We start from the raw sequence: 89753 nt of genomic DNA on the forward strand, positions 1-89753 counted from the left end.
GGCACCCAATAGGCGATGTGGTGCAGGCGCGGGCCACGGCCGTTGGTGATGGCGAAGTCGTGGACATTGCCCTTGCGGTGCATCCAGGCGGCGGCGATGCGGCCGTTGTCGCCGTCCTCCTCGGCATATTCGGTGAGCCGGAAACCGAGCCGGGCGTAGAAGTCGACGGTGTCCTGCACCTCGGCGGCGAACACATTGAAATGGTCGAGCCGCTGCGGATGGCAGCCCTTGTAGAGATCGTAGCGCCGCAAGAGATGCGGGCGCTTCTCCATCGTGGCGTAGAGCTCGATCTGGAAGCCGAACGGATCGGTGAATTGCAGCGTGCGGCCCTGGAACGGCTGGTCGACGAATGCGTAGGCGATGCCGTTCTCGGAGAAGAAGGCGGCCGCCTTGTCGAGGTCGCCGTCATTGCCGACCTTGAAGCCGAGGCGGTTGCAGGCGGCCTTCGCTGCCTTGCGCAGCACCACCGAGTGATGCTGGTGCTCCTCGCTGGCGCGCAGATACACCGATTTGTCGTCGCGGTCCTCGATATGGAGGCCGACGGTCTTCTCGTAGAAGGCGGCGCTCTTCTCCAGGTCCGTGACGTCGAGCACGGCATGGCTGCAGCGGATGATGTTGAACGGCGGATCGAAGACGTGTGTCGGCACTGGCATGGCGTGTTCCCTCAATTTTATCCGTCATTCCGGGGCGATGCGTAGCATCGAACCCGGAACCTCGAGGTTCCGGGTTCGCTTCGCGCCCCGGAACGACGGGTTCAAATTCCCAGTTTCTGAATCTTGTGCGTCCCGCGCGCGAGCGAGACGTGCTTGGTTTCCATGTAGAAGTCGAACGAGTAGTCGCCGCCGTCGCGGCCGATGCCGGACGCTTTCATGCCGCCGAACGGGGTCGGCAGATGGCGGACGTTTTCCGAGTTGAGCCAGATCATGCCGGCTTCGAGCGCGTCCGCGACACGCAGCGCACGGCCCACGTCGCCGGTCCAGACATAGCCGGCAAGGCCGTACTGCACGCCGTTGGCGATCTCGATGGCGTCAGCCTCGTCGCGGAACGGGATCACGGTCAGGAACGGACCGAACACCTCCTGCTGGGCGACGCGCATCTTGGCATTGGCGCCGGTGACGAGGGTTGGCTGCACATAGTGCCCGCCGCCCGGACCGTCATGCGGCTTGCCGCCGACCGCGATCGTCGCGCCGTCCTGCTTGGCGACGTCGAAATAGCTGCACACTTTGGCGAAGTGCCGTTCGTGGATCAGCGGCCCGATCTCCGTCGCCGGATCGAGGGGGTGACCGACCTTGAGTGCCTTCACGCGCGCGGTCAGCTTCTCGATGAATTTTTCGGCGATGCTCTCCTGGACCAGGAGGCGGCTCGACGAGGTGCAGCGCTCGCCGTTGAGCGAGTAGATCATGAACACGACGGCATCGAGCGCACGGTCGAGATCGGCATCGTCGAACACGATCACCGGGTTCTTGCCGCCGAGCTCGAAATGCACCCGCTTCAGGGTCGGTGCACCCTGCGCCATGATTGCCGAGCCCGTCGTGCTCTCGCCGACGAAGCCGATCGCCTTGATCGCGGGGTGTTCGGTCAGGGCCTTGCCGGCGTCCTCGCCGAAGCCGTGCACGGTGTTGAACACGCCGTCGGGCAGACCGGCCTGCTTGGCCAGCTTGACCAGCAGGTCGGCGGTCACCGGCGACCACTCGGCCGGCTTGTGCACGACCGTGCAGCCCGCGGCCAGCGCCGGCGCGATCTTCCAGGTCGACAGCATGAACGGCGTGTTCCACGGCGTGATCACGCCGACCGGGCCGATCGGCACGCGGGTCGAGATGTTCCAGTGCTCGTCCGAGGGCGTGTTGAGGCCGTCGCGGGCCTCGCCGCATTTGTCGGCGAAGAAGCGGAAATTCTCGGCGGCGCGGATCGCGGCCTTGGCCATGAAGCGGTGCGCCTGGCCGGTATCGATGCATTCGAGCACGGCGATGTCGTCGGCGCGCTCCTCGATCGCGTCCGCCACGCGGTGCAGCAGCTTGCGCCGCTGCGCCGCCGGCATGTCGCGCCAGGCCTTGAAGGCCTTGGACGCGGCGGTTGCGGCCCGGTCGATATCCTCGGCGTTGCCGCGCGCGACAGTCGCCAGCACGGTGCCGTCGATCGGCGATTTCGTCTCGAAGGTCTGGCCGGAGGCCGCCGGCACGACCTTGCCGTCGATCACGTGGCCGATGCCTTCGGCTTTCAACTTCGCGAGCAGTGGACCGGCGCGATCGCGGTTGGCCTGGAACACGTCGGCTGTGGATTTCGGGGTGGCTTTATCCATTGACCGTCTCCACCTTCAGTGCGTCGTGGATGTTGTTGCGTTTCCAGCTCGTTTCCTTGTCGTTGATCTGCATGTCGAACGACAGAGCGAACTTGCTGTTGGCGAATACCGGATCGAGATGGGCCGACAGCGCCTTGAAGATGTGCTCGCCGGCCTTCTTGCGGGTGGCGAGGTCGCGGCCTTCGCCGAGACGGAGCACCATGTCGAGGAAGCCGTAATTCTTGCGGCCGTCGGCGATCGCGTAGTGCTCGCATCTGATGGCGCGGACCCGGATGCCGCCGAGCGGGAAGATGCCGGTCTCGACCGCGGCCTTGCGGACCAGTTCGACGGTCGCACCCATGTCGACGAGGCCGTCGAGATTGGCGGAGTATTCAAGCGTGAAATGCGGCATGCAGCTCTCCTGCTGAGTGCGTCAGGCGAAGTAGCAGCTCACGGAACCGTAAGGTCCGTAGTCGGCCTGGATGGTGTCGCCCTTGCGGGTCTCGATCGGGCGGATGAAGGAGCCTGCCAGCACGATCTGTCCGGCCTCCAGCGCCAGCCCGTTCGGGGCGATCTTGTTGGCGAGCCACGCCACCGCGGTCGCCGGATGATTCAACACGCCGGCGGCGAGACCGGTTTCCTCCAGCTGGCCGTTGCGGAAGCACAGCGCGCCGATCCAGCGCAGGTCGGCTTCGAGCGGGCGGATCGGCCGGCCGCCGAGCACGATGCCGGCATTGGCGGCGTTGTCGGCGATGGTGTCGAAGATCTTGCGCGTCGCCTTGGTCTCGGGGTCGACGCGCTCGACCCTGGTATCCAGAATCTCCAGCGCCGGCACCACGAAGTCGGTGGCGTTGAGCACGTCGAACAGCGTGCAGTTCGGCCCTGCGAGGCGATGCTTCATCACGAAGGCGAGCTCGGCCTCGACGCGGGTTGCGATGAAGCGGTCGGTCGGCACCAGCCCGCCATCGGCAAAGAACATGTCGTCGAGCAGGATGCCGGAATCCGGCTCGTCGATATTGAGCGCGCTCTGCATCGCCTTCGAGGTCAGGCCGATCTTGTGGCCCTTGACGACGCGGCCCTGCGCCACCTTCATCTCGACCCAGGCCTTCTGAATCGCGTAAGCGTCTTCGAGGGTAATGCGGGGGTATTCCAGCGAGAGCTGGCGGATTTGCTTGCGGGTCTTTTCCGCATTGTCGAGCCGCTCGGCGGCAGCGCGGATATCGTCCTTGGAGAGGGCCATGCGTGCTACACAAAAGTGGATGTCGGGAGATGATTAACATGTTAAGTGAATTCCCGCAAACTGAATCAGAGCATGTTGCAATGCAAAAGTTTGCCGTGGTGAATTGAGCGATGGCGCGCAAAAATTCGAACGACATGCGGTCAGGGCAGGGCGACGATCCGTCTTCGCGACGGACCCCGATGCGCGAGTTCTCACGCTCGCTGCCGATGTCGCTGCTCCGTGCGCGCGAGGCGGTGATGCGGCAATTCCGTCCGTCGTTGCGCAATCACGGGCTGACCGAGCAGCAGTGGCGGATCCTGCGTGCGCTCACCGCGGTCGATGAGATCGAGGTCACCGAGCTCGCCCGCGTGGCGTTTCTGCTCGGCCCGAGCCTGTCGCGCATCCTGCGCGATCTCGACGCCCGCGCGTTGATCGAGCGCAAGGCGGCGGAGAATGACGGGCGGCGCGCGGTGGTCTCGATCTCCGCCAAGGGGTTGAAGCTGATCGAGGCGGTGGCGCCGACGTCGGAGGCGATCTACGCCGAGATCACACGACGATATGGCGCGCGCAAGCTTGCCGAGTTGCACGAAATGCTGGGCGCGCTGGAGGCAAGTCTCGCCGGCATGGGCTCGGCCGATGATGCCGAAGTCGAGGCCGACGAGTAGTCGCGACGATGCGCGACCTTGCCGCTCAGGCCATGTAGGGGACGCGCGAGATCACGTTGATGGCGCGGAATTCGGCAATCCAGCCGGCGACCTTGGAGTGCGACCATTCGATATGGCGGCGCAAGGTCGCGGCGGCCGCCTCGCCGTCGCGCGCGCGCAAGGCTTCGAAGATCACCAGATGCTCGTCCATGAAGGAATCGATCTGCGGCGCGGTCAGCGCGACCTGGATGTGCTTGCCGATCACGAAGGCGCAGTGGGTGCGCTTGAGGGCTTCGATCATCTCGCGATTGGTGCCGTAACCCAGGCAGCGGATGTGGAGGTCGCCCTCGATCTCATCGAGCTCGCCGACGCCGACGCGGCTGCGGAATTGGATGCCCTCGCGCAGCCGCTCCGCCATCCGGTCAAGCAGGGCGGCGGGAATCCTCGCCGCAGCGGATTTGAGCAGCAGCGGCTCGAGGGTTGCGCGCACCTCGAAGATGTCGCGGAGGCGATCCTCATCCAGCGGCACGACGTACCAGTGCGCCTTGGCGCCTTTCTCCAGGATTCCGATCGCCTGCGCACGTAGCAGCAGATTGCGCGCAACCGTGCGCCCCACACGGAAGTGCCGTGCCAGCGCGAGCTCGCTGACGCGGAAGCGCCCGAACAGCGACCGGTAGATGATCTCGCGTTCGAGCTTGTAATAGAGTGCATCCCAGGCGTCGCTGCGCACCGCCTCGACGGGGCCGTCGGTCAGCCCGAACATCTGCGGCGTGATCGGGACGCGCCGCGGGTCGACCTGGCGCTTGCCGGCGATCACGCCGCGGCCGTCGAACCGGCGCACCAGGCCGATGCGCTCGAGCTGTTCGAAGGCCTGCCGTACCGGCGAGCGGCTGGAGCCGAACAAGGTCGCGATCGCCGATTCGGAGAGAACCGTGCCGGCTGGCACGTCACCGGCCCGGATGTGCCTTGCCAATGCGCTCTTGATCAGCGCGTAGGCCGGCTGTTTCCGTCTGGTCTGCGATTTCGCTCTTGGAATCGACATCGATGACTGCCCGCCGGTCACACTATCACGTGATCCCGTCATGGTCGCTGGTAGCAGGCATTTACGCACCGTTGCCAGCGAACTTTTGACTATTGCGTGCAATGTGCAATCATGTTTAGCTATGTCACACGCCAGATTGATGGTCGCCGTTGCGCGTCTTGTGCGCTGCAGCGGCGCTCACGTTTGTTCGCCGCGCCGATTGATGGCTGCGGATAGGACAGCAGATCGACGCGTCAGCTCGTTTCAACGCAGCCGACATGCAAGTTCGGCGCACCAAAGGGAGGATTGAATGAAACTGACGAGGCGTGAGTTTTCCGCCGGCTTGGCGGCAGGTCTCGCTGCTCCCGCGCTGATGCGCAGCGCTTGGGCGCAAGGGGCGACGATCAAGATCGGCATGTGCGTGCCGGTGACCGGACCGGCTGCGGAGCAGGGCCTGTGGGCCCAGAACGGCGCCAAGCTGGCGCTGGCCGCGGTCAATAAGGCCGGTGGCGTGCTCGGCAAGCAGGTCGAGCTCGTCATCGAGGACGATCAGACCACCAATCCGGGCATCGTGCTGGCGTTCTCCAAGCTCGCCGCGCAATCCGACATCGTTGCCTTCCTCGGCTCGATCCGCTCGACCCAGGTGCAGGCGATGGCGCCCGACGTGATCAAGGTCGGCAAGCCCGTGATGATCGGCGGCACCAATCCCGATCTCACCCATTCCGGCAATCCCTGGTTGTTCCGCTTCCGCCCGAATGACAATTATTCCGGCCGCGTGATCGCCGATTTCGGCGTCAACACGCTCGGTAAGAAGAAATGGGCGATCGTGCATTCCACCGACGCCTTCGGCACCGCGGGCGGCAAGGCGCTGTCAGAGGCGCTGACCAAGCTCGGCGCGCCGCCGGTGCTTGACCAGGGCTACGCCAACCAGAGCCAGGACTTCACCCCGGTCGTGCTGGCCGTGAAGCAGTCCGGCGCTGACGTGCTCGGCACCTATTTCACCTTCGAGAACGATCTCGGCATCTTTGCCCGGCAGTTACGCCAACTCGGCGTCAACATCCCCTGGGTCGGCTCGCCCTCGGTGGTGGCGGTCTCCTCGACCAAGCTCGCCGGCCCGGCGCTGTTCGGCACCTACGGGGTCGCCGACTTCGCCGAAGATTCGAGCGATACCGCGAAGGCGTTCGGCAAGTCCTATCGTGATGCCTACAAGACCGCGCCCGACAACCAGGCCGCCTGGCCGTATGATGCGATCACCATCCTGTCGGCGGCGATCAACAAGGCCGGTTCGACCGATCCGACCAAGATCCGCGACGCCATCCTGGCGACGCAAAAATTCGCCGGCGCCGAAGGCGAGTACAATTTCGACAAGAACGGCGACGGTCTGCACGGCTACAACGTCGTGAAGAACGACAAGGGCAAGATCGTCTACGACAAGCACATCGACTTCAACGATTGATCGCGGCTCGGCCTCGCCGGCGAAACCGGCGAGGCCGATCTTCTGCGCACACTGTTCGGATCGAGCGCCGTCATGGATCTGGTCTTACAACTGCTGTTCACCGGCATCGGCATCGGCGCGGTCTACGCGCTGGTGGCGCTCGGCTTCGTGCTGATCTTCCGCGCCACCAACGTGGTGAACTTCGCGCAGGGCGAATTCTCGATGGTCGCCGCCTATCTGATGGTGGTGTTCTCGGTCGATCTCGGCTGGCCTTACTGGCTGTCGTTCCTGATCGCGCTCGCCGGCATGGCGCTGTTCGGCGTCATCTTCAATCTCGGCGTCTACTATCCGCTGCGCCACCGCACCTATCTGCCTGTCATCATCGCCACCATCGGCGCCTCGATCTTGCTGTCGAACTCGGTGCTGGCGATCTACGGTCCGCAGCCGCAGGTGCTGCAGGGCTGGTTCGAGACGCCCGGCATCCAGCTCGGCCCGGTCTATCTCGACAGCCAATATCTGCTGATCATTGGCGTCACGATCCTCCTGGTGCTGTTCAACTTCTGGTTCTTCGAGAAGACGCTGCTCGGCAAGAAGCTGCAGGCGACCTCGCAGGACAAGGAGATGGCCTCGCTGCTCGGCATTTCCGTCTCCACCATGATCATGATCACCTTCATCTACTCGGCCGTGCTCGGCGGTCTCGCCGGCATCCTGGTGGCGCCCGTGCTGTTCGTCTCGATCCAGATGGGCTCGACCATCGCGCTGAAGGCGTTTGCCGCGACCATCATCGGCGGCTTCGGCGACGTCGCCGGCGCCATCGTCGGTGGTCTGGCGCTCGGCGTGATCGAGACGTTCGGCGCCGCCTATATCTCGGTGCCGTACAAGGACGGCTTTGCCTTCCTGGTGCTGATCGCTTTCCTGGTGTTCCGGCCGCAGGGCATCTTCGGCGAACGCGTCGCGGAGAAAGCATGAGCGCCAGCGACAACATGATCCCGGCGCCAGCCGTGCGCTCGAAACCGCTGATCATCCGTCATCTGCCGTATTTCGTCGGCGCGGCCGCGCTGGTGGCGCTCGCCGCCGGCATGCAGTTCGACGGCTACATCCTCAATATCCTGCTGCAGGCGACGACCTTCTCGATCGCGGTGTTCGGGCTTTCGGTCGTGCTCGGCTTGTGCGGCCAGATCAACCTGGCGCAGGCCGCGTTCTTCGGCTTCGGTGCCTATGCCGTCGGCCTCGGGACTGCCGACCTGCATCTGAACTTCTGGCTCTGCCTGGTTGGCGCCTGCGCGATCACGCTGGTCGCCGGCGCGTTTCTGGGCATGTCGACGTTGAGGCTGGGCGGGCATTATCTCGCGATGGTGACGATCTCCTTCCAGCAGATCGTGACGCTGGTGATGATCAACGCCATCGGCGTGACCCACGGGCCGGACGGCGTCGCCAACATTCGCCGGCCCGAGCTGTTCCAGTCCTCGCAGAGCTATCTCGCCTTCTGCGTCGCGATGCTCGCGATCGTCGGCTATCTGGTCTGGCATCTGCCTGACACCAAGCTTGGCCGCGCCATGCGCGCGGTGCGCGATAACGAGCTCGCGGCCGGCGTCAACGGCATCGACGTGTTCCGCACCAAGGTCTACGCCTTTGCGGTATGCGCGGTGCTCGGCGGCCTCGCGGGCGGCTTGTTCGCCGGCGGCTTTGCCTATGTCAGTCCGGACCAGTTCTCGTTCGCGGAATCCATTCAGTTCCTGACCATGTCGCTGCTCGGCGGCGTGGCCTCGCCGATCGGCTCGGCGATCGGCACCGGGCTGTTGATCCTGATCCCGGAATGGCTGCGCTTCCTGAAGAGCGTGCCGGGCCTCTACCTCGCGATCTACGGCCTGTCGGTGATCCTGATCATCCGCTTCATGCCGGACGGCATCTGGGGCTTCGTGTCCGATGCGTTCACGCGCTGGCGCGCCCACACCAAGGCGCCGCCGGTTGCCGGAGCGCTCCTGCTCAAGCCCGCGACGACTGGCGGCGACATCGTGCTCGAAGTCACCGGGCTCTCGAAGCATTTCGGCGGCCTCAAGGCGGTCGACGGCGTCGACATCGCGGTGAAGCGTGGCAGCGTGCATGCGCTGATCGGACCGAATGGCTCGGGCAAGACCACGACGCTGAACGTGCTGTCCGGTCTCTACAAGGCGACCGCGGGCAAGATCGTGCTCGACGGCACCGACATCACCAGCATGGCGCCGCATCAGCGCACTGCGGCGGGTCTCGGACGCACCTTCCAGAACATCCGCCTGTTTCGCTCGATGACGGCGCTCGAGAACGTCGAGATCGGCGCCGAGCGGCCCGGCAACACCATGATCGGGAAGGGCGACGATGCGCTGACCGAGCGCGCGATGGAGGCGCTGACCTTCGTCGGTCTCGGCAACCGCGCCAACGAGCTGATCTCGAGCTTCTCCTATGGCCACCAGCGCCTGATCGAGATCGCCCGCGCGCTGGCGTCGAACCCGACCCTGCTGCTGCTCGACGAGCCGGCCGCCGGCCTCAACTCGACCGAGAAGCTCGAGCTGCACGAGCTGCTCAAGCGCATCGCAGCGCAGGGTCTCACCATCCTGATCATCGATCACGACATGACGTTGGTCTCGGAAGCCGCCCAGCACATCACCGTGCTGAACTTCGGACGCCGCATCGCGGACGGCGAGTCCATGGCGGTGCTGCGTCATCCCGACGTCGTCTCCGCCTATCTCGGGAGCGAATGATGCCGCTGCTCGAAATCCGCAATCTCGTGGTCCGCTACGGCGAGATCGAGGCCCTGCGCGGCGTCACCATCGCCGTGGAGCAGGGCCAGGTGGTCACGCTGCTCGGTGCCAATGGCGCCGGCAAGTCGACCACGCTGCGCGCGATCTCAGGCCTCGCCAAGCCCGCCTCCGGCGACATCCTGTTCGACGGTCATTCGATCGCGGGCCTCGGGCCGGAAGCGATCGTGCGGCTCGGAATCTCCCATGTGCCGGAAGGCCGCCGCGTGTTCCCGGGCCTCACCGTGAAAGAGAACATCATGCTCGGCGCGTCGAACCGGAAGGTCGGGGCGTCGCAGATCTCGCGCGAGGCCGACGCGATGTTCGACCTGTTCCCGGACATCCGCGCCTTCTCCAACGCGCTCGGCTGGACGCTGTCCGGCGGCCAGTTGCAGATGGTCGCGGTCGCGCGCGGGCTGATGGCCAAGCCGCGGCTGCTGCTGCTCGACGAGCCGTCGCTTGGGCTCGCGCCCGTGATCGTACAGGCGGTGTTCCGCATCATTTCGCAGATCAGGAAGGACACCACGGTCTTGCTCGTCGAGCAAAATGCGCGCATGGGACTTTCGGTCGCCGATCACGGCTTCGTCCTGGAAACCGGGCGGATCGTGCTGGGCGGCAAGCCCGACGAATTGTGGGGCAACGAAGCCATCGCCGCGGCCTATCTCGGCGGTCATGCCAAAACCCACGCCTGACAATTCACTGTGCTGTATCGAGCGAGCTAGTTTTTCATGGTCACCATCAAGGTCGATAACCTCATCAACTTCGTCTCCGAAGTGTTTTCGCATTCGGAGTCCTCTCCGGAAGAGGCAAAGCGCATCGCGACCTACCTGACGACCGCGAACCTCACCGGCCATGACAGCCACGGCGTGATCCGCGTGCCCGTCTATGTCCGTTGGAAGAAGATGGGCTCGATCGTGCCGAACCAGACCCCGGAGGTCGTCGTCGACACGCCGTCGCTCGCGGTGGTCGACGGCAAGTTCGGCTATGGCCAGACCGTCACGCCGGTTGCAGTGAGACTCGGCATCGAGAAGTGCAAGAAGGCGGGGCTCGCCGCCGTCGCGCTGCGCAACTCGGGCCATCTCGGCCGCGTCGGCGACTGGGCCGAAATGGCCGCCGCCGAAGGCCTCGTCTCGGTTCATTTCGTGACCGCTGCGGGCTCGCTGCTGGTCGCGCCTTACGGCGGTGTCGAGAAGCGGCTGTCGACCGCGCCGTATTGTGTCGGCATTCCGCGCCAGGGCCAGGATCCGATCGTGCTGGATTTCGCGACATCCGTTGTCGCCGAGGGCAAGTGTCTTGTGGCGAGCCGTGGTGGCAAGAAGCTGCCGATCGGCGCGCTGGTCGATGCCGACGGCACGCTCAGCGAGGATCCGCACGTGCTGTATGGTCCGTACACATCAGACGGGCCGCGCGACCACACCAAGGGAACCGGCGCGATCCGCGCCTTCGGCGATCACAAGGGCTCTGGCCTTGCCTTCATCTGCGAATTGCTTGGCGGCGCGCTGACCGGCACCGGCGCGACGTCGTCGGACCGGCGTTTCGCCAACGGCATGATGGCGTTCTACATCGATCCCAAGGTGATCGACACCAGCAATTTCTTCGACGGCGAAATCACCCGCTACACCGATTTCATCCGCGCCACGAAGCCGATCGCGGGCACGGAGTCCGTGCTGGTTCCGGGCGATCCCGAGCGGAAAACCCGTGCCGATCGCACCAGGAATGGCATCCCCTTGCCTGACGACACCTGGGCGGCGATAGTGAATACCGCGCGCGAAGTCGGCGTCAGCGAAGTTTCGATCCAGCGGGCGACCAGCTGAGGCTCGTCCCCCAATAAACCGCAAAGGGAAACGCGATCAATGGCAAACAAGGTCAAGCAAGTCTGGGCATCAGGCAAGGCGGTGGTGAACGCGTGGCTCGCGATCCCCTCCGGGTTCTCGGCCGAAGTGATCGCGCAATGCGGCTTCGACAGCGTCACCGTCGACATGCAGCATGGCGTGCAGGATTATCAGTCGATGGTGCAGTGCTTCCAGTCGATGCATGCCCATCCGGTCACGCCGATGGTCCGTGTGCCGTGGAATGAGCCGGGCATCATCGGCAAGGTGCTGGACGGCGGCGCCTACGGCGTGATCTGCCCGATGGTCAACACGCCGCAGGAAGCCAAGAACCTGGTTTCCTATGCCAAGTATCCGCCGAAGGGCGTGCGCTCCAACGGCCCGATCCGCGCCGGCATGTACGGCTCGGCCGGCACCTATCAGCAGACCGCCAACGACGAGATCGTGCTGCTGCCGATGATGGAGACCAAGACCGCGGTCGAGAACATGGAAGCGATCCTCGATGTCGAAGGCATCGACGGCGTCTATATCGGTCCGTCCGATCTCGGCTTCTCCTACGGTCTGGTGCCGAAGCTCGATCGCGATGAGCCCGAGATCCTCAAGATCTACGAGAAGATCATCAAGGAATGCGGCAAGCGCGGCCTCAACCCGGGTATCCACTGCTCCGGCGCCGAGGGCGCGGAGCGCGCGATCAACATGGGCTTCAAGCTCGTGACGCTGTCGAACGAAGTCGGCCTGATGCAGGTCTACGCAAGGATGCAGGTCAATCAGACCCGAGAGAAGTCCGGCGGCAAGGCGTAAGATCTGTCCGCAATGTTAGCTCTGCTCCCTCGCCCCGCTCTTGCGGGGAGAGGGTTGGGGTGAGGGGCTTCTATCCGGCGAGCACCATCTTTGTAACTGACATTGTGCCTCGCCCCTCACCCGGATTGCTGACGCAATCCGACCTCTCCCTGCAAAGAGCGGGGAGAGGTGAAGAAAACACCAAGGAGAACTCCCATGGCCTCGGCTCAAGTGATCCGTCTGCACGCCGACGACAGCGTCCTGATCGCGCGCGCGAGCCTGCCGCCGGGGCTGGAGGTCGCCGACGGCATCACCACGGTCGATCGCATCCCCGCGGGGCACAAGGTCGCGATCAAGCCGATCGCGGCAGGCGAGCCGGTCCGGCGCTACGGCCAGATCATCGGCTTTGCGACCCAGCCGATCGCGCCCGGCCAGCACGTGCATACGCAGAACTGCGGGATGGGCGATTTTGCCAAGGACTATGCCTATGGCGTCGACGTCAAGCCGGTGCCGAACTTCGATCTGCCGGCGACCTTCGAGGGTATTCGCCGCGCCGACGGCCGCGTCGCGACGCGCAACTATATCGGCATCCTCACCTCGGTGAATTGCAGCGCTCATGTCGCCGGCATCGTCGCCGACATGTTCAAGAAAAATCCGTTCACCGGCGACAACCCGCTGGCCGATTTCCCGAATGTCGACGGCGTCGTCGCGCTGACCCACAAGACCGGCTGCGGCATGACCCAGGACGAGCCGTTGGCGCTGCTTCGCCGCACGCTCGGCGGCTATGCCCGGCACGTCAATTTCTCTAACGTCATTGTCCTCGGCCTCGGCTGCGAGGTGAACCAGATCGGCGGCCTGATGCAGGAACAGAAGCTCGCCGGCCGTCTGCGTGCGATGGACATCCAGGAGGTCGGCGGCACGCGCAAGACCGTGGAGGCCGGCGTGGCCTTCGTGAAGGAAGCGCTCACCGACGCCAACAAGGTCAAGCGCGAGGCGGTGCCGGCGAGCGAGTTGACCGTAGCGCTGCAATGCGGCGGCTCGGATGGTTATTCCGGCGTGTCGGCCAATCCGGCGCTCGGCGCGGCGAGCGATCTGCTGGTCCGCCACGGCGGCACCGTGATCCTCTCGGAGACGCCGGAGACCTACGGCGCCGAGCATCTGCTAACCCGTCGCGCCGTCAGCCGCGAGGTCGGCGAGAAGCTGGTCGGCCTGATGCGCTGGTGGGAGGAATACACCCAGCGCGAAGGCGCCGAGATGAACGCCAATCCGAGCCCCGGCAACAAGGCCGGCGGCCTCACCACGATCCTTGAGAAGTCGCTCGGCGCGATGGCCAAGGCCGGCAGCACCAACCTCGTCGATGTCCTGCACTACGCCGAGCCCGTCACCAAGAAGGGTTTTGTGTTCATGGACACGCCCGGCTACGACCCGGTCGCCGCCACCGGGCAGGTCGCCGGCGGTGCCAACCTCGTCTGCTTCACCACCGGCCGTGGCAGCGTGTTCGGCTGCAAGCCCGCGCCGTCGATCAAGCTCGCCACCAACACGCCGATGTACAAGCGGATGCAAGACGACATGGACGTCAATTGCGGCACCATCCTCGACGGCGAGGAGAGCGTGCAGGAATGCGGCCAGCGCATCTTCGACCTGATCCTCAAGACCGCCTCGGGCCAGCCGACCAAGAGCGAGAGCTTTGATTTCGGCGGCGCCGAGTTCGCGCCGTGGGTCCTGGGCGCGACGATGTAGTTTAGGGCTGCGATCTAGCCTTATACTCCGCTGTCGTCCCTGCGAAAGCAGGGACCCATACCGCGCGATCTATCGATTGAAGGCGGTCGCAGACACCTTCCGCATGACCACGGCCGGTGGTTATGGGTCCCTGCTTTCGCAGGGACGACAAGGAAGTACGTTGGCGAATGAAGCTTCCCGGATTACGCTTCGCTCCATCCGGGCTACGGACTGAATGGGGGGCAAGATGCGCGCGCGCCGATTGGGAATCATCGGATGCCTCGCATTCCTCGCCGCCTTCAGTCTCGGCGTCGGTTCGGCTGACGCCGCAACCATCGTGGCACTCGGCGCGAGCAACACCTACGGCAAGGGCGTGGCGCGTAACCAGGCCTATCCCGCGCAGCTCGAAGCGATCTTGCGGGCGAAGGGGTTGAGCGTCCGCGTCGTGAACGCCGGCATCAATGGCGACACCACGGAAGGGATGCTGCAACGTCTGGACCGCGCCGTGCCGAACGGGACCCGTGCGGTGATTCTACAGCCGGGCGGCAATGATCGGCGCAAGGGCAGCCCCGACCGGACCGCGGATATTCAAAGCCGCCTCAGCGCCCGTGGCATCGCGGTGGTCATGCTCTCCAACGGGATGCTGCACGGGCTGCCCCATCAGCCCGATGGTGTGCATCTGACCCCCGAGGGCTATCACATGCTCGCCGAGCAGCTTGCGTCGCAGGTATCCGGCGCGATCGGGCGCTAGCGATCACGTAGCCCCGTTGGCTCCATCCGGGCTACGGCTTCGCCCTTGCCTTGGGCAACCGCTGCCCGTTGTTAGTGCTTGATCCATACCGGAACCAGTGTTCTGCTCAAAAAAGCTGCTGGAGTCCTCGGTCCGTGTCGATCTTCGTCGCACTGCATCACGTCACGCACTACAAATACGATCGGCCGATCGATCTCGGGCCCCAGACCATTCGGCTCCGGCCCGCGCCGCATACTCGCACGCCGATCCTGAGCTATTCGCTCAAGGTCACGCCATCAAATCACTTCGTGAATTGGCAGCAAGACCCGCAGGGCAACTGGCTGGCGCGCTACGTGTTTCCGGAGAAGGCGACCGAGCTCAAGGTCGAGGTCGACTTCACCGCGCAGATGACGGTGGTCAACCCGTTCGACTTCTTCGTCGAGCCTTACGCCAACGGCTTTCCGTTCGAATATCCCGCCGATCTCAAGACCGAGCTCGCGCCCTATCTTGAGACCGACGAGCCGGGCCCATTGCTCGCGGCCTACCTGAAGGAGATTCCGCGCCAGGCCGACTCGACCGTCAATTTCCTGGTCGCGCTGAACGCGCAGCTGCAGAAGAAGATCGGCTACGTGATCCGCATGGAGGCCGGCATCCAGACGCCGGAGGAGACGCTGGCCGCGGGCTCCGGCTCCTGCCGCGACTCGGCGTGGCTCTTGATCCAGGCGCTGCGCCATCTCGGGCTCGCCGCGCGTTTCGTCTCCGGATACCTGATTCAGCTGCGGCCCGACATCGATCCGCTCGAGGGGCCGCGCGAGGTCGAGAGCGATTTCACCGACCTGCACGCCTGGGCCGAAGTCTATCTGCCGGGTGCGGGCTGGATCGGGTTCGATGTAACCTCCGGCATGCTGACGGGCGAAGGGCACATCCCGGTCTGCGCCACGCCGCACTACCGCTCGGCAGCCCCGGTGACGGGTACTGCGGGCTTCGCCAATGTCGAGTTCGGCTTCGAGATGAGCGTCAAGCGGATCCGCGAGGCGCCGCGGATCACCAGGCCGTTCTCCGACCAATCCTGGGCGCGGCTCGACCGGCTCGGCGAGCAGGTCGATGCAGACCTGGCGAAGGACGACGTGCGGCTGACCATGGGCGGCGAGCCGACCTTCGTCTCGGTCGACGATCTGGAATCGCCGGAGTGGAACGTCGCCGCGGTCGGTCCGACCAAGCGCGCGCTGGCCGACGAACTGATCCGCAAGCTGCGCACGCGGTTCGCGCCCGGCGGCCTGCTGCATTACGGCCAGGGCAAATGGTATCCCGGCGAGAGCCTGCCGCGCTGGGCGTTCGGCCTCTATTGGCGCAAGGACGGCAAGCCGATCTGGAAGAACGCCGGCCTGATTGCTTCAGTCGAAAATCCGGGCAAGGCTGAGATCGCCGATGCGGAGCGCCTCGCAATCGGCATCGCCGCGCGGCTTGGCCTGAAGGCCGACTACGTCAGGCCGGCCTTTGAGGACACTGCGTTCTGGCTTGAGCGCGAGGCCGGCTTGCCGGCCAATGTCAGCCCTGCGAATTCCAAGCTGACCGATCCGGAAGAGCGCGCACGGCTGGCGCGGGTGTTCGACGAGGGGCTGACCACGCCGAAGGGCTACGTGCTGCCGATCCAGCGCTGGAGCCCGCTCGGCGATCGCGTGCCGGCGCGCTGGCGCAGCGAGCGCTGGAAGATCCGGCGCAGCCATCTGTTCCTCTTTCCGGGCGATTCCCCGCTGGGCTTGCGGCTTCCGATCTCTTCGCTCGAACACGTCGCGCCGGACGACTTTCCTTACATCATCGAGCAGGATCCGATAGCGCCGCGCGATGCATTGGGGGAGATCGATCCGGATCTGAAGCAGGCGCTCAAGGACATTGAAGAGCCGCTGCCGGTGCGCACCGCGATGTCGATCGAGGTGCGCGACGGCGTGCTGTGCGCCTTCATGCCGCCGGTCGAGAAGGTCGAGGACTATCTCGAGCTGATCGCCGCGATCGAGGCCGCCGCCGAAGAGCTGCAACTGCAAGTCCACGTCGAAGGCTACGCGCCGCCGTTCGATCCGCGGATCGAGGTGATCAAGGTGACGCCGGACCCCGGCGTGATCGAGATCAACGTGCAGCCGGCACAAAGCTGGCGCGAGGCCGTCGACATCACGCTTGGCCTCTATGAGGACTCCGCGAAGACGCGGTTAGGGGCCAACCGTTTCCTGATCGACGGCCGCCACACCGGCACCGGCGGCGGCAACCACATCGTGGTCGGCGGCAGCAAGCCGGAGGATTCGCCGTTCCTGCGCAGGCCCGACCTGCTGAAGAGCCTCGTGCTGTACTGGCAGCGCCATCCGTCGCTGTCCTATCTGTTCTCCGGCATGTTCATCGGCCCGACCAGCCAGGCGCCGCGCATCGACGAGGCGCGGCATGACGGGCTCTATGAGCTCGAGATCGCGCTGTCGCACGTGCCGCCGCCAGGCATGGATGCGCCGCTGTGGCTGGTCGATCGCCTGTTCCGGCACATCCTGGTCGACATCACCGGCAACACCCATCGCGCCGAGATCTGCATCGACAAGCTCTATTCGCCCGATGGCCCGACCGGCCGACTCGGCCTGGTCGAATTTCGCGCGCTCGAAATGCCGCCCGATCCGCGGATGTCGCTGGCGCAGCAGCTCTTGATCCGCGCGCTGATCGCCAAGCTGTGGCGCGAGCCGCAGCAGGGCAAGTTCGTGCGCTGGGGCACCGCGCTGCATGACCGCTTCATGCTGCCGCATTTCCTTTGGGAGGATTTTCTGGGCGTGCTCGCCGAGCTCAAGCAATCCAGCTACGACGTCGAGCCGGAATGGTATCAGGCCCAGCTCGAATTCCGCTTCCCCGCCTTCGGCCGCATCCATCACGGCGGCGTCGGCCTCGAGCTGCGGCAGGCGCTCGAGCCCTGGCACGTGCTGGGCGAGGAGGGCACCGCCGGCGGCACCGTGCGTTACGTCGATTCCTCGGTCGAGCGGTTGCAGGTGAAGGCGACCGGTTTCGTCGAGGGCCGCCACGTCATCACCTGCAACGGCAGGCGGATGCCGATGACCGAGACCGGCCGCGCGGGCGAGGCGGTCGCCGGCGTGCGCTTCAAGGCCTGGCAGCCGGCTTCCGGCCTGCATCCGACCATTCCCGTACACGCGCCGCTGACGTTTGACCTGATCGATAGCTGGAACGGCCGCTCGCTCGGCGGCTGCGTCTATCACGTTGCCCATCCCGGCGGCCGCAACTACGAGACCAAGCCGGTCAATTCCTACGAGGCCGAGGCGCGGCGGCTGGCGCGCTTCCAGGAACATGGCCACACCCCCGGCAGGGTCGAGCCGCCGCCGGAGGAACGCACAATTGAGTTTCCCTTGACCCTCGACTTGCGGACGTCGCTCCTGCAGTAATTGGGTGCAGGGGAAGTGCAATGACCGCATCGGGTGGCCAAGGAAGCAGTCAAGGCGGCAGTCAGGAGAGCAGGGCCCGGCCCGGCCAGCGCCGGATGGCGCAATGGACCCGCGACTATGTCCGGCTGCCCGGTATTCCCGATGAATACATCGCTGAGGATGGCGCGCCGCGCCCGGTCTGGGCCCGCTTCTTCGACGCCTTTGCCGGGCTGTCACCGGCCGATATCGAGCGGCGCTTCGCCTCCGCGGACCGCCATCTGCGCGAGGCCGGCGTCACCTATCGCGCGCCCGGCGACACCTCCGACCGGATCTGGCCGCTCAGTCATCTACCGCTGATCATCGACGCCGCCGATTGGCGGCAGCTCGCCGCGGGTGTCGCGCAGCGCGCGCAGCTTTTGGAAATGGTGCTGGCCGATCTCTACGGCGATGGCCGTCTCGTCGCGGAGGGCGCGATTCCCGCCGCGGCGATCGCCGGCAGCAGCGAGTATCTGCGCGCGGTCAGCGGCATCAAGCCGCCCGGCGGCCGCTATCTGCATCTCTATGCCGCCGACATCGGCCGTGGGCCTGACGGCCGCTGGTGGGTGCTTGGCGATCGCACGCAGGCACCGTCGGGCGCGGGCTATGCGCTGGAAAACCGCCTGGTGCTGTCGCGTGCCTTCTCCAACCTCTACAAGTCGATGAATGTCGAGCGTGTCGCGCCGTTCTTCGAGGCATTCCGCGATTCGCTGCGTGCCAGCGCCGACCGCGACGAGCCGCGGATCGGCCTGCTGACGCCCGGCGCGTTCAGCGAGACCTACTTCGAGCACGCCACGCTCGCGCGCTATCTCGGCTTCCTGCTGGTCGAGGGCGACGATCTCGCGGTCTCCGGTGACCGCATCCACATCCGCACCGTCGCCGGATTGAAGCGGCTCGACGTGCTGCTGCGCCGTGTCGATTCCAACATGCTCGACCCGCTCGAGCTCGACGCCTCCTCCTATCTCGGCGTGCCCGGGCTCGTCGAGGTGCTGCGTAAGAGCGGCGTCGTGGTCGCCAACATGCCGGGCTCGGGCGTGATGGAGGCGAGGGCGCTGCTCGGCTTCCTGCCTAATCTCTGCCGGCGTCTGCTCTCCGAAGACCTGATGATGCCGCACATCGCGACCTGGTGGTGCGGCCAGAAGTCCGCCCGCGAGCAGGTGCTGTCGCGGCTCGACGAATTCGCAATCGAAGGCGCTTATGGGCGCGGCGTTGCGGATTTTCCGGGCTACGGGCCGGTGCTTCCAGGCGAACTGTCGGCTGCGGATCGCGACCGCCTGAAGGACGCCATCAGCCATCGCGGCATCGACTATGTCGGCCAGGAGCTGGTGCGGCTGTCGACCACGCCGGTGTGGGAGAACGGCCGTATTGCGCCGCGTCCCTTTGTGCTGCGGGTGTTCGCGGCGGCGACGCCGAACGGCTGGACCGTGTTGCCCGGCGGCTTCTGCCGGATTGCCGATCGGGCAGATGCGCGCGCGGTGTCGATGGGCGACGGCGCAGTGTCCGCCGACGTCTGGGTGGTCTCCGACAAGGCGGTTGCGACCTCGACCTTGCTGCCGGCGGTCGACACCGTCCGCATCCGCCGAATCGCCGGCGTGCTGCCGAGCCGTGCGGCCGATAATCTGTTCTGGCTCGGCCGCTATCTCGAGCGCGCCGAGGCCACCATTCGCCTGATCCGTGCGCTGTGCACGCCGCTGCGCGATCCGGCGCGGGTGAATGCGACCGGCCCGACACCGGCGATGCATTCGGCCGAGCGCATCCAGCGCATGCTGGTTACCTGGGGCGCGGCCTCGCAGACTGCGCGCGCCAATCCCGCCAAGGTCGCGCTCGAAGCGTTGCAGAGCGAGGAGAAATTCGGCTCGGCACTGTCGCTGGTGCGGTCAGCGCAACGCACGGCCACCTCGCTGCGCGAACGGCTGTCGCCGGATGCCTGGCAGGTCATCACCGAGATGGCTGATCGGCTCGCGATCGAGGTTCACGACGATGACGGCGTCGTCAGCGCCGCCGAGCTGACCTTGCAGGAACTCGCGAGTTTCGCCGGCCTCGCGCAGGAAAACATGAACCGCGCAGCCGGCTGGCGCTTCCTCGAGATGGGCCGCCGCGCCGAGCGTGCCATCAACACCACGCGCTTTGCCCGCCAGTTCGCCTATGACGAAGCCGGTGACGAGGATCTCGACGTTCTGCTGACGCTGGTCGATTGCCAGATCACCTATCGCTCGCGCTATCTGGTGCAGCCGCTGCTGACCCCGGTGCGCGATCTCGCCGTGCTCGATCCGTACAATCCGCGTTCGGTCGCGTTCCAGGTCGCGGCGCTGAACGAGCATATCGCCGCGCTGCCGAGCCTGAAGGAGCACGGCCTGATCGAGCGGCCGCAGCGGCTCGCGGTCGCGCTCGAGGCGATGTTGACGACGGCCGAAGCCGGCAGCCTCGACGTCAAGACGCTGTTTGCGCTGGAGCAGGACCTGCTCAACCTCGCCGACTCGGTCGGGCTGCACTATTTCCCGCACGGACCGAACGCCAGCCGGCCGGAGAAGCTCACGGGGCTGGCGTGATCTACGACATCCGTCACGTCACGACCTACAGCTACGAGACCCAGGTCAGCTTCGCGCGCTGCTCGCTGCGGCTGGAGCCGATCACCGGCGACGGGCAGCAGCTGGTTTCCCATTCGGTCGAGATTCGTCCCAAACCGGCGGAGCGCACCGCGCGGCGCGACTTCTTCGGCACGCTGACCGAAAGCGTCCTGATCGAGACCGCGCATCGCAGCCTTCGCATCGATTCGCGCTCGCGGGTCTCGGTGGCGCGGCAGCCGCCGCTCCGCGACGCGGCGAGCCCGCTCTGGGAGGGCGTGCGCGACAACGCATTCGAGGCATTGAGCCTCGATGCAACCTCGCCGGTCGGCTACGTCTTCGCCAGCGCGCTGGTGCCGGTGCTACGGCCGGTGACGGCCTACGCGTCCGCGAGCTTTTCGCCTGGAGGCGGCATCCTCGCCGGTGCAGCCGATCTGATGCGCCGTATCCGCAGCGACTTCAAATACGATCCGAAGGCGACCGTGATCTCGACGCCGCTTCGCGACGTATTCGAGAAGCGCCACGGCGTCTGCCAGGATTTTGCCCATGTGATGATCGCGGGGCTTCGCGGCCTCGGTCTGCCGGCCGCCTATGTCAGCGGTTATCTGCGCACCATTCCGCCGCCGGGCCAGCCGCGGCTGCAGGGCGCGGACGCAACCCACGCCTGGGTGTCGGTCTGGTGCGGCAGCGAGCTCGGCTGGGTCGGGTTCGATCCGACCAACGATCTCATGGTCGCCAACGATCACATCATTCTCGCCATCGGCCGAGACTTCGCCGACGTCTCGCCGGTCGACGGCGTCATCGTCGGCGCGCGCAAGCAGAAGCTCAGCGTCGCCGTCGACGTGTTGCCGGTGGAGTGAGCCGTCGGGACGGCCGCGCGTTCGACCGTGCCGCCGCGATCTCGATCAGGCGACGTGCCGCTTGCCCGATTTGTCCCACCCGATCGGGCTGATGATGACGCGGTCGCGGCCTTCATGCTTGGCTTGATAGAGCGCGAGGTCGGCGGCCTTGAGCAGATCGCGCGATGTGCGCTCGTGATCCGGGACGAGGCAAGACAATCCGATGCTGACGGTCGGCAACTCATGTTCGGATTCGCGCGCAGCCGTCAGCATCGCGCGAATCTGCTCGGCAACCTCCAAGGCGCCCGCCTTGCCGATGCCAGGCAGCAGCACCGAGAACTCCTCGCCGCCATAGCGCGCGCCGAGATCGGTTGCGCGCTTGGTGCTGGTGGCGATGCACCGTCCCACAGTGGCGAGCACGGCGTCGCCGGCCTGATGGCCGTACGTGTCATTGAAGGTCTTGAAATGATCGACGTCGATCATCAGAAGCGATACTGGCGACTTTGCGCGCATGCCACGCCGCCATTCGACGTCAAGCGTATCGTCGAGCCGGCGGCGGTTGGCGAGGCCTGTCAGCGCATCGGTGCTGGCGAGGTGCGCGAGCCGGCCTTCCGCGGCGGCCCGCCGTTTGAGAGCGGCCAGCAGATAGAACATCAGGACGATCGAGACGCCGCAGAGCGCCGCCACCACGCTGCCGATCAGCCAGAGCTGTTGCCACCAGTCGGCATAGATGCCGTCGAGCGCGAGGCCTTCGGCGATCAGCAGGGGATGGTGTCCGACGGCCTGAAAAACATAGAGCCGGCTGACCTGGTCGACGAGCGATTTCGTCATGTAGGAGCCGGATTGCCGTGCCGGGAACTGCTTGAAGACCTGTGACTCCCTGATGCTTTGCCCGATCTTGCCGATGTCGAACGGTGCGCGCATCAGCATGATGCCATCGGTGTTGAACAACGCCATGCTGTCGCCGATGCCGAAGCTCAGCTTGCGAAACAGATTGTGGAAATAGCTGAGCCGCATGCTGCCCGCGACGACGCCGGCAAAGGAGCCGTCGTCATTGCTGATGCGGCGGCTCAGACTGATCAGATATTCGCCGTCCGAAGTCACCCAGGGAGCGCTAATGAACAGTCCGCGGTCGGCTCGCGCCTGATGCACCCGGAAGAAGTCCCGATCGGCGAAATTTGCGGTCCGCGGCGTCAATGTCCGGGAATCGAGCGTGACGTCTCCCGCCGTATTCAGCACGAGGATCGAACCGAGATCCTTAGCGGTGGCCGCACGGTCGAACAGCACGACCTGGCGAAGCTCCGGGCTGATCTTGCCGAGCTCCGGCAGCTTGACGCCGTCGGCGACGGCCTGCAGCGACAGGTCATAGAGCTCGATGTTGCGGTCGATCTCGCTGGCGATGGAGGCGACGAGGTTGGTCGCGCCTTCCTTCGCATGCTGATAGTCCCTGCCGGCCATTTCCCAGAGAATGGACGCGCAGATCGCCGAAAAGCTCAAGACGAGACCGATCCCGAGCGCGAGGAGCCGTTTGGTCGGCACCGCCTTCGGCTTTGGCAACAGCCCGTTCATTGCTCGCTTCCACTTCCCCCGCGCCCCCGCGCTCTGTGACTTTCTATAGGGGCATCAAATTGAGAAAGGCGACCTCAAGCACAGGCAATTTGCGCCCGTGCGTTGCGATAGTCTTAACCATTCCAGGTTGGTCGGAACCTGTCGCGGGACCCGGACAGATCGCCTGATCCGTTCAGGTTCCGGTCCGTCGCAGGTCCTCGGCGGCGTCGCTGCGCAGGTTGCGGAAGAACTGCTCGACCTCGCGCGACAGCGTCTCGGCGGTTGCGGTCAGATCGTTCGATGCCGCGAGCACCGATTCCGCCGCCTTGCTGGTCTGGTCCATGTCGTCGCGGAGCGAGCCGACATTCGTAACCAGGGTTTCGTTGCCCTGGGCGGCCATCTGCGCGTTGGCGGAGATTTCGCGCGTGGCTGCATCCTGCTGGCCGATCGCGCTTGCGATGTTGGCGGTGACGTTGCTGATCTCGCGCACCGCCTGGCCGATCTCGCGCACCGCGGCCACCGAGTTGCGGGTCGAGGCCTGGATCAGGCCGACATTCTCGCTGATCTCAGCGGTTGCCTTGGCGGTCTGCCCGGCCAGCGCCTTGACCTCGTGCGCAACGACCGCGAAGCCGCGGCCGGCATCGCCGGCGCGGGCGGCTTCGATGGTGGCGTTGAGCGCGAGCAGGTTGGTCTGCTCGGCGATCGCCTGGATCAGGTTCAGCACACCGTCGATGCGCTGCGTGGTGGCGGCAAGGCTCTCGATCTCGGTGATCGACCGGTCGGTGCGTGCACCTGCCTGATCGACCGCGCCGGAGGACTGCTTGACCTGGCGGCCGATCTCCTCGACCGAGGCGGAGAGCTCTTCGGCTGCACTCGCCACCGCAGACACGTTGCTCGAGGCCTGTTCGGTCGCACCTGCCGCCGCGACCGTCCGGCCGCTGGCGTCCGCCGCGACGGTCGCGATGGTCTGCGCGGTTTGCCGCATCGTTGCAGCGTTGTCGTGCACCGCGCGGAGTACCTCACCGATGGTGCCGCGGAAGGTCTCGACGAAGCTCTCGATATGCCGGCCGCGGGCGTCGCGAGCCTCGGAGTCCTGCAGGACTTGCACGTTCAGGCTGCGATTGCGGTTCATCGCCTCCTGGAAGACCTTGATGGCGCGTGCCAGTGCGCCGATTTCATCGCTGCGCCCGACATGCGGCACGTCGACATGGTCGGCGCCCTCGGCGACGTGCTTGATGGTCGTGGTGATCTGCGACAGCGGCCGGGCCACCGAGCGGGCGATGATCAGCACGCCGAGCACCACCACGATCAGGGCCGCCGCACCGAGCCCGGTCAGCAGCAGCGCCAGCTCGCGGTTGGTGTCGGTCTGCTGTGCCAGCTTCTTGCTGCGCTCGGCGTAGACCTTGGACAGCGCCTCGAGATCCTTGTTCAGTGCGGTGCGCACGTCGCGGTTGGCGTCATTGTCGCCCCACTCACGCCCGGCGGCGGCGCCGATTTCGATGCCGCGGCGGACCAGCTCTTTGCGGAACTCGATGAATTGCTCGATGCGTTTCTTGAACACCGCGAACTGCGCGGCGTCATCGGCCTGCACCAGGGTTTCCCAGTTCCTCACCACGCCGAGGATGCGCTCGTTGAACGCCAGCAGCCCGTCGCCGTATTTCTTCACCGCCGCAGGTTCGGTCGACATGTAGATGCCGCGGGATTCCATCACCACGGCGTAAACCAGCGAGTTGACCCGCTCGACATTGAGTGCGGCTCGACTGGCGAGATCGACGGCCGCGGTCAGCTCGGCGTTGCGCCGCGCGTTGTAGTCGGACAGGACGGTGATGGCCGCGGTCAACGCCGCAATCAGCGCAAACGTCGAGTACAGCCTGGCAGCAAGCGAGAATCGGGATGCCATTGGAGGCCGGGATGTGGAGATGGGGGATGTGACGGGGGTCGGCATTGAGGGCACTCCAAGAGGCCGGGGAGTACCTTCGGCCAATTAAAGCTTATGCAAAATCTTCATGGACAATTTCTTAACGCGTGCGTTCTGTGCCGCCGCAACCGTTAAGATCTCTAAATAATACCAATGTCTTATGAGGCGACTCCGAGCCGATCGGGTTCCGGCGGCGCGCCGCCGTGTTGAATGACGGGCCGCCATCATCGTCATTCATCAACATCCTCCGGCGCACAGGGCGAAGCTGATGGCACGACTTTCGCAAAGAGGTGCTAGGCTACGCCGTCCCCAGCCTCGACGCGAATTCCCATGCTCTATCGTCACACCATCGACGCCACCAATTATGCATTCGACGATCTGCGCATCCTGCTTGCCAAGGCCTCGCCGCCGCGGTCCGGCGACCGCCTGGCCGGCATCGCAGCCGACAGCGCCGCGGAGATGATCGCCGCGCGGCTCGCGCTCGCCAACGTTCCACTCAAGCAATTCCTCGATGAGCCTGTGATCCCCTATGAGGACGACGAAGTCACCCGCCTGATCCTCGACAGCCACGACGTTGCCGGCTTCCTGCCGGTGTCGTCGCTCACCGTCGGCGGCTTCCGCGACTGGCTGCTGTCGGATGCCGCCACCGGTGAGGCGATCAACAAGATCTCGCGCGGCATCACACCGGAGATGGTGGCGGCGGTGTCGAAGCTGATGCGCAACCAGGATCTGATCCTGGTCGCGAAGAAATGCGCGGTGACGACCCGCTTCCGCAACACCATCGGCTTGCGCGGGCGAATGAGCACGCGGTTGCAGCCGAACCATCCCTTCGACGATGCCAAGGGCATCACCGCCTCGATCCTCGACGGGCTGCTGCTCGGATCCGGCGATGCCTGCATCGGCATCAATCCGGCGAGCGACGATCCGAACGTCATCGGCACCCTGCTGCGGCTACTGGACGACGTCATCACGCGGCTCGGGATTCCAACGCAGGGCTGTGTGCTGACCCATGTCACGACCACGCTCGGCCTGATCGGGCAGGGGCTGCCGGTCGATCTCGTGTTCCAGTCGATCGCAGGCACCGAGGCGGCCAACCGCAGTTTCGGCGTCGACCTCTCGCTGCTCCGGGAGGCACGGGAAGCCGGGCTGTCGCTCCGCCGCGGCACGGTCGGCGACAATGTGATGTATTTCGAGACCGGGCAAGGCTCGGCACTGTCGGCCAACGCCCATCACCAGGTCGACCAGCAGACCTGCGAGGCGCGGGCCTATGCTGTGGCGCGGGCGTTCGATCCGCTGCTCGTCAACAGCGTGGTCGGCTTCATCGGTCCGGAATACCTCTATGACGGCAAGGAAATCATCCGCGCCGGGCTTGAGGATCATTTTTGCGGCAAGCTGCTCGGCCTGCCGCTCGGGATCGACGTTTGCTACACCAACCACGCCGAGGCCGATCAGGACGACATGGACAATCTCCTGACGCTGCTCGCGGCCGCCGGCGTGAACTTCATCATGGGCGTGCCGGGCGCCGACGACGTGATGCTGAACTATCAGTCGACATCGTTTCACGATGCGCTCTACATCCGCGACCTGTTCGGCCTGAAGCGGGCGCCCGAATTCGACGACTGGCTCGCCCGCGTCGGCCTTGCCGGGCAGGATTTCCGCCTCGTTGCCAATGCGGGCCAGCTGCCCGACCTCGCCGCCAGGCTGTTGACCTGACGGGATAGCGAAATTCTGCAGAGCAACTATCTCTCCATTGTGACGTTATGTAGTGCCACAATGTTGAAGAATTTCTGGCCCAGCGTTCCACGCCATGGTTAGATTTGCGGGTGCTTCGGGGTCGATTGATGAGAGCTGAGGGCATAAAGACAGCACGGCGTATCCTCTGCGTCTTTCCGCGCTATACGTCGTCCTTTGGGACCTTCGAGCACTCCTATCCTCTGACCGACGGCGTCAAGGCGTTCATGCCGCCGCAGGGCCTGCTGCTGATCGCCGCATACCTCCCCGAGAACTGGCCGGTCCGTTTCGTCGACGAGAATCTGCGTCCGGCGACGACGGAGGATTTCGAGTGGGCGGACGCGGTGTTCGTCAGCGGTATGCACATCCAGCGCCAGCAGATGAACGACATCTGCCACCGCGCGCATGACCATGACCTGGTGGTCGCGATCGGCGGCCCGTCGGTCAGTGCCTGTCCGGACTACTATCCCTCATTCGACTACCTTCATGTCGGCGAGCTCGGCGACGCGACCAATGAGCTGATCAGGCGTCTGGAGCAGGACACCAGGCGTCCCGACGAGCAGGTGGTGCTGAAGACCCTCGACCGCCTGCCGATGACGGATTTCCCGCTGCCGGCCTACGAGCTCGCCGAAACCAAGAAGTACTTCCTCGGCAGCATCCAGTTCTCGTCGGGCTGTCCCTATCAGTGCGAGTTCTGCGACATCCCCGGGCTCTATGGCCGCAATCCGCGGCTGAAGTCGCCGCAGCAGATCATCGCCGAGCTCGACAAGCTGCGCGCCTGCGGCGCGACCGACACCGTCTATTTCGTCGACGACAACTTCATCGGCAACCGCAAGGCGGCAAGCGAGCTGCTGCCGCATCTGATCGAGTGGCAGAAGCGGACCGGCTATGTCACGCGGCTCGCCTGCGAGGCGACGCTCAACATCGCCAAACGGCCCGAGATCCTGGAGAAGATGCGCGAGGCCTTCTTCGTGACGATCTTCGTCGGCATCGAGACGCCCGATCCCGATGCGCTGAAGGCGATGCACAAGGATCAGAACATGATGGTTCCGATCCTGGAGGGCGTGCGCACCATCAATTCGTTCGGCATGGAGGTCGTCTCCGGCATCATTATGGGGCTCGATACCGACAAGCCCCAGACCGCTGACGCGCTGCTCTCCTTCGTCGAGGAGTCCCGGATTCCGCTCCTCACCATTAACCTGCTGCAAGCGTTGCCGAAGACGCCGCTGTGGGATCGCCTCGAAAAGGCGGGCCGGCTGGTGCATGACGACGGCCGCGACTCCAATGTCGAGTTCCTGCTGCCCTATGAGGACGTGGTCAGCTCGTGGCGCAAATGCATGGAGATCGCCTACCAGCCCGAGAAGCTGTTCGCGCGCTATCTGCATCAATGCACTTATACCTATGCCAACCGCATCAAGGTGCCGGTCAGCCCGGAGATGAAGAGCTGGGCCAACATCCGGCGCGGCCTGATCATGCTGCGCAACATCTTCTGGAAGGTCGGCGTGCTCGGCGACTACAGGCGTGTGTTCTGGAAGTTTGCGCTCGGCCGGCTCAAGCGCGGCGACATCGAGGGGTTGATCTCGGCGACGCTGGTTGCGCATCATTTGATCACGTTTGCGCGTGCAGCCTCCAGCGGCCGGCAGAACGCCTCGAACTACTCGATCCGGCTGCGCGAGGCTTCCGTTCCCGCCGAATGACAGCATGACGACATCGCCGGCGCCATCGTCTCCGTCGCTTCCCGATTTGCGCGACCTCACGCCGGCGCGTGTCGGTCTCGGCCGGTCCGGGGCCAGCCTGCCGACCGATGCATTGCTCTCGTTCACGCTCGACCACGCCCGCGCCCGCGACGCCGTTCACGCGGCCTTCGATGTCAGCGGTATTACGGCCGGCCTTGCCGGCCTCGGCATCGCGTCGCATCAGGTGTCGAGCCAGGCGCCCGGCCGGCGCGACTATCTGCGGCGGCCCGATCTCGGACGCATGCTGGACTCCGCATCGCGACGTTCGTTGGAAGGGGGCGGCATCACCGCATGCTCCTGCGCCATCGTGATCGGGGACGGCCTGTCGCCGACAGCGGTCAATGTGCATGCCGTCGAGTTGATCCGGCACCTGCTGCCGCGGCTTGCGGCCGACAGGATCGACACCGGTGCGGTGGTCGTCGCGTCAGGCGCGCGCGTCGCTCTGGGAGACGAGATCGGCGCCATCATCGGCGCGCGCATGCTGGTGATGCTGATCGGCGAGCGGCCCGGCCTGTCCGCGCCCGACAGCCTTGGCGCCTATCTCACCTTCGCGCCGCGGATCGGCCTCACCGATGCCGACCGCAACTGCATCTCCAACATCCACCGTGCCGGGCTGAGCTATCCGGAAGCCGCATTCAGGATCGCGTGGCTTGTGCGCGAGGGGCTGGCACGCCAGATCACCGGGGTCGCGTTGAAAGACGAAAGCGGCGGTGGATCGTCACAGAATGCGCTACCGGGGTGTGACAAATCAGATACTTAATAGTGGGGATCAGCGGTTCCCCGCTCATTTGGTTCTACCCTCGCGCTTGCGAGCAAAGGGGCGGACAGGTAAAACCGGCGCCGGTCAATATTCGCGTGTTTTCAAGGACTAGCGCCGATAAGCCGCGCTCACCCGCCTCGTTCGCGCCCCTAGACCCAAGCTAGACAGATTGAGCCGTTTTCAGAACTGGACAGGGCATGCTCGAAAAGAACTCCGAAAGTCAGGTCCACGTCGAGAAAGTCGAAGAACCGCGGTCGGGCCCCAGCATCGCGTTCGGGATCGAGCGTCTCGGCCTGATCCCGATGCGGGCGCCGATCCTGTCCTGCATCGTGCTCGTCCTGTTGTTGATCGGCGCGGTGTTCGGCGTGCATCGGATCAAGATCGACGACTCGCTGTCGCAGCTGTTCCGTTCCGAATCCAAGGACTACAAGCAATATGAGGCGGTGACCAAGCGCTTCCCGGCGACCGAGTTCGACGTCCTCGTCGTGGTCGAAGGCAAGACGCTGCTCGAGCGCGACAATCTCGGCAAGCTCCGTGACATGGTCACAGACCTGCAGCTCGTCGAGGGCGTGCGCGGCCTGGTGTCGCTGTTCTCCGCGCGCCAGGCGCCGGAGCCCGGCAAGCTGCCGGCGGCGCTGTTCCCGAATGAACTTCCCGAGGGCGCCGCCTACGACAAGTTCGTCGAGACCGTCAAAAGCAACGAGATCATCCGCGGCAAGCTATTGTCGGAGGACGGCACGCTCGCGCTGGTCGTGCTGTCGCTCGAGCCCGAGGTGGTCGGCAGCAACAAGCTCAGCAAGGTTGTCGGCGACATCAGGAAGATCATGGCCGACGATCTCAGCGGCAGCGGGCTCAATGCCCAGCTGTCCGGCGTGCCGGTCATGCAACTTGAGATCCGCAATGCGGTCGAGCGCGACGGCCTGACCTACAACATTCTCGGCATCCTCGCCGGCTGCGTCATCGCCATTATCTTCTTCCGCAAGATATCCTTCATGGTGGCGGCGGCGTTCCCGCCGATGATCGCGATCCTGCTCGCGCTCGGCGGCCTCGGCTGGGCCAATTTCAATCTCAACATGTTCCTCAACGTGATGACGCCGCTCATCATGGTGATCAGCTTCTCCGACTCGATGCAGCTGACATTCGCGGCGCGCGACCGGCTGATCGCGGGCCAGGACAAGTTCACCGCGTTCAAGAACGCGGTGCTGGTGGTCGGCCCGGCCTGCGTGCTGACGCACGGCACGGCGGGCATTTCGTTCATCGCGCTGCAGTTCTCGGATTCCGACCTGATCCGCAAGTTCGGCGAGGCCGGGCTTGCGGCGACCATCATCGCGCTGGTCGCGGTGCTGTCGCTAGTGCCGGTGTTCGGCATCCTGCTGGTGCGCAACGAGAAGGTCTTTGCGGTCAAGTTCCAGAGCGCCGATGCCGGCGTGCAGGCGTTGCGCAATTTCTGCTACTGGATCGCGGTGCGCATGGTCGGCCGTCCCGGGCTGTTCAGCCTGCTCGCGTTGTTGGTGGTCGGCGGGTTTGGAATCATCTACGCCAATCTCTTGCGGCGTTACGGGAGCGCCGACCTGGGGCCGGACATGCGGCAGGCTGTGGAGGCGTCGAGCCGGCTCGACGCCAAGCTGACAGGCGCCAATCCGGTCGACGTGCTGATCGAATTCCCCAAGGGCCAATCGCTCTACTCGCCGGAGACGCTCAAGACGATCGCTGACGTTCATGCGATGGTCGAAGACAGCGCAGGTGTCGGCAACGTCTGGTCGCTGGAGACCCTGCGACGCTGGCTCGCCGAGAAGGCCGGCAGCAACGATGTCGCGACGCTGAAGGAATATGTCAGCGTGATCCCCGAGCATCTCGTGCGCCGCTTCATCTCGAAGGATCAGGATGCGGTCGTGGTGTCGGGCCGCGTCCCGGATCTCGACTCGAGCGAGCTGCTTCCGGTGGTGAACAAGCTCGATCACTCGTTGGACAAGGTGCGCGCCGAGCATCCCGGCTACGAGATCGCGGTCACCGGCCTGTCGGTGATTGCCGCGCGCAACAGCGCCAACATGATCGAGAAGCTGAACCGCGGGCTCACCGTCGAGTTCGCGCTGGTCGCGATCTTCATCGGGCTCGCATTCCGCTCGGTCGTGGTGATGTTCTCCTGCATCCTGCCCGGCATCTTCCCGGTGGTGCTGTCAGGCACGGTGCTGTGGCTGCTCGGGGAGGGGCTGCAATTCGCCAGCGTCGTGGCATTGACCGTGTCGTTCGGCCTCGGCCTCAGCGCCACCATCCACTTCCTCAATCGCTTGCGGCTCGAGACCAAACCGGGTGTCACACCGGAGCTTGCGGTGGAGCGCGCCACGGTCCTGGTCGGCCCGGCGCTGATCCTGACCACGGTGGTGCTGGCCTGCGGCCTCGTCGTCACCGTGTTCTCCGACCTGCCTTCGCTGCGGCTGTTCGGCTGGCTCAGCGCGTTCTCGATGGTTGCGGCCCTGGTCGCGGACCTCTTCATCCTGCGGCCGACCTCGATGTTCCTGATCAACCTGTCGCAAAAGCTGCGCGGCAAGGGCGGGCAACCGGCGCCGATCGAGAAGGCCTGATTGACGGGCAACAAAGACCCGCAACAAAAAGCCCGGTTCCGAAGCGCTCGGAACCGGGCTTTTTTGTTTGCCAGGCCAAATCGGCCGGTGGCCTCAGGTCTTCGTCATCGTGATCGTGACGCCGCGGATCTCGCCCTTGGAGTCGATCTGCACCACTTGCTTGGAGCCGTTGGTCTGCAGGTTCAGGTTTGCGGCAAAGCCGGACGCCTCGACAAACACGTCGATCCGACCGCCACCCGCGGTGCCCTGCAAATTGCCGAAGATGTTGCGGCTGGCCTCGCTCCAGTTGCCGGAGATCCGGTCGCCCTGGCTGGTGACGTCGCTGGAGAGGTCGAACTTGTAGCTGTCGCTCGCGCAATGCAGCGACTGCTTCAGGTTCATGCCAGATGGCGCAACCTTGTAATCGGCCTTGCAACGAATCCGTTCGGTCGTGCCGTTGGACAACGCCACCGTGCCCGTTCCGGTCCACGAGCCGGCAAAACCGGCAAACGGACCGCTGGCCTGGGCATGGACTGCGGCGGCAGACAGCATCAGTGCGGCGCCGACGCCCACAGCTCTGAGGGTCTGACCATAAAGGCTGGAACCGAACAGTTTCATTGTGAATTTTCCCATCAAAATCAACGCCTCTTTCGCAAGAAAACGTCTCGCCGCATCGAAGGTTTAGTGTCACCCAACAATGTTAGGTTCAAACGACAGAAGCGGCGCGCGCGCGCCCTGTTGTCAACGAACAGAATCAGAAACCGTTGCCGACTTGATGGCATCTAGCTTTGCACGAGTGCGATCCGCAATACCCGAACGCGACAAAGTGATGGCATGAATCGACGTTGTAAATCAATAGCTTAGGCGGGGGTTTACAGCGCCGCAAATTTAGCCGCATTTAGCAGTGCTTGTCGTCAATCCGTTGCCGCGTTACGTGGCGTCTGCAATCCCCAAAATCCGTCCCGGCCATGCCGAAACGCGTTTCGGGAACAGATTTTCTGCTGTCGGAAATGAAGGAATACGATGCGTAAATTTCTCCTGGCTGTTGCCGTGTTGTCGATCCCGCTCTCGTCCAGCGCCTTCGCCCAGCAGCAAGGGCGCGGTACGCCCGATGAGCAGAAGGCCTGCACGCGTGACGTGCAGCGTCACTGCCGCTCCGTCATCGATCAGGGCGATTTCACCATTCTCGCCTGCCTGCAGCAGAACCGCAGCAAGATCAGCGCCGCCTGCGACCAGGTGCTGAAGACCCACGGCCAATAAGACCGGATTCAGGTCTCAAGGGACCGCTATCGACACCGCGGCTGGCAGCCATGCCGGCCGCGGTCATATATGCTGGCGGTCACAGATAGCATTGGTTTTGGTGGCGTATTCCCCTATATGGGGCTCGCAAATCCCCCGCATGCGCCTGACCGTCCGCGCCTGCGTCGTGCCATGACCAGTGTAGCCCAAATTTCCTATGACCACCGCGAGCGACCTGCGATCCGGAAAGACCCACCGCGACGAGAATTTTCCGGTCGCGTCGTGGATCATTCATCCGCGGCATCGTGGCCTGATCCTGGCCTTCTATAATTTCGTCCGCACCGCCGACGATATCGCCGATCACGCCACGCTGCCGGCCGAGGAGAAGCTGCGCTATCTCGACCTCATGGAGGCCGAGCTGCTCGGCAATGGCGATAGCCAGAAGGAAGCGGTCAGCCTGCGCCGCGCCTTCGCCGAGCGCGGCATGCCGCCGCGGCATGCGCTCGACGTGCTGGTGGCGTTCCGCCTCGACGTCACCAAGCTGCGCTACGAAAACTGGGACGACGTGATCGACTATTGCCGTTATTCGGCGATGCCGGTCGGACGCTTCATGCTCGACGTGCATGGCGAGGATATTTCGACCTGGGCTGCGTCGGACGCGCTCTGCGCCGGATTGCAGATCAACAATCATCTGCAGGACTGCGGCAAGGACTACCGGAATCTGAACCGCGTCTATCTGCCGCGCGATGCGCTGGCCGCCGCGGGTGCGACCGTCGAGATGCTCGGCGAGGCGAAATCGCAGCCGGCTCTGCTCAAATGCCTGCAGGCGCTCGCGGTGCGCACCGAAGCGCTGCTCGACCAGAGCAAGTCGCTCGCCGCCGAAGTGAAGGATTTCCGGCTCGGGCTCGAGATCTCGGTGATCCAGGCGTTCGCCGACAAGATCGTCAACATGCTGAAGGTGCGCGATCCGCTCAGCGAGCGCGTGCATCTGGGCCCGGTCGAATTGCTACTGCGGAGCCTTGGCGGTGTCGCCGGCGAGACTGCGCGGCGCGCGATCGGACGGCGTGCGGTCTCCAAGACGGCGGCAGGGGCATGAGTGCTGAGGCGGCGGCCAACGCAAATTACGGAAGCACCGCGTCGGGCAGCTCGTTCTATGCCGCGATGCGCATCCTGCCGCACGCGCAGCGCGAGGCGATGTTCCAGATCTACAGCTTCTGCCGGCAGGTCGACGACATCGCCGATTCCGATGGTCCGCGGCCGGAGCGCCTGGCCGCCCTGCAGCAGTGGCGCGACGATATCGATGCGCTGTATGCGGGACGTCCGCCGGAGCGGCTGAAGGACTATGTCGCGTCGGTGAAGGCCTTCGGCCTGAAGCGCGAGGATTTCGTCGCGATCGTCGACGGCATGGAGATGGACGTGCCGCAGGACATCCGCGCGCCCGATCTTGCAACGCTCGATCTGTATTGCGATCGCGTCGCGAGCGCGGTCGGCCGGCTGTCGGTGCGCGTGTTCGGCCTGCCCGAGGAGGACGGCATCCAGCTCGCCTACCATCTCGGCCGCGCGCTGCAGCTCACCAACATCCTGCGCGACATCGACGAGGATGCCGGTCTCGGCCGGCTCTATCTGCCGCGCGAATGGCTCTGGCATGCCGGCATCACCAACAACGACCCGGCCCGCGTCACCGCCGACCGCGCGCTGCCGAAAGTCTGCGCGCCGCTTGCCGAGCGCGCCAAGATGCACTTCCAGAAGTCCGACGAGATCATGAAGCGCAATTCGCGCCGCGCCGTGCGCGCGCCGCGGATCATGTCGAAATACTACCGCGCAATCCTCGATCTCCTGATCGCGCGCGGCTTCGCCGCCCCGCGTGCGCCTGTGCGGGTGTCCAAGGCCGCCAAGATCGGCATTCTTCTTCGTTACGCGATCATCTGATGCAAAAGACCGTTCATATCATCGGTGCCGGTATTTCCGGCCTCTCCGCGGCCGTGCGGCTCGCCAATGGCGGCTACAAGATTGCCGTCCACGAGGCGACGCAGCAGGCCGGTGGCCGCTGCCGTTCTTATTTCGACGCCGCCACCAATCTCACCATCGACAACGGCAACCATCTGCTACTGTCGGGTAACCGCCACGCGGTGAGCTACGCGCGTTCGATCGGCACCGAGGCCGGCCTTGTAGGACCTGCGCGCGCGCAGTTTCCGTTTGTCGATCTTGCCTCCGGCCAGCGCTGGCAGCTCGACCTCGGCGATTCCCGCCTGCCGCTGTGGGTGTTCGACGAGGCGCGCCGCGTCCCGGACACCACCCTGCGCGATTATCTCGCATTGGCGCCGCTGGCCTGGGCCGGAACTGAAGCGCTCGTCGGCAACACGATTCCCTGCAAGGGCGCGCTGTATGACCGCCTGGTGCAGCCGCTGCTGCTCGCCGCACTGAACGTCGATCCGCCGGAGGGCTCGGCCGGACTTGCCGGCGCCATCGTGCGCGAGACGCTGCTCGCCGGCGGGCAGGCCTGCCGTCCGCTGATCGCGCGCGACGGCCTGAGCTCGGTGCTGATCGAGCCGGCCGTGAAGCTGCTGCAAGAGCGGGGCCACAGCGTCCAGTTCAGTCACGAATTGCGTACGCTTGGCATGTCCGGTGATCGTATCAGCGAGCTCGACTTCGGCGGTGGCGACAAGATCACGCTGGCGGCCGACGATGCCGTCGTGCTCGCGGTGCCACCGCGTGCCGCCGCAACTCTGCTGCCCGGCCTGAAAACCCCGACCAAATTCCGCGCCATCGTGAATGCGCATTTCCGCGTCGATCCGCCGCGCGACGCCGCGCCCATTCTCGGCGTGGTTGGCGGCCTCGTGGAGTGGCTGTTCGCGTTCCCGCAGCGGCTGTCGGTGACGATCAGCAACGGCGACCGCCTGGTCGACATGCCGCGCGAGGAGCTCGCGCAGGCGATCTGGCGGGACATCTGCAAGGCCTCCGGCGTTTCCGGCGACTTGCCGCCGTGGCAGATCGTGCGCGAGCGCCGCGCCACATTCGAGGCGACGCCGGAGCAGAACGCCCTGCGTCCCGGGCCCGCGACGGCGCAAAAAAACCTGTTCCTTGCCGGCGACTGGACTGCTACCGGGTTGCCGGCAACCATCGAGGGGTCGGTGCGGTCGGGTGATCGCGCCGCAGATCTGGTTCTGGCCAGGCGTTAGATTCGACCTGTTAAGCGGGCGCGGCTTTCGATCAGTCGGTCCGCAATGAAGAGGACATCGAGCGAAATGCTTTCGAGAGATCACGGCGTCGCAGTCGATCCGGTCGCGCTGGAGAAGAGCATCTCCAAGGCAACCGAAGCGCTGCTCGGCTTCCGTCAGTCCGACGGGCACTGGGTGTTCGAGCTCGAGGCCGACAGCACCATTCCGGCCGAGTACATCCTGCTGCGTCACTATCTGGCCGAGCCCGTCGACGCCGCGCTCGAGGCCAAGCTCGGCAACTATCTGCGCCGCGTCCAGGGCGCGCATGGCGGCTGGCCGCTGGTGCATGACGGCCCGTTCGACATGAGCGCCAGCGTGAAGTCGTACTTCGCGCTGAAGATGATCGGCGACTCCGTCGACGCGCCGCACATGGTACGAGCACGCGAGGCGATCCGTTCGCGCGGCGGGGCTTCCGGCAGCAACGTGTTCACGCGCTTCCTGCTCGCGCTCTATGGCGTCGTGACCTGGCGCGCAACGCCGGTGCTGCCGATCGAGATCATGCTGCTGCCGATGTGGTCGCCATTCCACATCAACAAGATCTCCTACTGGGCGCGCACCACCATGGTGCCGCTGATGGTGCTCGCCGCGCTGAAGCCGCGCGCCAAGAATCCGAAGGGCGTCGGCATCGACGAATTGTTCCTGGAGGACCCGAAATCGGTCCGCATGGCGCCGAAGGCGCCGCATCAGAGCGCGAGCTGGTTCTATCTATTCCGCTCGCTCGACGCCGTGCTGCGCGTGATCGAGCCGATGTTTCCGAAGCGCCTGCGCCAGCGCGCGATCGATGCCGCGCTCGCCTTCACCGAGGAGCGGTTGAACGGTGAAGACGGCATGGGCGCGATCTATCCGCCGATGGCCAATATCGTCATGATGTACGAGGCGCTCGGCAAGGACGAGAGTTTCCCGCCGCGCGCCGTCACCCGCCGCGGCATCGACAAGCTGCTGGTGGTCGGCGAGCACGAGGCCTATTGCCAACCCTGCGTCTCGCCGGTGTGGGACACCGCGCTGACCTGCCATGCGCTGCAGGAAGCGGGCGGCGACGATACGCTCGCCAAGGCCAAGCAGGGTCTCGATTGGCTGAAGCCGCGCCAGGTGCTGGAGCTGAAGGGCGACTGGGCGGTCAAGGCGCCGGACGTGCGTCCCGGTGGTTGGGCGTTCCAGTACAACAACGATCACTATCCCGATCTCGACGACACCGCCGTGGTCGTGATGGCGATGGACCGCGTGCGGCGCCACAGCGGAACCAGGGAATATGACGAGGCGATCGCGCGCGGCCGCGAGTGGATCGAGGGGCTGCAGAGCCGCGACGGTGGCTGGGCCGCGTTCGACGTCAACAACCTCGAATATTACCTCAACAACATCCCGTTCTCCGATCACGGCGCATTGCTCGATCCACCGACCGAGGATGTCACCGCGCGCTGCATCTCGATGCTGGGCCAGCTCGGCGAGACCGCCGAGAGCAACAAGGCGATGGCCGACGGTATTGCCTATCTGCGCCGTACCCAGCTCGACGAGGGCTCCTGGTACGGCCGCTGGGGCCTGAATTACGTCTACGGCACTTGGTCGGTGCTCTGTGCGCTAAATGTCGCAGGGGTCGATCGCAACGACCCGATGATTCGGAAAGCGGTCGATTGGCTGGCGTCGGTCCAGAATCAGGACGGCGGCTGGGGCGAAGACGCCGTCAGTTACCGGCTGGATTACAAGGGTTATGAAGTTGCGCCGTCGACCTCCTCGCAAACGGCATGGGCTTTGCTTGGATTGATGGCGGCCGGAGAGGTCGAAAATCCTGCCGTTGCGCGGGGGGTGGAGTACCTAAAGGCAACACAGACGGAAAAAGGGTTGTGGGACGAGCAGCGATACACAGCTACGGGGTTTCCGCGGGTATTTTACTTGCGATATCATGGCTACTCGAAGTTCTTTCCGCTCTGGGCGCTGGCGCGGTATCGGAATTTGAGAAGCACCAATAGCAGGGTGGTAGGGGTCGGGATGTGATTGTTGAGGCGGGGGCCGCCGAGACCGTGGGCAGTAGAATTGATCCTCGGCCGGTATTGATCGTGACTGGATTGGTGCAGGAGGCCCGTATCGCAGCGGGTCCCGGCATGATCGTGATTTGCAGCTCGAGCGATCCGCAGCAACTGCGTGAATTGCTGGCGACGCTGGATCCGACGACCTTCCGTGGCGTGATTTCGTTTGGCGTGGCCGGCGGGCTCGATCCGTCGCTGAAGTCGGGCGACGTCGTGGTCGCGACCGAAGTGATGTCCGGCGATACCCGTTTCCTGGCCGCGTCCGCCTTGAACGAAGAGATGATCGCCAGCGCCGCGCTGAAGCGCCGCAGGATCGTCCGCGGCGGGCTTGCCGGCGTCGAACAGGTGATCGCGGCGAAGGCCTGCAAGGCCGCGCTGCGCTCGATGACGGGCGCAGCCGCAGTCGACATGGAAAGCCATATCGCGGCAGCCTATGCCGCCAAGGCGGGCGTTCCGTTCGCTGCGCTGCGCGTGATCAGCGATCCCGCGCACCGCGCGCTGCCCGAGCTCGCGAAGTCTGCGGTGAAGCCGAACGGCGACATCGATCTACGCAAGGTGCTGCGCGGCATCGTGCGCAATCCGCGGACGCTGCGGGCGCTGGTGTCGACCGGTATAGATTTCAACCGCGCGCTGCGCTCGCTACGCAGCTGCCGCGGCTTCCTGCTCGGCAACGACGTGCTGATGCCGGTGGAAGATGTTTTGATCACGGCCAAGGCGGCCTGATCCAACTGTCCCGGGCCAGGACAGCGTTGCTCGCCGCACCAAGCTCAAAACAATCAAGCTCAAAAATAAAGGCCCGATCGCATCGCGATCGGGCCTTTTGCTTTGGTGCCCGGATGATTTGGCTCGATGCCACGCAGGTCCGGGTTCGCTGCATTCAACGGGCGATTTACCGGACGTGCATTTGCCGGCTTGCGGGCTGGTGACCCTCAAGGCCTGCTCCTGCCTGCGCGGATCACTGCAAGCCTCCGACGATCACTGGTCCCTGCGAGCCCAGCCGCCGCAGCGTCCGCGGCGGTATTCGCCGTCCTGTGACCTCGGACCGCCCCGTGGATGCTTGACAGATACCGCCATTCAACAGAGTGTGAACCATGATCCTGTATTCATGAATAAAGGTTCATAATGGCAATCGCGGCGGTTCGCCTCAATCAGCTCGTCGAGACCAAGGCCCGCATTCTGGATGCCGCCAGGGAGGCGGTGGCGCTGAGTGGGTGGAAGGACGCCCAGATCGCCCTGATCGCCTCACGGGCCGGCGTGGCCACGGGCAGCGTGTATCGCTACTTCGACTCGAAGGCGGACCTGTACGCGCAGGTGCTCGCCCTGGTTTCCGAGCGCGAGGTGGCCGTTGTCGCCGCGATCGTCGAGGCGGAGGGATCCGCGTCCCAGTGTCTGGTGGACGCGATCTACACCTTCGCCGTCAGGGCGATGCGTGGCCGTCGTCTGGCCTATGCGCTGATCGCCGAACCCTGTGAACCCGAGATCGATGCGGCGCGGCTGAAATACCGGGCCGCCCTGGCCGATCAGATCGCAAGGCTGGTTCGGCGCGGCATCGCCGACGGCGAGTTCGTCGAGATCGATGCGAATGTCGCGGCATCCTGCGTGGCCGGCGCGTTCATGGAGGCGCTGGTTGGTCCCCTCGCGCCCGAAGCAGCCCCGGACTCCGACGCGGCAAAGGCGATCGCTCAGGCGATCGCGGGACTTTCCGCGCGCATGCTGTTTCGCCATCCCGCGCCTGAATTGACCCCTGTATCGAGAGTCTCCGCATGAATGCGCGTGTCCAGCCGGCTACCGCCGCGGAACCGAAAGCCAGTGCGTTCGCGACCCATGAAGTCCGCAATCAGGCGCGGCCGGCCACAGGCTTCAACGCGTTCGATGACGACCGCGTGTTGAGCGGCCAGATCGCAAGGATGGTGCCATGGGCGAAAGACAAGCTCTCTGCGCTCGGAGCCCATGCCGGCAGCGAAGCTGTGCAGGAGGCCGCGCGGCTTGCCAATGAGCACGAACCGAAGCTCTTGACCCATGACCGGTATGGCAACCGCAATGATTGGGTCGAGTTTCATCCGGCATGGCATCAATTGATGGCGCTGGCGTTCCAGAGCGAGGTCCATAGCCTCACCTGGTCGACGCGCGAGCCGCATGGCCATTTGGCGCGCGCGGCGCTGAGCTATCTCTGGAGTCAGATCGAGAGATCACGGCGTCGAGCCTCGTCAAGATCGACATCGAGGGGCGGACCTTGCTGCAGCCCGACCACGGCTACAACGTCAACGTGGCCGGCTTCTATCTGCATGCCCCGATCCATCGCGCGCGGCCCGACGTGAAGTGCGTCCTGCATACCCACACCAGGGCAGGGACCGCGGTCAGCACGCTTGCCGAAGGGCTGCTGCCGCTGTCGCAGACGGCGATGCGGTTTCACGGGCGGATCGGCTATCACGACTTCGAGGGGCCGGCGATCGACCGCGACGAATGCGACCGCGTCGTCGCCGATCTTGGCCGCAACAACGTGCTGATCTTGCGCAATCATGGCCTCCTGGTCTGCGGCAACACGATTCCGCAGGCGTTCAATGCGATCTACTGCCTGGAGCAGGCCTGCCGGATCCAGGTCGATGCGCTCGGCTGCGGCCGGCCGCTGCACGCGCCGAGCGAACTGGCGATCGACAACACGGTGACCTGCTTTGCCGGCACCGAGATCACGCTCGACAATGAGTGCGACACCAATCCGGTGCTGAATGAAGCGGTGCAAAATCTGCAAGCCGGCTACGGCTTGCTGGAATGGCCGGCGCTGCGGCGCAGGCTCGACCGCATCGACCGGAGCTACGCACAATGAGCCCGTCGCCGTCGGCGTTGCGGATCGGCTTCATCGGTGCCGGCCGCGTGGCGCAGACGCTCGCACCGGCGTTCGCCCGCGCGGATCTGAACGTCGCGGCCTTCTACAACCGCGGTCTCGATCCCGCGCAGCGTCTCGGATCCCGGGTGCCATCGGCACGGCCGATGACCGACGCGCAACAGGTCGTGGACAGCTGCGACATGGTTTTCCTCACCGTGAGCGACGACGCAATCCTGCCGGTCTGCCGCGATCTGCGCTGGGAGCCGCGTCACCGCGTGGTCCATTGCAGCGGCGCGACCGAACTGGCGGCGCTCGATCATGCGCGCTCCGCGGGCGCCGCCACCGGCGGATTTCATCCAATGCAGATGTTTGCAAATCCCGACGTCGCGCTTGAGGGGCTGCGCGGATGCACCGTCGGCATCGAGGCAGAGGGCGACTTCCGGCACGACCTTGAACGGCTCGCCACCAGCATCGGCTGCGAGCCATTGGCGCTGCCGGCCGGCGTGCGGGCGATCTATCATGCCTCGGCCTACTATGTCGGTCCGTTCCTGATCTCGCTGCTCAAGGAAGGCGTCGAGCTCTGGAAGAGTTTCGGTGCCAGCGAGGCCGACGCGCTGCGCGCCATGATGCCGCTGCTGCGCGGGACGGTCGCGGCCGTTCTCGACGGTGGCCTCGCCAACGGCATGGGTGGCTGCGTGGCACGCGGCGACGTTGGAACGGTCCTCAAGCACCTGCGGGCCCTAGACGAGCGCTTTCCCGCCTCGGGCGCGCTGTACCGCGAACTTGCGCTGCGCAATGTCCCGCTCGGGATCGAGCGTGGCACACTCAGCGCTGCGCGCGCCGCAGAGATCGAGCAGTTGCTGTTGCGAACCCGGCAAGAGCAGGCGGCATCCTGATCCAAGAAAAAGGGCCCCGGTTCGCTGAACCGGGGCCCTTCAATCTTCTGCTCTCCGCTCACATGGAGCATCAGGCGGCGGTGGAAGCCTTCGCTTGCTGCTTGGCAGTGGCGGCGGCCGCCTCGTCGCGGCGGATCTCCGAGAGCTTCTTCTGGACCTGCTCGGCGAAGATGTACTGCGCCGGACGCTGCTTCGACATGTCGATCTCCGGCGCCATCGGACCAGTGGTCTTGATGCCGCGCAGCGCGACCCACATCGCCTTCAGCGGATTGTTGATCGCAGCGGTCGCCGCGGTCGGCTCGTAACCGCAATGGGCCATACAGTCGGCGCACTTCTCATACTTGCCGGTGCCGTAGGTCTCCCAATCGGTGGTGTCCATCAGCTCCTTGAAGGTCTTGGCGTAGCCTTCACCGAGCAGATAGCAGGGCTTCTGCCAGCCGAAGATGTTGCGCGCGGGCATGCCCCAGGGCGTGCACTCGTATTCCTGGTTGCCGGCGAGGAAGTCGAGGAACAGGCCGGAATGCATGAAATTCCACTTCTTGCCCTTGCCAAGCGCAAAGACGTCGCGGAACAGCTTCTTGGTCTTGGTGCGGTTGAGGAAGTGCTCCTGGTCGGGCGCACGCTCATAGGCGTAACCCGGCGACATCGAGACGCCGACGCCGAGCTCGGTGGTGAAGTCGAGGAATTTTGCGATCTCCTCGGCCGGATGGCCGTCGAAGATCGTGGCGTTGACGTTGACCGTGAAGCCGCGCGCCTTGGCCGCCTTGATCGCGGAGACGGCGCGATCGAACACGCCCTTCTGCGACACCGCCTTGTCGTGATGGTCCTTCAGGCCGTCGAGATGCACCGAGAAGAACAAATAGGGCGACGGCTCGAACAGATCGAGCTTCTTCTCCAGCAGCAGCGCATTGGTGCACAGCGAGACGAACTTCTTGCGCGCCACGAGGCCGCGCACGATCTCGCCGATCTCCTTGTGGATCAGCGGCTCGCCGCCCGGGATCGCCACCATCGGCGCGCCGCATTCATCGGCCGCGTCCCAGCATTCCTGCGCAGTCATGCGGCGATTGAGGATCGCATCGGGATAGTCGATCTTGCCGCAGCCGACGCAGGCGAGGTTGCAACGGAACAGGGGTTCCAGCATCAGCACGAGCGGATAGCGTTTGCGGCCAAGCAGCTTCTGCTTGATCAGATAACCGCCGATACGCATTTCCTTGAAGAACGGTATAGCCATTAGACGATTTTCTTTCTGCACTTATTCAAAGGGAAGTGGGTTCAGATCAGCCCGCAGTCAGTTCGGCCGGCAGCCGGAATTCGATATTCTCTTCTCGGCCCGGAACGACCGAGACCGACACCGGTCCGATGCGCCGCAGGGCCTCGATGACATCGTCGACCAAAACTTCAGGTGCCGATGCACCCGCCGTAATGCCGACGGCCTTCGCATCCTTCAGCCAATCCGGGTTGAGCTCGCTCCCATCGGCAATGAGATAACTCGCGACACCAACCTCGGTGCCGATCTCACGAAGCCTGTTCGAGTTGGAACTATTGGCGGCCCCCACCACCAAAATGACGTCCACCAGCTTACTCAGGTCCCTTACCGCAGATTGGCGGTTCTGTGTCGCATAGCAGATATCCCTGATGTCCGGGCCTTGAATATCTGTAAATTTTGCCTGAAGGGCCGCGATAATGTCCCTGGTGTCGTCCACGGACAGCGTGGTCTGGGTGATATAGGCGACCGGAGCGTCGGCCGGCAGCCGCAATTCCGCCACATCCTGAACGCTCTGGACCAGCAGGACCGGCCCCGGAACCTGGCCCATGGTCCCCTCGACCTCGGGATGGCCGGCATGCCCGATCAGGATCAGGGCGCGGCCCCTCGATATGTACCGCTTGCCCTGGTTGTGGACCTTGGTGACGAGCGGGCAGGTGGCATTGAGCACGGGCAGGTCGCGGGCCTCCGCCTCCTCCTCGACGCTCCTGGCGACGCCATGGGCACTGAAGACGGTCACCGCCTTGGCCGGCACTTCCGACAGGTCCTCGACGAAGATCGCGCCCTTCTTCTTCAGGCTTTCGACCACGTATTTGTTGTGAACGATCTCGTGGCGGACATAGACCGGCGGGCCATACTTCTGCAGCGCGCGTTCGACGATTTCGATCGCGCGCACAACGCCCGCGCAAAAGCCGCGCGGCTGAGCAAGAAACACTTCCATAGGTGGTCCGTTACGCAAATTGCACCAATCTCATTCCATGCCCTGCGACCTTTTCGGCAACGCACTCCGCTCGGTCGGACGCCGCAACTTCAGTTGCAATGTCCGCACCATCTCAGGTCCTGCACGTGATCCGCGCCCTCAAGGGCATGGAAATACAGGGATTTGTGGCAAAAAGGTAGCGCTTCGAGCGGGTGAGCGGTCAGCGAGGTGGGAGGTTTGAGGTAATATGGTGTGGGTTTGGGGTCCTGCGACCGTCGGTCTCCCTCACTTGTTCGTCACTTTATCGCCCACTCCTGCGGTCTATACCGGCGACTCGTGGCCGTTCCTGTGTTTTGGAACCTCCTCGCCATCCCGTCGAGGAAGGTAACCAAAACAACATTAGATCGGTCCCGGGAACTCCGCTACAGAGCGGGCGTTTTCGGCCATGCTTCCCCGAGATTAGAAAGAAACGAAGTGCTGACAAATATTGTCGTCTCCGTTGTTAGGACCTGTACGCGTTTTGCCCTTCCGGTTGTCATTCTCTCGGTGCTGCTGTCGATCGGCGCCGGCTTCTACACGGCCCGCAACTTCTCGATCAACACCGACATCAACAAGCTGATCTCGCCGGATCTGGATTGGCGCAAGCGCGACAACCAGTTCGAGCAAGCCTTTGATCGCGAGCGGCTGATCCTGGCTGTCGTCGAGGCGGCGACGCCCGAGCTGACCAGCTCCGCCGCGAAGGCACTCACCGCGAAGCTGCAAGCCGACAAGAAGAACTTCGAGGCGATCACCGCGCTCGGCTCCGGCGAATTCTTCGAGAAGAACGGCTTGCTGTTCCTGCCAACCGAAGAGGTCGGCAAGGTCACGGGCCAGCTCGAATCGGCCGCGCCGCTGATCGAGATCATGGCCGGCGACCCTTCAATTCGCGGACTGACCGGCGCGCTCGAGACCGGCCTTGCCGGCGTCAAGCGCGGACAGGTCAAGCTCGACAATGCCGCGCCGCCCTTCAACCTGATCTCCGAGACCGTCGAGACCGTCCTCGCCAAGGGCAATGCGACCTTCTCCTGGCGTGAGCTCACCAGCGACAAGCCGCTGACCGATTCGGACAAGCGCGCCTTCATCGAGATCAAGCCGATCATCGACTATTCGGCGCTGGAGCCGGGCAAGGGCGCAACCGATGCGATCCGCAAGGCCGCGGCCGATCTGAAATTCCCGACCGAATATCACGCGCGCGTTCGCCTGACCGGACCCGTGCCGATCGCCAACGAGGAATACGCCACCGTGCAGGACGGTGCGATCACCAACGGCATCGGCACCGTGGTGATCGTGCTGATCATCCTCTGGCTGGCGCTGCATTCCGGCAAGATCATCTTCGCGGTGTTCGTGAACCTGTTCATCGGCCTTGCCATCACCACGGCGGTCGGCCTGATGATGGTCGGGTCGCTGAACCTGCTTTCGATCGCCTTCGCGGTGCTGTTCGTTGGTCTCGGCGTCGACTTCGGCATCCAATTCAGCGTCCGCTACCGCTCCGAGCGTTACAAGAACGACAATCTGACGCTGGCGCTGGAAAACGCAGCGCGCCGCTCGGCGGTGCCGCTGTCGCTCGCGGCGATGGCGACCGCGGCCGGCTTCCTGTGCTTCCTGCCGACCGACTACAAGGGCATCTCCGAACTCGGCAAGATCGCCGGCGCCGGCATGCTGGTGGCCTTCATCACCAGCATCACCGTGCTGCCGGCGCTGCTCGACCTGCTCAATCCGCCCGGCGAGAAGGAGCCGGTCGGCTACGCCTTCCTGGCGCCGCTCGATCACTTCCTCGAAAAGCATCGCGTCCCGATCATCGTCGGCACGATCCTGGTCACGGTCGCGGGCCTGCCGCTGCTGCATTACATGAAGTTCGACTTCAACCCGATCAATCTGCGTAACAAGCAGGCGGAATCGATCGCGACCTTCCTCGACCTGAGGAAGGATCCGAACACCGGCGCCAACGCCATCAATGTGATGACGCGCTCGGAAGCCGACGCCAAGAAGATCGAGGCCAAGCTCGAGAAGCTGCCGGAAGTGTCGCGCGTGATGTCGCTCGACAGCTTCGTGCCGGACGATCAGCCGGCCAAGCTGAAGCTGATCGCGCAGGCGGCGAAGACGCTCGGCCCCGCGCTCAACCCTGACTCGGTCGATCCGGCGCCGTCGGATCAGGAGAATGTCGAGTCGCTGAAGAGTTCGGTCGACAGCCTGCGCAGGACCGCGGGCGACGGCAAGGGGCCGGGTGCGGTTGCCGCGCGCCGGCTCGCCGACGCCCTGCAGAAGCTGGCAGATTCGAGCCAGGCCATCCGCGACAAGGCGCAGGACGTCTTCGTCGCGCCGATGAAGATCGTGTTCGATCAGCTCCGCAACACGCTACAGGCCCAGACCGTCACGCTGCAGAACCTGCCGCCGGAACTGGTCGCGAGCTGGAAGACCAAGGACGGCCTGATGCGTGTCGAGGTCGAGCCGAAGGGCGATCCCAACGACAACGACAATCTGCGCCGCTTTGCCGACGCCGTGCTCGCGGCCGAGCCGACCGCGATCGGTGGACCGGTCTCGATCCTGAAGTCGGGCGATGTCATCGTCAATGCGTTCATCCACGCCGGCATCCTGGCGCTGGTCACGATCGGCCTGTTGCTGTGGCTGACGCTGCGCCGCATCGTCGACGTGCTGATGACGCTGGTGCCGCTCCTGGTCGCCGGCATCGTCACGCTGGAGATCTGCGTGCTGATCGGACTGCCGCTCAATTTCGCCAACATCGTCGCGCTGCCGCTGCTGCTCGGCGTCGGCGTCGCGTTCAAGATCTACTATGTCACGGCATGGCGGCAGGGCAGGACAAACCTGCTGCAGTCGAGCCTGACGCGTGCGATCTTTTTCAGCGCGCTGACCACGGCGACCGCGTTCGGCAGCCTGTGGCTGTCCAGTCATCCCGGCACCGCGAGCATGGGCAAGCTGCTTGCGCTCTCGCTCGTCACTACGCTTGCGGCAGTGTTGCTGTTCCAGCCGGCGCTGATGGGCAAGCCGCGCGAGGCCCTCAAGGAAGAGGATATCGCCAACGACGTCACCTGACGCGCAGGCGATCTCCTGTCGGGTCCAGCTTGGCGGCAGGCGCCGCCGAGCCGTGATTTCAGGGATGCGCCAACGAGGCAGCTAGCGGGCTCGCGCGCGGCGTTGCCAGCTGCCCTCCGTCAATGCGTCGGTCGCACGATGTCCGGCAGCAGGCAGATATCGCCCACGACATCAGCAGACGCATTGGCGGCGCCTGGGGCATTGGCTGCCTGCTTTTGACCCGGCTTGGTGGCAGGCGGCACGGCGCCGGTGGTCTTCTGCGGCGCTGCCGATTTGGGCAGGGCGCCCTTCGCTGCCGGGCTGCCCGCGGCAGGCGGGCTGCCGGCGACGCTGACCGGGATCGGCGGACCAACGCGGGTCCAGGTCTCGCCGCCGCACAGGAAGCCCAGCACGCAGCCCTGGATCTCGAGCTGATCGGTGCCGACAGGCTTGATGGTCGAGCTGTAGAGCTGGCCGTCCTTCGCGTTGTAGACTTGGCCTTCCCACGCATCGGCGCCGGCCTTCTTCTTCATGTCGATCAGGATCGGCATGCCAAGCGTCGGCCTGCTTTGCTTCGTCGGATCAGGATTGTTCTTATCCTTGCCGCCGGGGGTTTTTTCCCAGGACACCGCACCCCACATGTTGCCATTACACTGGGCGACGCGGATGGTGGCGACACCGTCTGCGACCTTCCAGTCGCCGGTCGGGTCCGCTGCAAGTGCCGGTGATAATACGGTGGCCAAAAATAAACCTGAAAAGGCTATTGTACGCGCGAAAGTTCTTGGGCAGTGCAACATGGTCCAAACCTGTGCTTAACTAGACGATCCGAGCGGGGGTCAAAACGCCGCTAGCGAGCGTTTTAAGTTGACGAGATGGCCATCAACCGACGTATGTAACGAATGGTAAGTTCCAATTTAGACGTTTCCGAGATTTTTGTGGAGCGCGAGGGGCAGCGCGGTGCCATGCACACGCGTCACCTCAACGAGCAGCTCGTTCGCGTCCTCAAGACCATCGGCTATGACGTCGGCTTCCAGAAGGGGCAAGGCCAATACCTTTTCGATCGTCAGGGGGCTCGTTACCTCGATCTATTGAGCGGATTTGGCGTTTTTGCGATTGGTCGCAATCATCCGGACCTGCGCAAGGCGCTGAAGAGCGTGCTCGACGCCGATCTGCCGAATCTGGTGCAGCTCGACGTCTCGACGCTCGCCGGCGTGCTTGCGGAACGGCTCCTGGAATATGTCCCATATCTGGACAAGGTGTTTTTCGCCAATTCCGGCGCCGAAACCGTCGAAGCGGCGATCAAGTTCGCGCGCGGCGCCACCGGCCGTCCCGGTATCGTCTATTGCGGGCATTCGTTCCACGGCCTGTCCTACGGCGCGCTGTCGCTGACCGATGATACGAATTTCCGCAGCGGCTTCGAGCCACTGCTGCCCGGCTGCACCGCGATCCCCTACAACGATCTCGAGGCGCTCGAAAAAGCGCTGTCGTCGCGCCAGGTCGGCGCATTCATCGTCGAGCCGATCCAGGGCAAGGGCGTCAACATGCCCACCGACGAGTTCCTGCCCGGCGCTCTGGCGCTGTGCCGTAAATACGGCACGCTGTTCATCGCCGACGAGATCCAGACCGGCATCGGCCGCACCGGCAAGTTCCTCGCGATCGAGCATTGGGGCATCGAGCCCGACATGGTGCTGCTGGCGAAGGCGCTGTCCGGCGGCCACGTACCGATCGGCGCGCTGCTGACGCGCAAGAACATCTTCGACAAGATCTTCAACCAGATGGATCGCGCGGTCGTGCACGGTTCGACCTTCGCCAAGAACGATCTGGCGATGGCTGCCGGTATTGCCACGCTCGATGTCATCAAGGCCGAGAAGCTCGTCGAGAACGCCGCCAAACGCGGCGCCGAGCTCCGCCTTGCGCTGACGCGCATGGTGCCCGGCTATGAGCTGATGAAGGAAGTCCGCGGCAAGGGCCTGATGATCGGCGTCGAGTTCGGTCCGCCGAAATCGCTGCGGCTCAAGGCGTCGTGGAATCTGCTGGAGACCGCCAACAAGGGCCTGTTCTGCCAGCTGATTACGGTGCCGCTGTTCAAGGATCACAAGATCCTGACTCAGGTCGCCGGCCACGGCCTCCACACCATCAAGCTGCTGCCGCCGCTCGTGATCACCGAAGAGGACTGCAACTGGATCGAGAAGTCGTTCGACGACGTGATCGCCGGCAGCCACAAGGTGCCCGGCGCGATCTGGTCGCTCGGCAAGACGCTGGTCGACAACGCGGTGCGCAAGTCGGCGTAAGCTCGAACCTGTAGCCCGGATGAAGCGAAGCGAAATCCGGGGGGCGTTCCTTGCGAGACTGTTCCCGGATTTCGCTTCGCTTCATCCGGGCTACATGACTGTCTCGTCCGTCATTGCGAGCGAAGCGAAGCAATCCATCGCGCGGCAAGTGGAGTTATGGATTGCTTCGTCCCTTCGCTCCTCGCAATGACGAAGCGTTAGCCGCTTTGCTCAACCTTCCTTGTTCGCGTGCATCGCGCTCTCGAACTTGTCGCCGAACTCGGTCAGCTCGTCGGCGCCGAGATCGCTGACCGCCCAGTAATTCAGGCCGCGGTCGCTCCAGCGCCGGATGTTGAAGCCCTGCAAGGTCGAGATCTTCGCGGACTTCCGCTCGGTGCTCGCCGTCTGCGCCACGAACAGGTTGATGACGTGCTGGCGCCGCTTGTAGACCACCGCACCGATCTCGCGGGCGTTGACGTAGTCGAGCCGGCCGCCGATCAGGGTAAAGCCCTGCGCGGTGAGATCGATCACCGGCGGCGAGACGTCGAGCTTGCCGTTGAACCAGGGCTTGACCGTATGCTGATCGGTCGAGACCACGTCGATCAGGTGGCCGGCCTGCAGCGAGCGCAGATGTGCCGACACCACCTCGTTTTCGATGCGCTGCTCGTCGTCATTGCGCAGCACGATCGCGACGAGGCCGGTCGCGGCCATCGCCGACACGGCTGAGCCCATCGCGAAGCCGCGCAGCACCGAGCGCCGGGTCGGCGCCGCCTGCGGCTGCGGCAACGACTTCTCGATCTTGCGGCGCAGCTCGAGCGGTGCCTTGTAGCGCACGTCGCTCTCGGCGATCGCCTGGCGGATCTCCTGATACTCCTTCATCAGGGCGGCGCAATGCGCGCAACCCTCGATATGGGCTTCCACTTCGCGTGCATGGCCGGCGTCGAGTTCGCCGTCGATCAGCGCGTGGACCAGCACTTCGGCTTCCTCGCAGTTCATTTCACTTGCTCCTGTTCCGCGAGCCAGGCCGATCGCAGCATGGCGCGGGCGCGTGCGAGGCGGGACATTACGGTGCCGACAGGCACGGCGGCGACATCGGCGATCTCGCGGTAAGAAAGATTCTGAATTTCCCTGAGCACGAAGGTCTCGCGGAACGGTTCGGCGAGCGCCGCGACCAGCTTGCGCACGGTGTCGCCGTCGAACCGGCGCAGCAGCTGCTTTTCCGGTGTCTCCGGCGCCTCGTTCCACAGCGGGGTCTGATCGCCGCCCTCGGGCAGCTCCTCGACCGCGGTGGGGGCGGTCTTGCGGCGGGCATATTCGGCGCGGCAGACATTGCGCAGGATCGCAAACAGCCACGGCTTCATCGCAGGTCCACGGTAGCTGTCGAAATGCTTGTAGGCGCGCAGATAGCATTCCTGCACCGCATCTTCGGCGTCGGCGGCATCGCGCAACAAATAGCGTGCCAGGGTGTAGGCGTCGTCAAGGTACGGCAGCGCGGCTTCGCGGAAGCGCCGTGCCTTTTCGGGATCGTCTTGCGACGCGTTGACAACCATCGTGTCCTGCCCGGCATGTCGAGAGACGGCTTGTGCCCGGCCGGGGGCGGAGGGCCACCGGCCGGGCATCGCTGTGATCGTATGGGTGGTCACGTTACCCAACCTTGATACTGCCTGTCATGTGCGGATGCAGCGAGCAGAAATACTTGTACTCGCCGGGCTCCGTGAAGGTGAACGAGAAGGTGCCGTCGGTATCCATGGTCTTGGAGCGGAATTTTCCCGCACACACCACGGTGTGCGGGATGTCGTCGCGGTTGGTCCAGGTCACGGTGGTGCCGACCTTCACGTCGAGCGGGTTCGGCGCGAACGAGAAGTTGTCGATGTGGACCGCGACGTCTTCGGCGCGCGCCGCCGTGACAGGCAGCAGCATGGCGGCGACCACGGCGATACCGAAGTCGCGTCGATTGATCGAACTCATCGGTCTCGTCCCTTAGCCCTGCAACGGCGTGTCGATGATCGCCAGCGGCTGGCTGTTCTGCTTGAAGTTGATGCTGGCGACGCCGAGCATGCTGCGCAGCTTGGCATCCTCGACCTTCATCGGGCCAGGCGAGGGGGCGGCACCTGGCGCCGGCTGCGGGAAGGCCGTCGAACGCGCGGTGTGGAAGGTGACGTTGCCCTCGACCTTCTGCATCACCTGGTGGATGTGGCCGTTGAGCACGGTCACCGAGCCGAAGCCCTTGACGTATTCCAGCGCGCGGGCGCCGTCCTCGGTGCCCCAGCCCCATTGCGGATAGACCGTCCACAGCGGGATGTGGGCGAACAGCACGATCGGGGTCGACTTCGAGCGGCCCTTGAGGTCGTTCTCGAGCCATTCGAGCTGCTCGTTGCCGAGATTGCCGAGGCCGCCGCCCTTGAGGTCGACGACGTTGACGAGACCGACGAAGTGCACGCCGCCGGCGTCGAAGGAATAGTAGCCCGGACCCTTGGTGCCCTTGCCGTAACGCTCCTTGTAGAGCTTGACCTCCTCGTCGATGAAGTCGTGCTCGCCCGGCACGTAATGCACGTCGAGCTTGGCCTGCGAGATGATGCGATCGGCGTCATCGAATTCGGACGCCTTCGACAGATGCGTGATGTCGCCGGTGTGGATCATGAACGACGGCTTGACCTGCATCGCCCGGACCTTGTTGATGGCCTCTTCAAGCGTGCCGATGGCGTTCGGGTTGGCCGGCTTGTCGAAGCCGACATGGCTGTCGCTGATCTGCATGAAGGTCATGCCGGTGGTGGCTTCGGCTGCGGCCGCCGAGCCGACGATGCCGAGCGAATGCGGCACGCCGCCGGTGACCGTCCAGAGCACGCCGGTGCCGGCCCAGGTCATGCATTCCAGCACCTTGCGTCGGCTGACGCCTTTCTCTTCATCGTGGTGATCGTGATCGTGTCCGCTCATGACAAGTCTCCCATGGGCCCAGGGATTGGGTTTCCGGGGAGGTGATCGGCGGGCCTAAGGGTTTATTCCCGGGGCTTTGGAGGGGGTTGAGGGCCGGGATGACGACTTCGTGAGAGCCGGAAAGCCGGCCGTCTCATGAGCGGCCACACGGCCGGCGCGACAGGTGGCCGCAAGGGCAAGATGCGCCATTGAAGGCTTGGGGGCGGCAACGCTATCGACTCCGGCAAACCACTGATCGGTCGGAGGAAACCATGGCTGACGTCACCGGCGGCTGTCACTGCGGCGAGATTCGCTACCAGGTGACCGGGGAACCGGTCGTCCATGCGCTGTGTCACTGCACCGATTGCCGGCGCCATGCCGGCGCGCCGATGGTCGGCTGGGTGATGGTCGCAGAAGACATGGTCAAGGCGACCAAGGGGCAGCCCAGCACCTACCGGTCCTCGGAGCATGGCCGGCGGCATTTCTGCGCGAACTGCGGCACCGGGCTTTTCTACACCAATGGCAACATGTTGCCCGGGTTCATCGACATCCAGAGCGGCACCTATGACGATCCCGATGCGGTGCCGGCCACCATGCATATCCAAGTCGCGGAGCGGCTGCGCTGGATGGAAGCGGCGCATGAGCTGCCGACCATCGAACGCTTTCCGCCGCCGGAATGACAGGCGGCCGACGAGCGCAGCGGCGCTGATGCGCGCCGCAACATGGCCATGCCCTGCAACATAGATGAACGGCCGCAACAAAGCTGTCTTGCAGCCGTCAGCATAATGTCAGCGCTCCTGCATAAGAATGGCAGACTTTATTCGCCACACCGGGAGATCTTCATGAGCGACCACGCAGGCGTTGAGCATCATCACAAGGCGGCTGAGCACCACGAGCACGCGGCGCGTCATCACCGCGAAGCCGCCAAGCACCACGAAGCCGGTGATCACCACAAGGCGGCGCATCACGCGCACAGCGCCCATGGTCACGCCAGCCATGCCCAGCATCACCAAACCGAGGCCAGCCGGCATCACGCCGAGCACCACGGCAACAACTAATAATAGTTTCAGTACTGCGTGAGTGGCTTCCGCCGTCCCCGCTAGGGGACGGCGTTTTCTTTTGGCTGGCGCTGCGCGCTGACGCTCTCATTCGTCGAGCGTCCGATCATTCACGGACAAACCAGCACGGGGGTTTTCGCTTGCGCCAGCACCTTGTTTGTCACACTGCCGATCAGAAGCATGGAGAGTCCGCTGCGTCCATGCGACGACATGACGATGAGATCGCAACCCTTGTCCGCGGCCGCTGTGATGATCGCTTGATGGGGTTGCCCGTTCTCCGCCAGCACCGTCTCGCAGGTAACGCCGGCTTCCCTGGCCGCATTCGCCGCGTCGTTCAAGGTGTTGGTGGCCTGCTCTTTCCGCATCTCAGCATAGTTGGCGACCGTGTCGCGGAAATGCCCCGTCAGTTCTGAAAAAGGCTCCACGACGAAAATCACGGATACCTTCGCTCCGAGGAATTTCGCGAGCGCCATCCCTTGGGCGATACCATGCTTCGCTAGTTCCGACCCATCCGTCGGAATGAGAATATGCCGGTACATGCTTCAACTCCCGTGGTGCTTCAGGAATTCGCAAGCGAAGAGCGACACAGGACGGAAGGCGACACTTGAAGGTCGTCTGAACGAGGCAGCAAGACGTCACGTCGTGACCCGAATGCGCGAGAAGTCTCGGCAAGGCAAACCCCGCGCTGCGGAATGTCGTCCGGATAGCGCAGCGCCATCCGGGGCCTACTCGTCCTCGTCCTCCGGACCGCCGTGCTGCTCGATCGCATTTCGCATGCCGCGCATGACGGCGAACGACACGAAGGCCATCCTTCGCTTCTGGTCATCGCTCAATGTCTTGTACAGCGGCTCCCAGGCATCTGAGAGTTTCTTGAGGTCGGTCCCACGCTGAATCAGCCGGTCCGCTCTGCGTTGCATCATCTCGACCGGATTGCCGTCATGAAGGCCGTCCATCGCGCCGTTCTCGTGCAATTCGGCAATCCGCTCCAGCCGGGCCTGCCGATTTTTCGCCCGCGTACGGATCGCATCCTCAATGGCCGGCCAGTATTTCTCCTGATCGGGGGTGAGTTGCAGGGCGGCTTTGACGATGCCGACGCGCATGTCGGTCAGGCTCTTCAGGTCGGCGGCGCTGGGTGACGCCACGCCGACAGTCGGGGATGTCTCTGCTGCGAAGGCGAGAGACGAGGTCGTCACCAAAAATGCAATCGCTACGGCGGCTGCGTTCCTCGTCATTGCGAACTCCTGAGCTGCTATCGTGGATGTCCGCGAGAAGAAATCCACAAGCTGGTCAGCCGCAGGTTGATCTAGGTCAAAGGGAAATATGGACGCGCTTCTGACCGTTCGGGAAATACCGTGGGACTTCGCGTAGGCCGGCCTGGCTCAAGCCGTGGCCGGCGACACGATCGTGACGGATTGAGCTAGATCAAGATCGAGCGGCCCGTGGTGATCAAAAAGGTGCTGTCCAACTCGTTTCGACCGGGCGGTACCATGCACCTTCTGCTCAAGGAAATACGACATAATCCGCTGCTTTGGATGTTGATCTTCGTACCGATCGTGCTCGTGGTCGAGACGGCAGCTCCGTCCGCCCACACAACCCTGTTCGTGCTCGCGGTCCTCGCCATCGTGCCATTGGCTGCCCTTCTCAGCCACGCGACGGAGAGCGTCGCGGAGAAGACGGGCGATGCGATCGGAGGCCTGCTCAACGCGACCTTGGGCAATCTGACCGAGCTGATCATCGCGATCGCAGCGCTCCATGCGGGAGAATACATGCTGGTCAAGGCATCGATCGCTGGTGCCATCGTCACCAACTCGCTCTTCATGCTTGGCGCATCATTCCTGCTCGGTGGGCTCCGCCATCATGTTCAGGAGTATAATCGGGCCGGTGGGAGGATGTACGCAGCGTTGCTTCTGATGGCGACGATTGCGCTGCTTGCCCCCTCTGCCGTCGCCGATCTTGATCCGGCACGCGGCCAAGCCATGGCGCTGACACTCAGCACGGGCCTCGCCGTGCTGCTGATCTTCGCCTACGGGCTGGGCTTGCTGTTCTCGCTCAAGACACACAAGGAGCTGTTCGCAAGCGAGGAGCATGGCGAGACCGGCGGCGCCGGCTGGCCGATCGGACTTGCGTTGGGTACTCTTCTCGCCGTCACGGTGCTGGTTGCCCTGGTCAGCGAGATATTCGTGAGTTCGGTGCAGAAAGCAGGCGAGACGCTGGGATTGAGCCCGGCGTTCGTCGGTTTCATCATCGTCGCGCTGGTCGGCGCCGCGGCGGAAATGGCGGTGGCGTTCTCCGCTGCGCGCAAGAACCGGCTCGACATGAGCGTCAGCATCGCGCTCGGAAGCGCTTCGCAAATCGCCCTGTTCGTCGCGCCTGCGCTGGTTCTTCTAAGTTATGTCATCGGTCCGAAGCCGATGGACTTGCAGTTCTGGCCGGGCGCCGTGACGATGGTCATGATCGCTTCCGTGACGTCCTGCTTCATCACCAACAGCGGACGGTCGGCATGGTTCATTGGCGCCTTGCTCGTGCTGATCTATGCGATTTTTGCCATGACGCTGTACATGGTGCCGCCGGGATCGCACGCTCCGGTTTGACCATCCGTCCAACGACTGCCCAGCCGGATCAGTATTGATACTGCTGTTGCGGGCAGATCATTTGGCCGTATCGATCATAATAGCAGCCCTGGTTGCCGTAGTAGCCATAGCTGCCATAGTACGCGCCAGCCGCGGCCGCGGCGCCGGCCGCCGCAGCGCCATAGCCCCAGCCGGGTCGATAGTAGCCTCCGCCATAACCGGGATAGCCGGCGACCGGGCGGCCAGGGCGTCCTGCAATCGGTCGGCCAGGACGGCCGGCGATCGGGTGTGAGGGGCGCGGGCGGCCGGCAGCGCGATATCCTCCGCCGCCATGGATCCTTCCGGCACCAGCATGCATCCTCCCGGCGCCGCCATGAAAGCCGCCTCCGCCGCCGCGGAAGCCGCCGCCTCCTCCACGGCGGGCATAGGCGTCATCAGGAACGAGGCAGACAGCAACGAGAAGCAGAACTGCCAGAGTGGCGAGGATGCAACGAAGCATGGCATGTCCTCCCTAGCGGACGAGGTTGCGAACCTGAAACTGCATCGCACCACGAGCGCCGGGTTGATGTAGATCAACGGATCGCAATCGCGTTCGAGATGCCGGGTTCCGCGGGCACTTTCGCGCAACCGCGACAGGTGCCTGCTTTCAAATCTCCTCAGGCACAATCTGCACTTTGCTGTCGAGGCGGCTCTGCTTAGAATGCAGGACTTCGGAGGTTACGTGACTTGTCGTGTCACCTCTCAGTCAGGCGACAGCCCCATCCATTGCCGAGTTCACCAACGTTTTTTCGCTTGCGGCCGTGCGCAGCCGGAAATGTTGAACCAACCTTGATCCGAGGTGTTCTGTAGCGCCGGAACTCCGCGATTTGCAGCGGCGATGATGAGGACGGGTTCGGAGACATCAGCCTCGCAGGCGGCATTCTGTTGGGCTTCTCTCCAATCTCGATCGCTTTGGCCGTGTTCTTGCACAGTTGGCATCGCCTCAGGGAGAGAACGAACGTGCGGAAAGCGGATGTAACGTGCGTGTGCTGTGGCGCAGGTTTCCGGCGGTTGGAGCTATGGTCCGAACCCGGCGCCAAGGGTGAGTATCACTGTCCCGTTTGCGACCATTTGCTTGAAGCATTTGATGGCACCAACCTGATCGCCTATCGGCTGACGATCCAGCCGGTGCGCGCACCGGTCTATTCGGTGAAGCAACTCGACGATCGACGATGATGTGACGTTCGGCTGCCGTCGGCGCGCAACGGGTCAGTATCGCCCAGGCCCAGACCAATCCTGGCCTGGACCGATCTCGCTTCGGCTTTCGAGGCCGGTGCGGACGCAGCGCGCCTATGAGAAGGCGTCGTAGCCCGCGCGCCCGGCAAACGTCCTGAGCGCGGCCACCATCAGCTCCGGCGTCTCCTGCGCGACGCAATGGCCAACGTTCTCGAAAGTCCAGCGGCTGGCGTGCGGGATCAAGGCGGCGGCGCGGTCGGCCATCTCCTTGTAGATGGGCCATGATTGTTCGGCCGTGGCGATGCAGACCGGGCAGGCGATCTCGGAGAACCACGGGAATGGATTGCCGCGGGCATCGCCGGTGTAGATCTGCTCCATCGCCTGGAAGATCGGCCCAAGCAGCGCCGACTCGATTTCCGGCGTACAGCGCAGCTGCATGCGGCCGTCGTCGAGCCGCGCAAAGCCGTGATGGACGTAGGCCCACAGCGACGGCTCGGTCCACGGTGCGAACGCCGGCGCCTCGCGCAATCGCCGGAACAGATCGTCGGCATTGTCGAATTCGGCGCGGCGGCGCAGTACGCCTTGCACCGATGCGTTCGCGATCTCGCTCAGGCCGCCGGTCCGCGGCGTGCGCGGATCCATTGCGGTCGGCTCCGTTACGAACAGCCGCGCGAAGTGGTCCGGCATCAGCTTCGCGGCGAGCATCAGGTCGGTCGCGCCGGCGCTGTGACCGATGCCGTAGATATCACGAAGATCGAGGCGTTCGACCACCATGCGGATATCGTCGGCGAAATCCTGGAATTGATAGCGGTCGGCCGGCGGCTTGTGGCTCAGCCCGTGGCCGCGGCGGTCGAGTGCATAGACGGTGTAGTCGGCGGCCAGCGCTTCGGCGACCTCGGTCCACACTTCGGCGACAAAGCCGGTGCCGTGCAGCAGAAGCGCCGGCGGTTTGCCGGAGCCCGGCTCGCCCCATCGTGCCAGCGCGATCTGCGCGCCGGCATCGCCAACGAGAATGCGCGTCGGGGCGTTCATCGTCGTTCTATCGTGCATCCTGCAGGATCATCGCCGCGGCCTTCTCGGCGATCATCGCGGTCGGCGTGTTGGTGTTGCCGGAGGTGATGGTCGGCATCACGGAAGCATCCGCGATGCGCAGGCCGTTGAGGCCGTAGAAGCGCAGCCGCTCGTCGACCACGGCCATCGGATCGTTGGCCGTTCCCATCTTCGCGGTGCCGACGGGGTGGAAGATCGTGGTGCCGATGTCGCCGGCGGCCTTGGCGAGCGAGGCGTCGTCATCGCCGACCGAGGGGCCGGGTAGGAATTCCTCGGGACGATATTTCTCCAGCGCCTTCTGCTTCATCAGCCTGCGCGTGGTGCGGATCGCGTCGGCCGCGACCTGGCGGTCGTCCTCGGTCGACAGATAGTTCGGCGCGATCGACGGCTTGTCGTCGGGCGCGGTCGAGCGGATGCGCACGGTGCCGCGCGAGGTCGGCTGCAGATTACAGGCGCTCACGGTGATTGCGGGGAATCGATGCAGCGGGTCGCCGAACTTGTCGAGCGACAGCGGCTGTACGTGGAACTGGATGTTGGCGCGCGAGCGCGTCGCATCCGAGCGTGTGAAGATGCCGAGCTGCGACGGCGCCATGGTCAGTGGCCCGCGGCGGCGGAACGCGTAGTCGAGGCCCATCAGGCCGCGGCGCACGAGGTTGTAGTAGGTTTCGTTCAGCGTGCGCACGCCGGACACCTTGTAGATCGCGCGCTGCTGCAGATGGTCCTGCAGATTATGGCCGATGCCCTGCACATCAGCCACGATGTCGATGCCGAGCGGCGACAGCCATTCGGCCGGGCCGATGCCGGAACGATGCAGCACCTGCGTGGTGCCGATCGAGCCGGCGCAGAGAATCACCTCGCCCTTGGCGCGCGCCTCCACGGTCTCATTGCCTTGGCGGAACTCAACGCCGGCGGCGCGGCCGCTCTCGATGATCAGGCGGTCGACCAGCACGCCGGTCTCGAGCCTGAGATTGCTGCGGTTCAGCACCGGCTTGAGGAAGCCGCGCGCCGACGACCAGCGCCGCCCGCGCTTCTGGTTGACGTGGAAATAGCTGGTGCCCTCGTTGTCGCCGGTGTTGAAGTCGGGGATGCGCTTGATGCCCATCTCCTCGGCGGCATCGCCGACCGCATCGAGGATCTGCCACGACAGCCGCGGCGCCTCGATGCGCCAGCCGCCGCCGACCCCGTGATGCTCGCTTTCGCCGAGGAAGTGATCCTCCAACCGCTTGAATGCCGGCAGCACGTCGCTGTAGCTCCAGCCGGTGAGGCCGAGCTGCCGCCAGTGATCGTAATCCGCGGCCTGGCCGCGCATCGAGATCATGGCGTTGATCGCCGACGAGCCGCCGATCACCTTGCCGCGCGGATAGGCGAGCGCGCGGCCGTTCAAGCCGGGCTCGGCCTCGGTCTTGAACATCCAGTCCGAGCGCGGATTGCCGATCGCAAAGAGATAGCCGACCGGGATGTGAAACCAGATCCAGTTGTCCTTGCCGCCGGCTTCAAGCAGCAGCACGCGCTTCGTCGGATCGGCCGACAGGCGATTGGCCATGATGCAGCCCGCCGTGCCCGCGCCGACGATAATGTAGTCGAAATCACCTTCGAGCCTTCGCGGCATGTCCTCGTTCCCGGCAAGCGTCTTTTGTTGACGTCCTTCTATAGCGTTTTCGAGCGAAGTGGAGCCCGGTTCGCGTGAAGAAAACGCGTCAATACAAGAAAATAGAACTCGGTTCTGACAGAGTCAGAATCGAGTTCTATCCAGACGCAGCCGGTTGAGACAAGCCCGGCGGTGGATGCCGGGCGTGCGCTGGATGATCAGGGACGGCTGGGTTCGGCGAGTGTGACCTCGGGCGCGGGCCTGGGCACACAGAGAATCAGCGTCAGCATACCGATCGCGAGCAGCGCGCCGACGAGGGCGAGCGGTGCGTAGATGCTCCCGGTCGCGACATTCATCCAGCCGATCAGGGCGGGGCAGACCGCGCCACCGAACGAGCCGATCGCGCTGATCAGCGCGATGCCGCCCGCCGCGGCGCTGCCTTCCAGCATCGCGTTCGGAATGGTCCAGAACAGGGAGAGAATGGCGAAGATGCCGATCGAGGCGATGGCGAGCAGGGTTACGGTCAAGAGGATGCTGCCCTGCGCGGCCTGCAAGGCGATGAAGCACGCCGCCGCGACGAGGCCGCAAGCGACCACGTGCCAGCGCCGTTCCCTGGTGCGATCGGAGCTGTAGCCGATCGCGACCATGCCGATCGCCGACGCCACCGAGATCGCGCCGCTCAGCCAGCCGATCTCGGTGGTGGTGGCGACGCCGACGCGCTTGAGCAGCGTCGGCGTCCACAACAGGATGGTGTTGAGCGAGCAGAAGAACGCGAAATAGATGAAGGACAGCAGATAGACGCGCGGCTCGCGCAGCGCCGCCGCGAAGCTTCGGGTGGTGCCAGGGGTGGCGGCGCGGTCGCGGGCGAGATCGCTTGCGACCTGCCGCCGTTCGTCGGCGCTGAGCCAGGTTGCGGCCTGTGGCCCGTCGGCGAGATAAAGATACGCGGCGATGCCGAGCAGCACGGCGGGAACGCCCTCGAGGATGAACAGCCACTGCCAGCCATGCAGGCCATGGACGCCCTGCATGTGATCCATGATCAGGCCCGACAGCGGCCCCGCGATGACGCCGCCGAGTGGCACCGCCATCACAAACAGGCTCGTCATGCGGCCGCGCACGCGGTCCGGAAACCACAGCGTCAGGTAATACAAGATGCCGGGGAAGAAGCCGCCCTCGGCGGCGCCGAGCAGGAAGCGCAGCAAATAGAGGTGATATTGGTTCTGCACCAGTGCGAGCAGCACGGTGACGGTGCCCCACAGCAGCATGATCCGCAGCAGCGTCTTGCGGACGCCGATCCTGACCAGCAGCAAATTGCTCGGCACTTCGAGCGCGACATAGCCGACCGAGAAGATGCCGGCGGCAAGCCCGAACACCGCGTCATCGATGTTGAGGTCGTGCAGGAATTGCAGCTTGGCAAAGCCGATGTTGAAGCGGTCGATGATCGCCACCGTGTAGCACGCCAGCAGGAACGGGATCAGGCGCCAGGCGATCCGTCCATAGAGCCGCGATTGGGCCGCATCCTGCATGAAAGTCTCCTCTGTGATTCTTTTGATTGTTTGTTCGCGCGGCGAGCGCAGTGGGCTCCCTCGCCCCGTTCTTACGGGGCCGAGACGAGCGAAGCTCGCTCTTAGAGGGTCGGGGTGAGGGGCTTCCTCCGCATCATCGGTGATAGCTGCGCTCGCGGAGGCTCCCCCTCACCCGGAACGCATCTGACGATGCGTTCCGGCCTCTCCCCGCACGCGGGGAGAGGCGAAGTGGAGCGTGCTCTTGGCTTCGGCTCGCGCGGCTAGCTCGCTTTTGCGTTCGTTGGAAACTCCAGCATGGCTTCGCCGGCGGCGACCGTCTCGCCGCGCTGGTTCTGCACGGCGACGTCGACCAGCACCCAGCGCGACTTCGCGGTGGTCTGCTTGGCCTTGATGGTACCGGCCGGGCGAATCGTGTCGCCGGGCTTCACCGGCTTCAGCCAGCGCGTCTCGAGCCTGCGATGGATCGCGCCCGCAGGAAGCGCCCAGTCGGTCAGCATGCGCGAGATCAGGCCGAAATTGTTCATGCCATGCATGATGATGCCGCCGAAATTGGTCTTGCCGAAATCGCCCTTCATGTAGTTGTCGTCGAGATGCAGCGGGTTGTAGTCGAGCGATGCATCGCAGAACAGGCGGATCGATTCGCGCGAGACCGCGAAGGCGGCGCCGTCGATGGTGTCGCCGGCCTTGAGAGCGTCGAAATTCGCTGTGGTCATCGTGATCCTCCTTACATCGGACGGATGGTCTGGCCGCGACCCGAGCAGATCACGTCGCCATGCTGGTTGAAGAAGACGTTGTCGTGCACCACGAACAGCCGCTCGCGCTTGATGAACTTGTCGAGCGCGCGGGCCTGCAGGGTGATGGTGTCGCCGGGACGGGCAGGGATGTTGTAGCTCCACGACTGCCCGGCATTGACGGTGCCCGGCGAGCGCATCCAGTCGTCGGCCGGCGTGCAGGCGAACATCAGCAGGATATGGATCGCGGGCGGCGCGATCAGGCCGCCATAGGGCCCGGCCTTCGCGGCCGCCTCGTCCACATAGAGCGGATTGGTCTCGCCGACCGCACGGCAGTACAGCGCGATCGCTTCCTGCGTGAGCGTGTAGGGCAGCGTCTTGCGCGGCTCGCCGGGGACGATGTCGTCCCACACCTTGCGCAGTTTCGCGTCCTTCCAGAAATCGGTTTCGAACGGGGTGGCCGCAGAACTTTCTGCTTGCGCCATCGAGGATCCTCCTGCTATTCAGTTCGCCAGGCGAACAGTTCATTCGCTGTATGAATTGACGCTAGCGCGGTCGGAAGCCCCTGACAAGCGGGCAGCGCCGCGTCATGTGCAGGCAGCCATGCGGGCTGCGACGTGACGAGCAGGACGACGCCCTCACCAAGATGACGCCATGAGCAAAGAGAGTGACGGCTTCGTGCGCGCGATCGCGCGCGGTTTCTCGATCATCGAGGCGCTTGGCAAACCGCCGGGCCGGCATACGCTGGCGGAGGCCGCCGACACCGCCGGTCTCAACCGCGCCACCGCGCGCCGCATCCTCGCGACCCTGGTGGCGCTGAAATACTGCGCGTCCGACGGGCGCTATTTCAGCTTGCGGCCGCGCGCGCTCGGGCTCGGCCTGTCCTACCTCAATGCATTGCCTTACTGGGCGCATGCGCAGCGCGCGCTGGAGAATTTGCGCAACGAGATCGGGGAGTCCTGCGCGATGGCGGTGCTCGACGAGGACGAGATCGTCTATGCGCTACGTCTGCCGGCGCGGCGGATTCTGTCGGCCAATCTCGGCGTCGGCAGCCGGCTGCCCGCGCATCTGGTGTCGCTCGGCCGCGTCATGCTCGCGGCGTTGCCTCCCGGCACCCGTGAGGCTTATCTTGCGACCGGCGGCTTCAAGCAGGTCACGCCGCGCACGGTGACCGATCCGGAGCGTCTCGGCGAATTGCTCACGCGGGTCGAGAACGACGGCTATGCCTGGGTCGATGGCGAGCTTGATCCCGCGATCTGCGGTATTGCCGTGCCCTTGCGCGACCCGGCCGGTGCGGTGGTCGCGGCGCTCAGCGTCAACACGATCTCTGGCACGGTCAGCGAGGCCGGCGCGCGCAAGAAATTTCTGCTGCCGCTGCGCCGCACCGCACAGGAGATCCGCAGCCAGATGCTCACGTCAGGTTAGGCGCGCACACGCTCTGGATCAGTCATTGTTTCCCATCACCTTGCCTGCTTAAATCGCGCAGCCGAGCCCAGCTCGGCGATGCAAGGTTGCTCGGGATGCAATATCCGGGCTTCGGTTGGAGCGATTGCCATGAATAGGATTGTTCTCACGCTGCTTGCGTCCGCCGCGCTCTGCGCGTCCTCGCCGCTGCGAGCCAATGCTGAACTGGATGTCGCGGCGCTGAAGGGCGCCATCGAGAAGTCGGTCGAGGCGGATTATCCGAAACTCGACGCGCTCTACAAGGATATTCACGCCCACCCAGAGATCGCGTTTCAGGAGGAGAAGACCGCGGCCAAGCTGGCTGCCGAAATGCGGGCGTTGGGCTTCGAGGTGACGGAGCACGTCGGCAAGACCGGGCTGGTCGCGATCTACAGGAACGGCGAGGGCCACACCATCATGGTGCGCACCGAGCTCGATGCGCTGCCGATGGAAGAGAAGACCGGCCTTCCCTATGCCAGCCACGACAAGACGATCTGGCAGGGACGGGAAACCTTCGTGGCGCACAGCTGCGGGCACGACATCCATATGGCGAGCTGGGTAGGCACGGCCAAGACGCTGGTCGGCCTGAAAGACCAATGGCACGGCACGCTGATGTTCATCGCCCAGCCGGCTGAAGAAATCGTGGCGGGCGCCAAGGCGATGCTGGCGGATGGTCTGTTCACGAAATTTCCAAAGCCGAATTTCGGCTTCGCTTTGCACGATGGCCCGTTCGCCTATGGAACGGTGCGCTATCGCGTCGGGATCGGCTCATCCGCCGCCGATGGCCTCTACATCAAATTCCGCGGCCGCGGCGGGCACGGTGCGGTGCCACAGGCGACCATTGATCCCGTGATGATGGCCGCGCGCTTTGTCGTCGATGTTCAGAGCGTGATCAGCCGCGAAAAGGATCCGACCGAATTCGGCGTGGTCAGCATCGGCGCAATTCACGGCGGCACCGCGTCAAACATCATTCCTGATGATGTGGTGCTGCTCGGCACCATTCGCACCTTCAAGCCCGAAGTGCGCGCGAAGATGCTTGCGGGCATCGAGCGGACGGCAAAGGCGGTCGCCGCCATGTCGAATGCGCCGGAGCCTGAGATCAACCTCGCCGAAGGGACCAAGGCCGTGATCAACGATCCGGACGTGGTCGGCACCGCGGAGAAGGTGCTGAAGGCGGCGTTTGGCGACAAGTTCGCACCGTCACCGCCCGGCACGCCCAGTGAGGATTATTCGGAATTCGTCAGCGCCGGGGTGCCGTCGATGTTCTTCAACATCGGTGTCTACGAGCCGGAGCGCGTCGCCGCGGCCCGAGCGGGCAACGGCCCGCCATTGCCGACCAACCACTCGCCGCTGTTCGCGCCGGTGCCGGAGCCGACCATCAAGACCGGTGTCGAGGCCATGACGCTTGCCGTGCTGAGCGCATTCGACCGGCAGGCGCGCGGAAATTAGCCGTCTACGTCCGGGCGTGCCCAAAAAATTTTCTGCTGCCGCTACGTCGCACATTCTGGTCGCGCAGAACTTGCAGATCGGTTGCTCAACTTGCTGGAGGATTCCTGTGGCAGATACAATCCGCGCCCCTTTCTACCACGACGGAATGCGTGAGCTGCAGGACCGCTTCGACGGTCGTCGCGTCGCCGACGGCCTCGAGAAGCATCGCCTCCACTTCGAATTCTGGGAACAGGAGCGCAAGCTGATCGAGGAGACGCGCTTCTTTTTCATTGCGACGAGCTATCAGGACAACGTCGATTGTTCGATGCGTTGTGGCGATCCCGGCTTCGTGAGAATCACCGGGCCCGACACGCTTGAATACCCCGAGTATGACGGCAACAACATGTACCGCACACTCGGCAATATTCACCGCAACCCGAACGTCGGGTTGCTGTTTGTACGCCTCGATGGCAAGACGTTTCGCGCGCGCATCCGAGGCAAGGCAACGATCCACGACAGCGCGGAAACGCTTGCCCGGCATCATGGTGCGAAGGTTGTCGTCAGCGTCAAATGCGAAATCTTTCCGAATTGCCCGCGCTACATTCCGGACATGATGGGCGTGTCAGCGGATGTGCCGGCGAATCCGTTCGTTCCTCGGCCCGGGTACGAGCCGCCTGCACCAGAATGGAAGAGCCGGGATTACCTCAAGGACGTGCTTTCGAAATACGATCCGCATCGGAAAGGTGAGGCCTAGCGGGTGGGCTCCCCGTGACGAGAGCGGATATTGCTCTGCGCCGTGCTTCGAGGGCAAAGCGGACCTGGCTTCCATTCGTCCGCGCCCTAAGCGGATATGGGACAGGCGGAGCAAGATCCGATCAAGGCAGCGGCGCCATATAGGGAATACTGCCGACCAGAACGAACACCTGCACCGCATTGCACAGCATGCCGCCCCAATGCAGCCGGCGCAGCCGCCGCACCGCGGTCGGATCGCCTGAGTCTCGCGCGTCCGCCTCGGCGTCGAGCCGCCGCAAGAACCATCGGCGCGCCAGCACCGCGAAGGCCGCGATCAAGGCGATGCCAAGCGCGACGGCCGGCCGGCCCGCTGCGGTAAAGGCGAGCGTCCCGATCACGCCCGAGACCGTCAGCACCAGGAAGTAGGCATTGAACATGCCGCGCAGCAGCCGGGTGACGGGCGGGACGTCGAGCTTCACAAGCAGGAACGCCGGCGCCGCCAGCAGGAAGTATCCCATCGGCACCAGCAGGATGATGGTGGAAAACAAGACCGCCTGATCCGGCGTCATGCAGCCGCTCCTTGTTGAGAGGCGAGAGGATTTCGGTGCGGAACCTGGGGTAGTATCCGTACGGGATATTCCCCGCACCATTAGGCTTTGGTCGGACGCGACGGTTTACGTCTAATCGGTAAAAACGAACCTGACGGTGGATCCGTCCGGCAAGTCCTTGGTCTCCGCGTACACGGTCGCGGTAAAGGCGAGCCAGTCTCGACAAGAGCACATCCAGATATTGTCGACCGTGTACTCGCCCCCGAACAGGGGGAGCGTCGTGAACGCGTAGCACTGGGAAGGGCCGAGGATCAGTCCTGCCGAGCGGCAGCGATCGACCAATGCGCGCAACAGCCAGCCATCTGCATCATCAACGCAACGTTCGCGGAACGCTCCCTCGGAGCCGGCAATCCTTGCTATCTTGCCCGCCGATACTTCCAGCATGTGAACGGCCCCCGCCGCATCCGCCAAAAATACGTCCAGGAACAGGTTGGCTCCCAAAACGCGGCTCCCGGGAGGCACTATGTCCGACCAGGCGGCGAGTTGGCTAAGCGTGCCTTCAACCGGGAGGAAGTCTGTGCGGTCCTGTTCCATCGCAAGATCATGAATGCCCGGTCGCGCTACGGCAAGGCGGAAGCTTTCATGCGGGCAGTGTCCGGGCATGCGGCCCGGCGCTTTCGATGGCCTTCGTCGGCTCTGCATTTGCCGCGCCGCGGGACCCAATCTGGAGGCATGCCACATCTGTTGGGTGGACCGCCTCTTGCATGCTAGACAGGACTTACGTCCAACCTCTGAGGCCAGAATTCTCATGCCCATCGTCAACCGCGTCGCCGATCTGCAACCCGATATCCAGGCCTGGCGCCGCAACATCCATGAAAACCCCGAACTGCTCTACGACGTGCACCGCACTGCATCATTCGTGGCCGACCGGCTGCGGGAATTCGGCTGCGACGAGGTCGTGACCGGGCTCGGCAAGACCGGCGTGGTCGGGGTCATCAAGGGCAAGAAGGGCGCGGCCAAGGGCGACGTCAAGGTGATCGGCCTGCGCGCCGACATGGACGCGCTGCCGATCCACGAGGAAACCAACCTGCCTTACGCCTCGAAGACGCCGGGCAAGATGCACGCCTGCGGCCATGACGGCCACACCGCGATGCTGCTCGGCGCGGCGCGCTATCTCGCCGAGACGCGCAATTTCGCCGGCGATGCGGTCGTGATCTTCCAGCCGGCCGAGGAGGGCGGGGCCGGCGCGGCCGCCATGATCAAGGACGGCTTGATGGACCGCTTCGGCGTCCAGCAGGTTTACGGCATGCACAACGGTCCGGGGATTCCGATCGGCTCGTTCGCGATCCGCTCCGGCCCGATCATGGCGTCCACCGACGAGGTCAATATCAACATCGAGGGGCTCGGTGGCCACGCCGCGCGGCCGCATAAATGCATCGATTCGGTGATGGTCGGCGCGCAACTGATCACCGCGCTGCAGTCGATCGTGTCGCGCAGCGTCGATCCGCTCGATTCCGCCGTGATCTCGATCTGCGAATTCCACGCCGGCAATGCTCGCAACGTAATTCCGCAGACCTCGGTTCTGCGCGGCACCGTCCGCACCCTGACCCCGGAGGTCCGGCAATTGATCGAGAAGCGCATCGGCGAAGTGGTCAAGGGCGTGGCTCAACTGACCGGCGCGCGGATCGATCTCGACTACAAGCGCGGCTATCCCGTCACCGTCAACCACGCCTCGCAGACCGAATTCGCGACCCGCATCGCCAAGGAAGTCGCCGGCGACGGCAACGTGCATACGATGCCGCCGCTGATGGGCGGCGAGGATTTTTCGTACATGCTGGAAGCGCGGCCCGGCGCCTTCATCTTTTGCGGCAACGGCGACAGCGCCGGCCTGCATCACCCCGCCTACAATTTCAACGATGAGGCGATCGTGTTCGGGACGTCGTACTTCGTGAAGATCGTCGAGGACGCGCTGGCGGCGTAGTCCTCACGCATCCCATCGCACCGGCAGCGTCACCGGGCCGCGGAACACCCAGCCGCGGACGGCAGGCGGTGCTTCCGCGCGGAGGCGCAAATTGCGCAACCGCGCGAACAGCATCGGCACCACGATCTTGCCGACGGTGAGCCGCGACACCCAGGTGCCGGCACAGAAATGCGGTCCGGCGCCGAACGCCAGATGCGATTGCTTCGGCCGCATCACATCAAAACGATCGGGCTCGGCGAAGCGGTTGCCGTCGCGGTTCGCGGCGCCGACGCAAAGCCCGATCTGAAGGCCCTCGGCCAGCGTGGTGCCGGAGAGATCGACATCGCGGGTGACGCGGCGCGGATACATGCCGATCGGCGAGATCCAGCGCACCGCCTCCTCGAGCGCGGCCGGCCATAGCTCCGGCTTCGCCAGCACGCTGTCCTTCTGCGCCGGGTTTTGCAGGAGACCGAGCACGAGGGTCAGGATCGCATCGCGCGGCTCGTTCAGTCCGCCGCCGATGATCACCTTGATGTTGGCGCGGATGCCCTCGATCGGCATCGGCGGATCGGCGTTGACCATCGAGGACAGGATCGAGGGGTTGGGGTGGCTGCGGTGATCGTCGAGCACCGCGTCGATCGCGGCATCGACGTCGGCGCTCGCCTGCATCGCCTTCCGCTCGATTTCTGCATCGGCGGCGTAATTGCCCGCGCCGTCGATCAGCGCTTGCGACCAGTCGGCCAGGGTCTGCCACGGCATCTCGCGAAAGCCGATCATCGCCATCAGGCTGAGCGAGGCCATCGGCGCGGCCAGCGCTGAGAACAGATCGGCCTCACCAGCAGTGGACAGGTCATCGATCAGCGCCTCCGCGATCGCGGTGAATTTCGGCGCCCAATACTCCTTGATCGTGGCCGGGCGGAACGAGGGCTCGATTGCCTTGCGGCCGATCGCGTGTTCAGCGCCGTCCTTGCGCATGAAGGTCGGGCCCATGATCCTGTTGACCAGCGAGGTGGGATTGTCGGCCGAGTAGGTCGCCGGATCGCGCTCGATCCGCACGATGTCGTCGAAGCGTGTCACCAGCGTCAGCTTCGCGGGCTCGACGAACACCGCCGGCGCCAGCTCGCGCAGGCGGCGGAAGATCGGATAGGGGTCGTCGAGCAGATCCTGATACGCGATGTCAGTGACGACAGGCACGGTGCTGGTCATTGGTCCTCCCGGAGCGCTTTTGCGAAGCCTAGCGCCAGGGACCGCAATCGCTCAATTCGATGGAGCCGATATCGGCCATCGAAATATTCCATGACCTCGTGGTAGGCTGGGCCGCCAGCAAGGCGGGAGGTGCAGCGTGGCGGGCAATTCCTCGATCGATCCGATCGACATCGGGACCTTGCGGACGCTTGTACTGGTCTACGACCTGCAGTCGTTCTCGGCGGCTGCCAAGCGGCTCGACGTCAACCAGTCCACCATCAGCTACGCGGTCGAGCGGCTGCGCGGCGCGCTCGGTGATCCGCTGTTCGTCCGCAACGGCAATGGCGTGACGGCGACGGAACGCTGCGCGGCGCTGGTCGGCTGGGCGCGGGATATGATCGACGAGATCGACGGGCTTGCCTCACCGGTGAAATTCGACCCGGCGACGGCGCAGGGCAGCGTGACGATCTCGTGCAACTATCACGAACGGCAGACCCTGACGCCGCAGTTCTGTGCGCGGCTGCGTGCCGGCGCGCCAAAAGTCCGTCTCGTCCTGCTCGACGCCGCGGGCCATGGCGACGCCCATCTCAAGCAGAACCAGTGCGACATCGTGCTCGGTCCGGTCGGGGTCGTCGGCGAAAGCTTCTTTCGGCGCCATATCCTCACCGATCACTATGTCTGCGTGATGGATCCCGCCCATCCGCTGGCGCGCGGCCGGATCGCATTGTCGGCGTATGCCAAGGCCGAGCATGTCTTCATCACCCATAGCGGCGAGTGGCAGCCGCTTTATCTCGAGGCGCTCAAGGCGAGGAAGATCGAGATTGAGCCTGCGGTCAGCCTTCCGAACCACGATAGTCTGGAGCGCATCGTCGCCGGCACGAGGCTGGTTGCGACCATCCCGCATCACCTGGCGCGGGCGATGCGCGGCGGTCTGCATGTCGCCGCGCTGCCGTTCCGGGTGCCGATCTCGATCGACATGTACTGGAGCGCCCGGACCGGCAAATCAGGCCTGCACAAATGGGCCCGCGGCCTGCTGGCCGACGTCGCCAAAGCCTATGCCGCGTGAGCACGCAGCTTCGCGCCGCTTACGGCTTGTTCGTCATTGCGAGCGAAGCGAAGCAATCCATCTCGCCATTTGCGGATATATGGATTGCTTCGTCGCTATCGCTCCTCGCAATGACGGAAAACCCTCAAAGCAAGAGGCCCGCACCTGAGCTGCGGGCCTCTTACCCGGCGCGGTGCCGCGCCGAAAGCATCTCGGCGTCAGAACACGTGGTAGAACACGTAGTACAGGCAGCCCGAGAGGATCATCGCGGCCGGCAGGGTCAGCACCCAGGCCATCGCGATGTTGCGGATCGTCGCCCATTGCAGGCCGGAGCCGTTGGCGGCCATGGTGCCGGCGATGCCTGACGACAGCACGTGCGTGGTCGAGACCGGCAGGCCGTAGCCGTCGGCCGCCGCAATCGTCGCGGCTGCCGTGATCTCGGCGCAGGCGCCCTGCGCGTAGGTCAGGTGGGTCTTGCCGATCTTCTCGCCGACGGTAACGACGATCCGCTTCCAGCCGACCATGGTGCCGAGGCCGAGCGCGATGGCGACGGCGAACTTCACCCAGCTCGGGATGAACTTGGTCGCGGCATCGAGCGAGCCCTTGTACTCGTTCAGCGTGGCGACGTCGGCGGCGGTCAGCTCGGCTTCCTTGTCCTTCATCAGGAAGCGGATCGCCTCGGACGCCAGGTACATGTCGTTACGGGTGTTGCCGACCGCGTCAGCCGGGAACTTGGCCAGCGAGCCATACTGGGCAACCTGCTGTCCGATGTCGCGCACCAGCACCGCGAGCGAAGGATAGGTGCCTTCGTTGATCTGGTGCTGCGCGACATAGTTGGTCACGGCCGGGCGCGGATTGCCGATCACGTTGTAACCGGCGGCCTTGCCTTCGATGACCTTGCTGGCCGAGGTGGAATGCGCGGCGAACTGCTCGATCTGGCTCGCGGGCAGCGCGCGGTTCAGCGCATAGGCGGTCGGCACGGTGCCGATCAGGATCAGCATGATCAGGCCCATGCCCTTCTGGCCGTCGTTCGAACCGTGGAAGAAGCTGACCAGCGTGCAGGTCAGGATCAGGATGCCGCGGATCCACCACGGCGGCGGCTGGTCGCCGACCGGCTCGCCGAACAGCGCCGGCGTCGCGCGCTGCAGCACGATCTTGAGGACGTAGAGCAGGCCGGCGGCGAGCGCGAAGCCGAACAGCGGCGACAGCAGCAGCGCCTTGGCGATGTTGGTCGCCTGTGACCAGTCAACACCGGAGGTGCCGTCGCGGCCGCGCAGCAGCGCGTTGGTGATGCCGACGCCCATGATCGAACCGATCAGGGTGTGCGAGCTCGAGGCCGGCAGGCCGAGCCACCAGGTGCCGAGATTCCAGATGATGGCGGCGATCAGCAGCGCGAACACCATGGCAAAGCCGGCGCTGGAGCCAACCTGCAGGATCAGTTCGACCGGAAGTAGCGACACGATGCCGAACGCGACGGCGCCGCTCGAGAGCAGCACGCCGAACAGGTTGAACATGCCCGACCAGACCACGGCGATGTGCGCCGGCAGCGAGCGGGTGTAGATCACGGTGGCGACCGCGTTGGCGGTGTCGTGGAAGCCGTTGACGAATTCGAAGCCGAGCGCGATCAGCAGCGCAACGAACAGCATGATGTAGGGCAGGAACGACGTGACGCGCGTGCCGGTGGCGTCGACGTCGGCATAGATGCTGTAGGCAACGAACAGCAGCGCGGCCGCAACCACGCCCAAATAGATAACCCCGGTCATCGGGTGGAAGCCTTTGTCGAGGTCCGGACCCTTTTTCAGGGCGGGCTCGATCGAGCCGGGTAACGCCATATCGCTCATGGTAAACTCCTGTCCCAATGCCTCCGATTTTGATCGATGCATATGACAGGCAATTGAAATCCGCCCCGTGAAATGAGGCGGCCACCGATGACGGTGGACATCCCGCCGAATTGTCGTGCAACGCATTGAAGGTCCACGGGCCTTTGCGGCCTCGTGGCAATCTTCAGCAACAGACGATCCCAGGTGGCGGGTGCGTTGTGTCGTCTGGATCTCGCACCGCGAAAACAATGGCGAGGTGGGGACGTCTGCCGCGCCTCCGATGGCGCACGCCTCGTCATTCGGTGCTCATTCGTGTGAACCACGTCTTGGAGGGCCGAATTTGTGATAGCGTCCGACCCCTGTCCTTGGTATCCCGTGCCCTCGATGAACCTGCAAATCGGCCAAAAAAGGCGTCCGTTTGCACCTGCGCTGCGCGGGCTGCTGACCGTTTGCCTCACATTTGCGTATATCATCGTTGGGGTAGCTGGAGAGATTGCCTGCGCGGGAGAGACGCTTGGGTCGGTTGAGCAAGCCGAACAAGTCGAACTTGCTGCCGTGGCGGGTCAGTCTGACCAGGATTCGAAGAAGCCTCCCGTCACGGTCGTAGATCATTGCTACACGTGCGTTCCCTTGCTCGTTCCGCCGCCCGTCCTGGTCGAGGAGCGGGCGGCAAAGTCGATCCCACCGACATACGCCACGCCGAACTTCCTTCTTGAGGATCATCCGGGGCTCGATACGCCGCCGCCCAAATACCCTGCCTGAGCGCCTTTTCGGAGCGCGCGAGCGCTCGATTGTTCTGCTTGGTCAGGTAACTGCTCATGTTTCGGAAGAAGGCCACGCGTCTTGCGTGGGCGATGGTATTTCTGTTCAGCCCGTGGCTGGCGGCCGCTTCACATTCGCAAACCCTGACGATGAGGGACGCGCTTGCGCGTGCACTTGCGGCTAGCCCCCGTCTCACCGCGGCCGAGCGGGACGTGGGGATTGCCGCCGGTCAACGCATCCAGGCAGGTGCGCTGCTCAATCCGGAAGTGTCCTACGAACAGGACAATTCCTTCGGCACTGGCAAGTTTCGGGAGACCAAATCCGCCGAAACCACCTTGCAGATCAGCCAGGCATTCGAATGGTTCGGGAAGCGAGAGGCTCGGGTTGCGGCTGGTGCGGCCGGTGTCCAGACGGCGGCGATCCAGCGTCAGGCGGTCCGGCTGGAAGTTCTCTCCGAGACTGCCATCGCATTCCTGAACGTGCTGGGTGGACAGCGCCGAATTCAGATTCTGGATGAACAGGTCGCAGCCATCGACAAGTTGACTCCGCTGCTACAGCGGCGCGTCGAGGCAGGCGCATCCTCGCCGGCCGAGACCGGCAGGGCCGAAGTGGCTTCCGCCCTGGTCAAGGCGGATCGCGAACGGCTCCGATCGACCCTCGCCGGTGCGCGGCGCGAGCTGGCAGTCCTCATGGGCGATACGGCGCCGAAATTCGCCGCCGTCTCCGGGCGGCTCGACGCCACCGGCCAGCCGCCGGCATTCAAGGCGATTGTGGCGGCGATCGACGCGAATCCGCAGCTCGTGCGCTGGACGGCTGTCTATGCGCAGCGGAACGCACAACTTCTGCTGGCACGGCTGAAGCCCTATCCGGACGTCACGATTGCTGCAGGGTGGCGGCATTTCAACGAGACCAACGACGATGCCGTCCGACTGACGTTCTCGGTGCCGATCCCAGTGTTCGACCAGAACCAAGGCAATATCCTATCCGCCCAGGAGAGCCTGGCGAAGACCAGGGCTGAGCGCGAAGCAACCCGGAACACATTGATCGTGATTGCAGGCCGGGCCTACGACTCGGTGCAGGGCTCGCTGCGGGAGCTTACGGTCCTTCGCGAAGTCGCGATCCCGAAAGCGGAGCAAGCGAGCCAGGCCATTTCTGACGGTTACAGCCAAGGCCGCTTCTCGCTCCTCGAAGTGCTGGACGCTCAGGCAAGCCTGGCTCAGGCGCGGCTGCGCGAGCAGGAGGCCTTGCAGAATTTCCACGTTGCCGTTGCGACCATCGAGGGACTCGTCGGCAATCCATTTTCGCTCGCGCGCGAGAACTCAAGATGATTCGGGCACTGATTCGATATGTGGTCTTCGTTCTGGTTGCCGGAACACTCGTTTATGCCGGCTATCGGATGCTGACACCGGCGACGACCAAGACAGCCGCGACCGAAAAGTCCGAAAAGGAAGAACATTCGGACAGCGTCGCGATGAGCGACGCCAAGGTCGCTGCCGCCGCGATAGAGCTCGCGAAGGCTGGGCCGGCCGTGCTGCACGACAGCCTGCTGCTGAACGGCATCGTCCAGGCCAACCAGGAATCGCTGGTTCAGGTCACGCCTCGCTTTCCGGGCGTCGTTCGCGAGGTTCGCAAACGAATTGGCGACCGCGTCGAAAAGGGCGATGTCCTTGCGATCGTCGAAAGCAATCAAAGCCTGACGCCTTACGAATTGAAGGCTGCTCTCGCCGGCACGATCATCGATCGCCAGACCACGCTCGGCGAATACGTTTCCGAGCAGAAGCCGGCGTTCGTCATCGCCGACCTCTCGACCGTATGGGTCGATTTCTCCGTTTACCGGCGTGACCTGGGCCGCGTGAGGGTCGGCGATAAGATTCTGATCGATCCCGCGGACGGCGGACCCAAGATTGAGACGAAGATTTCCTATGTGTCACCGGTCGGCAGCAGCGAGACCCAGAGCGCGCTCGCCAGAGCCGTCGTAGCGAATGCTGAACTGCGGCTGCGGCCCGGACTGTTCGCCACCGGCCGATTGATCCTGTCGGCGAAGAAGGTAGCGGTCGCGGTGAAATCTTCGGCGTTGCAGACCCTCGAAAACCGAGCGGTCGTGTTCGTCCGCGAGGGCGAGAAGTTCGCAGCCCGCGATGTCGAGATTGGCGAGCGCGACCCGGATTTCGCGGAAGTAACGTTCGGCGTGCTGGAAGGCGATCTGTACGCGGCCCAGAACAGCTTTATCGTAAAGGCGGAACTGGCAAAGGGAGGTGCGGAAGACAATGATTGACAGCATCCTCTGCTTCGCCATCCGTCAGCGTTGGCTGATGATGATCGGCGTCCTCGCCATGGCCGGCTTCGGTGCCTGGAATTTCACGCTCCTGCCGATCGATGCCGTTCCGGACATCACCAACGTTCAGGTCCAGATCAACAGCCGCGCCCCCGGCTACTCGCCTCTGGAAGTCGAGCAGCGCATCACCTTTCCGATCGAAACTGCGATAGGCGGCCTGCCCCGACTCGAGAGTACGCGATCGCTATCGCGCTACGGGCTCAGCCAGGTCACCGTGATCTTCAAGGACGGCACCGACATCTACTTTGCGAGGCAGATGGTCAACGAGCGGATTCAGCAGGTGCGGGATCAGTTGCCCTCCGGCATCGAGACGGCCATGGGGCCGATCTCCACAGGGCTCGGCGAAATCTACATGTACACGGTCGAGGCCAAGCCAGAGGCCCGCAAGACGGACGGAGAGAAGTATAGTCCCACCGACTTGCGCACGATCCAGGACTGGATCGTCAGGCCGCAACTGCGGACCGTTGCCGGTGTCAGCGAAGTCAATACGGTTGGTGGCTTCGAACGGCAGTTTCAGGTGCTGCCCGATCCCGCGCAACTGATGGCCTACAAGCTCGGCTTCCGCGATATCATGGCGGCACTCGCCTCGAACAACGCAAACGTCGGCGCCGGCTATATCGAGCGCAACGGCGAACAGTACCTCGTCCGCGCGCCGGGACAGGTCGCAAACCTCGACGAGATCAAGGAAATCGTAGTCGGCTCGCGAAATGGCGTCCCGGTGCGGGTATCCGACATAGCCGATGTCAGGGAGGGAACCGATTTGCGGACCGGAGCGGCAACGCTGAACGGGAAGGAGGTGGTGCTCGGTACCGCCATGCTGCTGATCGGCGAGAATAGCCGCACCGTCGCGCAGCGTGTCGCTGCAAGGCTCAAGGAGATTGCACGTTCGTTGCCCGAGGGGATCATCGCGCATACCGTCTACGATCGCACACGCCTCGTCGAGGCGACGATCGCAACGGTGCAGAAGAACCTCTTTGAAGGTGCACTGCTGGTAATCGTGGTGCTGTTCCTGACGCTTGGAAACATCAAGGCTGCGGTCGCGACCGCGTGCGTCATTCCACTATCCATGCTGTTCGCCATCACCGGCATGGTGGAGGGCAAGGTCAGCGCCAACCTCATGAGCCTCGGCGCGATTGATTTCGGTATCATCATCGACGGAGCTGTGATCATCGTCGAGAACTGCCTCCGCCTCTTGGCGGCGGAGCAACGTCGGCTAGGTCGTGTCCTGACCCGCCCGGAGCGCTTTGAGACCATTCTTGCAGGCTCGCGCGAGGTCATCCGCCCTAGCCTGTTCGGCACGTTCATCATTGCCGTCGTCTATTTACCGATTCTGACGCTCACGGGCGTCGAAGGCAAGATGTTCACGCCCATGGCTTTGACCGTGCTTATGGCGTTGACAGGGGCCAGTATCTTATCGATGACATTTGTGCCGGCGGCCGTGGCGCTCTTGGTCACGGGCAAGGTCTCAGAACATGAGAACTACCTCATGCGGGCCGCGCGCCGCATCTATGCGCCCCTGCTCGCGGCCTCGATCCGCAACCGGTTCGGCGTTGCAGTGATTGCGGTCCTGCTGGTTGTTCTCTGTGGGATCGCGGCCTCGCACATGGGCGGTGAGTTCATTCCCAGCCTCGACGAATTGGATGCCTCGGCGGAGGTGGTCCGCATCCCCAGCGTTAGCGTGACTCAATCGGTTGCGATGGAAGCGATGCTTGAGAAGCGATTGCTCAAACTTCCCGAGGTCAAGGAGGTATTCGCTCGCACCGGTACGGCGGAGGTTGCGACCGACCCGATGCCCCAGTCCAACTCGGACAACTACATCATGCTGAAACCGAGAAAGGAGTGGCCCGATCCTGCCAAACCGAAGGCCGCTGTCGTTGCGGAAATCCAGGCGGCGGCGGAGGACGTCCCCGGCAACGCCTATGGATTCTCACAGCCGATCCAGCAGCGCATGAACGAACTCATCTCGGGCGTGCGGAGCGATGTCGCCGTCAAGATATTCGGCGATAATTTGGACGAACTGATCCAGGCCGCAGGCCGGGTCCAGGCGGTCTTGCAGAAAGTGGAGGGGGCGGCTGACGTGAAAGCTGAGCAAGCGACAGGGTTGCCCGTGCTCACCGTCCAACTCAACCGCCAAGCTCTATCGCGTTACGGAATCAACGTCGCCGACGTTCAGAATCTCGTCGAAATGGCCGTGGGCGGCAAGAACGCCGGCCGCCTGTTCGAGGGCGATCGTCGTTTCGACATCGTTGTTCGACTACCGGAGAATCTGCGCTCGGATATCGATGCGATCAGGTCGTTGCCGGTACCGCTCCCCCCCATCGAAAGCCAGGCCAAGGTGACGACGGCGCTTTGGGGCAACTCGCCGCTCGCTCAAATCCGCTACGTGCCGTTGTCGGAGCTTGCCCAGGTCGAGCTGAAGCCGGGCCCCAACCTGATCAGCCGCGAGGACGGCAAACGGCGGATTGCGGTGACAGCGAATGTCAGGGGGCGCGATCTCAGGTCCTTCATCGCTGATGCTCAAAATCGGGTGACGGAGAGCGTGAAGCTGCCGCCGGGCTATTGGATCGGATGGGGCGGCCAGTTCGAGCAGCTCATCTCTGCAACACAGCGCCTGACGATCGTCGTGCCGCTCGCGTTGCTTTTGATCTTCCTGCTGTTGTTCATCAGCCTCGGATCGATGCCCGATGCCCTCCTTGTGTTCAGTGGTGTGCCGCTTGCCCTGACGGGTGGCGTCGCGGCCCTCTTGTTACGGGGCATTCCGCTCTCGATCAGCGCTGGAATCGGCTTCATTGCGCTTTCGGGCGTCGCGGTACTTAACGGTCTGGTCATCATCACGTTCATCGAGAAGCTGCGCCGGGAAGGACGGCCGCTGGTGGACGCGGTTCGAGAAGGCGCGCTCACGCGACTGCGGCCGGTTCTGATGACCGCACTCGTTGCCTCGCTCGGCTTCGTTCCAATGGCGATCGCAACCGGTGCCGGCGCAGAGGTCCAACGGCCGCTGGCGACCGTCGTCATTGGCGGGATCATCTCGTCGACCATCCTCACCCTGTTGGTGCTGCCGGCGCTCTACGTTTTGTTCAGGCGGGAAGAGCCGTCCAACTCGCAATCGAATTTATCCGCTCGGGAAGGAGCCATGTCATGAAATACCTGCTGTTGCTGATCGCAACCATCTTGTTTGCTGCACCGGCTTCTGCTGAGGACTACGAAAAAGGGCCGAACGGCGGGCTGATGCTCGACGTGGCCGGCATCGATGCCGAGCTTCTGACGTCGGGTAACACGGTCACCATCAACGTTTTCGAGGCTTTCAAGGCGAAGCCGGTATCGACCAAGGGGTATGTCGGCGCCGTATTGATAGCCGGCGGACAGAACCGCGAAACAGTCACTCTTGCCTCCCAAGGCGAGAACTCGCTGAAGGGCGAGGCGAAGAATCCGATCCCGACCGGTGCGACGATTACCCTCACGATCAAGACCGCCGAAGGGAGGTCGGGCCAAGCTAAGTTCAAGAAGTAGGCTCGGGCCGGGCCGGCGAACCGAGCCATTCCGCGGCCGAGGCACGACGTGAAGCGAGGAGTGTGAATGACGAAGACCGATACGGCCGGAGCAGTGCGCTACCGCGTCACGGGTATGGATTGTTCGGCCTGTGCCGCCAAGATCGAGGCCACGGCGCGTTTGGTGGCAGGCGTGCGGGATGCGAAGGTTTCAATCGCATCTCAGGAGATGACGCTCCGGACGGAAAACGGGACGGCTCCGCTGCCCGAGGTCGAGCGCTCTATCATGGGGCTCGGCTACAGGCTTGCGCGCATCGATGCAGACGAGGACGACGGCAAGGTGCCGGACCTCTCGCATGTGTCGCCGGCCTACAAGCGTGCGCTTTGGATCGTGGTTGTGTTGAATGCCGGTTATGGCGTCATCGAGATCGTCGGCGGGTTCCTGGCCGGCTCGCAGTCGGTGAAGGCCGATGCGCTCGATTTCATCGGCGATGGAGTAATCTCGTTTCTGGGACTGATCGCGGTGGGCTGGGGATTGGCGGCGCGCGCCAAGGCCGCTTTGCTGCAGGGAATCTTCTTGGGCATTCTGGGAGTGGGAGTTCTTGTCGCGACGGCCTATCGCGTGGTGGTGCAGCATGAGCCGGAAGCTCAGCTGATGGGAATACTTGCCCTCGTTGGACTTGTCGTGAACGTGATGGCTGCGTTGGTGCTCCTTCCGCACCGGCACGGGGACGCTAACGTGCGTGCGGTATGGCTGTTCAGCCGCAACGATGCCATCGGTAACGTTGCGGTCGTGATCGCCGCACTGCTGGTTGCCTGGACGCAAACGCCGTGGCCCGACTTGGTCGTGGCGGTCGTCATTGCTGCTCTGTTTCTGCAGTCGTCCTTCGCCATCATACGGGACGCACGAAACGACCTGAGCAAGGCCCCGTCGGCCAATCCTCAGCAATCAAAAGCTTAGAAGATATTTGCAAGTCTCGACCCGGACGCCGGCGACGCTAGTCACCAGTCATCCGGTGAGCGCTGCGGACGAGTGAGGAGGGGAGGGTTGCGAGACGAGGTGGCGCGCCGCACGATTGGGGCTAGCAAACCGCGCAGCGCGCCCGCCTCAGGGTACGCCATGGCGTGAACATGACGCCCGATACCTGCGGAACACGTCACCGTACCACGGATCAATTAAAGGTTGTAGGTATTTGTCCGCGTCCAAAAACAATTTCACGTTGAAGTGTGGTTCCCCGGTTCCGCCGGTTTTGCGCAACTCAGGCCGCGCGGGCTGAATTCCGCAACTGATCTGCGGCAATTTTCAGGTCGTCGATAAAGCGCTGATATTCCAGCGCTTTGGCTTTCTCGTCGGGCAGCCGCAACAGATAGGACGGGTGCACGGTGACGAGCACCTTGGTTCCGTCGTGATCGATCAGGCGGCCGCGGTTCTTGTTGATCGGGGTGATCTTGCCGAGCACGCTCTGTGCTGCGGTGGCGCCGAGCGCCACCACGAGTTCCGGCCTGATGGTGGCGAGCTCGCGTGCGTACCACTGACGGCAGGCGCGGATCTCCGGCGTGCCCGGCTTCTGGTGCAGCCGGATCTTGCCGCGCGGCACGAACTTGAAGTGCTTCACCGCGTTGGTGATGTAGACCGTGGCGCGCGCGATGCCGGCGTCCTCAAGCGCGCGATCGAGCATCTGCCCGGCCGGTCCGACAAAGGGATGGCCTGCGAGATCTTCCTTGTCGCCGGGCTGTTCGCCGACCAGCATCAGCATCGCGCCTTGCGGTCCTTCGCCGAACACGGTCTGGGTGGCGTCCTTCCATAGCGGGCAGGCGCGGCAGTCGGCGGCCTCGTCGCGCAAGGCAGCGATCGTGTCGCGAGCTTGCGTGTCGTGAGTTTGCTTGCGGACCATCGGCTCATCCTGCGGCTTCCTCGGCTCCGTCGCCTTGCGTGCGATGAAGGGGCCGCTGGTCATGCGCATGGCGTCTTCGATCAGCGGCTTAATGATCGAGTCCTCGGGCAGGTTCCTCCAATAGGCCTGCGGCGTCTCCATCACTTTCAGCCGTGCGGGATTGAAGAGGCCGTTGTCATGACGCCGCCAGGCCTCCTCGAGGCGGTCCTCGCTCGGCACCTCGGATTTGGCGACGCCTGGCGAGATCGAGATCGCGTGCCCGTCCCAATGCGCGCAGACGTCGGGGGTCAGGATCGACCACGGCATGTCGGCGAAGCGGCCGGCGAAGAAGGGGGCGGCGAATTCGACGATGCGATGCTCCGGCTCGAACCAGGCGACGTAATGCGCCGTCCGCTCGCGGCCGATCTCGCGGAAGCGGAGCTGCGCGTGCATCCTGTCGATATCGCCATAGACCGCGCGCGCCATCGCGTGGACCTCGGCGACGTCAGGATCATCAGTCGCGCTGAGCAGATCGTGACGGCTGCGCAGCCGCCATAGCAGGCGATAGAGCAGGGCGAAGCGCTCGTCATTGCGATGCAGGATCGCGGTCTTTGCGAGCTCGACGAACACGGCTGTCACGTTGAACCGCGCCTGCGGCGCATCGGGCAAGTCATTCACGCAGGAGGCCGACGACAGTTCGTCGTCCTTGCGTACGGTCCACGTGACCTCCGCGGGCTTCACGTCATTCAGCGCCAATCGCCGCGCGGCCTTGCGCCAGCCCTCGAAATCGGTGTCGTTGTCGAGCACGATGATACGCATGCGATTGCTCCGTTTCCGTCACGCCGCCATTTTCGGGGCCTGCCGCGCCTGACTTGCGGAAGATCAGGTCCATCCGGTTTGATGGCTGATGCATCCCATTGATTCAACTCATGAATCGATGAGTTCACCAATCCGATTGACTCCGCGGGCCCTGTTAGCTTTATATTAGAACATATCATGAACAAATGAGCCAGTCCCTGGTTCTCTGTTCAGGTCAGTGACGGCCTCAAATTTTGGTTGGGAAGGAGCGGCGCAATGAACGGCGCACGCACGGGTACGCTTGCGTCTCTGCGCGGCAGCATCGCGCGCATCGAGGCGCCATCGGAGGCGGCGATGCCGAACCGCATCGCGCTCGGACACACGAGCGCGGACGCGATGCTGCGCGGCGGACTTGCGCCGGCCGCGCTGCACGAGGTGTTTGCGGCCGGCCATCAGGGCGGCGCGGCGACCGGTTTCATCGCCGGGCTCGCCGGACGGGTGTCAGCGCGCAAGCCGCTGGTCTGGGTGCGGCAGGATTTTTCCGATCGCGAAAACGGCGCGCTGTCGATGCGCGGGCTGGCCGAGCTCGGCCTCGATCCGCGCCTCTTGGTCACGGTGCGCGCCGCCGATGTCGACAGCGGCCTGCGCACCGCGGCCGACGCGCTCGCCTGCGATGCGCTCGGCGCTGTTGTCCTCGAGATCTGGGGCCACGCGCGCCAGCTCGATCTCGTCGCCAGCCGCAAATTGACCTTGGCCGCGCAAGCCTCCGGCGTCACCGCGCTGGTGCTGCGGATCGCGGCCGCCCCGATCCCCTCGACCGCGGAGACGCGCTGGATCGTGCGCGCGGCGCATTCGCCGCCCGGCAATGCGGCCTGCGCCTGGGGCGCGCCGCGCTTCGAGGCCGAACTCGTGCGCAATCGTCATGGCCCGGTTGGGCGATGGATCATGGAATGGAAATGTGATGAGTGCCAATTCAGTGAACCGTCGGCGTATCCTCAGCCTGTGGCTGCCGCGCCTGCCCATCGACCGCATCAAGCGCAAGCTCGCGCAGGACATCGCCTCGCAAGCTGAGACGCATGCCGTTGTGCCAACCGACACACGGGCGGTGGTAGGGCTCCCTCTCCCGCTTGCGGGGGAGGGTTGGGGTGGGGGTCTCGCCACGAGTCCCGCTGAGGAGAGAGCCCCCACCCGGATCGCATCTCGCGATGCGATCCGGCCTAAGAGCGAGCTTCGCTCGTCTCGACCCCCGCAAGCGGGAGAGGCGAAGAAAGAGCTTCGGTTCTCACGAGAACTTCCCAGCGTCGTGGTCGCAAAAGACCACAACGCGATCCTGCTGCACGCGATCGACGAGGCGGCGGTGCGAGCCGGGTTGTCGATCGGGCTGCCGCTCGCCAATGCGCGGGCGATTTGCCCGGAGCTTACGGTCTACGACGCCGATCCCGCGGCCGATCTGAAGACGCTGAACGACATCGCCGACTGGTGCGACCGCTTCACGCCGCTGGTCGCGCTCGATCCGCCTTACGGGCTGTTCCTCGACATCACCGGCTGCGCGCATCTGTTCGGCGGCGAGCGCGCGCTGCTGCAGATCGTGACCGATGCGCTGAACCGGCGCGGCTTTGCCGTCAGTGCGGCGATTGCCGGCACCTCGATCGCGGCGCGCACGCTGACGCGCACCGCCTCGGGGCAGATCATCGCCGATGGCGCGGAGGCGGAGGCGGTCGGCCCGCTGCCGGTGTCGGCGCTCGGCGCCGATGCCACTGTCACCACCGGCTTGCGCCGCGCCGGCCTGAAGACCATCGGCGACGTCGCCTCGCGCGCGCCGCATGAGATCTCGGCGCGGTTCGGCTCGGCCTTCACCACCTTGCTCGGCCACGCGCTCGGGCAGGGCGATGCCCCGATCAGCCCACGCAAGTCGCTGCCCGATTACATCGTCGAGAAGCGTTTCCCCGAGCCGATCGCGACCGACACCGTGATCGCGCTGACGCTCTCAAGCCTCGCCAAGACGCTGGTCGCGGCGATGGACAAGCAGGGCAAGGGCGCGCGGCAGCTGGAAGCGAGTTTCTTCCGCACCGACGGCGCGGTGCGCGCGATCATGGTCGAGACCGGGCGGCCGGTGACGCGGCCGGAGATGATCGACCGCCTGTTCCGCGAGCGGCTCGATGCGCTCAACGATCCGCTCGATCCCGGCTTCGGCTTCGATCTCATCCGCCTCGCCGCGGGGCGTACCGAGATCGTGGTGCAGCAGCAGCGCGATCTCGACACCACAGTGCACGACAATGACGAGATCTCGGCGCTGATCGACCGCATCGCCGCCCGCATCGGGGGCAAACGCGTCGTCGTGCACCTGCCGCTCGAGAGCCACATCCCCGAACGCGCTGCGCTGGCGTTGCCGGCGCAGCATCATCTGGCCGCGGCGAGCGTGGCCGCCTGGCCGGACCGCGTCGCCGGCGAGCCGCCGCTGCGACCGCTCAGGCTGTTCGAGCGGCCCGAGCCGATCAAAGTGCCGTTCGCGAGCGTGCCGGACGGCCCGCCGCACCAGTTCACCTGGCGGCGCGCCTTGCATGCGGTGGTGCGGGTCGAGGGGCCCGAGCGCATCGCGATGGAATGGTGGAAGCAGGACGGCGCGTCGCTGACGCGCGATTACTTCCGCGTCGAGGACGCCGAGGGCCAGCGCTTCTGGATCTTTCGCGACGGCCTCTACGAGAGCGAGCTGCGCGACGAGGAAGGCAAGCCGGTCCCGGCCAGCTGGTATGTGCACGGGCTGTTCGCATGAGCGCACCTCCGCCCGATTATGCCGAGATCGGCATCACGACCAATTTCTCCTTCCTGCGCGGCGGCTCCGATCCGCGCGCCTATGTGCATCAGGCGAGCGAGCTTGAGATCCCCGTGATCGGGCTCGCCGATCACAACACGCTGGCCGGCGTGGTGCGCGCCTGGAAGGAACTCGACAGCGAGAAGGTCGCCCATCCGCCAAAGCTTCTGATCGGCGCTCGCATCGTCTTCATCGACGGCACGCCCGACATCCTGGTCTACCCGCGCGACCGCGCCGCCTACGGCCGGCTGTGCCAGCTGCTCACCCGCGGCAAGCGCGGCGATGACATCATGCGTGTCGAGAAGGGCGACTGCCGGCTCACTCTGGCCGATCTCATCGACTTCGCCGAAGGTCAGCTCCTGGTGCTGGCGCTGCCGCATCGTTTCGAGACGGCTGACGCGATTGATCTGCTCGCACGATTGCAGGCGAGCGCAGCCGACGGCGTCTGGCTTGCCGCAAGCCTGCTCTATCGCGGCGACGACAGGCGCCGTCTCGCGCGGCTGCATGGTCTTGCCGCCGATGCCGGTGTGCCGCTGCTCGCCACCAACGAGGTGCTCTATCACCATCCCGCGCGCCGCCCGCTACAGGACGTGCTGACCTGCATCCGCGAAAAAACCACGATCGAGGCGGTCGGCCGCAGGCTCGAGGCCAATGCCGAGCGACATCTCAAGCCGGCGCATGAAATGATCAGGCTGTTCCGCGATCTGCCGGACGCGATCGCGGAGACCATGCGCTTCGCCAAACGCATCTCCTTCTCGCTCGACCAGCTCAAATACCAGTATCCGGACGAGCCGGTGCCGCCGGGCAAGACCGCGCAGCAGCATCTGGAAGACCTGACCTGGGCCGGTGTCGACAAATATTTCGGCGGCGAGATCGACGAAAAACTTCGCGCCACCCTGAACAAGGAGCTCGCGCTGATCGCCGAGCTGAAATACGCGCATTACTTCCTCACCGTGCACGACATCGTGCGCTATGCGCGCAGCCAGAACATCCTGTGCCAGGGCCGGGGCTCGGCGGCGAATTCGGCGGTCTGTTATGTGCTCGGCGTCACCTCGGTCGATCCGACCAAGGTCGATCTGCTGTTCGAGCGCTTCATCTCCAAGGAGCGGCTGGAGCCGCCCGACATCGACGTCGATTTCGAGCATTCGCGGCGCGAGGAGGTGATGCAGTATGTCTATCGCCGCTACGGCCGCCACCGCGCGGCGATCATCGCCACCATCATCCATTATCGCCCGCGCAGCGCGATCCGCGATGTCGGCAAAGCGCTCGGGTTGACCGAGGACGTCACCGCGGCGCTCGCCGACACCGTGTGGGGCAGCTGGGGCAAGGGCCTCAACGACATGCAGGTGCGGCAGGCCGGGCTCGATCCGAAGAACGCGATGATCAACCTCGCGGTCGAGCTCGCCACCGAGCTGATCGAGTTTCCACGCCATCTCTCGCAGCATGTCGGCGGCTATGTGCTGACGCAGGACCGGCTCGACACCTATGTGCCGATCGGCAACGCCGCGATGGACGACCGCACCTTCATCGAATGGGACAAGGACGACGTCGACGCGCTTCATATGATGAAGGTCGACGTGCTGGCGCTGGGCATGCTGACCTGCATCCGCAAATGCTTCGACCTGATCGATGACCACAAGGGCGAGCACTGGGAGCTCGCTTCGGTCCCGCAGGACGAAGAAGAAGTCTACGACATGCTGTGCCGTGGCGAGTCGCTCGGCGTGTTCCAGGTCGAGAGCCGCGCCCAGATGAACATGCTGCCGCGGCTGAGGCCGCGCACCTTCTACGATCTCGTTATCGAGGTCGCGATCGTCCGCCCGGGGCCGATCCAGGGCGACATGGTGCATCCTTATCTCAGGCGCCGGAACAAGCAGGAGCAGGAGATCTATCCGGCTCCGTCGCCCGAGCACGGCTCACCGGATGAGCTCTACAATGTTCTGCACAAGACGCTCGGCGTGCCGCTGTTCCAGGAGCAGGCGATGCGGATCGCGATCGAGGCGGCCCATTTTACGTCGGAGGAAGCCAACTGCCTGCGCCGCTCGATGGCGACCTTCCGCAACCTCGGCACCATCGGCACCTACGAGGAGAAGCTGGTCGGCAACATGGTGGCGCGCGGCTACGATCCGGATTTCGCCCGCAGCTGCTTCGACCAGATCAAGGGTTTTGGCAGTTACGGCTTCCCGGAAAGTCATGCCGCGAGCTTTGCCCAGCTCGTCTACATCTCCTCATGGCTGAAACACCATCATCCCGATGCGTTCTGCTGCGGCCTGCTCAACTCGCAACCGATGGGCTTCTATGCCCCGGCGCAGATCGTCGGCGACGCCCGCAAGAACGGCGTCACGGTGCGCGAGGTCGATGTCTCCTTCAGCTTTGCGCAGAACACGCTGGAGGAGAAGGTCGGCGATCATTGCGCGGTGCGGCTCGGCTTCCGCCAGATCGACGGCTTTCATTGGCTGGATGAGGACGAGGAGCGGTTGAAAGCTCTCCAGTCGTCATTCCGGGGCACACCTGTGCTCCCTCTCCCGCTTGCGGGGGAGGGTTGGGGTGGGGGGGTCTCCACGAGTCCCACTGAGGAGAGAGCCCCCACCCGGATCGCATCTTTCGATGCGATCCGGCCTCCCCCGCAAGCGGGGGAGGCGAAGCAAGAGAAAGACTGGGCCGACCGCATCGTCGCGGCGCGCAGCCGCCGGCCCTTCGCCTCGCTGGAAGATTTCGCCCGCGATACCGGCCTGCCCAAGCGCGCGCTGATCCTGCTCGCCGATGCCGATGCGTTCCGCTCGCTCGGGCTCGATCGCCGCGAGGCGCTGTGGGCGGTGCGCCGGCTGCCCGACGACGTGCCGCTGCCGCTGTTCGAGGCCGCCACCGCGCGCGAGCAGCCGGATGAGGGCGCAAAACCGCTGCCGGAGATGCCGCGTCCCGAGCAGGTGGTCGCCGACTATCAGACCATCCGCCTGTCGCTGAAGGGCCATCCGATGGAATTCTTGCGCGAGATGTTCACCAGAGAGCGCGTCGTCGCCTGTCACACCATCAACCGCAGCAACGACCGCCGCCGCGTCAGCTGTGCCGGCGTCGTGCTGGTGCGGCAGCGGCCGGGCAGCGCCAAGGGCGTCGTGTTCATGACACTGGAGGACGAGAGCGGCATCGCCAACATCGTGGTGTGGCCGAAGGTGATGGAGCAGTACCGCAAGGAAGTGATGGGTGCGCGCCTGATCCTGGTCGAGGGCTATATCCAGAGCAGCCCCGAAGGCGTGACGCATCTGGTGGCGCAGCGCATGACTGACCGCTCCCACGATCTGATCGGCCTCGCCAACGAATCCCTCAGTCGCAAGCATCCGGTGCCGGCGGGCCCGGCGCTGATCGAGCCGCTCAACGACATCAGCCGCGATCACGGCGACAACCCGCCGCAAAGGATCCGCCACCCCCGCAATGTCCGCATCCTGCCGCCGTCAAGGGATTTTCATTAGTCGTCGTGCGATGACGGCAGCTGCCAAGCCAGCTATCTCCCCAACGTCGTCCTGGCGAAAGCCAGGACCCATAACCACCGCGCTTTGTTGTTGCAGGGATCGTGGCCCTAGCGTCGCGCAGCACTTGGCAGTTGGGGTAATGGGTCCTGGCTTTCGCCAGGACGACGGCGAAGTGTTCCCTCTAAAAATTCACCCGGTTCGAGATCGCGCCGTCGACGACGAGATTCGAGCCTGTCGTAAACGAGGAGGCCGGGCTCGCCAGAAACACCGCAGCGTTGGCGATCTCCTGCGGCGTCGCCATGCGGCCGGTCGGGTTGCGGGCCAGCGCGTCCTGATAAATCTTCGGCGTGTTCTGCTCGACCATGTTCCAGATGCCGCCCTTGAAATACACGGTGCCCGGCGACACCACGTTGACGCGGATTTTCTTCGCCGCGTATTGCCGCGCCAATCCCTTCGCCATGTGCACCAGTGCCGCCTTGATCGGACCGTAGGAGCCGGCGCGATCCGCTTGCGCTGCCGAGATCGACGAGATGATGATGAAGGCTGCGTCGCCGGTTGTTTCGCCGCTCGCTTCGAGGAACGGGCGTGCTGCCTCGAACGCGTTCACCGCGCCGAGCACGTCGAGTCGGAAATTCTGCTCCCACGACGCCGGATCGCCGCCTTGCGCCATCGCGCCTGCATTGGAGAACATCATGTCGATGCTGCCCAATTCGGTTGCGGCATCGGCAATCCACGATGTCAGCGCCGCGGCGTCGGTGATATCGACGGCCGCGCCGGTGACGCGCACGCCGGCTGCCTTCAGTTCGGCAACGCTGGAAGCAACCTGCTCGGCATTGCGCGCACAGACCGCCACGCCGACGCCTTCACCCGCCAGCGTCGCCGCAATGGCCCGCCCGATGCCGCGCGTGCCGCCGAGCACGATGGCGTTTCGTCCCTTCAAACCCAGATCCATTCGGATGTCCTTTCTCATGCGCGCGGACTGTAGCGACCGTCGCAGCATTGCGCGACCTCGATATTCCCTCGCGTCACGCGATTTTCATTGTAGCCAAGCGAATATCGCGGTGCACCCAATCCGATCCCGCCTTGTGCGCTGCGGATCAATTGCTATCGTCCCGCCGCCCCGGGTCATCGCATTGGGGCGTCTGAAAACAACAATCAAACAGGGAGACAATGACATGCGTTATTTCACTGCGCTCATCTGCGCGGCATGGGTCGTGCTCGCTACCGCCACCGGCGCGTTGGCCCAGGTGGCGCCCAATCCCGACAATCCGAACGACGTCGTCGCCGATGCCCTGACGCCGCCGCCCTACGGCGAACCGATCAATCTGGAGACCGCCAAGAAGGTCGCGGCCGCAGCCGTTGCCGAGACGCAAAAGCGAAACTGGAACGCGTTCTGCATCGCGATCGTCAATCCGAGCGGCGATCTCGTCTATTTCGAGAGGCAGGACAATTGCCAGTATGCCTCGGTCGGGGTCTCCCAGCACAAGGCGCGCACCGCAACCCGCTATCGCCGCCCCACGCTGGTGTTCGAAACCCTGATGGGCAAGGGACCCTACTTCTCCTACCTTGCAACCCTTGACGACGTCGTCGCCTCGCGTGGCGGCAATCTGCTGATGGTCAACGGCAAGATCGTCGGCGCCATCGGTGTCAGCGGCGGCTCCGGCGCGCAGGACAACGTGATCTCGCTCGCCGGCCAGGCCGCGCTGAAGTGATCTAGTGGCGGGACGCTTCTGCCGGAGTATCGGTCCGGCAGAAGTCCCTCACGAGAATTGTAGGATGGGTAGAGCGAAGCGAAACCCATCAATTTCCATCCGGGCTCCCATGATGGGTTTCGCTGCGCTCTACCCATCCTACGAACCGCCAATAATTTGTTCGGCTTTTCAGAATTAAACTTGACGCCGCACCCAACTCAGATGTTCAATGCACCTCGTCTCGCCCGGCACGAGGGGCGCTTCGCGGTCGTCACGAACGCGGGTCGAGATGCGGTGGACGCCGATGGCGCAACTGACGAGTGCGCATGAGGCGGACGGCGAAGTCGTGTGGTCCTGACGCCCTAGCGGCAGGTGTCTTTTCACAAAACGCTGACGCGTCTTGTGAAGGCGGTGACAAGCAAGCCCAGTCTCGCCGGGGAGAGCACGAAGTAAGCCGTAACCCATCGCGCAGGG

Annotated in this window: 75 protein-coding genes and 1 pseudogene (1 of these 76 running past the window's edge); 46 read left to right on the forward strand and 30 right to left on the reverse strand. The window is 64.4% G+C overall.

Features of this window, described 5'->3' with window-relative positions:
- From hpaD to hpaH, 4 genes are all read right to left on the reverse strand, one after another.
- Positions 1-653, reverse strand: the 5' portion of a protein-coding gene (hpaD, locus tag Q0030_RS18535) for a 3,4-dihydroxyphenylacetate 2,3-dioxygenase (RefSeq protein WP_298369923.1). Its footprint begins 331 nt before the window's first position; 653 of the gene's 984 nt are visible here — the first part of the coding sequence; its start codon is at positions 651-653; its stop codon lies off the left edge, out of view.
- Between the two features lie 101 nt (positions 654-754).
- On the reverse strand, positions 755-2299 hold the full coding sequence (gene hpaE, locus Q0030_RS18540; RefSeq protein ID WP_298369926.1) for a 5-carboxymethyl-2-hydroxymuconate semialdehyde dehydrogenase: 1545 nt from the start codon (positions 2297-2299) through the stop codon (positions 755-757).
- On the reverse strand, positions 2292-2690 hold the full coding sequence (locus tag Q0030_RS18545) for a 5-carboxymethyl-2-hydroxymuconate Delta-isomerase (protein WP_298369928.1): 399 nt from the start codon (positions 2688-2690) through the stop codon (positions 2292-2294). The genes hpaE and Q0030_RS18545 overlap by 8 nt, the downstream gene beginning before the upstream one ends.
- A gap of 21 nt (positions 2691-2711) precedes the next feature.
- On the reverse strand, positions 2712-3518 hold the full coding sequence (hpaH, locus tag Q0030_RS18550; RefSeq protein ID WP_298369931.1) for a 2-oxo-hept-4-ene-1,7-dioate hydratase: 807 nt from the start codon (positions 3516-3518) through the stop codon (positions 2712-2714).
- 110 nt (positions 3519-3628) lie between these two features.
- Between hpaH and hpaR the strand changes: the two genes are divergently transcribed.
- Positions 3629-4162 carry a homoprotocatechuate degradation operon regulator HpaR gene (gene hpaR, locus Q0030_RS18555; protein ID WP_298369934.1) on the forward strand — a complete coding sequence of 178 codons (534 nt, stop codon included), beginning with the start codon at positions 3629-3631 and terminating at the stop codon, positions 4160-4162.
- A gap of 25 nt (positions 4163-4187) precedes the next feature.
- Here the strand turns inward: hpaR and Q0030_RS18560 are convergent, their stop codons facing one another.
- Positions 4188-5183, reverse strand: a complete 996-nt coding sequence (locus tag Q0030_RS18560) for a GntR family transcriptional regulator (RefSeq protein ID WP_298369937.1) — start codon at positions 5181-5183, stop codon at positions 4188-4190.
- Between the two features lie 289 nt (positions 5184-5472).
- Here Q0030_RS18560 and Q0030_RS18565 point away from each other — a divergent pair, with 289 nt between their 5' ends.
- The 11 genes from Q0030_RS18565 (at position 5473) to Q0030_RS18615 (ending at position 21290) form a co-directional block, all read left to right on the forward strand.
- The gene (locus Q0030_RS18565; protein WP_298369939.1) at positions 5473-6618 is read left to right on the forward strand and encodes an ABC transporter substrate-binding protein; all 1146 of its coding nucleotides are present in this window, start codon (positions 5473-5475) and stop codon (positions 6616-6618) included.
- A 72-nt stretch (positions 6619-6690) separates the two neighbouring features.
- Positions 6691-7566, forward strand: coding sequence for a branched-chain amino acid ABC transporter permease (locus Q0030_RS18570; protein WP_298369942.1), 876 nt, complete (start codon positions 6691-6693; stop codon positions 7564-7566).
- Positions 7563-9335 carry a branched-chain amino acid ABC transporter ATP-binding protein/permease gene (locus Q0030_RS18575; RefSeq protein WP_298369945.1) on the forward strand — a complete coding sequence of 591 codons (1773 nt, stop codon included), beginning with the start codon at positions 7563-7565 and terminating at the stop codon, positions 9333-9335. The genes Q0030_RS18570 and Q0030_RS18575 overlap by 4 nt, the downstream gene beginning before the upstream one ends.
- On the forward strand, positions 9335-10063 hold the full coding sequence (locus tag Q0030_RS18580; protein ID WP_050406791.1) for an ABC transporter ATP-binding protein: 729 nt from the start codon (positions 9335-9337) through the stop codon (positions 10061-10063). Before Q0030_RS18575 ends, Q0030_RS18580 begins: the two co-directional genes overlap by 1 nt.
- A gap of 36 nt (positions 10064-10099) precedes the next feature.
- The gene (locus Q0030_RS18585; RefSeq protein WP_298369949.1) at positions 10100-11185 is read left to right on the forward strand and encodes a malate/lactate/ureidoglycolate dehydrogenase; all 1086 of its coding nucleotides are present in this window, start codon (positions 10100-10102) and stop codon (positions 11183-11185) included.
- Between the two features lie 39 nt (positions 11186-11224).
- Positions 11225-12001 (forward strand): aldolase/citrate lyase family protein, encoded by a 777-nt coding sequence (locus Q0030_RS18590; RefSeq protein ID WP_298369952.1) that lies wholly within the window; start codon positions 11225-11227, stop codon positions 11999-12001.
- Positions 12002-12196: 195 nt separating this feature from the next.
- Positions 12197-13720, forward strand: coding sequence for an altronate dehydratase family protein (locus tag Q0030_RS18595; RefSeq protein ID WP_298369954.1), 1524 nt, complete (start codon positions 12197-12199; stop codon positions 13718-13720).
- Between the two features lie 226 nt (positions 13721-13946).
- Positions 13947-14450, forward strand: coding sequence for a GDSL-type esterase/lipase family protein (locus tag Q0030_RS18600; protein ID WP_298369957.1), 504 nt, complete (start codon positions 13947-13949; stop codon positions 14448-14450).
- Positions 14451-14584: 134 nt separating this feature from the next.
- Positions 14585-17851: a transglutaminase family protein gene (locus Q0030_RS18605; RefSeq protein WP_298369960.1), complete on the forward strand. Its 3267-nt coding sequence runs from the start codon at positions 14585-14587 to the stop codon at positions 17849-17851.
- Positions 17852-17871: 20 nt separating this feature from the next.
- Positions 17872-20415 carry a circularly permuted type 2 ATP-grasp protein gene (locus Q0030_RS18610; RefSeq protein WP_298369963.1) on the forward strand — a complete coding sequence of 848 codons (2544 nt, stop codon included), beginning with the start codon at positions 17872-17874 and terminating at the stop codon, positions 20413-20415.
- Entirely contained in the window at positions 20412-21290 is an 879-nt protein-coding gene (locus tag Q0030_RS18615; protein ID WP_298369965.1) for a transglutaminase family protein, read from the forward strand. Before Q0030_RS18610 ends, Q0030_RS18615 begins: the two co-directional genes overlap by 4 nt.
- Before the next feature lie 45 nt (positions 21291-21335).
- On the opposite strand, the gene Q0030_RS18620 is transcribed toward Q0030_RS18615, so the two are convergent.
- Together Q0030_RS18620 and Q0030_RS18625 are read right to left on the reverse strand one after the other, a co-directional pair.
- Positions 21336-22838 (reverse strand): sensor domain-containing diguanylate cyclase, encoded by a 1503-nt coding sequence (locus Q0030_RS18620; protein WP_298369969.1) that lies wholly within the window; start codon positions 22836-22838, stop codon positions 21336-21338.
- Positions 22839-23010: 172 nt separating this feature from the next.
- Complete coding sequence (locus tag Q0030_RS18625; protein WP_298369971.1) at positions 23011-24717, reverse strand: HAMP domain-containing methyl-accepting chemotaxis protein; 1707 nt, start codon at positions 24715-24717, stop codon at positions 23011-23013.
- A gap of 348 nt (positions 24718-25065) precedes the next feature.
- Between Q0030_RS18625 and Q0030_RS18630 the strand changes: the two genes are divergently transcribed.
- From Q0030_RS18630 to Q0030_RS18645, 4 genes are all read left to right on the forward strand, one after another.
- Positions 25066-26448, forward strand: coding sequence for an ethanolamine ammonia-lyase subunit EutB (locus Q0030_RS18630; RefSeq protein ID WP_298369972.1), 1383 nt, complete (start codon positions 25066-25068; stop codon positions 26446-26448).
- A 128-nt stretch (positions 26449-26576) separates the two neighbouring features.
- Positions 26577-28163, forward strand: a complete 1587-nt coding sequence (locus Q0030_RS18635) for a B12-binding domain-containing radical SAM protein (protein ID WP_298369973.1) — start codon at positions 26577-26579, stop codon at positions 28161-28163.
- A gap of 4 nt (positions 28164-28167) precedes the next feature.
- Positions 28168-28962, forward strand: coding sequence for an ethanolamine ammonia-lyase subunit EutC (eutC, locus tag Q0030_RS18640; protein ID WP_298369974.1), 795 nt, complete (start codon positions 28168-28170; stop codon positions 28960-28962).
- A 197-nt stretch (positions 28963-29159) separates the two neighbouring features.
- Positions 29160-31544, forward strand: coding sequence for an MMPL family transporter (locus Q0030_RS18645; RefSeq protein ID WP_298369976.1), 2385 nt, complete (start codon positions 29160-29162; stop codon positions 31542-31544).
- A gap of 93 nt (positions 31545-31637) precedes the next feature.
- Here Q0030_RS18645 and Q0030_RS18650 read toward each other — a convergent pair whose 3' ends face one another.
- The gene (locus Q0030_RS18650) at positions 31638-32141 is read right to left on the reverse strand and encodes a hypothetical protein (RefSeq protein ID WP_298369979.1); all 504 of its coding nucleotides are present in this window, start codon (positions 32139-32141) and stop codon (positions 31638-31640) included.
- 405 nt (positions 32142-32546) lie between these two features.
- On the opposite strand from Q0030_RS18650, the gene Q0030_RS18655 reads away from it, so the two are divergent.
- From Q0030_RS18655 to Q0030_RS18700, 10 genes are all read left to right on the forward strand, one after another.
- Complete coding sequence (locus Q0030_RS18655) at positions 32547-32783, forward strand: hypothetical protein (protein ID WP_097670565.1); 237 nt, start codon at positions 32547-32549, stop codon at positions 32781-32783.
- 196 nt (positions 32784-32979) lie between these two features.
- A complete protein-coding gene (hpnC, locus tag Q0030_RS18660) occupies positions 32980-33858 on the forward strand; it encodes a squalene synthase HpnC (protein WP_298369981.1) in 879 nt (292 codons plus the stop codon).
- Positions 33855-34691, forward strand: coding sequence for a presqualene diphosphate synthase HpnD (gene hpnD, locus Q0030_RS18665; RefSeq protein WP_298369984.1), 837 nt, complete (start codon positions 33855-33857; stop codon positions 34689-34691). The genes hpnC and hpnD overlap by 4 nt, the downstream gene beginning before the upstream one ends.
- Positions 34691-35941: a hydroxysqualene dehydroxylase HpnE gene (gene hpnE, locus Q0030_RS18670; protein WP_298369987.1), complete on the forward strand. Its 1251-nt coding sequence runs from the start codon at positions 34691-34693 to the stop codon at positions 35939-35941. Before hpnD ends, hpnE begins: the two co-directional genes overlap by 1 nt.
- Before the next feature lie 66 nt (positions 35942-36007).
- Positions 36008-37969, forward strand: a complete 1962-nt coding sequence (gene shc, locus Q0030_RS18675) for a squalene--hopene cyclase (protein WP_298369990.1) — start codon at positions 36008-36010, stop codon at positions 37967-37969.
- A gap of 26 nt (positions 37970-37995) precedes the next feature.
- Positions 37996-38724: a phosphorylase gene (locus Q0030_RS18680; RefSeq protein WP_298369993.1), complete on the forward strand. Its 729-nt coding sequence runs from the start codon at positions 37996-37998 to the stop codon at positions 38722-38724.
- 399 nt (positions 38725-39123) lie between these two features.
- On the forward strand, positions 39124-39768 hold the full coding sequence (locus tag Q0030_RS18685; protein WP_298369995.1) for a TetR/AcrR family transcriptional regulator: 645 nt from the start codon (positions 39124-39126) through the stop codon (positions 39766-39768).
- The gene (locus Q0030_RS18690) at positions 39765-40319 is read left to right on the forward strand and encodes a hypothetical protein (protein WP_298369998.1); all 555 of its coding nucleotides are present in this window, start codon (positions 39765-39767) and stop codon (positions 40317-40319) included. The genes Q0030_RS18685 and Q0030_RS18690 overlap by 4 nt, the downstream gene beginning before the upstream one ends.
- A complete protein-coding gene (locus Q0030_RS18695) occupies positions 40235-40825 on the forward strand; it encodes a class II aldolase/adducin family protein (protein ID WP_298370001.1) in 591 nt (196 codons plus the stop codon). The genes Q0030_RS18690 and Q0030_RS18695 overlap by 85 nt, the downstream gene beginning before the upstream one ends.
- Complete coding sequence (locus tag Q0030_RS18700) at positions 40822-41721, forward strand: DUF2520 domain-containing protein (protein ID WP_298370004.1); 900 nt, start codon at positions 40822-40824, stop codon at positions 41719-41721. Before Q0030_RS18695 ends, Q0030_RS18700 begins: the two co-directional genes overlap by 4 nt.
- 70 nt (positions 41722-41791) lie before the next feature.
- Here the strand turns inward: Q0030_RS18700 and hpnH are convergent, their stop codons facing one another.
- The gene (hpnH, locus tag Q0030_RS18705; protein ID WP_298370007.1) at positions 41792-42952 is read right to left on the reverse strand and encodes an adenosyl-hopene transferase HpnH; all 1161 of its coding nucleotides are present in this window, start codon (positions 42950-42952) and stop codon (positions 41792-41794) included.
- 46 nt (positions 42953-42998) lie between these two features.
- Positions 42999-43925 carry a 4-hydroxy-3-methylbut-2-enyl diphosphate reductase gene (gene ispH, locus Q0030_RS18710; RefSeq protein WP_298370009.1) on the reverse strand — a complete coding sequence of 309 codons (927 nt, stop codon included), beginning with the start codon at positions 43923-43925 and terminating at the stop codon, positions 42999-43001.
- Positions 43926-44378: 453 nt separating this feature from the next.
- Here ispH and Q0030_RS18715 point away from each other — a divergent pair, with 453 nt between their 5' ends.
- On the forward strand, positions 44379-46994 hold the full coding sequence (locus tag Q0030_RS18715; protein ID WP_298370012.1) for an MMPL family transporter: 2616 nt from the start codon (positions 44379-44381) through the stop codon (positions 46992-46994).
- 119 nt (positions 46995-47113) lie between these two features.
- On the opposite strand, the gene Q0030_RS18720 is transcribed toward Q0030_RS18715, so the two are convergent.
- Positions 47114-47770: a DUF2147 domain-containing protein gene (locus tag Q0030_RS18720; protein ID WP_298370014.1), complete on the reverse strand. Its 657-nt coding sequence runs from the start codon at positions 47768-47770 to the stop codon at positions 47114-47116.
- Positions 47771-47872: 102 nt separating this feature from the next.
- On the opposite strand from Q0030_RS18720, the gene hpnO reads away from it, so the two are divergent.
- Entirely contained in the window at positions 47873-49264 is a 1392-nt protein-coding gene (gene hpnO / locus Q0030_RS18725) for an aminobacteriohopanetriol synthase HpnO (RefSeq protein WP_298370017.1), read from the forward strand.
- Between the two features lie 210 nt (positions 49265-49474).
- Here the strand turns inward: hpnO and Q0030_RS18730 are convergent, their stop codons facing one another.
- From Q0030_RS18730 to Q0030_RS18745, 4 genes are all read right to left on the reverse strand, one after another.
- Positions 49475-50239 (reverse strand): anti-sigma factor, encoded by a 765-nt coding sequence (locus tag Q0030_RS18730; protein ID WP_298370020.1) that lies wholly within the window; start codon positions 50237-50239, stop codon positions 49475-49477.
- On the reverse strand, positions 50236-50793 hold the full coding sequence (locus Q0030_RS18735) for a sigma-70 family RNA polymerase sigma factor (protein ID WP_298370023.1): 558 nt from the start codon (positions 50791-50793) through the stop codon (positions 50236-50238). The genes Q0030_RS18730 and Q0030_RS18735 overlap by 4 nt, the downstream gene beginning before the upstream one ends.
- A 94-nt stretch (positions 50794-50887) precedes the next feature.
- Complete coding sequence (locus tag Q0030_RS18740; RefSeq protein WP_050626217.1) at positions 50888-51211, reverse strand: cupredoxin family copper-binding protein; 324 nt, start codon at positions 51209-51211, stop codon at positions 50888-50890.
- Between the two features lie 12 nt (positions 51212-51223).
- Entirely contained in the window at positions 51224-52177 is a 954-nt protein-coding gene (locus Q0030_RS18745) for a metallophosphoesterase (protein WP_176532574.1), read from the reverse strand.
- Positions 52178-52428: 251 nt separating this feature from the next.
- Between Q0030_RS18745 and Q0030_RS18750 the strand changes: the two genes are divergently transcribed.
- Positions 52429-52836, forward strand: coding sequence for a GFA family protein (locus tag Q0030_RS18750; protein WP_298370031.1), 408 nt, complete (start codon positions 52429-52431; stop codon positions 52834-52836).
- Positions 52837-52944: 108 nt separating this feature from the next.
- Here Q0030_RS18750 and Q0030_RS18755 read toward each other — a convergent pair whose 3' ends face one another.
- From Q0030_RS18755 to Q0030_RS18765, 3 genes are all read right to left on the reverse strand, one after another.
- Positions 52945-53187 carry a hypothetical protein gene (locus Q0030_RS18755; protein ID WP_298370033.1) on the reverse strand — a complete coding sequence of 81 codons (243 nt, stop codon included), beginning with the start codon at positions 53185-53187 and terminating at the stop codon, positions 52945-52947.
- A gap of 137 nt (positions 53188-53324) precedes the next feature.
- A complete protein-coding gene (locus Q0030_RS18760) occupies positions 53325-53753 on the reverse strand; it encodes a universal stress protein (protein ID WP_298370036.1) in 429 nt (142 codons plus the stop codon).
- Positions 53754-53939: 186 nt separating this feature from the next.
- Positions 53940-54494: a Spy/CpxP family protein refolding chaperone gene (locus Q0030_RS18765; protein ID WP_298370038.1), complete on the reverse strand. Its 555-nt coding sequence runs from the start codon at positions 54492-54494 to the stop codon at positions 53940-53942.
- Positions 54495-54701: 207 nt separating this feature from the next.
- Here Q0030_RS18765 and cax point away from each other — a divergent pair, with 207 nt between their 5' ends.
- Positions 54702-55805 (forward strand): calcium/proton exchanger, encoded by a 1104-nt coding sequence (gene cax / locus Q0030_RS18770; protein WP_298370127.1) that lies wholly within the window; start codon positions 54702-54704, stop codon positions 55803-55805.
- Between the two features lie 28 nt (positions 55806-55833).
- On the opposite strand, the gene Q0030_RS18775 is transcribed toward cax, so the two are convergent.
- Positions 55834-56283, reverse strand: coding sequence for a hypothetical protein (locus Q0030_RS18775; RefSeq protein WP_298370041.1), 450 nt, complete (start codon positions 56281-56283; stop codon positions 55834-55836).
- A gap of 500 nt (positions 56284-56783) precedes the next feature.
- On the opposite strand from Q0030_RS18775, the gene Q0030_RS18780 reads away from it, so the two are divergent.
- Entirely contained in the window at positions 56784-56999 is a 216-nt protein-coding gene (locus Q0030_RS18780) for a hypothetical protein (protein WP_298370044.1), read from the forward strand.
- 114 nt (positions 57000-57113) lie between these two features.
- Here Q0030_RS18780 and Q0030_RS18785 read toward each other — a convergent pair whose 3' ends face one another.
- The 5 genes from Q0030_RS18785 to Q0030_RS18805 form a co-directional block, all read right to left on the reverse strand.
- Positions 57114-58031, reverse strand: coding sequence for an alpha/beta hydrolase (locus Q0030_RS18785; protein ID WP_298370047.1), 918 nt, complete (start codon positions 58029-58031; stop codon positions 57114-57116).
- Between the two features lie 7 nt (positions 58032-58038).
- Positions 58039-59658 carry a GMC family oxidoreductase N-terminal domain-containing protein gene (locus Q0030_RS18790; protein ID WP_298370050.1) on the reverse strand — a complete coding sequence of 540 codons (1620 nt, stop codon included), beginning with the start codon at positions 59656-59658 and terminating at the stop codon, positions 58039-58041.
- Positions 59659-59855: 197 nt separating this feature from the next.
- Positions 59856-61163 carry an MFS transporter gene (locus Q0030_RS18795; protein WP_298370053.1) on the reverse strand — a complete coding sequence of 436 codons (1308 nt, stop codon included), beginning with the start codon at positions 61161-61163 and terminating at the stop codon, positions 59856-59858.
- A 260-nt stretch (positions 61164-61423) separates the two neighbouring features.
- Positions 61424-61876 carry a MaoC family dehydratase gene (locus Q0030_RS18800; RefSeq protein WP_298370055.1) on the reverse strand — a complete coding sequence of 151 codons (453 nt, stop codon included), beginning with the start codon at positions 61874-61876 and terminating at the stop codon, positions 61424-61426.
- Between the two features lie 11 nt (positions 61877-61887).
- A complete protein-coding gene (locus tag Q0030_RS18805; protein WP_298370058.1) occupies positions 61888-62379 on the reverse strand; it encodes a MaoC family dehydratase in 492 nt (163 codons plus the stop codon).
- Positions 62380-62548: 169 nt separating this feature from the next.
- On the opposite strand from Q0030_RS18805, the gene Q0030_RS18810 reads away from it, so the two are divergent.
- The 3 genes from Q0030_RS18810 to Q0030_RS18820 all read left to right on the forward strand — a co-directional run bounded on the left by Q0030_RS18810 (position 62549) and on the right by Q0030_RS18820 (position 65519).
- Positions 62549-63319, forward strand: a complete 771-nt coding sequence (locus Q0030_RS18810; RefSeq protein ID WP_298370061.1) for an IclR family transcriptional regulator C-terminal domain-containing protein — start codon at positions 62549-62551, stop codon at positions 63317-63319.
- A 129-nt stretch (positions 63320-63448) separates the two neighbouring features.
- Complete coding sequence (locus Q0030_RS18815; protein WP_298370063.1) at positions 63449-64786, forward strand: amidohydrolase; 1338 nt, start codon at positions 63449-63451, stop codon at positions 64784-64786.
- Positions 64787-64892: 106 nt separating this feature from the next.
- On the forward strand, positions 64893-65519 hold the full coding sequence (locus Q0030_RS18820; RefSeq protein WP_298370066.1) for a pyridoxamine 5'-phosphate oxidase family protein: 627 nt from the start codon (positions 64893-64895) through the stop codon (positions 65517-65519).
- Between the two features lie 121 nt (positions 65520-65640).
- On the opposite strand, the gene Q0030_RS18825 is transcribed toward Q0030_RS18820, so the two are convergent.
- On the reverse strand, positions 65641-66066 hold the full coding sequence (locus Q0030_RS18825) for a hypothetical protein (protein ID WP_298370069.1): 426 nt from the start codon (positions 66064-66066) through the stop codon (positions 65641-65643).
- 111 nt (positions 66067-66177) lie between these two features.
- On the reverse strand, positions 66178-66639 hold the full coding sequence (locus Q0030_RS18830) for a T6SS immunity protein Tdi1 domain-containing protein (RefSeq protein ID WP_298370072.1): 462 nt from the start codon (positions 66637-66639) through the stop codon (positions 66178-66180).
- A 214-nt stretch (positions 66640-66853) separates the two neighbouring features.
- Between Q0030_RS18830 and Q0030_RS18835 the strand changes: the two genes are divergently transcribed.
- Complete coding sequence (locus Q0030_RS18835; RefSeq protein ID WP_298370075.1) at positions 66854-68026, forward strand: M20 aminoacylase family protein; 1173 nt, start codon at positions 66854-66856, stop codon at positions 68024-68026.
- Between the two features lie 3 nt (positions 68027-68029).
- On the opposite strand, the gene Q0030_RS18840 is transcribed toward Q0030_RS18835, so the two are convergent.
- Positions 68030-69211 carry a cytochrome P450 gene (locus Q0030_RS18840; protein ID WP_298370079.1) on the reverse strand — a complete coding sequence of 394 codons (1182 nt, stop codon included), beginning with the start codon at positions 69209-69211 and terminating at the stop codon, positions 68030-68032.
- A 136-nt stretch (positions 69212-69347) separates the two neighbouring features.
- Here Q0030_RS18840 and Q0030_RS18845 point away from each other — a divergent pair, with 136 nt between their 5' ends.
- Entirely contained in the window at positions 69348-70256 is a 909-nt protein-coding gene (locus Q0030_RS18845) for a LysR family transcriptional regulator (protein ID WP_298370081.1), read from the forward strand.
- A 197-nt stretch (positions 70257-70453) separates the two neighbouring features.
- Here the strand turns inward: Q0030_RS18845 and Q0030_RS18850 are convergent, their stop codons facing one another.
- Positions 70454-72076: an inorganic phosphate transporter gene (locus Q0030_RS18850; RefSeq protein WP_298370084.1), complete on the reverse strand. Its 1623-nt coding sequence runs from the start codon at positions 72074-72076 to the stop codon at positions 70454-70456.
- A gap of 363 nt (positions 72077-72439) precedes the next feature.
- Here Q0030_RS18850 and Q0030_RS18855 point away from each other — a divergent pair, with 363 nt between their 5' ends.
- The 6 genes from Q0030_RS18855 (at position 72440) to Q0030_RS18880 (ending at position 79601) form a co-directional block, all read left to right on the forward strand.
- Positions 72440-72817, forward strand: a complete 378-nt coding sequence (locus Q0030_RS18855; RefSeq protein ID WP_298370087.1) for a hypothetical protein — start codon at positions 72440-72442, stop codon at positions 72815-72817.
- Between the two features lie 56 nt (positions 72818-72873).
- Entirely contained in the window at positions 72874-74145 is a 1272-nt protein-coding gene (gene ihpA / locus Q0030_RS18860; RefSeq protein WP_298370089.1) for a divalent metal ion exporter subunit IhpA, read from the forward strand.
- A complete protein-coding gene (ihpB, locus tag Q0030_RS18865) occupies positions 74142-75092 on the forward strand; it encodes a divalent metal ion exporter adaptor subunit IhpB (RefSeq protein ID WP_298370092.1) in 951 nt (316 codons plus the stop codon). The genes ihpA and ihpB overlap by 4 nt, the downstream gene beginning before the upstream one ends.
- A complete protein-coding gene (locus Q0030_RS18870) occupies positions 75085-78294 on the forward strand; it encodes a CusA/CzcA family heavy metal efflux RND transporter (protein WP_298370094.1) in 3210 nt (1069 codons plus the stop codon). Before ihpB ends, Q0030_RS18870 begins: the two co-directional genes overlap by 8 nt.
- The gene (locus tag Q0030_RS18875) at positions 78291-78662 is read left to right on the forward strand and encodes a hypothetical protein (protein WP_298370097.1); all 372 of its coding nucleotides are present in this window, start codon (positions 78291-78293) and stop codon (positions 78660-78662) included. The genes Q0030_RS18870 and Q0030_RS18875 overlap by 4 nt, the downstream gene beginning before the upstream one ends.
- 66 nt (positions 78663-78728) lie before the next feature.
- Complete coding sequence (locus Q0030_RS18880; protein ID WP_298370099.1) at positions 78729-79601, forward strand: cation diffusion facilitator family transporter; 873 nt, start codon at positions 78729-78731, stop codon at positions 79599-79601.
- A gap of 298 nt (positions 79602-79899) precedes the next feature.
- Here the strand turns inward: Q0030_RS18880 and Q0030_RS18885 are convergent, their stop codons facing one another.
- Positions 79900-81333, reverse strand: a complete 1434-nt coding sequence (locus Q0030_RS18885) for a UdgX family uracil-DNA binding protein (protein WP_298370102.1) — start codon at positions 81331-81333, stop codon at positions 79900-79902.
- Between the two features lie 255 nt (positions 81334-81588).
- On the opposite strand from Q0030_RS18885, the gene Q0030_RS18890 reads away from it, so the two are divergent.
- The 3 genes and pseudogenes from Q0030_RS18890 to Q0030_RS18900 all read left to right on the forward strand — a co-directional run bounded on the left by Q0030_RS18890 (position 81589) and on the right by Q0030_RS18900 (position 87588).
- A complete protein-coding gene (locus tag Q0030_RS18890) occupies positions 81589-82383 on the forward strand; it encodes a DNA repair protein (RefSeq protein WP_298370104.1) in 795 nt (264 codons plus the stop codon).
- Between the two features lie 223 nt (positions 82384-82606).
- Positions 82607-84085 (forward strand): annotated as a pseudogene (locus Q0030_RS18895) (DNA polymerase Y family protein); the annotation flags it as partial.
- The gene (locus Q0030_RS18900; RefSeq protein ID WP_298370106.1) at positions 84082-87588 is read left to right on the forward strand and encodes an error-prone DNA polymerase; all 3507 of its coding nucleotides are present in this window, start codon (positions 84082-84084) and stop codon (positions 87586-87588) included. The pseudogene Q0030_RS18895 and the gene Q0030_RS18900, both read left to right, overlap by 4 nt.
- A 181-nt stretch (positions 87589-87769) precedes the next feature.
- On the opposite strand, the gene Q0030_RS18905 is transcribed toward Q0030_RS18900, so the two are convergent.
- On the reverse strand, positions 87770-88540 hold the full coding sequence (locus Q0030_RS18905) for an SDR family oxidoreductase (RefSeq protein ID WP_298370109.1): 771 nt from the start codon (positions 88538-88540) through the stop codon (positions 87770-87772).
- Between the two features lie 223 nt (positions 88541-88763).
- Between Q0030_RS18905 and Q0030_RS18910 the strand changes: the two genes are divergently transcribed.
- Positions 88764-89300: a heme-binding protein gene (locus Q0030_RS18910; RefSeq protein WP_298370111.1), complete on the forward strand. Its 537-nt coding sequence runs from the start codon at positions 88764-88766 to the stop codon at positions 89298-89300.
- Positions 89301-89753: the final 453 nt, after the last annotated feature.

The organism is uncultured Bradyrhizobium sp., assembly GCF_947648125.1.
In the GTDB taxonomy this organism is placed as follows: domain Bacteria; phylum Pseudomonadota; class Alphaproteobacteria; order Rhizobiales; family Xanthobacteraceae; genus Bradyrhizobium.

Excerpts from the sequence above, each read along its gene's own strand:
- hpaE (WP_298369926.1), bottom strand. The coding sequence starts at position 2,299 with ATGGATAAAGCCACCCCGAAATCCACAGCCGACGTGTTCCAGGCCAAC.
- Q0030_RS18545 (WP_298369928.1), bottom strand. The coding sequence starts at position 2,690 with ATGCCGCATTTCACGCTTGAATACTCCGCCAATCTCGACGGCCTCGTC.
- hpaH (WP_298369931.1), bottom strand. The coding sequence starts at position 3,518 with ATGGCCCTCTCCAAGGACGATATCCGCGCTGCCGCCGAGCGGCTCGAC.
- hpaR (WP_298369934.1), top strand. The coding sequence starts at position 3,629 with ATGGCGCGCAAAAATTCGAACGACATGCGGTCAGGGCAGGGCGACGAT.
- Q0030_RS18560 (WP_298369937.1), bottom strand. The coding sequence starts at position 5,183 with ATGTCGATTCCAAGAGCGAAATCGCAGACCAGACGGAAACAGCCGGCC.
- Q0030_RS18565 (WP_298369939.1), top strand. The coding sequence starts at position 5,473 with ATGAAACTGACGAGGCGTGAGTTTTCCGCCGGCTTGGCGGCAGGTCTC.
- Q0030_RS18570 (WP_298369942.1), top strand. The coding sequence starts at position 6,691 with ATGGATCTGGTCTTACAACTGCTGTTCACCGGCATCGGCATCGGCGCG.
- Q0030_RS18575 (WP_298369945.1), top strand. The coding sequence starts at position 7,563 with ATGAGCGCCAGCGACAACATGATCCCGGCGCCAGCCGTGCGCTCGAAA.
- Q0030_RS18580 (WP_050406791.1), top strand. The coding sequence starts at position 9,335 with ATGCCGCTGCTCGAAATCCGCAATCTCGTGGTCCGCTACGGCGAGATC.
- Q0030_RS18585 (WP_298369949.1), top strand. The coding sequence starts at position 10,100 with ATGGTCACCATCAAGGTCGATAACCTCATCAACTTCGTCTCCGAAGTG.
- Q0030_RS18590 (WP_298369952.1), top strand. The coding sequence starts at position 11,225 with ATGGCAAACAAGGTCAAGCAAGTCTGGGCATCAGGCAAGGCGGTGGTG.
- Q0030_RS18595 (WP_298369954.1), top strand. The coding sequence starts at position 12,197 with ATGGCCTCGGCTCAAGTGATCCGTCTGCACGCCGACGACAGCGTCCTG.
- Q0030_RS18600 (WP_298369957.1), top strand. The coding sequence starts at position 13,947 with ATGCGCGCGCGCCGATTGGGAATCATCGGATGCCTCGCATTCCTCGCC.
- Q0030_RS18610 (WP_298369963.1), top strand. The coding sequence starts at position 17,872 with ATGACCGCATCGGGTGGCCAAGGAAGCAGTCAAGGCGGCAGTCAGGAG.
- Q0030_RS18620 (WP_298369969.1), bottom strand. The coding sequence starts at position 22,838 with ATGAACGGGCTGTTGCCAAAGCCGAAGGCGGTGCCGACCAAACGGCTC.
- Q0030_RS18625 (WP_298369971.1), bottom strand. The coding sequence starts at position 24,717 with ATGGCATCCCGATTCTCGCTTGCTGCCAGGCTGTACTCGACGTTTGCG.
- Q0030_RS18630 (WP_298369972.1), top strand. The coding sequence starts at position 25,066 with ATGCTCTATCGTCACACCATCGACGCCACCAATTATGCATTCGACGAT.
- Q0030_RS18635 (WP_298369973.1), top strand. The coding sequence starts at position 26,577 with ATGAGAGCTGAGGGCATAAAGACAGCACGGCGTATCCTCTGCGTCTTT.
- eutC (WP_298369974.1), top strand. The coding sequence starts at position 28,168 with ATGACGACATCGCCGGCGCCATCGTCTCCGTCGCTTCCCGATTTGCGC.
- Q0030_RS18645 (WP_298369976.1), top strand. The coding sequence starts at position 29,160 with ATGCTCGAAAAGAACTCCGAAAGTCAGGTCCACGTCGAGAAAGTCGAA.
- Q0030_RS18650 (WP_298369979.1), bottom strand. The coding sequence starts at position 32,141 with ATGAAACTGTTCGGTTCCAGCCTTTATGGTCAGACCCTCAGAGCTGTG.
- Q0030_RS18655 (WP_097670565.1), top strand. The coding sequence starts at position 32,547 with ATGCGTAAATTTCTCCTGGCTGTTGCCGTGTTGTCGATCCCGCTCTCG.
- hpnC (WP_298369981.1), top strand. The coding sequence starts at position 32,980 with ATGACCACCGCGAGCGACCTGCGATCCGGAAAGACCCACCGCGACGAG.
- hpnD (WP_298369984.1), top strand. The coding sequence starts at position 33,855 with ATGAGTGCTGAGGCGGCGGCCAACGCAAATTACGGAAGCACCGCGTCG.
- hpnE (WP_298369987.1), top strand. The coding sequence starts at position 34,691 with ATGCAAAAGACCGTTCATATCATCGGTGCCGGTATTTCCGGCCTCTCC.
- shc (WP_298369990.1), top strand. The coding sequence starts at position 36,008 with ATGCTTTCGAGAGATCACGGCGTCGCAGTCGATCCGGTCGCGCTGGAG.
- Q0030_RS18685 (WP_298369995.1), top strand. The coding sequence starts at position 39,124 with ATGGCAATCGCGGCGGTTCGCCTCAATCAGCTCGTCGAGACCAAGGCC.
- Q0030_RS18690 (WP_298369998.1), top strand. The coding sequence starts at position 39,765 with ATGAATGCGCGTGTCCAGCCGGCTACCGCCGCGGAACCGAAAGCCAGT.
- Q0030_RS18700 (WP_298370004.1), top strand. The coding sequence starts at position 40,822 with ATGAGCCCGTCGCCGTCGGCGTTGCGGATCGGCTTCATCGGTGCCGGC.
- hpnH (WP_298370007.1), bottom strand. The coding sequence starts at position 42,952 with ATGGCTATACCGTTCTTCAAGGAAATGCGTATCGGCGGTTATCTGATC.
- ispH (WP_298370009.1), bottom strand. The coding sequence starts at position 43,925 with ATGGAAGTGTTTCTTGCTCAGCCGCGCGGCTTTTGCGCGGGCGTTGTG.
- Q0030_RS18720 (WP_298370014.1), bottom strand. The coding sequence starts at position 47,770 with ATGTTGCACTGCCCAAGAACTTTCGCGCGTACAATAGCCTTTTCAGGT.
- hpnO (WP_298370017.1), top strand. The coding sequence starts at position 47,873 with ATGGTAAGTTCCAATTTAGACGTTTCCGAGATTTTTGTGGAGCGCGAG.
- Q0030_RS18730 (WP_298370020.1), bottom strand. The coding sequence starts at position 50,239 with ATGAACTGCGAGGAAGCCGAAGTGCTGGTCCACGCGCTGATCGACGGC.
- Q0030_RS18735 (WP_298370023.1), bottom strand. The coding sequence starts at position 50,793 with ATGGTTGTCAACGCGTCGCAAGACGATCCCGAAAAGGCACGGCGCTTC.
- Q0030_RS18740 (WP_050626217.1), bottom strand. The coding sequence starts at position 51,211 with ATGAGTTCGATCAATCGACGCGACTTCGGTATCGCCGTGGTCGCCGCC.
- Q0030_RS18745 (WP_176532574.1), bottom strand. The coding sequence starts at position 52,177 with ATGAGCGGACACGATCACGATCACCACGATGAAGAGAAAGGCGTCAGC.
- Q0030_RS18750 (WP_298370031.1), top strand. The coding sequence starts at position 52,429 with ATGGCTGACGTCACCGGCGGCTGTCACTGCGGCGAGATTCGCTACCAG.
- Q0030_RS18755 (WP_298370033.1), bottom strand. The coding sequence starts at position 53,187 with ATGCCGGCTGGCCTCGGTTTGGTGATGCTGGGCATGGCTGGCGTGACC.
- Q0030_RS18760 (WP_298370036.1), bottom strand. The coding sequence starts at position 53,753 with ATGTACCGGCATATTCTCATTCCGACGGATGGGTCGGAACTAGCGAAG.
- cax (WP_298370127.1), top strand. The coding sequence starts at position 54,702 with ATGCACCTTCTGCTCAAGGAAATACGACATAATCCGCTGCTTTGGATG.
- Q0030_RS18775 (WP_298370041.1), bottom strand. The coding sequence starts at position 56,283 with ATGCTTCGTTGCATCCTCGCCACTCTGGCAGTTCTGCTTCTCGTTGCT.
- Q0030_RS18785 (WP_298370047.1), bottom strand. The coding sequence starts at position 58,031 with ATGAACGCCCCGACGCGCATTCTCGTTGGCGATGCCGGCGCGCAGATC.
- Q0030_RS18790 (WP_298370050.1), bottom strand. The coding sequence starts at position 59,658 with ATGCCGCGAAGGCTCGAAGGTGATTTCGACTACATTATCGTCGGCGCG.
- Q0030_RS18795 (WP_298370053.1), bottom strand. The coding sequence starts at position 61,163 with ATGCAGGATGCGGCCCAATCGCGGCTCTATGGACGGATCGCCTGGCGC.
- Q0030_RS18800 (WP_298370055.1), bottom strand. The coding sequence starts at position 61,876 with ATGACCACAGCGAATTTCGACGCTCTCAAGGCCGGCGACACCATCGAC.
- Q0030_RS18805 (WP_298370058.1), bottom strand. The coding sequence starts at position 62,379 with ATGGCGCAAGCAGAAAGTTCTGCGGCCACCCCGTTCGAAACCGATTTC.
- Q0030_RS18810 (WP_298370061.1), top strand. The coding sequence starts at position 62,549 with ATGAGCAAAGAGAGTGACGGCTTCGTGCGCGCGATCGCGCGCGGTTTC.
- Q0030_RS18815 (WP_298370063.1), top strand. The coding sequence starts at position 63,449 with ATGAATAGGATTGTTCTCACGCTGCTTGCGTCCGCCGCGCTCTGCGCG.
- Q0030_RS18825 (WP_298370069.1), bottom strand. The coding sequence starts at position 66,066 with ATGACGCCGGATCAGGCGGTCTTGTTTTCCACCATCATCCTGCTGGTG.
- Q0030_RS18830 (WP_298370072.1), bottom strand. The coding sequence starts at position 66,639 with ATGGAACAGGACCGCACAGACTTCCTCCCGGTTGAAGGCACGCTTAGC.
- Q0030_RS18835 (WP_298370075.1), top strand. The coding sequence starts at position 66,854 with ATGCCCATCGTCAACCGCGTCGCCGATCTGCAACCCGATATCCAGGCC.
- Q0030_RS18840 (WP_298370079.1), bottom strand. The coding sequence starts at position 69,211 with ATGACCAGCACCGTGCCTGTCGTCACTGACATCGCGTATCAGGATCTG.
- Q0030_RS18850 (WP_298370084.1), bottom strand. The coding sequence starts at position 72,076 with ATGAGCGATATGGCGTTACCCGGCTCGATCGAGCCCGCCCTGAAAAAG.
- Q0030_RS18855 (WP_298370087.1), top strand. The coding sequence starts at position 72,440 with ATGAACCTGCAAATCGGCCAAAAAAGGCGTCCGTTTGCACCTGCGCTG.
- ihpA (WP_298370089.1), top strand. The coding sequence starts at position 72,874 with ATGTTTCGGAAGAAGGCCACGCGTCTTGCGTGGGCGATGGTATTTCTG.
- ihpB (WP_298370092.1), top strand. The coding sequence starts at position 74,142 with ATGATTCGGGCACTGATTCGATATGTGGTCTTCGTTCTGGTTGCCGGA.
- Q0030_RS18870 (WP_298370094.1), top strand. The coding sequence starts at position 75,085 with ATGATTGACAGCATCCTCTGCTTCGCCATCCGTCAGCGTTGGCTGATG.
- Q0030_RS18875 (WP_298370097.1), top strand. The coding sequence starts at position 78,291 with ATGAAATACCTGCTGTTGCTGATCGCAACCATCTTGTTTGCTGCACCG.
- Q0030_RS18880 (WP_298370099.1), top strand. The coding sequence starts at position 78,729 with ATGACGAAGACCGATACGGCCGGAGCAGTGCGCTACCGCGTCACGGGT.
- Q0030_RS18885 (WP_298370102.1), bottom strand. The coding sequence starts at position 81,333 with ATGCGTATCATCGTGCTCGACAACGACACCGATTTCGAGGGCTGGCGC.
- Q0030_RS18890 (WP_298370104.1), top strand. The coding sequence starts at position 81,589 with ATGAACGGCGCACGCACGGGTACGCTTGCGTCTCTGCGCGGCAGCATC.
- Q0030_RS18900 (WP_298370106.1), top strand. The coding sequence starts at position 84,082 with ATGAGCGCACCTCCGCCCGATTATGCCGAGATCGGCATCACGACCAAT.
- Q0030_RS18905 (WP_298370109.1), bottom strand. The coding sequence starts at position 88,540 with ATGGATCTGGGTTTGAAGGGACGAAACGCCATCGTGCTCGGCGGCACG.
- Q0030_RS18910 (WP_298370111.1), top strand. The coding sequence starts at position 88,764 with ATGCGTTATTTCACTGCGCTCATCTGCGCGGCATGGGTCGTGCTCGCT.